General features: G+C 54.7%; 100 protein-coding genes and 2 pseudogenes. 35 read left to right on the top strand and 67 right to left on the bottom strand.

All coding sequences use genetic code 11. The features are described 5' to 3' along the window. Positions 1 to 263 precede the first annotated feature (263 nt). From FE783_RS30465 to FE783_RS30455, 3 genes are all read right to left on the bottom strand, one after another. Positions 264 to 2,060 (bottom strand): ABC transporter ATP-binding protein, encoded by a 1,797-nt coding sequence (locus FE783_RS30465; protein WP_138883165.1) that lies wholly within the window; start codon positions 2,058 to 2,060, stop codon positions 264 to 266. Further along, positions 2,057 to 3,802, bottom strand: coding sequence for an ABC transporter ATP-binding protein (locus tag FE783_RS30460; protein WP_138883164.1), 1,746 nt, complete (start codon positions 3,800 to 3,802; stop codon positions 2,057 to 2,059). Before FE783_RS30460 ends, FE783_RS30465 begins: the two co-directional genes overlap by 4 nt. Positions 3,803 to 3,967: 165 nt before the next feature. Continuing rightward, on the bottom strand, positions 3,968 to 4,528 hold the full coding sequence (locus tag FE783_RS30455; RefSeq protein ID WP_138883163.1) for a beta-class carbonic anhydrase: 561 nt from the start codon (positions 4,526 to 4,528) through the stop codon (positions 3,968 to 3,970). Between the two features lie 409 nt (positions 4,529 to 4,937). Between FE783_RS30455 and FE783_RS30450 the strand changes: the two genes are divergently transcribed. Together FE783_RS30450 and FE783_RS30445 are read left to right on the top strand one after the other, a co-directional pair. Continuing rightward, entirely contained in the window at positions 4,938 to 5,549 is a 612-nt protein-coding gene (locus FE783_RS30450; protein ID WP_138883162.1) for an ABC transporter substrate-binding protein, read from the top strand. A gap of 67 nt (positions 5,550 to 5,616) precedes the next feature. After that, positions 5,617 to 6,105, top strand: coding sequence for a type 2 periplasmic-binding domain-containing protein (locus tag FE783_RS30445; RefSeq protein ID WP_138883161.1), 489 nt, complete (start codon positions 5,617 to 5,619; stop codon positions 6,103 to 6,105). Between the two features lie 82 nt (positions 6,106 to 6,187). Here FE783_RS30445 and FE783_RS30440 read toward each other — a convergent pair whose 3' ends face one another. The 9 genes and pseudogenes from FE783_RS30440 to FE783_RS30400 all read right to left on the bottom strand — a co-directional run bounded on the left by FE783_RS30440 (position 6,188) and on the right by FE783_RS30400 (position 13,124). After that, positions 6,188 to 7,690, bottom strand: a complete 1,503-nt coding sequence (locus tag FE783_RS30440) for an IMP dehydrogenase (RefSeq protein WP_138883160.1) — start codon at positions 7,688 to 7,690, stop codon at positions 6,188 to 6,190. Positions 7,691 to 7,792: 102 nt separating this feature from the next. After that, positions 7,793 to 8,569 (bottom strand): AraC family transcriptional regulator, encoded by a 777-nt coding sequence (locus FE783_RS30435; protein ID WP_138883159.1) that lies wholly within the window; start codon positions 8,567 to 8,569, stop codon positions 7,793 to 7,795. 28 nt (positions 8,570 to 8,597) lie between these two features. Then, entirely contained in the window at positions 8,598 to 9,173 is a 576-nt protein-coding gene (locus FE783_RS30430) for a LysE family translocator (protein WP_138883158.1), read from the bottom strand. A gap of 163 nt (positions 9,174 to 9,336) precedes the next feature. Then, positions 9,337 to 9,780 carry a protein-tyrosine phosphatase family protein gene (locus tag FE783_RS30425; RefSeq protein ID WP_138883157.1) on the bottom strand — a complete coding sequence of 148 codons (444 nt, stop codon included), beginning with the start codon at positions 9,778 to 9,780 and terminating at the stop codon, positions 9,337 to 9,339. 3 nt (positions 9,781 to 9,783) lie between these two features. Further along, positions 9,784 to 10,254, bottom strand: a complete 471-nt coding sequence (locus FE783_RS30420) for an ArsI/CadI family heavy metal resistance metalloenzyme (RefSeq protein WP_138883156.1) — start codon at positions 10,252 to 10,254, stop codon at positions 9,784 to 9,786. A 4-nt stretch (positions 10,255 to 10,258) separates the two neighbouring features. Further along, positions 10,259 to 10,684 (bottom strand): arsenate reductase (thioredoxin), encoded by a 426-nt coding sequence (arsC, locus tag FE783_RS30415; RefSeq protein WP_138883155.1) that lies wholly within the window; start codon positions 10,682 to 10,684, stop codon positions 10,259 to 10,261. 32 nt (positions 10,685 to 10,716) lie between these two features. Next, positions 10,717 to 12,125: pseudogene (locus FE783_RS30410) on the bottom strand (arsenic transporter). Positions 12,126 to 12,140: 15 nt separating this feature from the next. Further along, positions 12,141 to 12,464: an ArsR/SmtB family transcription factor gene (locus tag FE783_RS30405; protein ID WP_138883154.1), complete on the bottom strand. Its 324-nt coding sequence runs from the start codon at positions 12,462 to 12,464 to the stop codon at positions 12,141 to 12,143. 318 nt (positions 12,465 to 12,782) lie between these two features. Next, on the bottom strand, positions 12,783 to 13,124 hold the full coding sequence (locus tag FE783_RS30400) for a hypothetical protein (protein WP_238403313.1): 342 nt from the start codon (positions 13,122 to 13,124) through the stop codon (positions 12,783 to 12,785). Between the two features lie 179 nt (positions 13,125 to 13,303). On the opposite strand from FE783_RS30400, the gene FE783_RS30395 reads away from it, so the two are divergent. Both FE783_RS30395 and FE783_RS30390 read left to right on the top strand, forming a co-directional pair. Beyond that, the gene (locus FE783_RS30395) at positions 13,304 to 13,699 is read left to right on the top strand and encodes a MerR family transcriptional regulator (RefSeq protein WP_138883153.1); all 396 of its coding nucleotides are present in this window, start codon (positions 13,304 to 13,306) and stop codon (positions 13,697 to 13,699) included. Further along, on the top strand, positions 13,663 to 14,037 hold the full coding sequence (locus tag FE783_RS30390; RefSeq protein ID WP_420799781.1) for a YnfA family protein: 375 nt from the start codon (positions 13,663 to 13,665) through the stop codon (positions 14,035 to 14,037). Before FE783_RS30395 ends, FE783_RS30390 begins: the two co-directional genes overlap by 37 nt. 87 nt (positions 14,038 to 14,124) lie before the next feature. Here FE783_RS30390 and FE783_RS30385 read toward each other — a convergent pair whose 3' ends face one another. Together FE783_RS30385 and FE783_RS30380 are read right to left on the bottom strand one after the other, a co-directional pair. Beyond that, positions 14,125 to 14,577 (bottom strand): VOC family protein, encoded by a 453-nt coding sequence (locus FE783_RS30385; RefSeq protein ID WP_138883152.1) that lies wholly within the window; start codon positions 14,575 to 14,577, stop codon positions 14,125 to 14,127. Positions 14,578 to 15,004: 427 nt separating this feature from the next. Next, complete coding sequence (locus FE783_RS30380; protein WP_138883151.1) at positions 15,005 to 15,169, bottom strand: DUF1328 domain-containing protein; 165 nt, start codon at positions 15,167 to 15,169, stop codon at positions 15,005 to 15,007. A 283-nt stretch (positions 15,170 to 15,452) separates the two neighbouring features. Between FE783_RS30380 and FE783_RS30375 the strand changes: the two genes are divergently transcribed. The 4 genes from FE783_RS30375 (at position 15,453) to FE783_RS30360 (ending at position 20,343) form a co-directional block, all read left to right on the top strand. Then, complete coding sequence (locus FE783_RS30375; RefSeq protein WP_138883150.1) at positions 15,453 to 15,803, top strand: YflT domain-containing protein; 351 nt, start codon at positions 15,453 to 15,455, stop codon at positions 15,801 to 15,803. A 163-nt stretch (positions 15,804 to 15,966) separates the two neighbouring features. Next, a complete protein-coding gene (locus FE783_RS30370) occupies positions 15,967 to 17,127 on the top strand; it encodes a PP2C family protein-serine/threonine phosphatase (protein ID WP_138883149.1) in 1,161 nt (386 codons plus the stop codon). Continuing rightward, on the top strand, positions 17,124 to 19,772 hold the full coding sequence (locus FE783_RS30365) for an ATP-binding protein (RefSeq protein ID WP_138883148.1): 2,649 nt from the start codon (positions 17,124 to 17,126) through the stop codon (positions 19,770 to 19,772). The genes FE783_RS30370 and FE783_RS30365 overlap by 4 nt, the downstream gene beginning before the upstream one ends. Positions 19,773 to 19,821: 49 nt before the next feature. Further along, on the top strand, positions 19,822 to 20,343 hold the full coding sequence (locus FE783_RS30360; RefSeq protein ID WP_138883147.1) for a hypothetical protein: 522 nt from the start codon (positions 19,822 to 19,824) through the stop codon (positions 20,341 to 20,343). Between the two features lie 355 nt (positions 20,344 to 20,698). On the opposite strand, the gene FE783_RS37750 is transcribed toward FE783_RS30360, so the two are convergent. Further along, a complete protein-coding gene (locus FE783_RS37750) occupies positions 20,699 to 20,866 on the bottom strand; it encodes a hypothetical protein (protein ID WP_158302126.1) in 168 nt (55 codons plus the stop codon). Between the two features lie 289 nt (positions 20,867 to 21,155). Between FE783_RS37750 and FE783_RS30355 the strand changes: the two genes are divergently transcribed. The 5 genes from FE783_RS30355 (at position 21,156) to FE783_RS30335 (ending at position 24,196) form a co-directional block, all read left to right on the top strand. Next, positions 21,156 to 21,500: an STAS domain-containing protein gene (locus FE783_RS30355; RefSeq protein WP_138883146.1), complete on the top strand. Its 345-nt coding sequence runs from the start codon at positions 21,156 to 21,158 to the stop codon at positions 21,498 to 21,500. 21 nt (positions 21,501 to 21,521) lie between these two features. Beyond that, the gene (gene rsbW, locus FE783_RS30350) at positions 21,522 to 21,965 is read left to right on the top strand and encodes an anti-sigma B factor RsbW (protein WP_138883145.1); all 444 of its coding nucleotides are present in this window, start codon (positions 21,522 to 21,524) and stop codon (positions 21,963 to 21,965) included. Next, a complete protein-coding gene (locus FE783_RS30345; RefSeq protein ID WP_138883144.1) occupies positions 21,962 to 22,729 on the top strand; it encodes a sigma-70 family RNA polymerase sigma factor in 768 nt (255 codons plus the stop codon). Before rsbW ends, FE783_RS30345 begins: the two co-directional genes overlap by 4 nt. Before the next feature lie 86 nt (positions 22,730 to 22,815). Next, complete coding sequence (locus FE783_RS30340) at positions 22,816 to 23,757, top strand: magnesium transporter CorA family protein (protein WP_138883143.1); 942 nt, start codon at positions 22,816 to 22,818, stop codon at positions 23,755 to 23,757. Positions 23,758 to 23,866: 109 nt separating this feature from the next. Further along, the gene (locus tag FE783_RS30335; RefSeq protein ID WP_138883142.1) at positions 23,867 to 24,196 is read left to right on the top strand and encodes a hypothetical protein; all 330 of its coding nucleotides are present in this window, start codon (positions 23,867 to 23,869) and stop codon (positions 24,194 to 24,196) included. A gap of 411 nt (positions 24,197 to 24,607) precedes the next feature. Here the strand turns inward: FE783_RS30335 and FE783_RS30330 are convergent, their stop codons facing one another. The 4 genes from FE783_RS30330 to FE783_RS30315 form a co-directional block, all read right to left on the bottom strand. Then, entirely contained in the window at positions 24,608 to 25,102 is a 495-nt protein-coding gene (locus tag FE783_RS30330) for a hypothetical protein (protein WP_138883141.1), read from the bottom strand. A gap of 51 nt (positions 25,103 to 25,153) precedes the next feature. Beyond that, positions 25,154 to 25,561: a YtxH domain-containing protein gene (locus FE783_RS30325; RefSeq protein WP_138883140.1), complete on the bottom strand. Its 408-nt coding sequence runs from the start codon at positions 25,559 to 25,561 to the stop codon at positions 25,154 to 25,156. Between the two features lie 68 nt (positions 25,562 to 25,629). Then, entirely contained in the window at positions 25,630 to 25,887 is a 258-nt protein-coding gene (locus FE783_RS30320; RefSeq protein WP_138883139.1) for a GlsB/YeaQ/YmgE family stress response membrane protein, read from the bottom strand. A 256-nt stretch (positions 25,888 to 26,143) separates the two neighbouring features. Next, on the bottom strand, positions 26,144 to 26,887 hold the full coding sequence (locus FE783_RS30315; protein ID WP_138883138.1) for an IclR family transcriptional regulator: 744 nt from the start codon (positions 26,885 to 26,887) through the stop codon (positions 26,144 to 26,146). A gap of 317 nt (positions 26,888 to 27,204) precedes the next feature. Here FE783_RS30315 and FE783_RS30310 point away from each other — a divergent pair, with 317 nt between their 5' ends. After that, positions 27,205 to 28,194: an alpha/beta hydrolase gene (locus tag FE783_RS30310; protein WP_138883137.1), complete on the top strand. Its 990-nt coding sequence runs from the start codon at positions 27,205 to 27,207 to the stop codon at positions 28,192 to 28,194. 101 nt (positions 28,195 to 28,295) lie between these two features. Further along, complete coding sequence (locus FE783_RS30305; protein ID WP_138883136.1) at positions 28,296 to 28,904, top strand: GNAT family N-acetyltransferase; 609 nt, start codon at positions 28,296 to 28,298, stop codon at positions 28,902 to 28,904. On the opposite strand, the gene FE783_RS30300 is transcribed toward FE783_RS30305, so the two are convergent. From FE783_RS30300 to FE783_RS30245, 12 genes are all read right to left on the bottom strand, one after another. Further along, positions 28,901 to 29,731, bottom strand: a complete 831-nt coding sequence (locus FE783_RS30300) for a hypothetical protein (RefSeq protein WP_138883135.1) — start codon at positions 29,729 to 29,731, stop codon at positions 28,901 to 28,903. The genes FE783_RS30305 and FE783_RS30300 overlap by 4 nt on opposite strands. After that, positions 29,728 to 30,177 carry a flavodoxin gene (locus FE783_RS30295; RefSeq protein WP_138883134.1) on the bottom strand — a complete coding sequence of 150 codons (450 nt, stop codon included), beginning with the start codon at positions 30,175 to 30,177 and terminating at the stop codon, positions 29,728 to 29,730. The genes FE783_RS30300 and FE783_RS30295 overlap by 4 nt, the downstream gene beginning before the upstream one ends. A gap of 194 nt (positions 30,178 to 30,371) precedes the next feature. Beyond that, positions 30,372 to 30,731, bottom strand: coding sequence for a hypothetical protein (locus tag FE783_RS30290; RefSeq protein WP_138883133.1), 360 nt, complete (start codon positions 30,729 to 30,731; stop codon positions 30,372 to 30,374). Continuing rightward, positions 30,728 to 31,531, bottom strand: coding sequence for a hypothetical protein (locus tag FE783_RS30285; protein WP_138883132.1), 804 nt, complete (start codon positions 31,529 to 31,531; stop codon positions 30,728 to 30,730). The genes FE783_RS30290 and FE783_RS30285 overlap by 4 nt, the downstream gene beginning before the upstream one ends. Positions 31,532 to 31,813: 282 nt before the next feature. Continuing rightward, complete coding sequence (gene folE, locus FE783_RS30280) at positions 31,814 to 32,407, bottom strand: GTP cyclohydrolase I FolE (protein ID WP_138883131.1); 594 nt, start codon at positions 32,405 to 32,407, stop codon at positions 31,814 to 31,816. 39 nt (positions 32,408 to 32,446) lie between these two features. After that, positions 32,447 to 32,656 carry a YneF family protein gene (locus FE783_RS30275; RefSeq protein WP_138883130.1) on the bottom strand — a complete coding sequence of 70 codons (210 nt, stop codon included), beginning with the start codon at positions 32,654 to 32,656 and terminating at the stop codon, positions 32,447 to 32,449. 92 nt (positions 32,657 to 32,748) lie between these two features. Then, the gene (locus FE783_RS30270) at positions 32,749 to 33,780 is read right to left on the bottom strand and encodes an HD-GYP domain-containing protein (protein ID WP_138883129.1); all 1,032 of its coding nucleotides are present in this window, start codon (positions 33,778 to 33,780) and stop codon (positions 32,749 to 32,751) included. Between the two features lie 57 nt (positions 33,781 to 33,837). Then, entirely contained in the window at positions 33,838 to 35,019 is a 1,182-nt protein-coding gene (gene queG / locus FE783_RS30265; protein ID WP_138883128.1) for a tRNA epoxyqueuosine(34) reductase QueG, read from the bottom strand. 12 nt (positions 35,020 to 35,031) lie between these two features. Then, on the bottom strand, positions 35,032 to 35,469 hold the full coding sequence (rnhA, locus tag FE783_RS30260; protein WP_138883127.1) for a ribonuclease HI: 438 nt from the start codon (positions 35,467 to 35,469) through the stop codon (positions 35,032 to 35,034). Further along, the gene (gene lepB, locus FE783_RS30255) at positions 35,470 to 36,066 is read right to left on the bottom strand and encodes a signal peptidase I (protein ID WP_138883126.1); all 597 of its coding nucleotides are present in this window, start codon (positions 36,064 to 36,066) and stop codon (positions 35,470 to 35,472) included. It abuts the gene before it with no gap. Between the two features lies 1 nt (position 36,067). Further along, positions 36,068 to 36,619 carry a DUF402 domain-containing protein gene (locus tag FE783_RS30250; protein WP_138883125.1) on the bottom strand — a complete coding sequence of 184 codons (552 nt, stop codon included), beginning with the start codon at positions 36,617 to 36,619 and terminating at the stop codon, positions 36,068 to 36,070. Between the two features lie 227 nt (positions 36,620 to 36,846). Continuing rightward, positions 36,847 to 37,275 carry a GNAT family N-acetyltransferase gene (locus FE783_RS30245; RefSeq protein WP_138883124.1) on the bottom strand — a complete coding sequence of 143 codons (429 nt, stop codon included), beginning with the start codon at positions 37,273 to 37,275 and terminating at the stop codon, positions 36,847 to 36,849. Between the two features lie 647 nt (positions 37,276 to 37,922). Here FE783_RS30245 and FE783_RS30240 point away from each other — a divergent pair. Together FE783_RS30240 and FE783_RS38075 are read left to right on the top strand one after the other, a co-directional pair. Then, entirely contained in the window at positions 37,923 to 38,531 is a 609-nt protein-coding gene (locus FE783_RS30240) for a superoxide dismutase (RefSeq protein ID WP_138883123.1), read from the top strand. A 184-nt stretch (positions 38,532 to 38,715) separates the two neighbouring features. After that, complete coding sequence (locus tag FE783_RS38075) at positions 38,716 to 38,877, top strand: hypothetical protein (protein ID WP_202916292.1); 162 nt, start codon at positions 38,716 to 38,718, stop codon at positions 38,875 to 38,877. 110 nt (positions 38,878 to 38,987) lie between these two features. Here the strand turns inward: FE783_RS38075 and mutY are convergent, their stop codons facing one another. After that, positions 38,988 to 40,148: an A/G-specific adenine glycosylase gene (gene mutY, locus FE783_RS30235; protein WP_138883122.1), complete on the bottom strand. Its 1,161-nt coding sequence runs from the start codon at positions 40,146 to 40,148 to the stop codon at positions 38,988 to 38,990. Between the two features lie 101 nt (positions 40,149 to 40,249). Between mutY and FE783_RS30230 the strand changes: the two genes are divergently transcribed. Next, positions 40,250 to 41,104: an AraC family transcriptional regulator gene (locus FE783_RS30230; RefSeq protein WP_138883121.1), complete on the top strand. Its 855-nt coding sequence runs from the start codon at positions 40,250 to 40,252 to the stop codon at positions 41,102 to 41,104. 127 nt (positions 41,105 to 41,231) lie between these two features. Continuing rightward, positions 41,232 to 41,846: a hypothetical protein gene (locus FE783_RS30225; RefSeq protein ID WP_138883120.1), complete on the top strand. Its 615-nt coding sequence runs from the start codon at positions 41,232 to 41,234 to the stop codon at positions 41,844 to 41,846. 96 nt (positions 41,847 to 41,942) lie between these two features. On the opposite strand, the gene glpK is transcribed toward FE783_RS30225, so the two are convergent. Further along, entirely contained in the window at positions 41,943 to 43,415 is a 1,473-nt protein-coding gene (gene glpK / locus FE783_RS30220; RefSeq protein ID WP_138883171.1) for a glycerol kinase GlpK, read from the bottom strand. A gap of 182 nt (positions 43,416 to 43,597) precedes the next feature. Here glpK and FE783_RS30215 point away from each other — a divergent pair, with 182 nt between their 5' ends. Then, a complete protein-coding gene (locus FE783_RS30215) occupies positions 43,598 to 43,804 on the top strand; it encodes a DUF6199 family natural product biosynthesis protein (protein WP_238403312.1) in 207 nt (68 codons plus the stop codon). 8 nt (positions 43,805 to 43,812) lie between these two features. Here FE783_RS30215 and FE783_RS30210 read toward each other — a convergent pair whose 3' ends face one another. Both FE783_RS30210 and FE783_RS30205 read right to left on the bottom strand, forming a co-directional pair. Further along, positions 43,813 to 45,528 carry a glycerol-3-phosphate dehydrogenase/oxidase gene (locus FE783_RS30210; RefSeq protein ID WP_138883119.1) on the bottom strand — a complete coding sequence of 572 codons (1,716 nt, stop codon included), beginning with the start codon at positions 45,526 to 45,528 and terminating at the stop codon, positions 43,813 to 43,815. Between the two features lie 240 nt (positions 45,529 to 45,768). Then, the gene (locus FE783_RS30205) at positions 45,769 to 47,082 is read right to left on the bottom strand and encodes an ABC transporter substrate-binding protein (RefSeq protein ID WP_158302125.1); all 1,314 of its coding nucleotides are present in this window, start codon (positions 47,080 to 47,082) and stop codon (positions 45,769 to 45,771) included. Between the two features lie 297 nt (positions 47,083 to 47,379). On the opposite strand from FE783_RS30205, the gene FE783_RS30200 reads away from it, so the two are divergent. Continuing rightward, the gene (locus FE783_RS30200; RefSeq protein WP_138883117.1) at positions 47,380 to 48,189 is read left to right on the top strand and encodes a helix-turn-helix domain-containing protein; all 810 of its coding nucleotides are present in this window, start codon (positions 47,380 to 47,382) and stop codon (positions 48,187 to 48,189) included. Between the two features lie 111 nt (positions 48,190 to 48,300). Here FE783_RS30200 and FE783_RS30195 read toward each other — a convergent pair whose 3' ends face one another. The 3 genes from FE783_RS30195 to FE783_RS30185 all read right to left on the bottom strand — a co-directional run bounded on the left by FE783_RS30195 (position 48,301) and on the right by FE783_RS30185 (position 53,143). After that, positions 48,301 to 49,056, bottom strand: coding sequence for a (S)-benzoin forming benzil reductase (locus tag FE783_RS30195; RefSeq protein WP_158302124.1), 756 nt, complete (start codon positions 49,054 to 49,056; stop codon positions 48,301 to 48,303). Positions 49,057 to 49,507: 451 nt separating this feature from the next. Beyond that, positions 49,508 to 51,733, bottom strand: coding sequence for a right-handed parallel beta-helix repeat-containing protein (locus FE783_RS30190; RefSeq protein ID WP_158302123.1), 2,226 nt, complete (start codon positions 51,731 to 51,733; stop codon positions 49,508 to 49,510). Positions 51,734 to 51,796: 63 nt separating this feature from the next. Further along, positions 51,797 to 53,143, bottom strand: coding sequence for an ABC transporter substrate-binding protein (locus FE783_RS30185; protein WP_138883114.1), 1,347 nt, complete (start codon positions 53,141 to 53,143; stop codon positions 51,797 to 51,799). 255 nt (positions 53,144 to 53,398) lie between these two features. Between FE783_RS30185 and FE783_RS30180 the strand changes: the two genes are divergently transcribed. Continuing rightward, complete coding sequence (locus tag FE783_RS30180) at positions 53,399 to 54,313, top strand: AraC family transcriptional regulator (RefSeq protein WP_138883113.1); 915 nt, start codon at positions 53,399 to 53,401, stop codon at positions 54,311 to 54,313. A gap of 242 nt (positions 54,314 to 54,555) precedes the next feature. Continuing rightward, entirely contained in the window at positions 54,556 to 55,056 is a 501-nt protein-coding gene (locus tag FE783_RS30175; RefSeq protein ID WP_138883112.1) for a metal-dependent hydrolase, read from the top strand. An 85-nt stretch (positions 55,057 to 55,141) separates the two neighbouring features. On the opposite strand, the gene FE783_RS30170 is transcribed toward FE783_RS30175, so the two are convergent. Continuing rightward, a complete protein-coding gene (locus tag FE783_RS30170) occupies positions 55,142 to 55,423 on the bottom strand; it encodes a hypothetical protein (protein WP_238403311.1) in 282 nt (93 codons plus the stop codon). Positions 55,424 to 55,643: 220 nt separating this feature from the next. On the opposite strand from FE783_RS30170, the gene FE783_RS30165 reads away from it, so the two are divergent. Continuing rightward, positions 55,644 to 56,012, top strand: a complete 369-nt coding sequence (locus tag FE783_RS30165) for a c-type cytochrome (protein WP_138883111.1) — start codon at positions 55,644 to 55,646, stop codon at positions 56,010 to 56,012. Between the two features lie 289 nt (positions 56,013 to 56,301). Here FE783_RS30165 and acpS read toward each other — a convergent pair whose 3' ends face one another. Further along, a complete protein-coding gene (gene acpS, locus FE783_RS30160) occupies positions 56,302 to 56,688 on the bottom strand; it encodes a holo-ACP synthase (RefSeq protein ID WP_138883110.1) in 387 nt (128 codons plus the stop codon). Between the two features lie 141 nt (positions 56,689 to 56,829). Between acpS and bioA the strand changes: the two genes are divergently transcribed. Beyond that, positions 56,830 to 58,200 carry an adenosylmethionine--8-amino-7-oxononanoate transaminase gene (bioA, locus tag FE783_RS30155; protein WP_138883109.1) on the top strand — a complete coding sequence of 457 codons (1,371 nt, stop codon included), beginning with the start codon at positions 56,830 to 56,832 and terminating at the stop codon, positions 58,198 to 58,200. Positions 58,201 to 58,413: 213 nt separating this feature from the next. On the opposite strand, the gene FE783_RS30150 is transcribed toward bioA, so the two are convergent. The 3 genes from FE783_RS30150 to pyrH form a co-directional block, all read right to left on the bottom strand. Continuing rightward, on the bottom strand, positions 58,414 to 60,888 hold the full coding sequence (locus tag FE783_RS30150; protein ID WP_138883108.1) for an O-antigen ligase family protein: 2,475 nt from the start codon (positions 60,886 to 60,888) through the stop codon (positions 58,414 to 58,416). A gap of 172 nt (positions 60,889 to 61,060) precedes the next feature. Beyond that, positions 61,061 to 61,870, bottom strand: a complete 810-nt coding sequence (gene nadE / locus FE783_RS30145) for an ammonia-dependent NAD(+) synthetase (protein WP_138883107.1) — start codon at positions 61,868 to 61,870, stop codon at positions 61,061 to 61,063. Between the two features lie 142 nt (positions 61,871 to 62,012). Further along, a complete protein-coding gene (pyrH, locus tag FE783_RS30140; RefSeq protein WP_138883106.1) occupies positions 62,013 to 62,750 on the bottom strand; it encodes a UMP kinase in 738 nt (245 codons plus the stop codon). A gap of 382 nt (positions 62,751 to 63,132) precedes the next feature. Between pyrH and FE783_RS30135 the strand changes: the two genes are divergently transcribed. Further along, positions 63,133 to 64,470, top strand: coding sequence for a beta/alpha barrel domain-containing protein (locus FE783_RS30135; protein WP_138883105.1), 1,338 nt, complete (start codon positions 63,133 to 63,135; stop codon positions 64,468 to 64,470). Positions 64,471 to 64,521: 51 nt separating this feature from the next. Here FE783_RS30135 and FE783_RS30130 read toward each other — a convergent pair whose 3' ends face one another. Next, complete coding sequence (locus FE783_RS30130) at positions 64,522 to 64,836, bottom strand: hypothetical protein (RefSeq protein WP_338015922.1); 315 nt, start codon at positions 64,834 to 64,836, stop codon at positions 64,522 to 64,524. Between the two features lie 271 nt (positions 64,837 to 65,107). Beyond that, positions 65,108 to 66,199, bottom strand: a complete 1,092-nt coding sequence (tnpB, locus tag FE783_RS30125; RefSeq protein ID WP_138883103.1) for an IS200/IS605 family element RNA-guided endonuclease TnpB — start codon at positions 66,197 to 66,199, stop codon at positions 65,108 to 65,110. A 318-nt stretch (positions 66,200 to 66,517) separates the two neighbouring features. Between tnpB and FE783_RS30120 the strand changes: the two genes are divergently transcribed. The 3 genes from FE783_RS30120 to FE783_RS30110 are packed head-to-tail and all read left to right on the top strand — an operon-like array spanning position 66,518 to position 70,983. After that, positions 66,518 to 67,132: a hypothetical protein gene (locus FE783_RS30120; protein WP_138883102.1), complete on the top strand. Its 615-nt coding sequence runs from the start codon at positions 66,518 to 66,520 to the stop codon at positions 67,130 to 67,132. 19 nt (positions 67,133 to 67,151) lie between these two features. After that, positions 67,152 to 70,301 carry an ATP-binding protein gene (locus FE783_RS30115; RefSeq protein WP_238403310.1) on the top strand — a complete coding sequence of 1,050 codons (3,150 nt, stop codon included), beginning with the start codon at positions 67,152 to 67,154 and terminating at the stop codon, positions 70,299 to 70,301. Positions 70,302 to 70,305: 4 nt separating this feature from the next. Next, positions 70,306 to 70,983, top strand: a complete 678-nt coding sequence (locus FE783_RS30110) for a response regulator transcription factor (protein WP_138883101.1) — start codon at positions 70,306 to 70,308, stop codon at positions 70,981 to 70,983. On the opposite strand, the gene FE783_RS30105 is transcribed toward FE783_RS30110, so the two are convergent. From FE783_RS30105 to FE783_RS30075, 6 genes are all read right to left on the bottom strand, one after another. Further along, positions 70,955 to 71,260: a hypothetical protein gene (locus FE783_RS30105; RefSeq protein WP_138883100.1), complete on the bottom strand. Its 306-nt coding sequence runs from the start codon at positions 71,258 to 71,260 to the stop codon at positions 70,955 to 70,957. The genes FE783_RS30110 and FE783_RS30105 overlap by 29 nt on opposite strands. Before the next feature lie 58 nt (positions 71,261 to 71,318). After that, positions 71,319 to 72,113, bottom strand: coding sequence for a hypothetical protein (locus FE783_RS30100; protein WP_138883099.1), 795 nt, complete (start codon positions 72,111 to 72,113; stop codon positions 71,319 to 71,321). Between the two features lie 27 nt (positions 72,114 to 72,140). After that, positions 72,141 to 72,911 (bottom strand): hypothetical protein, encoded by a 771-nt coding sequence (locus FE783_RS30095; protein ID WP_138883098.1) that lies wholly within the window; start codon positions 72,909 to 72,911, stop codon positions 72,141 to 72,143. A gap of 183 nt (positions 72,912 to 73,094) precedes the next feature. Beyond that, positions 73,095 to 73,529 carry a BrxA/BrxB family bacilliredoxin gene (locus FE783_RS30090; RefSeq protein ID WP_138883097.1) on the bottom strand — a complete coding sequence of 145 codons (435 nt, stop codon included), beginning with the start codon at positions 73,527 to 73,529 and terminating at the stop codon, positions 73,095 to 73,097. A gap of 195 nt (positions 73,530 to 73,724) precedes the next feature. Continuing rightward, a complete protein-coding gene (locus FE783_RS30085) occupies positions 73,725 to 74,126 on the bottom strand; it encodes a DUF3905 domain-containing protein (protein WP_138883096.1) in 402 nt (133 codons plus the stop codon). Between the two features lie 158 nt (positions 74,127 to 74,284). Further along, positions 74,285 to 75,007 carry a prolipoprotein diacylglyceryl transferase family protein gene (locus FE783_RS30075; RefSeq protein ID WP_138883095.1) on the bottom strand — a complete coding sequence of 241 codons (723 nt, stop codon included), beginning with the start codon at positions 75,005 to 75,007 and terminating at the stop codon, positions 74,285 to 74,287. Positions 75,008 to 75,106: 99 nt separating this feature from the next. Between FE783_RS30075 and FE783_RS30070 the strand changes: the two genes are divergently transcribed. Beyond that, a complete protein-coding gene (locus FE783_RS30070) occupies positions 75,107 to 76,183 on the top strand; it encodes a metallophosphoesterase family protein (protein WP_138883094.1) in 1,077 nt (358 codons plus the stop codon). Positions 76,184 to 76,309: 126 nt separating this feature from the next. Then, the gene (locus FE783_RS30065) at positions 76,310 to 77,587 is read left to right on the top strand and encodes a BaiN/RdsA family NAD(P)/FAD-dependent oxidoreductase (RefSeq protein WP_138883093.1); all 1,278 of its coding nucleotides are present in this window, start codon (positions 76,310 to 76,312) and stop codon (positions 77,585 to 77,587) included. A gap of 336 nt (positions 77,588 to 77,923) precedes the next feature. On the opposite strand, the gene FE783_RS30060 is transcribed toward FE783_RS30065, so the two are convergent. The 3 genes from FE783_RS30060 to FE783_RS30050 form a co-directional block, all read right to left on the bottom strand. Continuing rightward, a complete protein-coding gene (locus FE783_RS30060) occupies positions 77,924 to 79,591 on the bottom strand; it encodes a right-handed parallel beta-helix repeat-containing protein (protein ID WP_138883092.1) in 1,668 nt (555 codons plus the stop codon). Between the two features lie 25 nt (positions 79,592 to 79,616). After that, the gene (locus tag FE783_RS30055) at positions 79,617 to 80,957 is read right to left on the bottom strand and encodes an ABC transporter substrate-binding protein (protein ID WP_158302122.1); all 1,341 of its coding nucleotides are present in this window, start codon (positions 80,955 to 80,957) and stop codon (positions 79,617 to 79,619) included. Positions 80,958 to 81,020: 63 nt separating this feature from the next. Beyond that, entirely contained in the window at positions 81,021 to 82,349 is a 1,329-nt protein-coding gene (locus tag FE783_RS30050; protein ID WP_138883090.1) for an ABC transporter substrate-binding protein, read from the bottom strand. Between the two features lie 238 nt (positions 82,350 to 82,587). Here FE783_RS30050 and FE783_RS30045 point away from each other — a divergent pair, with 238 nt between their 5' ends. Then, complete coding sequence (locus FE783_RS30045; RefSeq protein ID WP_138883089.1) at positions 82,588 to 83,394, top strand: helix-turn-helix domain-containing protein; 807 nt, start codon at positions 82,588 to 82,590, stop codon at positions 83,392 to 83,394. Positions 83,395 to 83,487: 93 nt separating this feature from the next. Here FE783_RS30045 and FE783_RS30040 read toward each other — a convergent pair whose 3' ends face one another. The 7 genes from FE783_RS30040 to FE783_RS30010 form a co-directional block, all read right to left on the bottom strand. Next, on the bottom strand, positions 83,488 to 83,838 hold the full coding sequence (locus FE783_RS30040; protein ID WP_138883088.1) for a Rieske (2Fe-2S) protein: 351 nt from the start codon (positions 83,836 to 83,838) through the stop codon (positions 83,488 to 83,490). A 16-nt stretch (positions 83,839 to 83,854) separates the two neighbouring features. After that, complete coding sequence (locus FE783_RS30035; RefSeq protein ID WP_202916290.1) at positions 83,855 to 84,913, bottom strand: amidohydrolase family protein; 1,059 nt, start codon at positions 84,911 to 84,913, stop codon at positions 83,855 to 83,857. A 463-nt stretch (positions 84,914 to 85,376) separates the two neighbouring features. Then, a complete protein-coding gene (locus FE783_RS30030) occupies positions 85,377 to 85,796 on the bottom strand; it encodes a hypothetical protein (RefSeq protein ID WP_138883086.1) in 420 nt (139 codons plus the stop codon). Between the two features lie 89 nt (positions 85,797 to 85,885). Beyond that, the gene (locus FE783_RS30025) at positions 85,886 to 87,103 is read right to left on the bottom strand and encodes an ABC transporter permease (RefSeq protein WP_138883085.1); all 1,218 of its coding nucleotides are present in this window, start codon (positions 87,101 to 87,103) and stop codon (positions 85,886 to 85,888) included. A gap of 13 nt (positions 87,104 to 87,116) precedes the next feature. Then, a complete protein-coding gene (locus FE783_RS30020; protein WP_138883084.1) occupies positions 87,117 to 87,815 on the bottom strand; it encodes an ABC transporter ATP-binding protein in 699 nt (232 codons plus the stop codon). A 294-nt stretch (positions 87,816 to 88,109) separates the two neighbouring features. Next, entirely contained in the window at positions 88,110 to 88,286 is a 177-nt protein-coding gene (locus tag FE783_RS30015; RefSeq protein WP_138883083.1) for an aspartyl-phosphate phosphatase Spo0E family protein, read from the bottom strand. Beyond that, on the bottom strand, positions 88,252 to 88,914 hold the full coding sequence (locus tag FE783_RS30010; RefSeq protein WP_158302121.1) for an HD-GYP domain-containing protein: 663 nt from the start codon (positions 88,912 to 88,914) through the stop codon (positions 88,252 to 88,254). The genes FE783_RS30015 and FE783_RS30010 overlap by 35 nt, the downstream gene beginning before the upstream one ends. A 418-nt stretch (positions 88,915 to 89,332) precedes the next feature. On the opposite strand from FE783_RS30010, the gene FE783_RS30005 reads away from it, so the two are divergent. After that, positions 89,333 to 89,674, top strand: a complete 342-nt coding sequence (locus tag FE783_RS30005) for a helix-turn-helix domain-containing protein (protein ID WP_138883081.1) — start codon at positions 89,333 to 89,335, stop codon at positions 89,672 to 89,674. A 130-nt stretch (positions 89,675 to 89,804) separates the two neighbouring features. On the opposite strand, the gene FE783_RS30000 is transcribed toward FE783_RS30005, so the two are convergent. Further along, positions 89,805 to 90,206: a type II toxin-antitoxin system death-on-curing family toxin gene (locus tag FE783_RS30000; RefSeq protein WP_138883080.1), complete on the bottom strand. Its 402-nt coding sequence runs from the start codon at positions 90,204 to 90,206 to the stop codon at positions 89,805 to 89,807. Then, complete coding sequence (locus tag FE783_RS29995; protein WP_138883079.1) at positions 90,206 to 90,469, bottom strand: AbrB/MazE/SpoVT family DNA-binding domain-containing protein; 264 nt, start codon at positions 90,467 to 90,469, stop codon at positions 90,206 to 90,208. The genes FE783_RS30000 and FE783_RS29995 overlap by 1 nt, the downstream gene beginning before the upstream one ends. Positions 90,470 to 90,831: 362 nt before the next feature. Between FE783_RS29995 and FE783_RS29990 the strand changes: the two genes are divergently transcribed. Continuing rightward, entirely contained in the window at positions 90,832 to 91,659 is an 828-nt protein-coding gene (locus tag FE783_RS29990; protein WP_138883078.1) for an ion transporter, read from the top strand. Positions 91,660 to 91,729: 70 nt separating this feature from the next. Here the strand turns inward: FE783_RS29990 and FE783_RS38755 are convergent, their stop codons facing one another. Genes FE783_RS38755 through FE783_RS29975 form a run of 3 tightly spaced genes read right to left on the bottom strand, consistent with a single transcriptional unit; the run spans position 91,730 to position 95,565 of the window. After that, entirely contained in the window at positions 91,730 to 93,868 is a 2,139-nt protein-coding gene (locus FE783_RS38755) for a LuxR C-terminal-related transcriptional regulator (RefSeq protein WP_138883077.1), read from the bottom strand. Beyond that, complete coding sequence (locus FE783_RS29980) at positions 93,853 to 94,104, bottom strand: hypothetical protein (protein ID WP_138883076.1); 252 nt, start codon at positions 94,102 to 94,104, stop codon at positions 93,853 to 93,855. The genes FE783_RS38755 and FE783_RS29980 overlap by 16 nt, the downstream gene beginning before the upstream one ends. A gap of 36 nt (positions 94,105 to 94,140) precedes the next feature. Beyond that, on the bottom strand, positions 94,141 to 95,565 hold the full coding sequence (locus tag FE783_RS29975) for an ATPase domain-containing protein (RefSeq protein ID WP_238403309.1): 1,425 nt from the start codon (positions 95,563 to 95,565) through the stop codon (positions 94,141 to 94,143). Positions 95,566 to 95,743: 178 nt separating this feature from the next. Between FE783_RS29975 and FE783_RS29970 the strand changes: the two genes are divergently transcribed. Further along, positions 95,744 to 97,360, top strand: a complete 1,617-nt coding sequence (locus tag FE783_RS29970) for an S-layer homology domain-containing protein (RefSeq protein ID WP_138883075.1) — start codon at positions 95,744 to 95,746, stop codon at positions 97,358 to 97,360. A 112-nt stretch (positions 97,361 to 97,472) separates the two neighbouring features. Here FE783_RS29970 and FE783_RS29965 read toward each other — a convergent pair. Beyond that, positions 97,473 to 97,666: pseudogene (locus tag FE783_RS29965) on the bottom strand (transposase); the annotation flags it as partial.

The raw sequence follows: 97,666 nt of genomic DNA, 5'->3' as shown, positions 1-97,666 counted from the left end.
CGGGGACGGCACACGCCGAGTGACGGGGTGCAGGGGGCGTGGCTCCCTGCAAAAAGCAAGAAACTATGAAAAACCGAGTAATTCACAGTAAGACTCCAGAATTAAGGGGCCGAACCGAAGAGTGAACTTATGTTTTGTATTAGAAAAATTACGTTCAGTAATCGCGAAATCCTACCTGGAATCAGCAAAATAGCGCATTGAAGTTCATAGTTAATGAAGTTAGGTTCATAGCAAAAACGGGGCCACATCCGTGACCCCGTTCATCATGCACGCTTACTGTCCACGAGACAAGCGGCCGACTCATCCACCGACTCTTCCCCCTGCCATAGCAGCTGCATCTCTTTACTTGTCGCCAGCAGCTCGGCGAGCGTCCCTTCCGCCTCGATGCGGCCGTCCTTCATCACGATAATATGATCCGCCCGCGCCAGAGCAGCCCTGCGGTGGGATACGGCGATACAGGTGGCGTCCTGCTCCGAGAACAGCCGCTCCCACAGCTGCTTCTCGGTCTGGACGTCGAGCGCGCTCGATAGGTCGTCGAAGAGGAGCAGGTCCGCTCGGGTCATCATCATCCGCGCCGTAGCGGCGCGTTGAATTTGACCGCCGGACAGCATGACGCCTCTCGGCCCGACGAACGTTTCGAGCCCGTGCTCCAGTTCCTCGATGTCCTTCTCCATTACGGCGAGCCGCACCGAGCGCTGAAGCGTCTCCGGCGACTCCCGGCTTCCCTGGACAATGTTCTCCCGGAGCGGGTCGCTGAACAGGCGCGGCACTTGCGGCGTATAAGCCGCTCTCGGCGGAATCAGGAACGTTGCCGGATCGGCGACCTCGCGACCGTTCCAGCTTACGTCCCCGCCGCTCTTCGGCAGAAGCCCCAGAAGGGCGCGTACCAGCGTCGATTTGCCGGAACCGATTCTCCCGGTGACGACGAGAAATTTGCCGCGCTCCAGTCGGAAGCTGACGTCCGCGATGCCGTTCACCGAGTTCGGGTACGTATACGAGAGCCCTCTCACTTCGAGACATTGCAGAGCGTCCGCCTTATTGTCGACGGCTGCCGCAGCCTCCGGAGGAGACCTATACAAGTAAGGCTCGCTGTGCTCGGCCAGACGATCCTCTTCGCCCGGACGGAACAGCACCCGCATCCGCTCAAGCGCCACTTTCAACCGCTTGTGCTGGAACACCATATACCCGAACAGCGAGATGCTGTTCGCAAACATCCCCAAGTACGACGTCAAGAGTGCAAAGTCCCCTACTGTGAAACGGCCGGCCCTCATCTCGGAAGCGCACATCAGCAAAATTATGCCCGTGCAAATATTCAAAACGTGCTGGTTCAACGACTGCATCCACTTTTTGAACAGATTATCCTTAAGCGCCGCCTGTCTGCGGGCTTCGTTCAGCCGCACGAAGCGGTTCAGCACATGCTTCTCGGCTTGGCCGAGCTTCACCGCCTGCACGGCACCGAACGTCTCGGCAATAAATCCGGTAATTTGCCCGGTGGCCTCGCGATTAAGCCGGCTGTACCGTCTCGCTCGGTCGCCCGACAAGTTGTTCAGAAGCGTAACGACGAGCAGCGGCAATAACGCCACCACCGTTATTTTCCAATTGACAGCCACCATGATCGCCACGGCAATACCCGCAAAGGCCAACCTTCCCCAGAAGTCCACCCACGATTCCACATATTCGACAACCTCGTCCACGTCCTCGCGGAAGCGCGTCATCGCTTCTCCCGGCGAAGCGGGAAGGTTGCGTCCGGGCCAACGCATCAAGCCGGACAGCATATTCGTCCGCAATACCGCCTGAATGTGGTAAAAGTACGTCACCCATTCGTAAAACGCGACGAAAAAAACGCCTACCCTCGTAAATCTTATCAAGGCTACGGCCAGGAGCGGGATCGTCAGCCACACTATATCGTCGGAACGGCTCGTCGCCCGGTCGAAAAACCACTGCATCCCGACACCGAGCAGCAGCGGTATGGAGTGGAATACGCCCCATAGCAGGCCGTTGACTACAAACAGCGTCAACCGGAAGCGGAGGAGTCGTTCCATAAATCGGGTTACCGTCATGCCAGCTCCTCCTGTCTGTCGGCCGTAAGCAGCGCCGCGTAATGGGAAGACGGATCTCTCGCCAAATTCTCTCTCGAACCGAACTCCAACACGCGTCCGTCACCGAGAACCATAATTTTGTTCACCTTCTCCAAAGTGGACAGCCGGTGGGCGATCACGATGCCGGTGCATCGCTCGAGCAATTGATTCACGGCCTCCTGCAGCGCCGCTTCGGTAGCCGCGTCCAGCCGGGAGGAAGGCTCATCCAGAATGACCAGGCTCGGCCGTGTCAAGAAAACCCGGGTCAGCGCGAACAGCTGCGCCTCGCCTGCGGATAGCGACGTTCCACCGGCCTGCAGATGGGTGTCCAGCCCGTTCGGCAGCCCTTCGATCCATTTCCGCAGCCCCAGCTTCCCGGTCGTCTCCATAATAGCTTCATCCGTTACACCGTCGTCGAACAGCGTCAAATTATCCCTCAGCGTCCCGTCGAACAGCTGCACCTCCTGCGTAACCATCCCGACGCGGCGGTAAAGCGCCTCTAGACGCAGCGTGCGAATATCGACTCCACCTACGCGGATAACGCCGCTATCGATGTTGTACAGCCGCAGCAGCAAGCGGCTGAGGCTCGATTTGCCGCTGCCGGTACGGCCCACGATGCCAAGACGCTCTCCGGGACTTAAGCGGAAGCTGACGTCGTGAAGCACGGGCGTCCCTTGGTTGTAGCTGAAATTCACATGCTCGAACTGGATGCCGAGTGCCCCGTCGGGAAGTGCAAGCCCGGTTCCGTCGACAATCTCGCTCTCCGTGGAGAGCAGCTCCCGGGAACGCCGCAAGCCGGACTTCGCTTTCTGAAACTCCTGCATCTGGTTGCCGAGCTGTTCGATCGGATCATTCAACATCTGTGTATACTGAAAGATCAAGTACAGCGTACCGAGCGACAGCTCGCCCGCCGCATAGAACCGGACGCCCATCCACAGTACGATCGTGACGGCCGCGGCAAACAATACGACGGTCGCATTCCACGGGACTACCCGCAGCATCCACGCTCTACGCCCTTTCAGGAATACGGCGCGCATCGCCCGATGAAACCGGTTCATCACATACGGTACGCTTCCGCCCGCCTGCACGTCCTCGATGCCGGCGAGGCGTTCCTCGATCAGGCCGAACAACGATGCGCTCGCTTCCCGTTCCACTTGCGAGCTGGCCACACCCAGATTTCGGATCACGACCATGACGCCGACGGACAATAGGGTGAACACCGTCATGACGACGGCTATCTGCCAATGATAGACGTACATAAAGCCGAGAATACCGGTAAGCAGAACGAAGCTGCCTACGATCTGCACGACGAACATCGCGAAAAAGTTGGACATGCCGGTAACGTCCCCGTCAATACGCTCGATCATGACGCCTGGCGTTTTCAGATTATGAAAGCGCATATCCAATCGAAGACAATGGCGGAGCAGATCGGCCCGCAGCCGATTCGTCGCCCTCCAGGCCACGTCGTTGCCGAGATAGCTCAGCAGGACCGTAAACAGCTGGTTGAACGCCGCTATGACCAGAAACAACCCGGCAAGACCGAGCAAGCTTGCGACTTCCCCCTGTGCGGCGGCCGTATCGATAAAACGCTGGATAATTTGCGGATTCACGAGCTGGCATGCGGTCGACGTCAGCAAAATGAGCAGCAGGATGGCGATCCGGCCTTTGACGGGAACCAAGTACCGCAGCAGCCACAGCATCGATACTTGCTTATTAGGCGGCATAACGCTCGCCCCCCTTTGCAATGATGATAACTACCATCATACACGAATCGGCGGCCGGGCAGCGGTAGAGATTTCATAAAATGCAATTATCGGAGCATGCGAAAAAGCCGAAGCCCGGGGACTATCCCCCGCTACTCCGGCTCTCTTCGAATCTAGCGCTCATGATTACCTATAATCCTCGACAATGACCTCCACCGCTCCCGTCTCCGGGTCCATCACAAATCCGTGAACGGGCACGGCCTGCGGGAAAAGTGGATGCCTACGGATCATTTTGACGCTGTGCATCACGCCATCCTCCGGACGGTCGAAGCCGCGCAAAAACTTTTCCATCCGAATGCCGGAGTTTTCCAGCGTCTCTATGACCATAGGATCGATTCCATTCTCGGCGAACTTGCGTACCATTCCCGTCGCATCGATCTCGGTCATACCGCAGCTGTGATGGCCGATCACGATCACTTCCCGCGCGCCCAGCTCGTACACGGCCACCAGTATGCTGCGCATCGCGCTGCCGAAAGGCTGCGTTAAGATGGCCCCCGCATTTTTAATGAACTTCGCATCCCCATTCTTCAAGCCTAGCGCCTTCGGAAGCAGCTCGCTGAGCCGCGTATCCATGCACGTTAAGATGGCCACCTTTTTATCCGGGTATTTGTCCGTTAAGTAGTCTTCATACCGCCTCTCTTCAACAAACTTCTTGTTAACCTCCAGTAAGCTCGAAACAATGGACATGCGCTGGCCTCCTCGCCGCATACGGCCCCATGAGTAGTTAGGTTGGTTGAATGTTTACCTATTTAAAAGTTTAACATCCGTGCTATGAATATAGCAAAAACCGGCATAACTTTGATCTTATGACTGAATAGACGCCTGAAATGACCGAATCGCCAATAGTTCGAAACATTCCTCAACTATAAACTGAGTACAGGAACAAGGTTCCATTATACAACCCGCATAGGTCGGGTAAGGGGGAATCTTTGCCGATGGCTAGAAAAGGTTTTGCCGCATCGCTTGCTTGGGGAATGTTCCTATTCGTGTTGGCGGCATGCGGGAACGGCGCCAAAGGATCTGAAACGGGCGCGCCCAACAACAATCGAACACCGAGACGAAGCCGAAAGAACCCGTAGAGCTTGTTTTCTTTTCGCTGAGCGGTGGTTCGGAAGAAGCATTTAACCAAAAATACGGAGATGCCATCAAAGCCAAATTCCCGGACTACGCCATCAAGTTCATCCGTTCGGAGCCGGGCGAAACGCTGCCGGATCTGCTCGCCGCCAAACAGCGCATCGATTTTGTGTTCAATGTGTTCGACTATGCTTTGGACCCGCTCTTTAGCTACAATCTGCAGTACGATATGACCGAATTAGTCAAGAAGCATCAAGTCGATCTGACCCAAATCGAGCCTACGCTCATGGACGCGGTCAAGAATGCGGGCAACGGCAAACTGTACTTGCTGCCGACCGACCAACAAATCCAAGTGATGTATTACAACAAAGGGATATTCGATAAATTCGGCGTCCCGTATCCGAGAAACGGCATGACATGGGACGAGACGCTGGAGCTGTCCAAGAAGCTGACCCGGAAAGACGGAGAGAAGCAATATTTGGGCTTCGCCGCTTCACCCGCCTTCATCTTCAAGACAAACCCGTACTCCGAGCCTTATCTCGATCCGAAGACGGAAAAATCGACCTTCGAGCGCGATACGTGGAAAAAATTGATTCAGACCGTATTCGTTTCGCCGTCGCAGGATCAAGGCTAAAGACCGGGTCGGCACGCTGAAAGCGATTCCGTACCGTCTGGAATTTACGAATACGCAGGAGCTTGCGATGTTTGCCTTCCATTCGGAGTTCCCGGTTTCCGTACCGAAAGATCTGGAGAAAATCGATTGGGATATGGTCGCATTGCCGACGTTCAAAGAATTGTCGGGAGTAGGTGCGCAAGCTTCCCCGGTCGGCCTCGCCATCACCTCGATGGCGCAAAATAAAGATGCCGCGATGGAAGTGCTGAAATACATCCTCTCCAAGGAGAACCAGACGGCGATTTCGAAGAAAGGGATGATCCCTGTCCTGACGGACGAATCGGTCAAAAAAGTATTTTCGCAGGACAGTCCGTTCAAAGGGAAAACCTGGGGTGCCGTTTTCTACAACAAATTGGCCCCGATTCCTTACAAATCCGTATACGAGCTGAAGATCGAGAATATATATGCCGCCGCAGCCAACATTGTCAAAGGTACGACCGATCTGAACACCGCGCTCCGCGAAGCGGCCGAGAAGGCGAATCAAGCGGTAGCCGATGAGAAAGCGTCGAAAAAATAGGTTCCAGCTTTAGCTGCGGAAAAAACAGCAACAGGCAGCCTCCGTCAAGGGGCTGCCTGTTGCAATGTTAACGTATTGGTCGTTATTCCGCCGACATGCTGTTTTCCTTCAATATAACGTCGTGCGCTCCGCCCTCGACGATACTTGTAGCCGATACGAGCGTAATTCTAGCTTTTTGCTGCAGCTCTTCAATCGACAGCGAGCCGCAGTTGCACATCGTCGACTTGATTTTGTGGATCGTCTTGTCGAGATTCTCCTGCAAGCTGCCCGCGTACGGCACGTACGAGTCTACGCCTTCCTCGAACACGAGCGTTTGTTTGCCTCCCGTGTCATAACGCTGCCAGTTGCGCGCCCGGTTCGAGCCTTCGCCCCAGAACTCCTTCACGAAGTTGTTGCCGACCTTCAGCTTGCGCGTAGGGCTTTCGTCGAAGCGGGCAAAGTACCGGCCCATCATGACGAAGTCGGCTCCCATGGCCAAAGCGAGCGTAATATGGTAGTCGTGCACGATGCCGCCGTCCGAACAGATCGGGACGTAAATGCCCGTTTTGCGGAAATATTCGTCCCGCGCTTCCGCCACTTCGATGACCGCCGACGCTTGGCCGCGGCCGATCCCTTTCTGCTCGCGGGTAATACAAATCGAGCCTCCGCCGATCCCGACCTTGACGAAATCCGCACCCGCCTCTACCAAGTACAAGAAGCCTTCGCGGTCGACAACGTTGCCCGCGCCGATTTTCACATTATCGAAATTGGATTTGACGTATTCGACCGTTTCCTTCTGCCATTCGGTATAACCGTCCGACGAATCGATGACGAGCACATCCACGCCCGCCGCCACAAGAGCAGGCACCCGCTCGGCATAATCTTTTGTATTGATGCCGGCTCCGACGATATAGCTTTTGTTCTCGTCGAGCAGCTCGTACGGATTTTCTTTGTGAGCGTCGTAGTCTTTGCGGAATACGAGGTATTCGAGGTTTTGCTGCTCGCCCACGATCGGCAAACAGTTCAGCTTATGCTCCCAGATCAGATCGTTGGCCTCGGATAGCGTACAGCCGGATTTTCCGTAAATTAGCGAGGAGAAGGGGGTCATGAACTGGCCTACCTGCTTATCCAGCGAATCTCGGCTAAGCCTGTAATCCCGGCTCGTCACGATGCCGAGCAGCTTCCCAGTAGGAGTGCCGTCGTCGGTTACGGCCACCGTGGAGTGACCGGTTTTCTCTTTCAGCTCGAGCACATCCTTCAAGGTGTGGCCCGGTGTCAAATTCGAGCGGCTTATGACGAAGCCGGCCTTATGCCCCTTCACCTTCCGCACCATATCCGCCTGATCCTCGACCGATTGGGAGCCGAAAATGAACGAAATTCCGCCGCATCGCGCCAAAGCGACCGCCATATTATGGTCGGACACCGCCTGCATGACCGCGGATGAGAACGGAATGTTCAGGGACACTTCGGGCTTCTCGCCTTTCTTGAACTTGACGATCGGCGTCTTCAGGCTGACACTTGTTGGATTGCAGTCTTTCGCCGTCAAATTGGGCAACAATAAATACTCGCTAAACGTCCGGGATGGTTCCGTATAATAGTACGCCACTTTCCTCTGCCCTCCACATTTTCAATAAATTTTTGCAATCATACCACACGGCCGGGAAAGAAGCAACTGAGATTTTGTGCCTATTGGCGGCTTTTTTCCTCTTCAATTTATATGCGACAAATATTCAAACGCTGTAGTTCCATATACGCTCTTAAAGTGTTTATTTAAATGGGTTAAATCAACAAAACCGCAAGCAGCTACTGCTGAATAAATATCTTTATTTTTTTCGATTAACTGCTTTGCACGTTCGATTTTGCAGTTAAGAAAGTATTGGTACGGTGAAATTCCAGTATGAGCCTTGAATAATCGGATAAACTGAAATTTCGATAAATGAAGCTCATAGCAAATCTCATCAAGCTTCAGTACATGTTCTAAGTTGGTATGAAGCATATCCTTTGCTTTTCTAATTAGTGCGTTATCTTTTTTGTCATCTGCAGAAAGATTAGTTTGAATAAGGCTATCCGCGAGGGATAAGAACATTTCCCAGCACATCGCCTCATCTTTTTCGCTTAATATGGCATGAGAAAGATTTAATATTCGTTGTTCAAGTTTACGATCATACACAATTGGAGTTGAAAAACGTACGATATCCTTTTTCTCTACAGCCTCTAAAAGCAATTGTGGCTCGATATATAGCATGACATAATCAAGCCCTGCCTTATCATGCGCCATTCCGTCGTGAGCCTGTTCTGGATTAAAAAGCATAATTCCATTTTGATACGATAATTGTAGACTGCCATCCAAGTTATAATGTTGAATACCTCGCAATGTTACGCCTATCGCATACTCCTGGTGAGCATGCTTTTTATACTTAAATTCAGTCATACTTGCTGACAACGCAGTAATACCTGCCGACTTTTTATAGACAAACTTGTCCATTTCAATCACCTCTACATAAGCTGAACACCTATATCCAGATCATGATCGCTGCATAAGCTAAAAATATGGTCATCACTACATGAACAGTCTTATTATGCTTCTGTAAAAACTCCTTGAAGATTGTACCGAAGAGAACCCACGTAGTAAAAGCTGAAAATCCAATCAGAGTTATAGCTATAATACTTGTCGCCACCGCAGGGATCGCGTTATAGTAGGGCAAAATAAAACTTGGAATTACAGTCATTGAAAAGAGTATTACCTTTGGATTTAAAAACTGCATAAGGAAGCCTGACATTAAGGTAGCCGGTTGGTTTACAGTTGGATTTGACGTGTCGGTTTTATAAATTTGATAAGCGAGATAGAACATATAAATGCTCCCGATTATCTGAATCACAATTAATACTTTCGGTATGATCGTTACAAGCATCGTATTTAACGAAGCAGAAATAACAAGTAATAAACCAAAACCAATCGTTGCTCCATACGAATAGTTCATTGCTTTTTTTGCTCCAAAATTATGCACGGTGGACAATATGACGATATTAGTAGGTCCAGGAGTAAAAGTAGCAATCATACAGTAAATCAAAAAAGATGTAATATCCATGAGAATGCTCCTTTCAAGCTCTTCTCATATCCTACATCTTAAAAGAAATGCCATATAGTATATTATTGCAGATATAAAGCTTCATCCGCTATGGATCTGAATGGCAAAAGATTATTCCCATAAAAGAAAAACCACTCGCTCGAACAAGTGGTTTCAAACACGCTTATCGATTAGGATATAATTTCAACAATGACTCTCTTTGTCCAGGTTTCATATCGATGACGTTACGAATCCCTTTTGCCATAGCCTCAGCTTCATCAACCGTCCGACATAACCCTAGAGCGAGCAAAGTCCCGGCAGCGACTGTCCCCGTTCTTCCTTTTCCCCCGCCGCAATGAAAAGCTACCTTTTTGTTCTGCTGGTACGCGTCCGTGACGGCCTGAATAGCTGTTCGAAACGCTTCCTCTTGGGGGATGCTGGATTGATCAGTCAACGGGATTTGAATCCATTTTACCTCAGGGCTAGGATAGGCACTTTCCGTTGCTTCTCCGCGGAGGTCCACGACGATCTCGATGCCTTCGTTTTTCACCATCGCTTCCAGGTCGGCGGCGGCACCCATAAATATTTGATCCGGAACTAATGCTTGGTAGTTTTTTTCAACTGTCATGGATTATCTCCCTTTCTTAAACGATCCGAACTCCACCGTAACCGGTGCCGATGGCGGTGCGCAGCAGAGCGATAAGTCCCGGGCTTCTCCGGCCGACTCGAATTCCGAATCCTCTTTCGTGTAGAAAATTTCCCAAGCGTTTCCGTCGGGATCATACACCCATACTTTATCTTGTACCGCATAACAGCAAGTCGTATTCATCTCGTCAATAAGCAACAGCCCGCATTGGCGGAGCCGCTCACCCATGGCAAGCACTTCTTCGGTGTTATTGACTTGGAATCCTAAATGGTTGAGTACACCCTTTTGTTCGAAGGGGCGAACGTTCAGCGAAAAATGAAGGGCCGGTTCATCAAGCTCGAATTTGGCATAATTCTCTTTGATTTTACTCGGTTCCGACCCAAAGAAAGCACGGTAAAATTCAAGGGACTTGTGCAGATCGGTACAGTTTAATGCGACATGCATTCTTTTGATCATACGATCATTTCCCTTCTTTTACGAATTGTTCAATTCGGCTCTTAATCGAATCCCGTACGGTGCGGAACTGCTTCATGATTTCTTCTTCCGTCCCGGTTGCTTTGGCCGGGTCGTCGAAGCCCCAATGCCATTTGATCACGTTTTTGTTCATGATCACAGGGCAATGCTCGTCTGCATGGCCGCACAGGGTAATCACGTAATCAGCGCGATTCAACACATCAGGATCGATTACATCAGACGTATGCCGGCTTATATCTACACCGGCTTCTTGCATCACCTGAACCGCACGCGGATTTAATCCATGTGCCTGGAGCCCTGCGCTTTTGACTTCGTACTTTTCGCTGCCCAATGCTTTTAAAAATCCGTCCGCGATTTGGCTTCTGCACGAATTGCCGGTGCACAAAAAGTAAACTAAAGGTTTTTTCTCCATGGTAAACGTCTCCTTTGAATATCTATTTTTGGTTAAACACTTTGGCTTCCTTTACGCTTGCTTCCTAATGCACTCTTAAAGACGAGCATGGCGATAACGGCAAGAACTACAACGATTGCCACAATAACGAGCCATATATTGACGTTGGTAGATGTAAGAAAGGAAAGCCAAATATAAAGACCGGCAAGCGTAATGAATAATGTAGGGATGGTAAGAATAATGCCGATCTTAAAATACGTCCCCCAGCTGATCTTCACGTTTTTCGTCGATAAGACATGCAGCCAAAGCAAAGTGGCCAAGGATCCGATCGGGGTGATTTTCGGCCCCAAATCCGAACCGATCACATTCGCATAGATCAGCCCCTCGCGAATGAAGCCTTCGGTTTGCGTGCCTTGTATCGCCAAAGCGTCAATCATGACGGTTGGCATGTTGTTCATAATCGAGGATAGGATCGCCGCTATGAAACCCATGCCAACGGTAGCAGCGAACAATCCTTTGTCCGCGACCGTTTGAATAACGCTTCCCAATGCATCGGTAAGACCTGCATTTCGTAGTCCATACACGACGACATACATGCCGATGGAGAAGATAACGACAGCCCAAGGAGCCCTTTGACGAGCTTCCAAGCATGAATGACAGGGCTTCTTCTCGCGGCCATCAGAAACACAATTGCGGCCACTCCGGCAATGATGGACACGGGAATGGATAAAAATTCACTGCCGAAATAAGCAGCAAGGAGAGCCGCTAAAATGACCCAGGATAATTGGAACAATCTCTTGTCCTTAATAGCTTCTTCCGGTTTTTTTAGCTCGGAGAGATTGTAGCTTTTCGCGATACTTTTACGAAAATACAGGTAAAGCACGAGGAGACTTGCCAAGATCGAGAAGAAATTCGGAACGATCATACGGCTCGCGTATTCCACAAAACCAATGCTGAAATAATCGGCCGAAACAATATTCACCAAGTTACTTACGACAAGCGGCAAAGAAGCCGTATCCGCTATGAAACCACTTGCCATAATAAACGGAAGAATCATCTTTTCCTCAAATTTCAGCGCACGCACCATGGCAAGCACGATCGGTGTAATAATCAAAGCCGCACCGTCGTTGGCGAACAAAGCAGCGACCGCCGATCCCAGCAGGACAATAAAGACGAACATGAGCAGGCCGTTTCCTCGTGCAAGCCGTGCCATGTGCAGCGCCGCCCATTCGAAAAACCCGATTTCATCAAGCACCAGCGAGATTAAAATAATGGCCACAAATGACAAGGTAGCATTCCAAACAATGCCGGTAACGGTACCGACGTCCGCGAAGCTGATCACGCCGCAAAGCAAAGCAAGGATGGCTCCCGCACTGGCCGACCAACCGATATTCAGCCCCTTCGGCTGCCAAATGACGAACGTTAACGTGATTAAATAAATTAGGAAAGCGATAAAACCCATAGTGACCCTCCTGAATTAATTGCAACAATCATTCTCTTCGCAGACGGTCGATTTAAGCTTGTCCTTTTGCGAAGGAATCTGGTTTAAAATTTCTGCGATATAGGGTTTGTCCTGAACGTTTAAAGAATAGTAGACCCACTGCCCTTTTTTGGCTTCTTTAACCAGCCCGCCATCTTTTAACTTGCGCATATGCTGGCTGATGTTCGGCTGACTCGTTTGCAATAAGTCGACAATTTCGCACACACACAATTCTTTCTCATTCAGCAGAGCAACGATCGTAAGTCTGTTCTTATCTCCCAGCAGCTTCAACGCATCGGCCATCTCTTCGATTGAAATCATGCTTGCACTCCTTTCTAGGCGACAGGGATATTCATCCCTTTCGATAAAGCCATCTGGCTGCGACAACGGTTCTGACCGCAAAGAATAAATATGAGTCGCTTTGTTCTTCATTTTCTCACGCTATTAATCATTTGTAAATGATTATATAATTATTTGATTATTTAATAAAGTTAAGAAATTGTAAAGACAAACACTGATCTCGTGAGGCCTAGTTGTTAACCACCAACAAAAAACACTTTACAGAAAGGACATTACTCTAAGTACTTTGGCTACACAGCGAGGCTGCCGATTCATCATACCGACAGCCCCGAATTACTCCTATGATTGTCCGGTTATGATGCTTTTATTGGATTGTATGTCCGTTCGCAAGAATGCTTTTGCTTCCTCGTTTCCTGTCAGCTGCAGCAAAACAGGCTCGTCTATATGGCTTGCAATGACCGAAAACGTTAGGAACGGACAGCATTTCCGTTCCATGCTTACCCATTCATTGATGAGCCGTAGCGTTACCGTATCTCCTGGAAACTGATATTGGTACCCATTTTCAAGCTCCGTAAAACCGAGCCTTCGTGTTTCGAGCTCTCCCCAAATGTTTTTGTACTCCATCCGCTGTTCTTTTGTAAAAACCGTATGGCAACAAGCAACCGGTATATCTTTGTTCATATTCTCCATCCCCCTTCACTTTGCGCAGGAATTGCAATCGCATCCAGCCGGTTTCATCATGCCCCTACTAGTCCAATACCCGCGAGCCAATCCCCTTTTTTCATTTCCATCACCTTCCGATTCAAGTTATAATCGCAGTATAAAACTTAAAGCAAACTTTAAGTCAAGAGGTGTATTCCATGAGTAGTCTTAGCATTGGTCAACTTGCAGTAAGGGCAGAAGTGAACGCATCGACGCTACGTTACTATGAATCCATTGGCTTGCTTCCTACTCCGGAGCGAAAAAACGGTCAGCGCAGATATGACGAAAGACTACTTGACCGTATCTATTTTATAAAAGTTGCTCAGCAAACCGGTTTTAGCATTCAAGAAATAGCCGTTTTGCTAGAAGGCTTTGAAACCGGTGATACTCTTTCCGAGCGCTGGGAGCAGATGGCGAAACAAAAACGCTCCGAACTTGAAGAGCGAAAGAAACAAATCAGTTCCATGATAAAGATTCTAGACAACGGATTAAGCTGCAAATGCCTTACCTGGTCGGAATGCTTGGAAAAGATAGAAAATACGGGTTCGTGTTAGGGGATGGCTTTGTGTTGTTCGCTATATTTATTTTTGTGCTCGCCGGTCTGGCTGAAATAGGTGGGGGGTATATGGTTTGGCTTTGGCTACGAGAATCTAAACCGTTTTGGTATGGGATTGTTGGCAGTATCATCCTCATTGTATATGGCATTATCCCAACGCTGCAAAGTTTCCCATCGTTTGGGCGAGTCTACGCTGCTTATGGTGGGGTGTTTGTTATTCTCGCTGTTTTATGGGGGTGGTTCGTCGATAAGAAAGCACCTGATCTGTACGATTGGATAGGGGCCGCCATCTGCATTATAGGCGTATCTGTCATGCTATGGGCCCCGAGAAGTTAGGCTATTATTTATTGCGTTAAACTGCCATTAGCTTATTGGAGTAAAAAAGAGGAGCTTGCTGCACAAAGCAACTCCTCCCCCTATCGTTCATTTTGGTTGATAATTGAGTTTAAGAATATTGCCGTCAGGGTCCCATACTGTTAATACTGTTCCGCATCCTCCACGGTCGAAAATTTCTCCAACTCTCACTCCATTAGCATAAAGTCTGTTTCGAACGACCTCCGCAGGTTCTTCGATTTCCATGATCAGAAAAGGCTTCGGCTCTCCCTGAAGCGTGAAACCGAGCCGCTCGCTTCCGTCGGTTTTCTGCAACATGATTTTTATGCCATTCGCGGGAGAAATGAAAAATTCCGTTTCGGTATCCCAAACAGACGGAGGATTTTTCTTCAAATCGATATAGAACCCCAGCAGTCCCACATAAAACTCGATTGCCCGTCGCGTGTCAGCCACAGGGACCTCAATCACCATCATGCTTTTAATCCTTGCATCCTCACGTGTAGCAGGAAATCCCGCCAATGGTCTAACTGCTTGATCCGACAAACATGATCCCTCCAGTCCATTAATTTCCAATCGTTTGACTTATTTTGATGCCACAGAATGTCGCAAACCTGACTAATTAAAGAAATAAATTTACCATAGTGCCATGGCGCGGTGTTCAAATGGAAAACATGTAGTTAAAAGCGGCGTTAAAGGTCGATTTTCACTATCTAACTGGAAAATATGAAGCTATTTCCTCGCTTTAAAGGCATACGATGCCGATTCGGGAAAAATAGCTCGACTTTTTCCAGTTACAGAACCATATATACGTCGTTTTCCCGAAAATAACTGCATCTTTTCCATTTTCGAGCAACAATCCAGCTCGTCTCCCGCCAATAGGAACAACAAAGCCCCATCCCTTGCAATTCGCGTAAGGGTGGGGCTTCTTCCGGTCCGGGTTCATACGGATATTATCGCTATACCGTTTCACTTAAGCCGAACCTCTGCGACCGGTGAAGAGGGAGATGAGAAACAGGATCAAGAAGACGAAGAACAATACTTTCGCGATCGAAGCGGCTGCCGCTACGATGCCGCCGAATCCGAATATGGCGGCCACGATGGCAATGACGAGAAAGAGAGCTGCCCAGCTTAACATATGCATCACCTGTCCTTACTTGTTATTGGTTACCGACATGTGCCGGTATCCTCTATTACCCCGGACCATCCGCATGAAACAGTTCCGACGTCTCCGCTCCCGCTGTCCGGGTGGCGATAGTCCGCATGTACCAAAGGCTGGCTTGGAATGGCATCGATGGATACTGCGGTTTAACTTGCCCGATTTTGACGCTCCGCCTGTTTCACCTCTCCCCCGTTTGGTTAAGTTACGAATAGATCGGCATTCGCCCCGGACGGGGCAACGAAAAAAGGAGGCGTTCGATATGAACGAGAAAGTTTTCGTAAGAGTGGTCGATAGCGGTGCAAGAGCGATGGAGGAAATTCATGCGCTGCACCGGCAGGGATATTTGCCCGAGGACATCTTCGTGCTGGCACACGACAAGAACCATACCGAATATTTGGCCGGAGCGGCGGACGTCAACACGGTCAGCGTCGAAGAAGAAGGGCTGATCCAGAGCATCGCGAATTGGTTCCGTTCCCGGGGGGACGAGCTTCGCGCCAAGCTGGAATCGATGGGCTGCACGCCGCGCGAGGCGGAAGCCTACGAAGCCGAGATGGACCGCGGCAAAGTGATCGTCATGGCGCGGGTCCGGACGGCGAACCGGATTTTCTAGAAACCGAAGCGGTCCGAACATAGCGGCATACCGTCAACCGGTTCAGGAATGAGAGCTCCCCGCTCCCATTCCTTATTGTCGTTCGGCGGGAGTGGACAGCCTTCGTACGTTTCGTCTAGTATGGTAACAACGGCAATGAAGCCAAGTAAGGAGAAGTTGGCCCATGCGGATTTTGATTGTGGACGACAATCCGATGAACGTGATGGTCGTCAGGGAAATGCTGAAAAAAGCGGGATATGCGCAAATCGAAACCGCGAGCTCCGCGGACGAAATGTTCAGCCTGCTCGGTATGCTCGAACCGGCGAAGCACTCGCCGGCGGCATACGATCTGATTCTGCTCGATATGATGATGCCGGGCATAGACGGCATCGAAGCGTGCCGAAGAGTGCAGCAATCCGAACGGCTTCGCGACATTCCGGTCATTATGGTGACGGCCGTCGGCGATTCGCTGAAGCTGGCCGAAGCGTTGGATGCGGGAGCGAGCGATTTCGTCACCAAGCCGATCAACCGGATCGAGCTGATGGCGCGAATTCGTGCCGCTTTGCGCCTGAAGGCGGAGAAAGACTGGCATAAGGAGCGTGACCGGAGACTGCGCGAAGAATTGGAGCTGGCGCGGCAGGTACAGACGGCTGCACTCCCCGCGCCCGTGGACGAGCCCCATGTGTCGATACAAGGCTTGTATCGCCCCGCTGACGATTTGGCGGGCGATCTGTACGCCTGGTACAAAATCGACCAAAACCGTTACGGCGTCGCCGTTATCGACGCGATGGGACACGGTATCTCCTCCTCGCTCGTATGCATGTTCGTCGCTTCGGCTTTGCGGGACGCCATCCTGACGCGAATGGACCCGGAGTACGTTGTCCGGGAGCTGAACCGGAAAATGATGCAGCTGCAGTTTTCCAATCCGTTAATCCAATATTATTTCACATGCCTCTACGCGGTCGTAGATTCGGTGCAGGGTACGGTCGAGTACGTCAACGCCGGACATCCTCCGGGCTTGCTGACTCGCGGGGACGGTACGGCTCCCGAACGGCTGGAACGCAGCTGCGTGGCGCTCGGACTGTTCGAATCCATCCGGGTGGAGAAGCGGATCTTGAGCATTCGCGCCGGTGACCGGCTGTTTTTATATACGGACGGCGTATTGGAGTCGATCCATTCGGCGGACGAGGAGCAGGTCGACCGGCTGCTCGAGCTGCTGCTCCATGTAAAGACAAGCCCGCGCGAGCTGGAGGAGCGGCTCTTTTCGGACAACCGCCCGGATACTCGTCAAGATGACAAGTGTCTCGTTATGGTCGAGGCCAGAAAAGGAGCGGGACCCGGGTGAAAATCAAAACGAAGCTCGTGATGGGGTACGGTCTGCTCGTAGCTTTATTGATCGTCATTACGACCATCGGCTATGAGCGGATGGCCAATATGAACGACGCTTTGGAGAAGTTTTATCAGGTGCGCTACGCCAAGGTGAAGCTGACTTCCACAATTCATGGGGACGTCAATACGGTAGCGAGGGAGATCGATAACGTTCTGCTGGACAACAACGACCCTGCGAACCGAGTCAAGACGATCCACCAGTCGGTCGATACGGTCATCCTCCGGCTGACGGAGCTTCAGAACCGCGTGCAGGAACCCGCCGAGCAGCAAATCGTCGACACCGCCGTCCGGGAAGCCGAACGTTTCCGGGTGTATAAGGACAACGTGCTGTCGATGCTGCTGGCGGGCAAAACGGCCGAAGCGCTCGAATACCGCAAGACGGTCGGCAACGACACGCAGAAGCAATTTCTCGGCAGCCTGGAAAGCTTGTCCCATTACCATCAACGCGCTTTGGACGCCGAAATAGCCGATTCCCAGTCGATGTACCGGCAATCGGTAAGCGCTACGGCCGCTTTGTCCGTAGTAGGCATCGTGCTCGGCCTCTGTATCATGCTCTGGGCTATCCCGACCATCACGAAGGGACTCAATCTGCTGACCGGCATGGCCAAGAAATTCGGACAAAACCGACTGCGCTCCCTCATGCGCATCGAGGTGCAGTCGAAGGACGAGCTAGGACAGCTTGCCCGCGTCTTCCAGCGAATCGCCAAAGACCTTCATGCCAAGAACGAGCTGGAAGCGAAGTACAACATGGCCAAGGAGGAACAGGCGTGGGTCAATACCTATATGGCTCGCATTACCGAGCTGCTGGAGGACGTAACGGCGGTTAAGCAGGTGGCGCAGACATTCATCAGCGAGTTTGCGCCCGTGCTCGGCGCCCAGTACGGAGCGATTTACTTGTACGAGGGGCTCAGGCGCTCGGATACCGTCCGCCTGCACGGCGTCTATGCGGCTGACGGCCATGAAGTGGAGGCGGCCCGATCGTTCGGAGTCGGACAAGGGCTCGTCGGACAGTGCGCCAAGGACGGTAAAACGTTGACGGTCGACAGCATTCCGGCAAGCTACGTCCGGATCCGCTCCGGCATCGGCGAAGCTTCGCCGTCCCAGCTTCTCGTATACCCTATCCGGTCGCGCGACGAAGTGATCGGGGTAATCGAGCTGGCGGCGATCAAGCCGTTTACGTTTATCCAGCGAGAGCTGCTTAAGCATTTGGCCGAGAAGCTCGGCACGATTCTGAACACGATCTATGACCGTCTGCGCGTAGAGGAGCTGCTCCGCGAATCGCAGGCTCTCGCCATCGAGATGCAGGAACAGTCCCGGAAGCGGCTGCTTGCCAACGAGCTGCTCGAGGAGCAGACGCGGCAGCTGAAGCGCTCGGAGGAGCTGCTCCAAAACCAAAGCCTGCAGCTGCTGGAAGCAAAGGAAGCGGCCGAGCTCGCTTCGCGGGCGAAGAGCGAATTCCTCGCCGTCATGAGCCATGAAATCCGCACGCCGATGAACGGCGTCACCGGCATGGCCGATCTGCTGCTGGAATCGGAATTGACGCCAGAGCAGAAGGAATATGCGCTGATTATCCGGAAAAGCATGGACACGCTCTTATTCGTCATGAATGACATCCTCGATTTTACGAAGATGGAGTCTGGGAGGATGGAGCTGGAGGAGCACCCGTTTCTGCTCGAAGCCTGCATCGCCGACGCCGTCGACCTGTTCCGTGGCGAAGCGGCGAAGCGCGGCTTGGAGCTGGTCGTCGACATCGATCCGGAGGTTCCCCCGTTCATCGTCGGCGATCCGTCGAGACTGCGGCAAGTCATAGCGAACATGATCGGCAATGCGGTCAAGTTCACGGAAACGGGCGGCGTCTACTTATTGGTCCGGCTGGCTCATCATGAAGACGATGCTCAACCGAATTCGCTTTTTCTTGAATTTGCCGTCAAAGATACCGGCAGCGGCATACCCGAGGGAAAAGAAGACAAGCTGTTCCAGCCGTTCTCGCAAGTAGACGCCACCATGTCGCGCCGTTACGGAGGCACCGGACTCGGACTGGCCATCTGCAAATCGCTCGTTCAGCTGATGGGCGGCACAATCCGATTCGTGCCCGGAGAGCGCAACGGCGCCCTGTTCGTGTTCACGATACGGACGAGCAAAGTCGATCCGGACGTTTTCGATTCGGACATAGCGCATCTGGAATCCGCCGTCTCTTCGGAAACGGTTCGGCATATCGCCGCGGATTCGGCGGGAGCGGCTCTTATTGCGGACAACCGGCCCTACGGCTCCTGGATTGCCACGGCGCAGCTCCGGCGGCTCGGTTTTGCCCCCTCTACTGCGGACACTGACGATCCCGAAGCGGTACGGCGGTCTATGGCAGACAGCGCCTCTTCCGTTCTGCTTGTCATCGGGGAAGGCATCGCGAATGCCGCGGACATCGCACGGCAAGCTATAGACCGTGGAAACCGGGTAGTAATCGTCACCAACGGTAAAGAAAAGATCGATCGTACCGCCTATGCCGGGTCCGGGCGCATCGTCCTGCTGCATCCCCCGCTCACTTTGGCTTTGTGGAAAAAGGCTCTCGCCGGCTTCACGTTTCATCCTCCCCGCGACGGGTAATAAAGAGCGTGAACGTATTCTCTTATCAGAAGACAGGAGGATGATTGCGATGGTAAGAACAATCGGCTTTTTCGATAGCGACGCCCAGGTCGTTCGGGCGGTGGAAGCTCTGGAAGCGCATGGCTTCGGCCCGGAGGCGGTCCGGGTCATCGCCGGGACAAGCGATCAGGCTCAAAGGGTGGATGCCGGGACTTCCATGCCGGTCGACCGGATCCGGGAGAACGGCACCGGTGCATGGGTTGGAGATCAAGTCGGTGCGGCGGACGGCATCCCGATGATTCCGTTCGGCGTTGTCGGTGCCGCCTATCTCGTCCACCCTCCCGGCTATGCTGCGCCGGGAAGCGCCGACGGCTACGCCGATCCGATTGTGGGAGCCGCGATATACGACGAAACGGTCGAGGCGAAAAGGCAGTTGAACGAGCTTGGCTTGGACGACCGGGATTCGGAAGCGTGCCTGGAGAGGATCGAGCGGGGCGACCTGCTGCTTGTAGTCGATTCCGACCGGACCGGACAGCCTTACGTCGAATCTGCGCTTAGAGAAGGCGGAGCCTCCACGATTTTGTGGCACTGACCGCAATCGCACCCGAATTAGCCGAAGAAGGTCTCCTAGTATCCGGATCTAGGGGACCTTCTTCTTGCGTTCGGACAACACGAAAAGACCGTTCCCTGAGGAACGGCCAGGTTGTTGAAAAAGTCTAGAAAAGAGGATTGGAATACAAAAAGAGGTGGGGGAGATGTGCGTAAAGCGAAGCGGCTGACTTTAAAATCGAGTTGTAACCTCTTAAGTTCAAAAAAACAACTCGATTTTAACGGAAGTGGAGTGCATTCCCCCACCTCTTGCCTTCACCGCTTCTTCTCTTTGTAGACTTTTCAACAGCCTCACCGTTCCCTGAGGAACGGCCTGTCCTGCAAGTTATATCGCGGCGTCAGCCGAACATCGGCAGCACGTATTTGACGAGAAACCATATTGCTCCGAAGAAGATTACGATGTAAGCCGCATATTTTATAAATGTCGACGCCACCATACTCGTATCCACTTTTTTCTCGACGTTCCTTTTCTCGATCTCGACGTTGCGATTTTGTTGGATGTCCATTCGAATCGCTCCCTCCGTCCACGTCCGTGGACATTGTTATCGAAAGTTTAGCTTCGCCCCTTCCAAAGCGAAAGCTTCCTGCATCGAGAGCAGCAGCCTCAAGACCTTCGGCATGCGAGCCGGCCATAGAGAGGTGTCCGGTCTTGCCGCTTGCGCCTCTTACTTTGACGTTACCCTCTCCGCTTACGGCTCAAACGATATACGCCAAATTTTCGCCGGAATGTTTCAAACGAGCCGAATGTGGTTAAATAGGATTAGACCTTTTTGCCAAAGGAGTTGAATCGTTTCCATGAATCCGATCGATAAATTTCGGATGCGCACCGAAACTCAGGAAGGCCGCTGCACCGTATATATCAGCGGCGAGCTGGATTTGGAGGCGGCATCGCAGATGCGCGCCGTAATGGAACCGCTCGTGGAATTGTGCGACCGGACATTGACCTTGAATTTGCATGAGTTGCGATATATCGACAGCACGGGAATCGGCATCCTGATCTCGGTGCTGAAAGCGCGGCACGCCCGCAACGGAGCTTTTGCGGTTGAAGCGATTCCGACGCATATCAAGAAATTGTTCGACATGACGGGCATCACTCCTTTTCTGAACCAAGCCGGCCCGTCGACAGCTCAAGCTTACTGAGAAAGGATCGAGAGCATAACGATGAAACCCGTTGAACCGACTGTTACTCTTCGCGTCCCGGCCTTGGCCGAATATGTGGACCTGGTCCGGTTGACCTTATACGGCATCGCCTCGAAGCTCGGATTTCTGTATGAAGAAATCGAGGATATGAAGGTGGCTGTTTCCGAAGCATGCAATAATGCGGTGCTACACGCATACGATCAGCCCGGCATGATGGAGATCCGTTTTCTAATCATGGATGGCGCGCTGTCCATTATCGTCAAGGACGAAGGCAAGAGCTTCGTTCCGGCTCCGGATGCCGGCTCGACGCCTTCGCTGCACGGCAAGACGCTGGGCGAGATCGAGGCCGGCGGACTCGGCTTATACTTGATGCAGGCGCTGATGGACGAGGTGGAGGTGCTGAGCGGGGCCGGCACCGAAGTCGTCTTGACGAAACGTCTGGCTAGGAGTGAGGAGATGGCATGAGTGTAAATCCGGCATGGCCTTCCCCGAATGAGTCCGTTGCGAACATTCTCGAATATCAACGCAACCCGACGGACGATTTGGCGACAGCGCTCATCCGGCAGTACGAACCTATGGTCAAGATGGCGGCCGGCAAAATGTCCCGCAACCGTCCCGACTTGTATGAGGACTTGCTACAGGTCGGCCAAATGGCGCTTCTCCGTTTATTCGGCCAGTTCGACGCCGGTAAAGGCAGCCCGTTCGAACCGTACGCCATGAAAAGCATCATCGGGCACATGAAAAACTTTTTGCGGGACAAGTCCTGGTATATTCAGGTTCCCCGCCGGATCAAAGAAAAGGGCGCTCTTCTGCAGCAGGCGGTGGACGAGCTGACCATGCGCATGGAGCGTTCACCCAACGTCGAAGAAATCGCGAGCCACCTCGGCCTCACATACGAGGAAACGATGGAGGTATTCGCCGGGCGCGAGCTGTACCATTACGTATCGCTCGATACTCCCGTTTCGGAAGACGACTCTACTTCTACGCTCGGCGATTTGATCGGCGCTTCCGCCGACGAGTACGACACGATCGAGAACCGGATGGATTTGGAAGCCGCTCTTGTCCGCTTGAAACCCGAGGAGCGGAAAGTATTGGCTCTAGTGTTCGAAGCCGGCTTATCCCAGCGGGCGATCGCGGAAGAGCTGCACGTCTCGCAGATGAGCGTATCCCGCATATTGAGACGGGCAACCGAGAAATTGAAAGCGCTGCTTGAGGGTGACGACCCCTGAGCGGCCGTAAAGAAAGGCGCGTGCCGCATTCGGGTATTCCGGCGGAATCGCGCCTTTTCGACGTAACTGCGAAAGGAGCGGCACATATGAACGATTATACTCATGATGAGGCTTCCGCACCGAAATGGAGGTGGATCCGGATCCGCTCGGGCCAAGCTGCGACGGAGATGGCGGATTATGACTCCGAAACAGCCGACTGGTTGAGGAGCGTTTCGGAACGCACCGCCAACCTGATCGTCGTCTCGGAGAAGGCCAACGGCGAAGCGGTGTTGTACGGGACGTTGGCGCACAGCGGCGGCGAAGAGCCCGACGGCGCCGCCGCGATCCATTTTCACGCAACGGCGGCACGCCTAGTAACGCTTATGCCGGCGTCTTTCGCTTATGGCCGTCTGGACGAATCGCCCTGGCGGGAACGTCTCGCCCGCTGCACGGGCGGACATGAAGCGTTCGCCGTGCTGCTCGGCTTCCTCGCGCAACGGTTCCACGCCGGACTGGACGGCTACGAGGCCCGTCTCGGCTCCCTGGAGGCCGCAATGAGAAGCCGCAACCGCAAGGTGCTCATGGACCGGATTCTCGAACGGCGGCATGAGCTGATCGAATGGAGCTTGCGGCTTGCCCCCTTCCGCGAGCTCGGAGACGCTTTGAACGAAGCGTTTATGGACGATATCGCCGACCGCCCGGAATACCGCAGACTTATACTCCAGCTCGAAAGGATCGAAAGGCTGCTCGGCACGTACGAGGACGGCATAGACACCCTTCTGTCGATGGATGACGCCGTCTCCTCGTTCCGCGGCAACGAGATCATGAAGACGCTGACGATCTTTACGGCGCTGTTCACGCCGGCCACCGTTATCGGGGCGCTTTGGGGCATGAACTTCGAGAAGCTGCCGCTAGCCGGATGGCCGTCCGGTTTCGCCGCATGCTGTGCCGCCATTTTGCTCATTACCGCGCTTATCTACGTATGGCTCTGGCGCAAAGGCTGGACGGGAGATTTGCTGCGCGGCCGCAGTCGCGACTCCCGCCTGTAACGTCCAACCGCCTGCAAATCGGCCGCAAACGGTTTCAAAACCGCCCTTTGCGTGTAATGATAAGTAACCACATATTACGCAACCAAAATGGAGACAGGCGGTGAACGTCATGGAAGTAAAACACCGGATTCGTTGTTTTGAAAGTGACGTATTGGTTTGCGAGGATGGAGCGATTTACAATATCAATATTCAAGCCAGAACAAATCCGCTCGGCTTCGGCCGTACGCTGGGCGCTTTCGGGGAGCTTGCGCGGGCTGTCGAAGCGGCGGAGCATTTCTGTCTCGCTTACCGCGTCGCGAGGGAGCACGGGTATTACTTGAAGGAAGACGAGCTGGTCCGGCACGAAAGAGAGCCGATCGCCGTTCGGTGGGTGCTGCAGCAGTGCTTAACCGAGCAGGAGTGGTGCGATTTGCTGACCCGCGAAGCCGATGCCAGTTAACCTGCAGCGGCAGCCATTTTCCGCGGGATGTAAAAGCCTCGCAAGCAAACAAGCTGGAACAGGCCGAAAGGCCTGTTTCGGCTTGCTTGGATAAAGCTGCGGCCCCGCGGCCAAATAACCGGCAAGCGAGGCTCATAAGCGAAAATAAGGTACATATGAACACTATATCCGCCAGCATGCCGGGTATCCGGGCATATAACGTTCAAATGCACGCTATTCCGTTCGCGAGCGGACCGATCGCCTTCAAAATAGGACCAATTAGCGAAAATAAGGCACATATGAACACTATATCCGCCAGCATGCCGGGTATCCGGACAAATAACGTACAAATGCACGCTACTTCATGTGCTGCAGACGGGACGGATAAGTTATCCGTCATCGGGCACAAATAAAGACGCCGTCCGCGCGGCGTCAGTTCTGAATCGGATCGGGGATCATCCCTTCCTGCTCCAGCTCCGTATTCGTCTTCATCGCTTTCATCTCTTTGCCGAGCCGGACCAAGTCCTGCTCGTCCTGGACCATGATGCCGTTAACCGTGTCGGACTGCGAATCGTTATCCTTGTCCGCGGGCGGCTCCCGGTCCGCTCCCCTCGGTTCGTACGGAACGCCGACAAGCTCGCACAGCTTGCGGTGCGCTTCCTCCCGGATCTGCTCCGGAATACCGTCGCACCCGGCCCACTCGCCCGAGAATCCCGCCTGATGGACGAGCAGCGTAATGCGCTCCGAGCCGTCGGAAACGAACGGAATGCGGTACATGATCTTATCGTTCCTCGCGGTAGAAGAGAAAGTAAGCTGCACGACTTTGTACCCTTCCGACTCGGAAGGCATGAAGCCTAACCGTATGACCGCTTGATTGAATTCCTCGTACGGCTTGGTCACGTTTAAATGCGGATTCGGGTTCGTCATCTGCTTGCACCTCCGTATCATCGCCAATCGGCGGGCGATGGCGCCTTCGCCTCAATGGGTCGTTTTCGCTTTATCCGGGGAATCTTCCTCGCCGTCCCCCGACTTGTTCATAGCGGACGCGGCCATATCCCGGGTTTTCTCCGAAATCGACTCGACTTTGCCGCCGATGGCTTTCACGGCCTCGGTCGTTTTGTCGGCCGCCTCGTGGGCCATCTCCGCCGTCTTATCGTGCACGCTTTTCTTAAGCTCTGCCGTCTTGTCGCGAATGTCCTTCGCCAGCTCCGCCGTTTTCTCGCGGACGCTTTGCGTCACATCCGCCGTCTTGTCGAACATGTCATGGGCGCTGCGTCTCATGCTTTCGCGCAGCTTGCGGCCCGATTGGGGCGCGAGCAGCAGGGCGCAGGCCGCGCCGACCGCTCCACCAACCAGTACGCCTTTCCAAGTTCCCGTCATCTTCATATCGCTTCCTCCTTCTGAAATGGAAATGTATGATTATTATGCCGCTATCGCGCCGAGGCGTCATCCGGCTAAGCCGATTTGCGCAGCGCCTGGGAAAGCATTCCTAGCAAAAACACGAACAGCGCCGTACCGATGATGGCCGGAATAACGGCGAAACCGCCGATGATCGGGCCCCAGCTTCCGAATAGGATCGATCCCAGCCAGCCGCCGGCAAAGCCCGCGATCATGGAGCCGAGCAGTCCGCCGGGCATGCTGCTCTTCACAAGGGCGTCCCCGATGGTTCCGATTAATACAGCCATCAGAATGCTGATCAAGAGTCCCCACATGCGATCACCCTCCTTCCGTGTGTTAACGGCCGCCCTACGGACTATTACCCTGACGGCCGCTTTGCGAAACAACCAATATTTTCAGCACCGTAAATATGCTGACGGCAAAATAACCCCACAAAGTGGAGCCTTGCTTCGAAGCTTATTCCAAGTACTTTGCGGGGACCCCGAAATTATAAACTCTATATAGGCAAAAAAAGCCGCCCCTCGATCAAAAGGGACGGCCCAAGCTGCGCGCTGCAGTCGAATGGAGCCGCTATTTCAGCATTTTCCCCATCCGGTTCGCAGATTCGATGATTTGCGATGCGTGCTCTTTCATTTTCTCCAAAGTAAACCGATTGGACGGACCGGATACGGCCAATGCCGCCACCAGCTTATGCCCCCGGTTGAAAATCGGCGCCGATACGGCGGCCGCCCCAGGCTCGCGTTCCTCCACGCTCGTGGCGTAGCCGACACGGCGAATCTCGGCCATCTGCCGCACGAATGTTTGTTTCTCCGCAGCGCCGGACCATTCCAGCTCCGCCAGAACCTGTTCTTGGATATCGCTTTCGGCAAAGGCGATCAGCACCTTGCTGGACGCGCCTACATTCAGCGGCAGTCTGGCTCCGATCGGAGCGACGCGGCGGATCGCCTGATTGCTCTGCACCGCCTGAATCCGGATACGCTCTCCGCCATCCCGCACATAGAGACTGATCGTCTCTCCGAGCGAATCGCGCAGCCGCTCCATCTCGGGCTGCAGCAATAGGGCCGGGTCGTCGCTTTGCGACAAATTGGCCGCGAGCTCCCAAATACGGAAGCCGAGCCGGTACTTCTCCGTCTCCGCGTTGCGCGTAATGAAATCTTTACCCTCGAGCGAAGCCAGCAGCCGGTGAACCGTGCTCTTGTGGAGCTGCGTCTTGGCGGCGATCTCCGTCAGGCTGAGCTCGATCTCATCGGTAAATACGGATAATATATCAAGCGCCCTCTCGACGGCGCGTACAGTCAGCTTTGTATCGTCCATCTTCGATCCGCTCCATGCGTTTCATCATATGAAACCCGGTTTTACTTCAGTATACCTTATCTGCCTTCGAATCGTAAAGAGAATTGACTCTGCCTTTTTCTACACTTTTCCTTCTTTGTTTCTATTGACCGGAGCGCGCTTCAAGGAATAATATTAAGATAACGGCAAACCCGGGCCGCCAAGGGCTCGTCGCCATTCTAACTGTTCACCGAGCGTATACAGAATAGGTGCCGTCCTCTGCTTCCGCGCATCTTTTTCTAATAGAAATCTCCTTACAACGAAACGATTTCTTGCAGCTTGAACAAGGAGGGATCCCCATGGAATCTACACCCGTTCCATCCGTCACTTACAGTCCACCGGCATTTGAAAACGCTACCATTCGATCCTCCCGCAAAAAAATGTGGATTTTGATTCCAATTGCGGTGCTCCTCGTCTTGTCGGCCAGCGCCGTCTTGGCGTTCCATGGCTATGTCGCCTGGATGCTGGCGCGCCCGGCGATCGCTCCGCTCAGCTCCAACCCGCTTCTGGCGGCAGGCCTTCCGTACACGGACGTCAACTTCACCAGCAGCGACGGCGGCAGCGCTTTGGACGGCTGGTTCATTCCGGCCGAAGGCTCGGACAAGGTCGTCATCTTCTCTCACGGCTATGGCGGCAACCGCGAAGAACTGTGGGTCCCCTTCTACAGTTTAGCCAAGGAACTGAACAAGCAGCACTACAATGTGCTTCTATTCGACTACGGGTACGTGCAGCCCGACCTGTCCGTAACCGGAGGCGTCCGAGAGTCGCTTGAGCTTCAGGGCGCCATCGACTTTGTCAAACGGCAAGGGATGAAGCACACGTATGTGTGGGGATTTTCGATGGGAGCCGGAACCGCCTTGCAGACCGCTTTGCACAGCAAAGATATCGAGGCCATGATTCTCGACAGCACGTTTCTGCTCGAGCCCGATACGATGTTCCACAACATCAAGCAGCAGGTCGATTTGCCCCGCTTTCCATCGCTTTCGCTCATCCGTTTTTTCTTCCCGATATTGAACGGCACGAGCATGGATCAAATTCCTTACCGGACGGTTAAAGAAACGACGTATCCGATCCCGATTTTCTTCATCCACGGCATGAAGGACGCGAAGGCCCCCCACGAGGTGGCGGAATTGATCTACAACAATCAATCCTCGCGGAAATCCAGTTTGTGGCTGCTGCCCGAAGGCCGGCACGAGCTGTTGTATAAAGCGAACAAAAAGGAATATTTGAAACGGACGATGGCGTTTCTGAACGATGCGTCGTCTCCGCTGAAATGGGCGTCCTTTTAAGGAAATGGCACAACAAAAAGCGGCAAAATCGGCTCTGTTCGCCCGTCTCCCGATCAGGTACCATCGGTTCATACCGAGATACGGTCAGGAGGATAAGCCAAATGCTGAATAAGCGCTTTGAATTATTGCACGGATCCGCGGTGCGGCTCGTTCCGTTGAAGCAGGAGCATGCGGAAGCCTTGTACGAAACGGCCCGGGGCCAATCCGTCTGGAGCTACATACCCGTTCGCTTGGAATCGCCAGAACACATGCAATCGATTGTTTCCGACGCCGTCGCGGCCGCCGAACTGGGCGCGGAAATGCCGTATACGATTATGGACAACCGTGACAACCGGGTGTTGGGAAGCACGCGGCTGTTCGACCTCTCCGACGACCACCGCAGCGTTGAGATCGGCTGGACGTGGCTGACCCCTTCGGTATGGCGAACCCGGGTAAACACGGAATGCAAGCTGCTGCTGCTGACACACGCGTTCGAGTCGATGGGCGCGATCCGCGTTCAACTGAAGACGGACTCCCGCAACGTCCGCTCCCGTGAAGCCATCGAGCGGATCGGCGGCGTATTCGAAGGCGTACTGCGCAGTCATCGCATCATGCCGGACGGCTACTTGCGCGACTCCGTCTATTACAGCATTCTGGAGAAAGAATGGCCGGATGTGAAGCGCCGGCTGGAAACGATGCTCGCCGCCCGGACCGAAGATTCCATGCCTTAGTGCACAACACGCCGCAGGGGCGCCGGACCCGCATGCTCCGGGGAACGGACGCCTTTGTTCCGCAAGGCGCACTTGCCGCATATCGACGTATGACTCCGCCCAGCCCGCGCCCCTGTCTCCGCTCGAGGCATATAGTCGCGAAGCAGCCTGATGTAATCGGCCGCCTTGGCAATCTCTTCAGGTTGAGGCCGGAATACGTAACGATTGCCGCTCAATACGCCGAACACTTCGATTCGCCCCGGGAGAGATCCGAAAGCTTCGCTGCCGAACAAAACGGCAATATGCCGGAATCCTGCGATAACGCCGGGATCGTCATCGACCAAATATTTTTGGATGACATAGGGGGACTCTTTCCCGCTCCCGGTTCGGTACAGCACCTGCGTAATGAATGAAATGTCGGAATTCACCGAAGGGATATGTCTGCGGAACGATTCGAACAGAACGAGCGGCACAATGTCCCGATCCTCGGAAAGAAACCGGGTCACGTTGGATACCGTCACATTGCGGATATAGTGATAGTGGTCGGCGGATTCGAATTTGTAGGCCCGGTTGCTCCAGCGACGATGCGCCGACTTGTCGATCGCTTCCGCAGACCGCTGCTCCGGCGTGAGGCTGAAGTAGTCGTTCACGATATGGCTGGCCGAATATTGTACGATTTGCCGCCACGTAATATCCGTACAAAGCCCCGGATAGTCCGCTCCAGGCTCATTATTGCGAAACGGGCGGCGCAGCAGCTCCTCCAGCTTGTAGTCCTCGATCACGACCGCTGCCGCCTTGGCCGCCACCGACGCCGCTCCGCCCTTCATCGTCATCCTACGCCCGGTCATTTCACGCCTGCGGCAGCCAGCACGACCTGTTTGCCCAACTCCCGGCAAGCGGCCTTCTCCCGCTCGGAAGGATTCAGCTCCACCTTCAACCCTTTGGCCGCCAGTATCGCTCCGAGCTCTTCCAGCTTCTCTTCCAGCAGGTCGACCGCTTTGCCGAATTCCGGATAGGAAGAATCCGCAGAGCCGAATACGGCAGCTTGCTTGCCGGATAAGTCGAGATCGTCCAGTTCTTCGTAGAAGTCCAGAAATTCATCCGGCAGCTCGCCGTCCCCCCACGTATACGCTCCGAGCACGAAAGCGTCATAACCCGCAAGCTCGGATGCATTCGCATCGAGCACATTTTTCAACACGACCTCCGCGCCTTCTGCACGAATCCCTTCCGCGACGGCATCCGCCATCTCTTCCGTATTTCCCGTCATGCTTGCAAATACGACAATAACCTTCATCGTCTCGACTCCTCGTATGTTCAAGTCAGATCGGACTATCCTTTTTCTTTTTTTGCTCCGCGTATATACAGAACGATCAGGGCGATATTGACCAGCAGCAAAATAAGCGCCGTTATGAGCAGAAAGCGCACGTCATACCCTCCTTTTCCCGACGTCTACATCCCCCACCGCAGAAATGGGCCTCGCCTCATTTCCTAATTCCTAAACATGCACAAATCGAGCAGCGAAATGTCTTGCTCCCGCTTCAGCACCGTATCGTAGCAGGAGCATTCGTAACGGACGATGCCGGAAGCCGGAAGCTCCGCGATGATCGCGCTGTACCAATCGATATGTACCCGTTCAAACTGCTCGCCCGTAGGCTCCCACCTCGTAGTAACGATGTACTCCTCATATTGCTCCGGACTGCGGGCGGACAGCACTTCTATCGATGTCCATCCGCCGCTCCCGGAACGGGGCTTGAATTTCTCGATACCGCTCAGCATGCTTTTGCCGCAGCCGTGCGCAAGACACAGCCGCTGGACGACGACTACCACGCTCATCCCCTCTTCCGTCATAACCATTGAATCCCACGGAATAACGTGGCCATCACGATCGTGTCGCCGATCCAATCGGCGTCGGCCACCGGAAAGCCGAGTCTGATCGGGAGCAGTGCAACGTTGTCCCGGACCGGGCCGAGCCGGAAAAGCCCTCTGTCGGTGCACACGTACACTTCGCGTCCTTTCGGAATGAGACTCATTATGAACATACCGCCGAACCGGTACATATCGAAACCTCCGCGCTTGTTGCCGACGATCAATTGTCCGCGCTCGCCTACCCCGATCACATGTCCCCGGTAAACCGCGACACTCGTCACCGCTGTCCGCAGAGCATAATCGACCCACCCGCCGGTCAAACGGTCGTACAAGGCTATCCCTCGTTCGCAGCCCGCTATAAGAAACTGGGGCAAATACAGCAGATCGTACACGGCGGAGTCGGCATACGCCCAGCTTAGCCAGCCGGCCTCGGTCCTGCACCAGATGCCGTACTGGGTGGCGGCTAGCATGGTACCTCCCTCTCCTTCGCGGAACCGGTATGCCGGGATGGCAACTTCGGTCGGCTCCCAGCAGCCGCCGCGATACAGGTACAGCCCTTTGCTCGTACAAGCCGTCAATACATCCCGGCTCACCAGCAGGCGATTGACCGTGGCACCCTCGGGCCAATTTTCGTCAAGCGTGCTCCATTCTCCCGAACCGATAATTCGATAGACGCCTTGACCTAGCGACGACGCATACACGGTCGAATCGGGGCCTGTTGCAACAGAGGATACATGCGGAAACATGCGGTTCCAGGTGCGGGGTACAGCGTTGCGCGGCATCGGACAGCGCTCCTTCCAATGTAGTGATAACCATTTTCATTATATTGATAATGATTATCAATGTCAATGTCGAGGCAGTCCTGAACCTAGACTGCGATAACTCGATACAGCCCGTTCGATGGAAGTTTCACGCCTTTCCATGAGGACAATAACAAGGCGGCCAAGTCGTTGGAGTTTTCATTCACCGAGCCGTTCAAGAAAGGCCAGCTTATCTGGAAGCTGAAATAATTCGATTCCTCGCACACGAAAAAGCCGGCCTCCGCAGAGACCGGCTTCTTCTTTCTAATCCTTTATGAGCGACAAAAATTCCGACCTCAGCGCCGGATCGGAGGCGAACTGTCCCCGTACGGCGGAAGTCACCGTCTTGCTGCCCGGCTTCTTGATGCCGCGCGAGCACATGCACATATGCTCGCCGTCCACGACGACCATAACCCCTTGCGGCTTCAACACCTCAACGAGAATGTCGGCGATTTCCGACGTGATGCGCTCCTGCACCTGCAGCCGGCGCGTAACCGCTTCGACCAGACGAGCGAATTTGCTTAAGCCGGCGATTTTGCCGCTCGGCAAGTAGCCGACGTGGATTTTGCCGAAGAAAGGCGCCATATGGTGCTCGCACTGGCTGTAGTAGACGATGTCCTTGATGATAACCAGCTCTTGGTGATTCTCGTCGAACGTAACTCCCATCACTTCACGGGGGTCGACCGAATAGCCGGCGAAAATTTCCTCATACATCCGGGTTACCCGGGCCGGCGTCTCCAGCAGTCCTTCGCGCTCCACGTCCTCGCCGATCAGACGCAAAATTTCCCGGACATGTTCTTCAATCCGTTCTCGGTTGCGATCTACGTTGTCGTTACGGTAATCTTTCACCCCAGCCATCCGTATCCCTCCTCCTCGCTTACGCGGGAGATGCAGCCTTTATTTCCACTTGTGGTTTTTCATCATTCCCTGAACCTGCTGCATCTGTTTCTTGTTCAAGTTATACCCCATCTTTTTCGCCATCTGCTGCAGCATCTCGGGATTTGCCTGCATCGCTTCCATTTGCTTGCGCAAGTAGAATACCCCAATGAAGAAGCCGCCGACGAGACCGACGATCAGAGTCACAATAGGTATAATCCAACTCCACATTCAACTTCACCCCAACATCGATTTCTTATGCTGTCGAATACATTTCATCATAGCATTTCGGGGAGTTTACTTCAAATGGAAAAAAGCAAGCGCTAAGCAAGTACGCCTTCGACGAAAACGGTAGTATACTTGGCCAGATCGACTTCCTTGACCTGAATTTGATCCTCGATTTGACGGACGACGCGGACGACGGGTCGTCCCGGCAAGCCGCGATGCTGCCCCACGACGACACCCGTCTCCTTCGTAGACAAACGGACGGACGAGCCGGTCGGATAGACGGAGACCGTGCGCAGGAAATGGATGAGCACGTCCCGGTCCAGCTTCGTCCCCGCCAGTGCCATCATATGCTCGCAAGCCTCGTGGGGAAGCATGCGTTTGCCCCCTGCGGACACGTCGTACAGCAAATTGTCGAACATATTCGCGACTGTCACGATTTTCGCGTACAAATGGATTTGGTCGCCTACCAGCTTCCGGGGAAAACCTCCCCCGTCCGGCGCTTCGTGATGCTGCAGCGCCACGTGCGCGATCAGCAGATTCAGCTCCTGCTTCTGCTTCAGCAGCTCGAAGCCTCTCCAAGTATGGTGGCGCTTCGGATCGGACGACTCGTCGTCTACGAGCTTCTCGACTTTGCCGACATCGTGCAGCAGGGCGCCAATGGCCAGCTCCTTCAGCTGCGTCTGATTCAAATTCATATTAATGCCGATCAGCGTCGACATCATGCATACGTTCAAAGCATGCACGTACGCTTCGTTATCCTTCGTCCGGATGTCCGAGAGCTGGATCAGCACTTCTTTGTTGCGCGTCACGTCATCCAGCAGCTGGTCGACGCTCATGCTCACCGAGCGGGTATCGAACTGCTTGCCGGACTTGATCGTTTCCAACGTTTCCGTCATTTTCTTCATGACGGACCGCTTCGTTTCGTCGGACAGCACTTCGGGAATTTCCACGTCTTCGAAATGAGCGTCCTTAATATATAGCATCGTGGCGCCGATCCGGTTCAGCGTGTTGATCATGTATACGGTCAATTGCACGCCTTCGGAGAGCAGAACCGTCCCGTTGCTGGCAAAAATCGTTTTGCCCAAAAATTGTCCCGGCTCCACCTGCTCGATGCCAACGTACCTCATGCGACTTTCCCTCCAGCCTTGAGTCATTCCCGGTTGATTACGCTCTATTATTGCCCGTCACGCTTGTCCATTCTCCTGTGCAGAGAGCTCCTCTTCGACGATTGCTATCCGCTCGATAACTTCGGGATGAGCTTCTTTCCGCTTCGCTTCGCCGAGTGCGGCGATAGCTTCCGGCCCGCCGATGCGGCCGAGCGCCCAGGCGGCCGTGCCGCGAATTTCCGGCCTCTCGTCCTCGAGCAGCATCTCCGCGAGCAGCGGGACGGCCGACTTGTCCCGGAAATTGCCGAGCGCAATAATCGCGTTGCGCTGAATCGGCTTCTTGCCGCGCCAGGAGGCGGCCATCTCCCCGTACTGCTCGCGGAACTGCTTGTTCGTCATCGACAGCAGCGGCTTCAAGAGCGGCTTCACTTTGTCCGGATCGGGCTGCAGGTCGGGCTGGTGAGTCCAGTTTTTCCCTTTATTCACCGGACAAACGACTTGACACGTATCGCATCCGTACAGCCGGTTGCCGATTTTGCGCATCATTTCGTCCGAAACGAAACCTTTCGTCTGCGTGACGAACGATACGCAGCGGCTCGAATTCAACTGTCCCGGGCCGACCAGCGCACCGGTCGGACATGCGTCGATGCATATCGTACAATCCCCGCATTGATCGGTTATCGGCTTATCGGGCGGGAAAGGAATGTTCGTCACAAGCTCGCCCAGATAAACCCAGGACCCCCATTCCGGGGTAATGATGGCACAGTTTTTGCCGCTCCAGCCGATGCCCGCCCGTTCGGCCACCGCTCTATCGACGAGCGCGCCCGTGTCGACCATGCTCTCCATCCGGGCGTCCGGCACACGCTCCGCGATGAACGCTTCCAGCATAGCCATTCTTCTGCGCAGCACCCGGTGATAGTCCTCCCCCCAGGAGGAACGCGATATAATCCCCCGGTAAGCGCCCGGCTCCGACTTCGGAGGATCGGACAGCTTGGAAGGATAGGCGATCGCAATGGAAATAAGCGACTGCGGACGCTCCAGGCTTAGCGCGGGATCCGTCCGCTTGTCAAGATCCGGCTCTTCGAAGCCGGATTCGTGCCCTTTCTCCCGGTGCCGCGCCAGTATATGCTTCAGCTCCGTGAACGGCTCGGCCGACGCGAAGCCGATTTTGTCGATGCCGAGCTCGGGCAGCGCCCCGCGGATTTCCTCTTTCAGTTTCGCCCAGTCTTCACGGGTCCCCGACCCCGTCGTGAACCTCATGGCATGCTCACCTCACGTTAGGCGCTTGATCGCCTCGCGAGCCAATAAGTCGCAATGGTTATTGAACTCGTTATCGCTATGTCCTTTTACTTTAATATACTCCACGTTATGCGTTTCCATTAAATGCAGCAGTTGCTTCCACAAATCCTGATTTTCGACGGGCTGTCCTTTGCTTGTTGTCCATCCGTTCCGCAGCCACCCGCGAAACCATCCCTGCCGGAAGCAGTTGACCAAATACGCGGAATCGCTGTACAGCTTCACCCTGCAGCGCTCCTTGAGCACGCCGAGCGATTCGATAGCGGCCGCAAGCTCCATCCGGTTGTTAGTCGTATGCTTCTCGCCGCCGGACATTTCTTTGCGGTTCGCACCGTAAAACAGAATAGCCCCCCAGCCGCCGGGGCCCGGATTGCCGGAGCACGCCCCGTCCGTATAGATCGTTACGTCCTTCAACTACAGTCCTCCCATTTGACGAAGCGGCCAAAGGATGAACTCCGCCCTGCCTTGAATCGCCTTCTCGGGCACGGTACCGAACGTCCGGCTATCCTTGCTCGCGAGCTGATGCCGGTTGTCCCCCATAACGAAGTAGCGCCCTTCCTCCACGACGATCGGTCCGCGGTCGCCGTCCTCGATTTTGATATCCGTATATGGCTCCGAGACGGCTTCCCCGTTCACGTATAGTTTGCCTCCGCGAATCTCCACTTTGTCCCCGGGAGTAGCCACTACGCGTTTAACCAAATATTGCCGATCGACCGACTGCATGTCGGGGTCTTTCAAAATGACGACGTCCCCCCGGTCCGGATGGCCGATCAGAAACGTCAACTTGTTGACGAACAGCCACTCCTTCTCCCGGAGCGTAGGTTCCATGGAATGCCCTTTGACCGTGGATAAATTGAATACGAACATGTTCAGCAAAATCACGATGACAAGAGCAACCGCTATCGATTTCGTCCAATCCCACAGCTCTTCGGCCACGCTGCGCGTTGGAATTTGTTCCGTCGCGGCGGCCGTAACCGCCTCGCGGCCGTCCTGGCTTTCGTAAATGCCCATGTCATCCCTCCGGCGCTTCGTTTTTCCACCTCTCGTAGTAGGCGAGCACCTGCTCATCGCGAAACGGCGACTCTTCCCGCTTCAGCCTGCCGAGCACCGACTCCAGTCCCCGCTTCACTTTACGCTCCACCACGTCCGAGTAATGGTAATTTTGTTTGTGCAGTTCGTATTCTTCCTGATCTACAATTTGAGTATAGCCGTCCGGTGTGCGGATCACGTCCAGATCGTAATCGATATAAGTAATGACTCCGCCGTTCACGTAAGGAGGCGAGGCGATGTTGCAGTAATAACGGACCCCTTGGTCCTCAAGCAGCGATACGACATTAAACCATTGGCCGGGTATGAAAAACGTGACGGACGGGATTTTGCTCGTCCATTCCTTTCCGTCGCGTTCGCGAATCGGCGTCTGGCTGTTGATCAGGACGATCATCGATTCGGCCTGATGCTCCGGAGCGAGCATCGGATCCGGGATGCGCCAGTTTTTCAGCCACATCCGGTGCAGATGCCCGTCATGCTTGAAGCTTTTGATCTGATATGGAGAAAATGGATTCATAGTAAGCCCTTTCTGAACAACTACCCCTATTATATATCAAAAACGAATTTCGTAGTAAGAAAAGCCCCCGGTCGAAGCTATTTCGACAAAGGTTATGAACGTTAAAGGAAACGGCACATCCGCCGGCCTTGTTTTGCAGTCCCTACGAATACAAAAGCATATCTCGACGCCGATTGCAATGGCTTCAAGATATGCCCTTCGAAGGATCGATGCGGTTGCCTGTCCCGTCAGCGGCCGCTCACGATTCTCAGGTGACGGAACGAACGGGAGAAATTGTTGTCGGTATAGCCTACCGCTTCATATACGGGAAGAATCGGCTCGTTATGCACATCCACCGTTACGAGAATTTTGCTGACCTTGCGCTGGATGAACTTCTGCTTCAGAGCGTTGATAAGCGCTTTGCCTATACCCCTCCGCTGGTAGGAGGTCGCAACGGCTATCCGGTAATAATAGCCCTGGTTGCGTTGGTCGATCGTGCCGATGATGATGCCTGCGATCTCATCGTTCACGATGGAAACAAGAACCAGATCCGGGTCCAAGGAAAGCTGCTTGGCGAAAGCGTCCATCGTCTCCTCGTAACAGGATTCGGACAAAACTTCGCTGAAAAGACTCGTTATCGACGCATAATCGGACAAATAAAAGGGCCGAACGATCATCCTGGTCTCTCCCCGTTTGTTTTTTTGTAACGCAAAATAATTCATTTTCGCGTATCACGTAAATGATATAAGAAAAACGTCTATCGACGTACTTCAAGGATGAGCGACCGCGATTTAGAGGAAGTTTTTCTTGGTTCAGAAACTCTCACTTCGCTTTAACGCTTTAGCGAAGTTAAACTTTCTGAATCGATAAAGTTACAAATACGACAAAAATCGAGGAAATCCTGCTTAAACGTTAATAAATCCTTAAAAACTTTATTTTTTTTCGCGATTTCGTTTGAAAACGCTTAAAAGAAATCGTTTTCAGCACCAAAATAGGATACGATAGGACTTTTAACATATATTTACTTTTGTTCAATTTTTCCCTTATTGTCATTTTTCGACAAAGTTCGCTTCTTATTCGATTCAATTCGAGCGTCCCGCCTTTGCCGTTTCTTCTTCAATACGGTAAAAGGACTCCCCTATACTCTATGAGAATTTGAAGTATAAGATGATTAAAATCATGCATACTGAAATAGGGCTGAACGAAACTTAGGAAAAGACATTCGAGGAACTTTTCAAACATAAGTATTGCACATGTTGATTTATATCCGGAAATAGGGGATAATAGGCATGTACAAATCCATTATTTAGGGAGGTATTTTCTCATGGCACATCAACTGCCGGCACTGCCTTACGCCAACAACGCTCTCGAACCGCATATCGACGCACAAACGATGGAAATCCATCACGACCGTCACCACAACGCATACGTAACGAACTTGAACGCAGCGCTCGATAAGCACCCTGAGCTGCACGACAAATCGCTCGAAGCCCTTATCTCGGACTTGAATGCCGTTCCTGAAGATATCCGTACCGCCGTTCGCAACAACGGTGGCGGTCATGCGAACCACTCCCTGTTCTGGACGACGATCGGCCCGAACGCAGGCGGCCAGCCGACCGGCGCGCTTGCTGCGGCAATCGATAGCGAGCTGGGCGGATTCGATGCATTCAAGCAAGCTTTCGCGCAAGCCGCAACGACCCGTTTCGGCAGCGGCTGGGCTTGGCTTGCCCTTTCGAACGGCAAACTAAAAGTATACAGCCTGCCTAACCAAGACAGCCCGATCATGGAAGGCGACACGCCGCTCCTCGGTCTGGACGTATGGGAGCATGCTTACTATTTGAAATATCAAAACAAACGTCCTGACTACATCGCCGCTTTCTGGAACGTAGTCAACTGGAACGAAGTCGGCAAGCTGTACGACGCCGCGAAATAATTCGGTTTCAGCGAACCGCAATCCCCATCCGTACCGTCACTGTCGTGGCGGCGGGATGGGGATTGTTTGCATGTACGGACAGTACGTTTGAGCTTCCGGGCAGCAGGGGTCGTTCGCGCATGTTTCGCCGGTCACGCGAATACAATGTAGCGACAACAGACCCCTGCGAAAGGAACGAGCCCGTATGTCCAAATCGAACCGCGGAAAAGCGCTGTGGAAGCTGCCCTCCAGAGGAAGAGGAACTTGTCCGGTTTGCCGGGCGACCCGCATCAAGCTGCTCTACACCCGTACGCTGCAGGACGGCGTAAAGGCGAAAGTATGCAAACGATGCCGTGTCAGCGCATAATCGGCGGCCGCGGCCGCATTCAGGCGGCAAACGAACGGAAGCTTCCGGCCCTCGGGATCGTGCTCGAGGGGGCGGAAGCTTCTTTGCGGATCGCCCGGATCGATGGCGGCTTACCTTCTTCCGGATTGCTTTACTATTTTCACAAAAACGTTCGGAAGCGCGTACTGTCCGAATTCCTTGTCGCCGAACCATAGAAACACATTGCCATCACGCGCTTCCTCCTCGGCGGACGCAGTGTCCGCCGTTCCGGCAGCCCCCTCGTCCCGCAGCCGGACGAAGCGGCAGCGGTACACGCGAAGCATCCAATGGATGTGGCTGAACATATGCTCCGCATCCATCATCGGCTCTACCGGCTCGACCTCGAGCCCGTACTCGGCCAGCAGCTTCTCGCGAAGAAAGCGCATGGCGGCGGCGTCCGAGCCGTCCCCATCCAGATCCGGCACCGTTTCCGGCAATAGCACGTGCGGCAGCTCCCACATACTGGCGAGCAATCCTTCGCCCGGGCGCCTGCGGGCCAGTAATTTGCCGGCCTCGGCTCCGGTTCCTTCGATGAAGGCGGCCGCCCGCCGCTCCGGCCGCGGCGGCTTCGCCTTCGTCTTGACCGGCAGTTCGTCCTGAGCCCCTTCCAGCCTTCCCGCGCACGGCTCCATGACCGGGCAGGTGAGGCAGTGAGGGGATTTCGGCGTACAGACGGTCGCTCCGAGCTCCATCAACGCCTGATTGAAATCGCCCGCCGCCCCTTCCGGGATCAGCTCCCGGGCAAGCTTCTCCATGCCGATGCGGGTCGAAGGCTTGGCGATGTCGTCGCGGAGCAGAAAATAGCGGGAAAGCACCCTCATGACGTTGCCGTCCACGGCAGGCTCCGGCTTGTTGTAGGCGATGCTAAGGACGGCTCCGGCCGTATACGGACCGACGCCCTTCAGCGACGAAATGTGCTCCTTCGAATCGGGCACGATGCCACCATAGCTCTCCTTCACTTCCCGGACCGCCGCCTGCAGATTGCGTGCCCGCGAATAATAGCCGAGTCCCTCCCACGCCTTCAGCACCTGCTCCTCCGGCGCATCCGCCAGCGCTTCGACCGTCGGAAACCGCTCGATGAACCGGTGGTAATACGGGATGACCGTCTCCACCCGGGTTTGCTGCAGCATCACTTCGGATATCCAAATATAATAAGGGTTGCGGCTCCGCCTCCAGGGCAGGTCCCGTTTGTGTACGTTGTACCATTCGAGCAGCCGGGCGGAAAAGTATGCTTTTGCGTCGGTTGTTTCCACAATAATCTCCTCTTTCGTGCTGTCCATATCCGTTTCTGGTATGATAAATTTGTTTGGAATCCCGTCTGTACGTTAGCGGGCGAAAGGAGCGTCTCTTCAACATGCTGACTCCGGGGGAAATAGCCGCCCGATTGAACAGGCTCGTCTTCTCGATCGTGCTGACCGGCCACCGCAAAGCCGAGCCGACATGGTTTCAGCCGATGCGGACGATCAGGCACCACTCCTTCTGGCTCATCGTCAAAGGAAAAGGGACGTTCACGATAGGCGGCACCCACTATCCGGCCGAGCCGGGAAAGCTGTTTTTCTTCGCTCCGGGGATGACCGTCGAGCGCCGAACCGATGCGGAACAGCCGATCGAATATTACTTTTTACGTTTTCATTATACGGAAACGTACGAGGAGAAGGAACAGTGGATTTGCCGGAGCTCGGCGGATAGCCCGTTTCCGCTCCAAGGGATGTATTCGCTGCAGAACACTCCACAGTTCATTTATTGGATGGAGCAGCTGTTCGTCCTGTGGCAGCGGCGGGGACACATGACGGCGATGCGGCGCAAAATATTGCTGCAGGAGTTCTGGCTCGCGCTGCTGCAAGATTTCCGCGCGCAAAAAATAGCGGGGGATACGACGGCGGCGATCGAGCTGACGCAGGACTACATGGTTCAGCACTATCAGGAGCCGCTGACGCTCGAATCGCTTGCGCAGTTGGCGGGCCTCAGCGTCAGCCATTATTCGCGGCTGTTCAAAAAGGTGATCGGCTACAGCCCGATCGATTATTTGACCCATCTGCGCATGGACCGCGCCAAGGAGCTGCTCGTCCTGTCCGACTACAGGCTGAAATCGATCGCCCAAAGCGTCGGGTACGGGGACGAATTTTACTTCAGCCGAATGTTCAAGAAGGTCGTCGGCCTCTCCCCGCGCGAATATGCCAAACGGTACCGGGTCGATCCGGTGCCATAAGACCGGCACCCGATGCCGACCCACCGCGCCGGAAACGGCAGCGCTGCTCCAACGACGGCAGACCGTCCGCTCAGGTTGACTTCCGTCCCCGGGAATAGTAAGCTAACGTTGATTTGGGGTGACTGACGTGAAACGGCTTGCTGCCGATGCTTATTCGACTATTCCTTACTTGTACATATGGGGCTTTCAATGGATCGCGGACTCGCTGCTGCAATACGGGTGGATGCTGGATCCTAACGGTACGATCCGCTCACTGCTGCTATGGGCGGCAGTCGGGCTAAGCGTCGCGTATTGGATTCGCGGCCGGAGCGGGATCAAGGAAGCGGCGCAAGCAAGCTCACGGGCGAATGCTGCATCCGGCAACGGCGGCACCCGTTCCGACCCTGGCTCAGCCTCCGGCACTGGCCGGTGGATTCCCGCGATTGCGGCAGCCGGGCTGCTGCTTGTCGTGGTGCTGCTAGCTCGCCTTGAACTCGTTCCGCTGTTTACAGCCGAGTTATTCCGGTCTATCGTGCTATCCTGCGTATACGTCATCGCCGGTATGAAGCTCGGGCGCGAGATCGTCTATTTGGGATTGTGGCTCTTGGCGCTTACCGTCATTATAGCGGTTTGGTATTTGGGCTACGCCCCGATCATACTCGGATTTTCGGGAGGCGCGAGCCTGCTCGCCTGCGCGGTCATGTTCCGGATATGGGCGAAGGCGGGCGTAAGCGGCCGGGTTGCCGTCAATCGGGCGAAATAGCGGGCGTTAGCAGTTCTTATTTTCTTCAAATAAGTGGCACAAAAAAAGGCTGTTCCCCGTCGAACGACGAAAGGAGCAGCCTTTTTCCTTCACCCACTATAACTGATAGCCGACGGCTCGTAGCCAGCCCGCGTATTTACGGTTCCGCTCTTCCTCCGCCATCGCCGGCTCGAACTGCCGGTCTTTCTCCCACAGCGATGCAAGCTCCGCGGTTCCGCTCCAGAAGCCGACGGCCAAGCCGGCCAAATAGGCCGCGCCCTGTGCTGTCGTCTCCTGCACCTTGGGCCGGGTGACGCGGACGCCCAGCATGTCGGACTGGAACTGCATGAGGAACCCGTTCCGCGTCGCGCCGCCGTCCACACGCAGCTCGTGCAGGCGAATGCCGGATTCCTTCTCCATAATGCGCAGCACGTCCATCGTCTGGTAGGCGATCGATTCCAGAGCAGCCCGCACGATATGCGCCTTGCCGCTCCCCCGCGTCAGTCCCGTGATCATGCCGCGCGCTTCAGCGGTCCAGTAAGGCGTGCCGAGACCGGTGAACGCCGGCACGACGTATACGCCCTCCGTATCGCCGACCGATGAGGCCAGTGCTTCCGTCTCGCCCGCATCCGATATAAGCTGCAAGCCGTCGCGCAGCCATTGGACGACCGCCCCCGCCGTGAACACGCTTCCTTCCAGCGCGTAGCTCGTTTTGCCGTTGATCTGCCAAGCAATCGTTGTCAGCAGGCCGTTGTTCGATTGGATCGGCTTGCCGCCCGTATGCTTCAACAGAAAGCAGCCCGTTCCGTATGTGTTCTTCGCCATGCCGGGCTCGTGGCAGCCTTGGCCGAACAAGGCTGCCTGCTGATCGCCCGCCGCTCCGGCGACCGGAATCGCGGCGGCTCCGCCGAGCAGCCCCGTCTCCCCGTATACGTGGCTCGAAGGCTTCACTGCCGGCAGCATCGCTTCCGGTATGCCGAGCTTATCCAATATTTCGCGATCCCATTCGAGCGTGTGGATATTGAACAGCATCGTGCGGGAAGCGTTGGATACGTCCGTCACATGCGCGCGCCCTTCGGTCAAATTCCAGATGAGCCACGTATCGATCGTCCCGAACAAAGCTTCTCCCGCTTCCGCTTTCTCGCGGACGCCAGGGACATGATCGAGAATCCACTTCAGCTTCGTCCCGGAGAAATACGGGTCGGTCACAAGCCCCGTCTTCATCCGGATCGTATGGTCCCAGCCGTCCCGCTTCAGCTGCTCGCACGTCTCGCTCGTCCGCCTGCACTGCCAGACGATAGCCCGGTGAAGCGGCCTTCCGGTAGCGCGGTCCCATACGACCGTCGTCTCCCGCTGGTTCGTAATCCCGATCGCGGCGATTTCCGAAGCGTCTATGCCTTCCGCCGCTTCCCGCATGACCTGCTGCTGGACGGCCCATATTTCCCCGGCATCGTGCTCCACCCAGCCGGCATGCGGGAAATATTGCTTGAATTCTTTCTGGGCTGTCCGCATCATTTGCCCGCCGCGGTTGAACAAAATGGCCCGGCAGCTTGTCGTGCCTTGATCGAGAGCCAATACGTACCGTTTCATCATGATCCCTCCAACGGTTGTTTATGTTATCACCATACCACCCCGGGAAGCGGATGAAAATACCGGGGAAGAAAAACGCCTTCCCTTCCGAAACTTTCCAACCCTATCCCGCGTAATGATGAAGTAAGCGCGTACACGGTGCAACGCACAAGTATAACCGCTTAGCGAGCGAGGTGCATCCCATGGCTTTGATTAAAATCGTACCGTACCTATTTATCGGAATCGGGCTGTTGAATGTTCTGTTCCCCAGAACGGCCTGGTTTTGGAATATCGGCTGGCAATTCAAAAACGCCGAACCGAGCGAAGCCGCCATCCTGATGGGCCGGATCGGCGGCATACTGGCAATCGGTATCGGGCTGTTCCTGCTCCTGTCCGGACTTGGATCGTAACCCCCGCCTCAGACGGCGGAAGCGTCTCCCTCGGGGAAGCTCGTGACGAGCTCGATATAGGCTTGCGCATCTTGCTGTTGTCGGGCCGCCTCTTCCGCGCTCCACCCGAGCAGTCTTCCCATAGCCTGCACGACAGGGCGCACCAGCGCTTCGGCGCGCTTGCGGTCGAACGTGACGAGCCCGGTTCGGCGAACGAGGAAATCGGTCGCGCTGACCGTCATTTCATGATCGATCGCATAGCAAAGCTCCGCTTCGAGCAGACGCAAATCGATTCGATGTCCGCCCGTATCCGCACCGCGCCGGACGTCTGCGGCAGCCGCCTCTTGCGCCAGCACGGAATACATGTCGAATATAGTCCGGATGTTCGATCCGTATCGGCCCAGCAAATATTCGGCGTCCTTCGGATTTACCCCCATCCGCTCGCCGCGCGCGATCCACTGCTGCCGGTACTCCTCGTAGGAAGCCATACCGCCGCGGTCGCCACCGCTGATATCGTCTTGGTCGGTTCCGCACCCTGCGGCAGCTCTTCCTTCTTCCGCCGCCAGCTCCCGCTCCACCAGGTCGACGACCTTCTCGGCCATCTTTCGGAATCCGGTCAGCTTGCCGCCGGCGATCGTAATGAGTCCCGATTCCGAGCGGAATATTTCATCCTTTCGGGAAATTTCGGAGGGGCCTTTGCCTTCCTCGCGAATGAGCGGGCGCAGCCCGGACCAGGACGATTCCACGTCGGCCGCCGTCAGGCGCGCCCCGGGAAACGCATGGTTGACCGCTTGGAGCAAATAGTCCCGGTCTTTGCTCGTCGTCCGCGGCTCCTCGATCTTGCCTTCGTAGAACGTATCGGTCGTGCCGATATACGTTTTGCCTTCGCGCGGAATGACGAAAATCATCCGCCCGTCCGGAACGTCGATGTAGGCGGATTGCCGGACCGGCAGCTTGGCGTGATCGACTACGAGATGGACCCCTTTCGTCAACAGCAGCCGCTTGCCCTTGACCTCATGATCCTGGGAACGGACGCGGTCCACCCACGGCCCGGCGGCGTTGACGATTTTTTTGGCATAGATCGAATATACCCGGCCGCTCAGAACGTCCTCCACCTTCACTCCGATCGCTTTGCCCTTCTCGTACAAGAAGCCGACCGCCTTCGCGTAGTTCACCAGCTTCGCGCCGTGACCGTGAGCGGTCTTGGCGATTTCGAGCGTCAGCCTTGAATCGTCGGTGCGGTATTCGTAATAGTAACCCGAGCCCTTCAACCCTTCCCGCTTGAACATCGGCTCAAGCTCCATCGTCTTGGAGCGGCTATACATGATTCTCCGCTCCCCGCGCTTTACGCCCGCCAGGAGGTCGTATACGTACAAGCCGATCGCGGACATCCAGTAGCCGTACGTGCCGCCCTTGTAGATCGGCAGCATCATCGGCGCCGGAATGACGATGTGCGGCGCTTTCCGGTGCAGCAGCGCCCGCTCGCGGCCGACCTCCATGACGAGCTTCACCTCGCCCTGCTTCAAATAACGGAGTCCGCCGTGTACAAGCTTGGTCGAACGGCTGCTCGTGCCCCAGGAAAAATCGCGCATCTCCACCAAGCCCGTACTCAGCCCCCGCAAGCTGGCGTCCCAGGCAATCCCCGCTCCGGTAATGCCTCCTCCAATAACTAGCACGTCGAGCCGTTGTTTGGACATGCTCTGCAGCATCTCAACCCTTCGACCCGCGGAAAAAGTCGCGTTCATCGTTATGTCGCCTCCCATGACGGCAGCTTCGTGTTCTTGGCCGGATTATTTGCGAACGCAAAAAACCCCTCCGCATGATGAAGCGTCCCGTTACGTCAAGTAACAGGGCGCCCATCAGCAAAAGGGGTCTCTTCGTCTCCGCCCGATTGATGATGCCGTCCATTCGATTGTTCTTCTTGTCAACAATCGTACCACAACAGACTTGCTGTTGTAAAGGTACGGCTGCGGTACTTGGCGAAGTTACTTGTCCAAGTCCTGAACGATCTTGACCGCTTGCTCCTGCGCCTGCTGAAGCGCCGTGTTCGGGTCCTTCGTTCCTTTCAGCACGTCTCCGAACGCCTGATTGAACGGGGGCTGTACCCGGATCGACTTTTTGTCCCACGAAATCGGGTCCGCCCACTTTTTCGGCAGCAGCGCCCCGATTTGCTTTCCTTTCAATTGCGGGACGTCGGCACCGAAGCTGTCGGCGGCCGTCTGGTTTTTGAGCGTCGATACGCGGCCCATTCTCGCGAATTTCGTCTGCACTTCGTCCGACAATACGTGGGCGATCGCTTGGAAAGCCGCGTCTCTATGCTTGCTTGTCCCCGCCACGACAAGGTGCGTAGGCGCAGGAGGCGGGCCGACCTCCGGGCGGTCCGGGAACGTCGGATACGAGGCGATATCCCAATCGAAGCCCCACTGTACGTCTCCCCGCGGGAAATTACTGATCGTCGGGATCACCATCGCCACCGTTTGTTCTTTAACGAAAGTATCCAGATTCAGCTTCAACGGGTCCGGAATGACGCCTTCGTAAAGCTTATAGAACCGGGTAAAATTGTCGAAATACTTTTTCCAGAAGTCGTCCTTGAAGGTCGGCAGCTTCGTTTTCGGATCGACCAATTCATACGAGTATTGATTCAAGGACAGCAGATTTTGGTACGATCCGAATACGACGCCGTAATAATTCACGCCACCGTCCGCCCGGGTCAACAGCTTCGATGCGTTGTACAGATCATCCCAGGTCATTTGGGACTTCGGGAACGGAACGCCGAATTTGTTGAACAGATCCTTGTTATAGAACAAAGCGAGCGTGTTGATCTGGAAAGGAAGTCCGACAATATCCCCGGTCGTCTTCTTCATCGGCTCGAGCGTGGAAGGAATAAGCCGGTTCATATCGAAATTGTGCTTCTTGATCAGGTCGGAAATCGGAGACAGCAGTCCCGCTTCGGCCAACTCGTCGATTTTGCCCTGGGTCGATATAATGATGTCTACGGTGGCTTTCTGGGTGACGATGTCCTGAATCGTCGTGCCTTTCCCGTGTTCCATATACTTGAAGGTGATGTTCGGATATTTCTTCTGGATATCCGCCCCGAAATCGTTCATCATGTTGTCATAGCTGCTGCCCGCAAGGGTGTTGTATACCGTAAGCTCGACAGGCTCGATCACATCGGCCTTCTTTGTCTTATCGTCTTGCTCGGGTTTGTTCGATGCGGTCTTGACGCCTCCGCCGCATGCGGACAAGACGGTCATAGCGGCCGTCGCGACGAGAATCCCCTTCCAGCTTTTGTTTAGCATGAAGTTGCCTCCTTTGGTTATCGTTTCCGAGTTCATTCGATGAATCAGGTTAAACGCTTTCTTCGGCGCAGACGACGTTCCGCCGATCCACCCCACCCTGATCCTAATTGCGTTCGCAGCTCCGGCATTGTGCTGCTCTCTCTGTGGACGATCGTCCTGACCTCCATTTTATTTCTCTAGCTAACGCAAGGCGTTACATAACGTAAGTTCATTATAGTTAGCGGGTTTTACTTTGAACATTCAATATATTACTATCAAATATAGACAAAATTTCCGCAGGAAACGGAGGTCCGATCGATGAGTTCCATTCCTCCAAACGGCTTCTACCCCCGGTTCAACCACTCCATGTACTGGGAACGTAAAGAGAAGTTTGACCTGTACGAGGACACGAACGAAAACTGGTTCGTCTTCGCCATCGAGTCCGGGTCTTGTTATTATGAGATTAAAGACCACAAAGGAAATGCAACATTCGGGGACGTCATCATCTGCCCGCCGCATACCGTTTTTCGCCGAGTGGTCGTGACACCGCTTACGTTCCATGCGTTTATTATGCGCTGGGAGCATATGTCGGGGAGTGAGATGGACCCGCTGGAGACGGTGCCCACAGGGAAAATCAGCATCCGCGACACCGGCCGTCTCGCGGCCAATTATGCGGCATTAAAGAAAGCCGATCTGCTGCACAATCCGTGGAGAATGGTGTGCAAAAACCATTATTTGCAAGACATCTGGCTGACGTACTGCGAAGAGCTGGCCGTAGAGCTGCCGGCAGCCCATTCGGAGGTCAAAGATCCTCTGATGGCCCAAGCTTCCTATCTGATTCGGCAAAACGCTTTTCAGCTGTTCAATCTGAAAGCGCTTGCCTCGACACTCGGCGTGAGTCCGGTTCAGCTAAGCAAAAAATTCAAATCGGCATACGGCATTACGCCGATACAATACTTGACCTCGATCCGGCTGGATAAAGCGAAGACGCTCCTGATGGAGACGAAGCTGACGCTCGAGCAAATATCCGAATGCTGCGGCTACCAGAGCGGTCTTTATTTAAACCGCGTGTTTCTGAAGCATGAGCGCATGACCCCGTCGCAGTTCCGTAAAACGTTTCGCATGTAGGAATGCCAAAAAGCAGGCACGACAAAAAACCGCTCTTGTTCGGTGGCCGGAACGAGGCGGTCTATTACACGCACACGCCGACATGAACAGAGCGGTTTTATGGGGTATCGGTCAAAATAGGTCGCGAATATCCAGCACACTGCCGGACGGATGCCGATCGTCGAACAGGACTTGCAGCAGCTTTGCCGCCGCTTCATCCGCGCCGGACAGGGAGCCGGACTCTTTCAACTGGACGAATCGGCTGTGATCGCGGAACAGCTCGGGGCTCGTGCCGCGGATTTCCCGCTGCATATCCGTATCGACAACGCCGGGGGCGACGGACATAATGCGCACGCCGTCCGTATCGTCCCGCTGCTCCTCACCGACGCACCGGGTGAACATATCGAGCCCCGCCTTGGAGGCGCAGTACGCGCTCCAGCCGGAATAAGGCTTCTTCCCCGCGCCCGAGGAGACGTTCAGGATGCGCCGATCGGCCTTCCAGCCCGCGGTCAGCCGCAGAAAGGAGGCCGTCAGCACGATCGGAGCGATCAGATTAACGCTCACGTTGCGGGCCAGATCCGAGCCGGCGGCGAGGGCGGCCGGCGCGATCGGCTCCACCATCCCCGCATTGTTGATCAAGCAGACCGTGTCCGCTTCGTCTGCGGCTATGACAGCGAACGCCTCTTCCATGACGGCTTCCAGACGGGCGGCGTCGCTCAGATCGCAGCGGAACCATTCGAGCCGCGCTCCGCCTCGGACCGCTTCCTCCGCCAGCTCCCCCGCTTCGCTCCGCGCTATCCCGATCAGCCGGTGCCCGGACTGCATCAGTCGGCGCAGCAGCGCTTGTCCGAGTCCTTTCGACGCGCCGGTTACGATAAACAGCTTCACTATTCGTTCCTCCTGGTCGCATACAGTCGTAGTCTTTATTATAACAAACCGACCGTATATCTGAACGAGCTGATCTAACCGTCCCGTACGCAATTGGAAAGCTTAGGCTGTTGAAAAGTCTGCGAGAGGAAGCGGTGAAGGCAAGAGGTGGGGGAATGCGCTCCACTTCCGTTAAAATCGTGTTGTTTTTTGAATTTTCAGCGGTTACAACTCGATTTTAAAGTCAGCCGCTTCGCTTTACGCACATCTCCCCCACCTCTTTTGGTTTTCCAACTCTCGCTTAGACTTTTTCAACAACCTGATACGTAACCACGGTTCATAAAAAATGTAATACAATTGAAATACAACTTTCATCTTCCTTTAATGATACGGGCCTATAATAAACCTCGACCCCCTTTTTTCATATATACTTAAAGACCCGCACAGCCCGTTGCCGTGTGGGTCTCTTTTTTTACACTCCGATATGGCCAAATTCCTCGAACACGGCAACCGTATCGATAAAGCTCCAGACGACAGCTCCGTCCGACACGTTCCCGGCCGTATGGGTCGGGGCGGTAATGCCGGTCGTTCCGGCTTGGACCGCTTCGTACAATTTGCCGGCGTTGGTCCGACGTTCCCCAGCCACGACGGCTTGCCCGCCGCTCCATGCCGCCGCCGGCGTATCTACGCCTTTTACAAGACTGATACGCCCCTCTCTGCCGCCGGATACGGGAGTGTCATAATAAATTTTGTCCCCGGCTCTGACAGGCAATCCCGTCGGCGTCGTTCCTCCCACGAGCTTCCGTACCAGATTGACGTTGGACAGGCGGTTCGAATTGTCCACTCCTTCCAAATGATTGAGATCGAGCAGCAGGTCGTTCCTTTTCCCGCTCACCGCGGTTCCGCTCGGGCGATATACGGAATAGATCCCGTAGGTGGAAGGAGCGAGCACCGGAGCGTATACTTCGTCTTCGTGCCACTCGGGCAACGTTTCGCTCGTCTGAATGACCGTCCAACAATCCGCGCTCACGCCCGGCTTCGTGTTGCCGGAGGACAGATGGCGCTTCTTCGCCTCGTACTTGATGCCGCCCAGGATCACCCGGTCGGCGACGGGGTATTTGCAGACGACCGTATTGCTTGCAATCGACCCCGATACCTCATCGATATAAATATCCGCAAATCCGTTTGCCGTAACCATGTTCCCCGTGCAAACGACACCCCGCACATAGCGGACATTCAAGCCCGCCCCGCCGCACAGCATGACCGAATTCGCGGAAATTACGATGCCATAGGGCAAGAAACTCGCGTTATAGGCCGCTCCCAAGCAGGCGATGCCGCTTCCCTCCGCACCCTGTATACTGTTGCCGGTAATCGCAACGTTAAGCCGGGTGCTCGCACGGGTAACGAAAACCTGCGTATATCCGATCCCGACTCCAAGCGAGCTTGTCTTGAAAGACTCCGGATTCCCGCTGTTATCCAGAAGCAGCCTTTTGACCCCTCTAATATTGTTGGACGATATGGCGATGTCCGTATTCCATCTCGCGCCGACTCCCGTGGAGCTGATCAGGATTCCGTATTCGTAACAGCTGACGATTACATTGCCGGAAGCGTTCACATGAGCGTGCGCGATGCCGATTCCTCCGCCGTACACGAACCCGCATTCCCGGATGTAGTTGCCGGTTACAATCGTATTGAAGCCGTGCGTCTGCGCCAAATAAATGCCGTTTTTGCCGCATCTCTCGATATGGTTGCCGGTTAACGACGCTTGACTGTGGTTGTTCACGACAATGCCGTTGCCGGGCGAATTCACGAGCCGGCAGTTTTGAATGCGGATCGTTCCCATGTCACGGTCGGCATTCGCGAATTTGCCGATGATATAAATGTTCTGGTAGCCAAGCGCCCCGGCGTTGTTCCCTTGCCGATAGGCGGGATCGCTCATCACTCCTTGCATGCGGTCGTTTCCGTCCACATACAGATCGAATATGTCGATATCCTTGATGCCATTCCCGAATACGACGCTGCTGGAAGTGACCGAGGAGCTCGGAATCGTGCCGTCGTCGCGCTTCAATCCGCCCGGACCGAGCAGCACGAAGCCGTCGTATACTTGAACGCCGTTTACCGTGTACACTTTGTCGAAGCCGATAATCGGACGTCTCCCCGCATGCTGGACGGACCAGGCTTTGGCCGCGTCGAGAACGGCTTGGACGATGCTCTGCTCGTTGCCCGCCCCTATGGCGCCGAAGCTTTCAGGGTAAAACTCGTTCTCGCGGTCCTTCAACCGGACCCAGCACCCGCTGCCGGTCGGATTCGTCTCGCCGCCCCCGTTCAAGAACGAAGGCAAGCCCGCAGCCGTCCCGTCCCACGTTGCAGTCGGGCTGATGACCGTTCCGCCATTATGGGCCGCCTTCGGCATGGCCGGGTCCCAGTACAGCAGTCCTCCGCCGCAATCGGTGCCGGGACGGTATCCCCTTAAGGATACTTGCTGCCCCGCGTATTTCCCCTCGAAGCCGATTAGGCCGGACACGTCATCGATGCGCAAAACCGCCTTGGGCAAATTCGTTTGCGAACCGGAGTAAACGCTTTCAATGACGGAAGCATGGGATTCCGCCTCCCTCCCGTACACCAATCCGACCGAAGCGACACCCGCAGCCCCCAGTGATGCGAGCATTTGTCTGCGGCTCATTCGATTGCCTGCCATCCTCATTCCTCCTTATCGTTGCAATGATCGTGTCTGCGGGCATTGTCAACGAGTATCGATGCTTCACTTCATCTTGGCGTCGATCGCTTTGTTCGCCTTCTCTTCGGCGTTGCGGAGCGCCGTATTCGCGTCCTGGGTGCCGTTCAGCGCTTCGTTGCCGGCCGTTATCAAGTCCACGAGCGCCAGTCTGTTGAACCGGTTCGAGAAAGGCAGGGCGCTCATTTGATGCTTATAGACCGCCGCGACATTTTTACCTTTCAGGATGTCCAGCTTCGTACCGAATTGCTTGCTGATTCCGTCGCCGAGCAGAACCGGCATTTTGCCGTTCTGGGACAGCGCCGTCTGGGCCTCCTCCGAGGACATCAAGTACGAAATGGCGGCGAACGCCTGATCTTTATGCTTGCTCGATTTGGATACCATGAAGTAAAGAGGCTTATTCGCCCCGGCAATGCCCGGCTTCTCCTTGGACTGGGGCAGCGATGCGACGTCCCAGTTGATTTTGTACCCTTTCTGCTCCACGCCTTCCAGCAAATTGACCATAATGTTGAAGCTTTGCATGAGAGACGCCAGCGTCTCCTTCTGATAGAAGTCTTCGTTCGTCAGCTTCGTATTGCCCGGAATCGCGGCGATTTGCTGCATCAAGTCGAGCGACTTTTTCCAACCGTCCGTCTGGAACGAAGCTTTGCCCGTCTTCGGATCGACCAGAGGAACGCCCCACTGGCTGCCCGTCATCGGCAAATTGATCATGCGGAATGAGGCGTACTGTACCCCGTTCTCCATCCGCGACAAACGCTTGAACGCGGCGATCGCATCGTCCCAGGTCATATCGTCCGTCGGGTAGGGGACCCCGAACTTGTTGAACAAGTCTTTGTTGTAAAACCACATCATCCGGTCCGAATATACCGGGAGAGCGAACAGTTCCCCTTTGGAGCCGATCATTTTGGCACCTTCGACGACGATGGGGTCAATCTTTTTCAAATCTACGGCGAAATCCGTGACGTAACGGTTCAGATCTTCCGGAAAATCGTAATCCAGCAGGCCCGCCAAGTTCGGGTAATCCGTAAACACGATATCGGGAGTGCTGCCGGCGGTTATCAAGTTATCGAGCGTGTTGCTTGTCGCTTTCTGCTGGTCCAAATATTCCAATGTGATAAACGGATACTTTTTACGGAGCGGCTCGGCGAAATATTTATCGAATTCCGCTTGCTGAAACGCCGTGTTCCAGTTGTTCACCCGAATCGTTACCGGTTCGGTGCTCAGTTGTTTGCCGCTCTGCGCTGCTCCCGCCTTCGCAGACTCGGCCGGTTTATCCGCCTTACCGGAAGGTTCTGCGGATTTTCCCGAACAGCCGATTGCGGATATGCCAAGCAGAACCAGCGCCATGCTGGATGCGATCATGTTTGTTTTCATAGGAGCCCCTTCTCTCTGATGGTTTGTGATTTATTTCACATGAAAATGTAGCGGCAATACCGCTTGCAAGGGATCGCCTTTATTCCTCCACTGCCCTTGAATGCCTTGCACATACCCCTTCCTGCAAACGCTTCCTCCTTCCGCTTACTATTTCCAATCCCCGGGTTCTTCCCTATAATAAACTTAACTTCACCTTATTTCTTTACCAATGAAGACGATTATTTTGCGAAATCGTACAGGGAGAGGCGGACCGGGATGAATTTTCCGAGATATGATTTGCGCATCGAGCTATCCATTCGCCAAATTATTACGTTCTTCTATATGGAGCTTCCGAAACGTTTCTGGACACCCGGGGAAAGCCACGATTTCTGGGAATTGTGTTATGTCGATAAAGGGCATTACGAAATCGTTCGGGGCGCCGATCGAATCGTTCTGGAGCAAGGCGAGCTGCTGCTATACGCGCCTGACGAATTCCATGCCGGACGGGCTGTGAACGATACGGCGCCTACCTTAATTATTATCTCCTTCGTATGCGACTCGGCCGCCATGCGTTATTTCGAAGGGAAGACGTTCCGCCTGGACGAAAACGAGAAGCTGCTGCTGTCCCGGCTTGTGGACGAAGGGCGCGAAGCATTCGATCCTCCAGTCGATTCCCCCCGCATGCACAGACCTTCGCGAAGTGCCGCGGCATCATTCGGAAGCGAGCAAATGATCAAAAATCATTTGGAAATATTGCTCCTTCAATTGATCCGCAAAGGAGAACTCCGGAAAGCGCAGGCCAAGCCGGAAACGACCGCCGCAGCCAATTACAACCATGCGCTCGTCGAGCAAATTATCGGCTATATGGAGGAGCATATCGGCGAAAGCTTGACTATCGAACAAATATGCGGGACATTCGGCACGGGCAGAACCCGGTTGATGACACTTTTTAGAACCGTTACAGGCCTCGGAACGATCGCTTATTTCAACAAACTGAAAATCGAGCATTCGAAATCGCTGATCCGGCAGCATGCGTACAATATGACGGAATTGTCGGAGCGGCTCGGCTTCACGAGCGTGCATCACTTCTCCAGATCGTTCAAGAAAGAAACCCGCATGACACCGACCGAATACGCCCGCAGCGTAAAAGCGAGAGCTTTGCGCAGAGCTACCGACGTGTACCCGGAATAGCCGTATGCCGAAAAAAATGTAATACAATTGAAATACAACCTTCATCTCCGTTTAATGATACGGGCCTATAATAAATCTCGACCCCCTTTTTTCATATATATTTTGAAAGACCCGCACAGCCCGTTGCTATGTGGGTCTCTTTTTTTGTCGAAAAAGGAACAAATGTTCCCGATATGTGGTAGAATAGAGGAATTGGAAGAGACAACCGATCTCGAACTTTATTTGGCAAGGGGCACACATTCATGCTGCAAAAAACGCACAGCGCGGCCGGGCTCGTCGCCGCCGAAATCGTACTCGTCAATCTGCAGGTTCCGTTTCTGTCCTGGGACGCCGCGGGAGCGATCCTGCTCGGCTGTCTGGCCGGAACGTTGGCCGATGTGGACAAGCCCGGCTCTACGATGGCCAAGGTGCTGTTTCCGTTATCCGCTCTGCTCAAGCTCATTCACATCCGCCATCGTACGCTGACCCATTCCCTTTTGTTTGTCGCGGCTTTGGCTTTGGCCGCCTCTCCGCTGCCGCTGTTGTACTTCTGGGTATTGGTCGCCGCCTACGCCTCGCATCCGCTCATCGATTTGCTTAACGAGAACGGGGTGCAGCTGTTTTGGCCGTTGAAAGGAAAGGTGCGTCTGCTGCCGAAAGCTCTCGCCGTCGATACCGGCTCGCCGCTCGAAACGGCAATCCGGTGGCTGCTGTTGATCGTAAGCTTGTGGATTCCTTTTTCGACGATCGACTTCGGCTGGTAATATCCGTTAACAAAACGAATGGCAGCCCCCTTCGCGGGAGACTGCCTATTTGTGACGGGCCGGCGCCTCGGGCCAAAACGTGCGTTTACAGAAGCAGCAGCGTAATCGCCAGCAGATCGAACAACGCGAGTGTCGTAATCTGATTTTGCGCGCCGAAATAGCCTCCCGGCGGATACGGATAATACCCTCTCGTCTGGATCGAAGGACCGTCGGACGGTTGCAAATATACGTAGTCCGCGTCAACGTGGACGATTTTCCCGTCGTGCGTATGGCCGCTCTTCGTCTGCAAGCGGACCGGCCGGTTCGTGTACAGCTTGCATATGCAGTACGCGTCTTCCTTCAGCATAGTCGTAACCTCCTCGTTCATTCCGCCTCCCGCGAACGATGCGGGCGGATGCGGATCCACGATAGTATACGGGGCGAATGTCCGTATCGCGTGGGCGTATGACGAGGGGCTTCCGCCCAAATTCGGGTTGTCACAAATTGTTTGCACATTGGACACGAGGGCGCCTTGGCCGAGCCATTTGACGACGGCCGGCCTATGGTAAGATGGGCTTAATGATGCGAAAGAGGCGAGGTGGCTTCGGATGAAGGCGCAAACGATGAAGATTACGGCGGTGGCGGCCGCGCTGCTGATGGCGGCGATTCTGACCGGCTGCGGGGCGAAGAACGGCAGCTCCGGCAGTCAGGACGCGGCGGGTGCGGGTAAGGCGGCTTCCGCGCCCGGTGGCAGCGCGGAGGCGCTGTACAAGAAACAATGCTTATCGTGTCACGGCGACCAGCTGCAAGGCCGGATCGGTCCGAGCACGAACTTGACCAAGGTAGGCGGCAAGCTGAGCCGGGATCAGCTCGTCACGCAAATCGCCAAGGGCGGCAACGGCATGCCCGGCTTCAAGGGCACGCTGAACGACACCGAGATCGGGACGTTGGCCGACTGGCTGGCGGAGAAGAAGTGAAGCGGAATTAAGCCGGCGGTGGCTGCAAATACAGCCTCGGGGCGCTTTTGACACAAAATAACGCTCATATGTACTTTATCCGCCGCCTCACCCGTCTTTTTGCCGCGGATAGTGTTCATTTGAGCGTTATTTGTTTGGCGGCGGTGGCGTATGCAGTCCTCAGGGCGGGTTTGTCGCAAAATAACGCTCATATGTACCTTATCCGCCGCTTCACCCGTCTTTTTGTCGCGGATAGTGTTCATTTGAGCGTTATTTGTTTGGCGGCTGCACCACACTCTGCTGCTTCCCTTCACTCCGCCTCCGCGATCGCATACGCCCCCGCCGTCGTGGCCGAGTGGGTAATGCTGAGGTGGATTTTCAGAGGCTGCGGCTTCCGCAGTCTCTCCCATGCGGCGTCGGAGAGCCGGCATTCCGGCTTGCCGCAGTCGTCCGGGACGATGCTTATATCTTGAAAGCCGACTTCGCGGCCGATCCCGCAGCCGAGCGCCTTCACGACCGCTTCTTTCGCGGCGAACCGTCCGGCGACGAACTCCGCGAGCCGGCCGCCGCGCCGTGCGGCGAGCTCCCGCTCCGCAGGCGTCAGCACCCTCTCCACGAACCGTTCCCCATGCGGCTGCCCGAGCAGCTTCTTCACCCGTTCGATATCCAGCAAATCGATGCCTACCCCTGCAATCATGCCGTTCAACCAATCCTTTCGTACCGCCCGTATCGCGCGGTCGCTTACGTTTTCCGTCCCGATCCGCTATAGTCTATATTATAGGGTATGACGAGGCTATGCGCCAATTCCGGCTCCCTATACTCGCAAAGGAGGATCGCCATGGATCAAGCAGCCAAACGCGCGCTTCTGCACAAAGACCGTCAGCGGGTATGGCACCCGTTTACCCAAATGAAAGATTACGCCCGGCAGGACCATCTGCTCATCGAGAAGGCCGAGGGCATCTACTTGTACGACGCCGACGGCAACCGGTATTACGATACCGTCTCCTCCTGGTGGGTAAACGTGCATGGTCACGGCCATCCGCGAATCAAGGAAGCGATCGCCCGCCAGCTGGACGAGACCGACCATATTATGTTCAGCGGGTTTACGCACCGTCCGGCGATCGAGCTGGCGGACAAGCTGATCGAGATCGCGCCGCCCGGGCTCGGCAAAGTCTTTTATTCCGACAACGGCTCCACGGCCGTTGAAGTCGCTCTGAAAATGTCGTTCCAATATTGGCGCCATGTCGGCCAACCCGCGAAAACGAAATTCGCTTTCCTCGAAAACAGCTACCACGGCGATACGCTCGGTGCGGTAAGCGTGGGCGGAGTCGATCTGTTCCATTCCACGTTCAGGCCGCTGTTGTTCGACGGATACCGGCTGCCTTCACCGCACGTGCGCGAATGGTCCGACGGGCGGCCGACGCCGGAAGCGGCCGAATCGTGCACAGCGGAAGCGCTCGAAGCGGCGCGCCGGCTGTTCGAATCGTCCGCCGGCGAGATCGCCGGGCTGATCGTCGAGCCGATGATTCAAGCCGCCGGCGGCATGCTCATGCACCCCGCGGCCTATATCGCGGGGCTGCGCGAATTGTGTACACGCTACGGCGTGCACCTGATTGCCGACGAAGTCGCGGTCGGCTTCGGGCGAACCGGCACAATGTTCGCCTGCGAGCATGCGGGCGTGACGCCCGACCTGCTCTGCCTCTCGAAAGGGCTGACCGCCGGCATGATGCCGCTTGCCGTTACGCTATGCACCGATACGATTTATGAAGCGTTCTACGACGACTACGAGACGCTGAAAACATTTTTCCACGGCCACAGCTTTACCGGCAATCCGCTGGCCTGCGCCGTTGCGCTGGAAAGTCTACGTCTTTTTGAGGAGGAGCGCGTTCTGGAGCGGGTTAGCGTGACGTCCGGAGCGCTTCGCTCCCACATGCGCCGGTTTGAAAGCTTCGGGCACATCGCGAACATTCGTCAGCTGGGCATGGTGGCCGCTTTCGAGCTCTACGAAGACGCCGGGGCCAAGCGGAGCTACCCTTTTACCGAACGGCGAGGGTATGGCGTTTACTTGGAGGCGCTGAAGGAAGGGCTGATCCTGCGACCGCTCGGCGACACGATCTACTACTGGCTGCCCCACTGTACGACCGTCGAACAGCTCGATGACATCGTCGACCGGACTTGTTCCGTGCTGGAACGGCTGGGGTACCGGTAAGCATGTTGCCGATGGCTGCCTCCCCAAAATAACGGGCTTTTGCAGTTCTTATTCGTATGTGAAAACCTAGGCTTTTCGCAAAAATAAGAGGCACAAACAGCTTATTCGACTCAGATGAGGTCCGCCCATACTAATACGGCCCGTCATAGCCGACACACAACGAAGAAGCCTCCGAACCCGCTCGCGACAGCGGAATCGGAGGCTTCTATTCTTCTATAGCGTTATCGAAACAATAGCCTCGATCTCCTGCTTTTCTTCCGGATATTTCGCGACAAACCGGTCATAGAGCGCCTGGTCGAGCCTGCCCGCTTTCTTTAATGCCGCCAAATACCACCGCGTGCCGGGCCTGCTGACCTCAGAGGCCAATTGATCGCCTGTCGTCGTCGCCAGAAGCTCGGCCGATTTCGCGGTGTCTCCCCGTAAGTAGTGGACTTGTCCGAGCGTCAACGCGAGGTTCGGCGTGACATAGAACGGACTGCCCGCATTTTGTTCCTTCGGAAGCGATTCCAGCTTCTTCATCCGCGCCAATACTTGCTCGTGCAGCTCTATCGCGGCCGACCAGTGACTATTCATCGCTTCCTTCTTGCCTTCCCGCCTCGATTGATCTCCCAGCTGCAAATGCAGCGACGCCGCTCTCTCGTACATTTCAATGACCCAAGGGTAATGTTGCAGCCCTTCCTGCATGAGCGCCAGAGCGTCCGCCCACCGATTTTTCTCGATGTAGTGTTTGTACTGGGCTTCGAACACTCTGCGATCGTAAGGCTCGTACTTCTTGATCGATGCCAGCAAGCGCGAGCTCTCTTCATAGTAGGCTTCATTTTGCGATTTCGCGTATACTTGCCCCAGGAAATCCACTTTCGTCAACACGTAGTAAGGGTTGTCCGGCTGACTTTCGATCGCTTTGTCCAATGGAACGAGCACTTCCTCCAAAGACTTCCCTTGTTGGGCAAGCTGCATCGCACCGGTAAAGTTTCTGGAGGCTTTCCATTGGATAGCCGACACGATCAGCAGCATGACCGAGATCAGCCCAAGCACGACCGGCAGTCCGTATTTGCTCTTTTCCTCCTTGCCGTGCAGCCAGCGTACCCGGATCGGGTTCGATACGCCCGACACCATCCCCCCGAGACTTAAAAAGACTAGAGCGGAAATGTATACATAGCTCATCTCGAAATCCATCATGCTGTGGAACAACAAAGCCACTACTACAGCATAAAAGATCAGATTGCGTTCCCGGTCCGCCGGCCTGTCGACGAAATACGTCCTGGCGAACGAGTAAAAGATCGAGCCTACAAACGCCAGCAAAATCAATATACCGACAATCCCCGTCTCCACCATATATTGAAGGGGATAACTATGTACCTGATTGACCGTATACGGATTGTTCGCGTATTGCGGGTACAAGACGCTCCAAGCGTTGCCGCCGGCGCCGAACAAAGGATAGTCCTTCAGCGCCTTGAACGTATCCCTGTACATCGTAAAACGCTCGAGCACGCTGTGCTGCTGGAGGTTGATGCTCTGCACCCTTTGGGCCAACGCTTCCGGCAGCAGGTTCACGATAGCGGCGTTGCCCGCGATGACCACAGCCCCGCATATAACGCCTACGACGATCAGCGCGGGAACATACAGATTGGCGAACCTTGCTCCGGAAATGCGGCCTAATCCTTTCTCCAGCAAAGGCGCCAGCAGCTTATGCACGAGCACAATGACTGCGCATGTGGCAGCGGAGGTCAAGAGAAGCAGGCTCCAGCCGCCGAAAGACAGCGGATCAAAGAAAGACAGCGTGTCCTCCACTTTGAAATCCGGCCCGCGCCGTTCCACCATGACAGTCAATACTTCCGAAGCTATATTCTTGATCTTGTCGGTAATGAGAAAAGAAGCGGCGCTTCCTACAATCAAGTAGACGAAAAACAAAATTTGTCTCGCAAACGACAAAAAAGGCAAAAAGGCAAGCAGGATGAACGGGAGCATCACGAGTCCCCCGCGGGACAATGTCAGGAAAAATGACAGCAGCACGGGAACGAGCATCAGTGCATGAACAGCCGTCGCGTACCATTTCCGGGATACCACGATCAAATACAAGCAGCATAGCAATGGAATGATCAAAAATCCGGCATAAGCATTCGCATACTGGAATACCGACGTCAGTCGCAGCTCTTCCCCGGACCGCATAACCGCATCGAAGAAATAGACGTTCCCGAACACGTTCAACAAACAGTACACGACTATTAGATAGGCGGATCCTACGATCCCGTAGCGGATGATAGAATTGCCTACGCGGTTGCGCGAGAAATAAAGGCCGATCACGAAGAAGATCGCGTACATGAGGTGAAACAGCAGCAAGTTTTCGGCATGATGCCAGGTTGCGGCAAATAGCAGCGACACGCAATAGCTGAGAGGAATGCCCCATACCGCTAACGCATACAAGTCGCGAATTTCGCGCAGGCGCCAGCTTTTGAACAAATATACGGTTACCAGCAGCGCGGCAAGCGAAGTCCATACGATCGCCGAATAGATGGGACTTTCGTACTGCACCTTGGCTCCATAAAATAGAGCCGTTTGAAACGGGGCTATGAACAGAAACGCCACAATGAAAACGACGACGCTTCCAAAGAGGATCGAATGATGCTCTTGCAGTCCCGTACCCTCCCGTGCCAAACGATACTGACTTTTCTTTTGTACTACAGCCATAATGGTCTCCGTCTCCGTGTCTACCCATATTTTGGTAGTTTTAGTTTTATCATAGCATGGGCCGCATAAAACGTCTAGCTTAAGCGAATGGTGTCGAACAATTGCCCTTACAGAAAAAAACGCGGAAGCCGTAGGCGGCTTCCGCGCTTCCGCTCCTCGCTACATCCCGCCGTTAGATGCCGGGAATCGGCGAACGCTTATGCTCGGTTTTCAAATATTGCTTCTCCAGCTTCTCTTTGGCGGCCGGATCGATTTCTTTGCCCTCCAAATAGTCGCTGTTATCGTCATACGTAATGCCCAGCTCCGACTCGTCCGTCTGGCCTTCCCATAGTCCGGCCGTCGGCGCCTTGTCGAGTATCGGCTGCGGGACGCCGAGCCGTGCGGCAAGCTGGCGCACCTGACGTTTATTCAGCGAGCTGAGCGGCGTAATATCGACCGCACCGTCGCCGTATTTGGTGAAAAATCCGGTGATCGCCTCGGAAGCATGATCCGTCCCGACGACGAGCAAATTCATGTCGAAGGCGAGGGCGTACTGCATAACCATGCGCGTGCGGGCTTTGACGTTCCCTTTGCCGGAACGGCTGATATGGCGCGGGGTGCCGAGCGCTTTGAAGCCGTACTCGACCTCGAGGGCGATTTCGTCCACCGCCTGCTCGATGTTCGTCTCCACCTTATGCGTCAAGTTGAACGCTTCCGCTACCGAGTAGCTGTCCGAGATGTCGGACTGCTCGCCATAAGGCTGGAATACGCCAAGCGTAATGTAGTCGCGTCCGGTTTCCTTCGCCAGCTCGTCGGTCGCCATTTTGCACAGGCCCGTCGCCACGGCGCTGTCCACGCCCCCGCTGATGGCGATTAGCAGGCCGGTCACTTTGCTGTCCAGCACGTACTGCTTCAAAAAGTCGACCCGTCGGCGTATTTCCGCGTCAACGTCGATTTCCGGCTTGACGCCGAGTCGAGCGATAATGTCCTGCTGCAAGCTCATTGTTCTCCACACCCTTCTATACGGACCCTTTGAATTGCTGCGTCAGACTTCCTAACATCAGTATAATTCACTGTCGTCAAATTTCAAGCGACTGGGCCAAAAATGGAGAAATTCGCTCCACCGCACCTATCTGACACACCGATCAAGTCACAAATTGTGCCGAGACTCCCGCCTGAACGAGCGTACCCTCGTCGGAGCCTTCGCATATCCGCCTCATAGCCCCTACCCGGTCGAAGTTGAATACATGAAGCGGCAAGCCGTAATCGCGCGCCAGCAAGAAGGCCGAAGAGTCCATCACCTTCAGATCGGACCGGATCACTTCCTCGTACGGGAGCTTCGCATACAGTCTGGCGTCCGGATTACGCTTCGGATCGCTGTCGTACACTCCGTCCACTCCCTGCTTGGCGACGAGTATCGCCTGCGCGTTAACTTCCAGCGCCCGCTGCACGGAAGGATAATCGGTAGTGACGTACGGCTGCCCGTTGCCCCCTGCGAAAATGACGATATACCCTTTCTCCAGATGGTGGATCGCCCGCAGTCGGATGTACGGCTCGGCAACCGCGTTGACCGCAAGCGCGGACATAACCCGGATTTCCTTATCCGTCTTCGCCTTCAGTACGCCCCGGAGCATCAAGCTGTTGATGACCGTCGCCATCGTCCCGATGTTGTCCGCTTCCGCCCGGTCGATGCCCCAAGCCTCCGCCATATTGCCGCGAAAAATATTGCCTCCGCCGATGACGACGCATACCTCGATGCCGAGCCGCGTTACCGCGATCACTTCGTCCGCGATATGCTCGAGCCTCCCGGGATCGAACCCTACCGATTCCCCGCCCGCCATCGCGCCTCCGCTCAGCTTAACCAACACGCGCTTATACCTCACTTGACAGCACCTCCGTGAATGGGCAAAAAAATAACGCCGAGCCCGAAGGCCCGACGCAGGTTCATGCAGCAATAGGAACGAAAACGAATTCCGATACCGGAACGAAAAAGAAAAGCGACATGCAGCGGGCTTCGTCTGTCCCCCGCTTCATCCGACGGCTAGGCCATTGACCGATGCCACTCGAACAAACCATGTCCCCGCCTCCTCTTTTGTTCTTCCTAGGATCATACCGGAACTTGAAGCTACTTGCAACCGTCTATTCACCACTTCAATTAATTAATGTAATTTATCGCCTATATAAAATAGTTAAAGTTTCGTTTATCGAAATTCCAAAATACAATAATGACAACAACTTAATCCAATATAGAACGGGTGACCGAACATGAACAACAACCGTCCTGCCCACTTAGCCGGAGCAGAGCCGAATTTATTGCGGGAGCAATTTCCTTACGACGCTCCGCCCCTCGTCGTCTTCGACGGCGTCCACGTTCCGATGGACCGTCCGCAAGACATCTTCATAACCGATACGACGTTCCGCGACGGGCAGCAGGCGCGCACTCCGTACACCGTAGAACAAATAACCGCCTTATTTGATTTGCTGCACCGGTTGTCGGGGCCAAAAGGAGTCATCCGCCAAACCGAGTTTTTCCTGTACAGCGAGAAGGATCGGCAAGCCGTGCGCGCCTGTCAGGAGAAAGGCTACGCATTCCCGGAAATTACGGCGTGGATCCGGGCGGTCGCGAAAGATTTCCAGCTGGTCAAGGAGATGGGCATCCGCGAGACGGGCATTTTGACCTCCTGTTCCGACTATCACATTCATCTGAAGCTCGGGATGAACCGCGAGCAGGCGATGGATCAATATTTGTCGGTAGTGAAATCGGCGCTCGCCGAGGGGATCCGGCCTAGGTGTCATCTCGAGGACGTGACCCGAGCCGACGTATACGACTTCGTCGTCCCCTTCGTTCAGCAGCTTGTCAGCCTATCCGAGGAAAGCGGCATTCCGGTCAAGGTCAGACTGTGCGATACGATGGGCTACGGCGTCAGCTACCCGGGAGCGGTGCTCCCCCGCAGCGTGCCTCGGCTGCTGCACGCTTTGCGGACGGAGACGGGCATCGCTTCCGCCCAACTCGAATGGCACGGGCACAACGACTTCTACAAGGTGCTTACGAACGCGGCGACCGCATGGCTGTACGGTTGCTCAGGGGTAAACGGGACGCTGCTCGGGTTCGGGGAGCGGACGGGAAATACGCCTGTCGAGGGGCTGCTGTTCGAATATATGGGGTTGACGGGCGATACGTCGGTGAATACGCGAATCGTCACGGAAATCGCCGAATATTTCGAGCGCGAGCTCGGGTATGCGGTTCCGCCGATGACGCCGTTCGTCGGCAAATCGTTCAATGTGACCGCGGCGGGCATTCATGCCGACGGCGTCATCAAGAACGAGGAGATTTACAATATTTTCGATACGGACAAATTGCTCAACCGGCCGCTCGGCGTGCTTGTAACGGATAAAGCCGGTACGGCGGGCGTCGCGCATTGGGTCAATCGCCAGCTCGGGCTGCAGGGCGAGCAGCGCGTAGACAAACGATCGCCCGGCGTCCACGCGATGTACACCTGGGTAGTCGGTCAATACGAAGGCGGGCGGACAACGAGCTTGTCCGACGAAGAGCTGACTGCTGCGGCACGGCAGTATTTGCCGGATTTGTTCCCATCCGTCTGAAAAGCGAATAAAGCGGGCTGCCGTACGTACCGGCCACCCGCTTTATTTCACTTACTTGATAATCTGGATGTGGCCGATGAACGGCAGCGGTGCTTGTTTGCCGTTAGCCGCATTGATAATGCCCAGAATCATCAGCACGAGCACGCATAAATTGCCGATCGGAACAATAATGAGCGGTCCCAGAAACGGAATGATTCCCCCGACGATATTGACGGCGAGCGCGCCCAAGAACACAAGAAGTCCCTGATTGGTGTGGTACATGGCGAATCTCGACTCCCTCGCAGCAAGAAGCGGTACGAAGAATAAAATATAAGCCACAATCGCCATCGCCTTGTTTTTCTCGATATCCGAAGTTTCGAAGCTCAATATAACCCCCTCCTTTCCTTTCATAATTGCTTTTCCCGGCGTTCTATCCGCATAAGTCCAACCTTTCGAACCGGTCACGCATCCATTTCTATGTACAAAAAAACGACACCCTCCTCCATAATTCTTCATCTTCAGTCATTTTCCTGCCATTATTTCCTTTTAATTCTTCGTTTGACAACTCCCACGGCTAAAGCCATGGGATTCTTGGGAGCAGCCAGCTAACGCCAGCTTCGTATCCAAGCTATCCCTGTGTGTCCCACAGTTCGCCCGCCTACGCGAGCAAGCGAAGTCCTTCTTCCAAAATGTTTTGCGCCGCATTCACGTCACGATCATGGTGTATCGCGCATTCCGGACATGTCCACTCCCGCACATTCAAGCGTTTGACATCCGGGTTTCGGTGTCCGCAGCACGAACAGAGCTGACTGGACGGGAAGCTCTTCCCGATGATGCTTACTGTGCGTCCATACCACTTGGCTTTGTACGTCAGCATGGCGCGGAATGTCGCCCAACTGGCGTCGGCTATGCTTCGGGCGAGCTTATGGTTCTTGATCAGATTCTCCACTTGCAAGTCCTCCAGACAGATCACTTGGTTTTCGCGAATGAGTCTGGTGGACAGCTTGTGCAGAAAATCATTTCGCGCGTTCGCCACCCTCTCGTGCAAGCGTGCGACTTGAATACGAGCCTTCTCTCGATTGCTGCCGCCTGTCTTGCGTCTGGACAGCGTCCGTTGCGCCTTGCCTAGCCGTTTCTCCAGTTTGGTCAACGGCTTTGGATTGGCTACCGTCTCGCCATCCGACAGCACCGCAAACGCTTTAACGCCGAGATCCACGCCCACTGCGCGTTCAGATTCAGGCAGCGGTTGGCTTTCCGTTTCACATAGCACCGACACAAAGGTTTTTCCGCTCGGATTTCGCCGAATCGTAGCGGAGAGAATCCGTCCCTCGATGTCGCGAGACTTGGCATAGCGAATCCAGCCTAGCTTAGGCAGTTGGATCCGATTGCCTTCTATGCGAATCGCGCCATTGTTCACGCTGGTGTAGCATTGGTTTGGATTCCGCCTGTTCTTAAACTTCGGATAGCCATTCTGCTCGCGGAAGAACGCCCGATACGCTTCATCCAGCGCTCGCAGTCCTCTCTGCAAAGCGGTGCTGTCTGCTTCTTTCAGCCATTCTTTCTCGCATTTGAGGAGGGTCAATTCGGCGGAACAAGCGGTATACCCGAGCGTCTTCCGCTCTTGCTCGTAGACATCCTTGCGGCGTGCCAAAAAGTGATTGAACACGAACCGTACACAACCGATTGTCTTGTTGATGATGGCGGCTTGCTCCGGTGTAGGATACAATCTGAACTTGAATGCTTTGTGCATCTGCGTTCGCCTCCTACCCCCAGTATATCACAAGAATAGGAACGTATGTTCTCTTTTTTTTGTGTCGGATGCTTGAGACGGCTAATGCCGTCCCGCATCCGAAGGCCTTATATCCCAACGCCTAAAGACGTGGGTTTACGGCCTGTTCTATAAGCTTATGCAAGAAATCGATCGATATGCTGCGGGGAGCAAACAGGGCTCGATAGTCCATACGGCTGTGATATAATGGAAAAAGCAGACGGAAAGGCGGGAGATGTCGCATCATCCACTCGAGAGGCGAGTGGCCGAATCATAATCATTTTATGAAGGGGGAACGTAATGGAGCTCAATAAGGTTGCATACAGTCAAATTGCGGATCAGCTGGAAACGGGCGATCTTTTATTTTGCCATGGGATCGTGGCGGGAAGCTTGCTTGTCGAGAAACTGGAACATTGCCAATGGTCGCATGTGGGGATGGTCGTACGTACGGCCGACGGGCAAAATTTGCTCTGGGAATCGACAACGGCCGATCAATTGCAGGATGTCCGATTCCACGTGAAGAAGACCGGTCCGCAGCTTGTCCGATTGATCGACAGGATGACGACTGATGTAAGCAACAATACGGATACGCTGTTCGCCATCCGCAAGCTGAACGCTGCTCGCTCCCCGGGGATGATCGACGCCATGAACGCGTTTATCGGCGAAGTTCATGATGCCGTGTTTCCAAGCGAGGCCAAAATGTACTTCGAGGTGCTGGAGGGGAAGGTCGGCATCAAAACGTCTTATGCGGATTTTTTCTGCAGCAAGCTGGTCGCGGCCACCTACATCCGAATGGGACTTCTGTCCGCAGAACGGGTTCCGAATGACTATGAACCGAAAGATTTCGCTTCGACGGGCCACGTCCGACTGCAAAACGGCGCCAGCTGGGGCGAGGAGATGCTGATAACGCCATGAGGCTCGGCCGGCAGCGGATATGAAACATTTCTGGATGTCCGGTCTGATCGTCTTAATCGTCTTGCTCACGGCGGCGCCGGAGGCACGGGCAGCGAACGCGGGCTTCGCTCCCCCATCCGTACGCGAAGGGGTATTGAATTTGTCCGGTTGGGATTTGGCTTCGGACGGTCCGGTTCCCCTTGATGGGGAGTGGGAATTGTACTGGGACAGGCTACTCGCGCCAAACGATTTTCTGGCCGCTCCACGACCGCCCGTAACCGGTTTCATCGACGTGCCTTCGTTTTGGAGCGAATACGCGGTAGAGGGCGGCCATTTGCCACGCTACGGTTATGCCACCTACCGGCTCGTTATTACCGGCAATCGCAGCGAGGCGCCGATGGGCATCAAGCTGATCTATGCGTATTCCGCCGCCAACATCTGGGTGAACGGCAAGCCGGTGCGGTCGTTCGGCCAGCCCGGCTACACCCGGCAAGAGGAAGTGCCGCGGTTCGCTTCCTCTTCGGTCGTCGACATTGGTCCGGTCGGCGACCGAATCGAGCTGGTGATCCAGCTGTCCAATTTCAACAATCCCCAAGGCGGGCTCATCAGCGATTTTGTTATCGGCACTTCGGAGCGTCTTCATGCGATGAAGCAGCGGGAAGTGATGGAGGACTGTCTCGTTTTCGGCGCGCTGCTCATGATGTCGGGCTATCATATGATTTTGTACGCGCTGCGGCGAAAGGACAAGTCTCCGCTTTATTTCTCCCTGTTTTGTCTGTGCATCGCCGTCCGTACCCTACTCTCGAATTCCAGGTTCGTGATCGACCTTTATCCGGACATGTCCTGGGCGTGGTGGGCCAAGCTGTCTTACTTGACCGTGTATGTCGGGCTGTTCGCCCTCGCGTCGTTTATTTATCATTTGTTTCCATCCCATATAGCCAAGCCGATATTGCGGTTTATGCAATGGTTTTGTGCCGCATTGACATTGCTCTTAGCGCTGACCGACATTCGCGTGTACGACAAAACGCTGCTGCCGTTCGAAATCGCGGCGCTGCTCTTCATGCTCTACTCGATCTATGCGGTCATCCGGGCGGCGCGGGCCCGTCAGGATGGGGCCTATTTGTTTCTTGCCGGTTTTATCGTCATTTTGCTGGCTGCGCTGAACGATATGTTATCGCGCCTGACCGTAATCACGACTCCGGCATTGCTGCAATACGGGGTGCTCTTCGTCCTCTTTTTACAATCGGTCATTTTGTCGATCCGCTTCTCCAGATCGTTTGCGCAAGTCGAGCGGCTGTCCGAACGATTGCTGTCGCTGGACAAGCTGAAGGACGAGTTTCTGGCCAAAACGTCGCATGAGCTGCGGACTCCGCTCGTCGGCATTATCGGCATAACCGAATCTTTGCTGGACGGCACGCTGGGGGAACCGTCCCCTCAGGCCAGGCTGATGCTGCAATTGATCCGGACGAGCGGCAAAAGGCTGTCGCATCTGATCAACGACATCCTCGATTTCGCCAAGCTCAAAAACAAGGATCTCCATATCAAGCCAGTCGCGGTGGACGTCGCCGGAATGACGGAGCTCGTATTGGCGCTGCTGCAGCCGATCGCTTCCAAAAAGGGGCTCGCCCTGGAAAACCATGTCACGGCCGGCTTGTTCGTCCATGCGGACGAGAACAGGCTTCAGCAAATTTTACATAATTTGATCGGCAATGCGATCAAGTTCACGGACGAAGGCTTCATAAGCGTATCTGCGCAACCCGTGGATACTTATGTTGCCATACGCATCGCGGATACGGGCATAGGCATTCCGGAAAGCGGACTGAACCGGATTTTCGAGTCGTTCGAACAATTGGATTCGGTGATGGAACGTCATGGCGGGACCGGCATCGGACTTGCCATTACGAAGCAACTGGTCGAATTGCAGCAAGGCAGTATTACCGTTTCTTCCACCGTAGGCGAAGGCTCGGTCTTCACCTTTACATTGCCGGCGGTCGTTTCGGCGAGAGAGCTTCTCCCGGAGCTTGACGGAGTCCCTGCAGCAGCGGAGGTTGCGGCGGAAAAAATAGAAGTGGCAGCGGCGGCGGTTCCCGTGCCGGTAGCGAAACCCGTGCGGGACGGGCAGGCGGAAGCGCCTATCGTCATGATCGTCGATGACGATCCGATCAATATCCAGGTGCTCGTAAGCTTTGTCGGCGGAACATACAGGGTCCTGGAAACATGCAACGGTCTCGAGGCTGTCCGCTGGATTCGCGAAGGGGTTAAGCCGGATATCGTTTTGCTCGATATTATGATGCCTCACATTTCCGGCTTTGAAATTTGCCGGCGGATCCGAACCGAATACAATTCGGGGGAGATGCCCGTCTTGTTCCTGTCGGCCAACAATCAGATTGCCGATTTGACCGCGGCTTTCGAGCTGGGGGCCAACGACTATATCCCGAAGCCGGCCGATAAGCAGGAGCTTCTGGCCCGAATCGGCATGCATTTGCGGCTGGCCCAGTGGAATCGTTCCTTGGAGAAGGAATTGACGATAAGGACGGACAAATTGGAAGCCGTCATGCGGGAAACGGCTCGCGCCTTGTCGGAAATTTCCATATTGGAGGAACGAAGCCGCATTGCGCGGGACATTCACGATAAAGTGGGACATACGCTTACCGCTTCGATCGTACAGATGGAGGTCGCGATGATGATGACGGATAAGGATGCTCGAGCGGCGGCGGAGAAGCTGCAATCGGCTTGCGAATTGACTCGCCAAGGGCTGCGGGAAATGCGCCAGTCCGTCCATATGCTGTACGAGCAATCCGCCGATTTGGATTTGTTCTCCTCGCTGCTCAAGCTCGTTCAGGATACGGAGAAATACGCGGAAGTCGTCATCGAGCGGCAAATCGAACCGATCTCGCACGCTCTGCCGCCCGAGCAGGAAAAGTGGATATATCGCGCTCTTCAGGAAGGGATAACGAACGGCATCCGCCACGGCCGGTGCAATTGGTTCAAGTTTGCGTTGAAGCGGACGGGCCATCACATCGAATTCATTCTGGAGAACGACGGGCTTCCCTTCAAGCCCGGCAAATTCGGACTCGGACTGACCGCGATGAAGCAGCAAGCGGAGCGTTGGCAGGGCACCTTCCAAATCGGCTCCGACGGGGCGGCGGGCTGCCGTCTCGAAATCACCCTTCCGATTCAAAGGAGGTAAGACCATGCGAAAAATTCCGATAGTCATTGCCGAAGATCAAGCGATCGTCCGTGACGGGTTAACCGCCATTATCGGGATGCAAGCGGATATGGAGGTGATCGCCTCCTGCTCGGACGGCCTGGAAGCGTACGAGTCCGTTCGGCGATGGCGCCCGCGCATCGTGCTTATGGACATTAAAATGCCCGTGATGGACGGCATTGCCAGTACCAAAAAAATCAAGGAAGATTTCCCGGACACGATCGTTCTCATCTTGACCACCTTCTCCGAAGATCAATACATCGTAGACGGACTGGTGAACGGCGCGAGCGGCTTTCTGCTGAAAGATCTCCATGCAGCTAAGCTGGTATCGATTATCCGGGAAGCGGACAACGGGGAGTTTTTCGTCCCTTCGGCGATTGCCGCCAAGCTGGCCGGGCGGCTGAGAGAGATGTCGGCCGGTCCCGTCACGCCGCTGGCGGAGGAATTTACTCCCCGGGAAATCGAAGTGATCGAGCGGCTCATTGAGCGCAAGAGCAACCGGGAAATCGCCGGGGAGCTTTACCTGACCGAAGGAACGGTGAAAAATTATATAAGCGTCATTTACGAGAAGCTGGGAACGAACGATCGCGTTAAGGCGATTTCGATGTTAAAAAGCTTTCGGCTTCCTCAACCTTCTAATGATTATACACCCGATCGAACGTAAGCCCTTGGAGAGGCAGCGAGTCCCAGTCTACGTTTTCCGTCGTGGCAAGCCGCTGTTTCGTTTGGGTATGGAATACCCAGAAGGATCCCTCATATTTGATGCCGTTGCCTTTGCCGCCTTGCGCCAGCAGTTGAATCGGTTCATTGTCCAGAATGTGCTGCACGCCCTTCTGCGTATCGTCGTTGCATTTGCCCCAGATGCTGTCCGTGATGCAAATGTTGACGGCTATTTTCGCGCCGCTCGGAGTCTGGCATTGAAACATTTTGGCGATATGCATGTGTTTCATCTCCCTAATGATTAAGTATGGTAACGGATCCCGCCGTCCGGAATCTCCCTCAGTTGCCGGACAACGGAACGTTCGCTATAAAATCTTCAATGTTTTTGCCGAGCCTTTTCTGTACGGCGTCTCTGACGTTGGCATACAGGCTTTCGTTCAGAGTCATCGACTGGACTCCCTTATAAATCGTAGTGCTGGAGCTTTTGTAGTGGGCGAACAGGAAGTCGGTCTGCGTATCGGATGAGCTGAAGTAAGCGCCAAGCGTATGCATCGCCAGCGCTCCGTTCGTTTCCGTAACCGCGCCGATCTGGAAATTGCCGGCATTGCTGCCGACCGCATTATGACCGAACAGCTTGATCCGGCCGTCATCGTCCTTCAGCTTCTTCAGCGCATCGATGCTTGATCTGACAACGGCGTATTCGTCGGCGGTAAAGGCCGCCTTTACAATATCCAGCACGACATCATCCAACTGGAACGAGCTGCTGGATACGCCGTATAGCTGGAAGTCGAAGCCTTGGGAAGTCCAGGCCAAAGCCCCGAGCGTGTTCAAGTAAGTGCTGTACCAGGTTTGCGCGTCCGTTTCGCGATTCGCGCTGGCATTGGCCGCAAACTGGGCGAACAGGGTGGAATCGAGCACATCCTGACGGTTTTGACCGGATACGCCGCTTACGAAAGAGATCACGCTCCCGGCAGTGATATTGGCTGAAGAATCGTTTTTGCCGTGGTTATCTTGAGCGATGGGCGGCTTGCCGCCAGCGTTTAGGCCTTGCAGGGCAAGCGGGGCAAGGTCGGGCATCGACAGCTTGACGGATTGAATGAAATCGATCGATTGTTGCACGTCGGCAATATTCATAATGAAACCTCCTATTTTTTCGCTGGTTCAGCTTAATGGAATCGAAACGATGAATTGTTGAATTTGGGTGTTCAATCTGCTCCTCACGGTGCTCCTCATGCGGCTGTATACATTGTCGTTCAACACCATCATTTGTGACGATGCGAACAAATTCACGGAAGCGGCTGCGTATTGATCGAATAAAAAATCGGCGGGAATTCCTTGACTATTGAACAGCACGGCCATCGTCTGCATTTGGACTTGATCGCCCTTGGCATTCTCCGCGACTCCCAGCTGAAAATTGCCCGCGCTTGCGGTGACCGAGTTTACGCCCAGCAGTTGGATGCGACGATCCGTGCTTTTGAAGCTGCCGAGCGCCCGAAGCATCACGGTCAGACTATCCTGCGCGCTTTTGGTCCATGTGCCGGAGGTCAGCTCGAGAATCGCATCGAACAATTGAAATTGTTCCGGCAATTGCGCGTACTTTTGAAAACGGAATCCGACCGTATTCCAGCCGAGCAAAATTAAAGTTTGGACGTAGACCGAGTACCACTGATCGGTTTCGGTATCCCTCTGATAACGGCCGTTGGCCGCGAATTGGGCAAACAGCGTGGATTCGAGAACGTCATCCCGGTGCTCGTCGCAAATACCGGCGGCGATAGACACCAGACTCCCCGCGCAAACATGGGAAGAGCCGCACGATTTGTCGGTCCGGGTCGCAGCTGGTACCGTTTCCCCCGAGAGAACGCTTTCCGTCAGTTCGGGATAACGTAGACTTATGCTGCCGATCAAGCCGAGCCTCTCCGTCAGATCGATCATGTTCGATTCACCTCCTTCTGTTCAAATCATAAGCGGAGCCTGCTGAAAGGAGTAGTGACCGGCGGTCATGCTTCGGTCATGGAAAAGTCAGGGGAGGTCATGAAGCGCGCGAAGGACAAACCGCCGAGAGCAGCAAAAAACCGCCGGGGCTTCCCCCGACGGCACGGCTTGCATCCTATTCAATTAGCGGCAAAACCGTTCGAACGCTTGAGTCAGATCGGCGGCGATCTGCTCGGCCGACCGGTTCTCGATTTGATGGCGCTCGATCATGTGCACGAGCTCTCCGTCCTTCATCAGCGCGATGGACGGGGACGACGGCGGATACGGCGCGAAAAATTCGCGTGCTTTGGCAGTCGCTTCTTTGTCTTGTCCCGCGAACACCGTGAACAGGTGATCGGGCGTAATATCGTGCTCCAGCGCTTTGGCTACGCCGGGACGGCATTGGCCTGCGGCACAGCCGCATACCGAGTTGACGACTACGAGAGAAGTCCCTTTAGCCGCATCGAACTGCTCCACCACTTCCTCAGGCGTCCGCAGCTCCTGAATGCCGAGTCGGGTCAAGTCGTCCCGCATCGGTTGAATCATATCGCGCATATAGGATTCGAATGACATCGCCATTATCGCTTCACTCCTCCATGATTCGCAAGTTTCGAATCGAAAATGTTTACTTTCTCCCATTATACATCTCCGACTTGCGGAAGCAAAGCCCCTAAGAAAGCAAGAGGGTTTCCAGGCGGACTATTCGCTGCAGCGGCGGCTGTGGCTTGCGATGTTGCGCTGCGCTCGGTCAGTGGGGCTATAACGGCTTGTCCCTTACTGCTCCCGATCCCCTTCATCGTCTTCCAAATTATATGCGGAATTTTTGTCGCGATGCATAAATCGTTCGCCCTGATCCGACGGAGCGATCCCTTTCTCGAAAAGGTCGCGGTTCTCCGCCGTTCGAAAACCTATATCCTTGAACGGATGCACCCACTGGTCTCCCGCCATGATGAACGGGTCGGTCTCCTCCGTCCACTGGCTGAGCGGAGATTCCGGCGATTCGTAAATATGGTCCCCGATCGTCACGCCGAATTCGTTAACGAAAGGCTCTCGCGGGCCTCTCCCTTCCGTAAATTGCGGCAAAAAGTTGATTTCGAACGGATCCAGCGTCGCGTCCTCGCCGCCCGTCTCCCGGGTGCCGGAATCGGAATGCAATTCGTCTCGATTATTGTCCATGGCTGCTCCGCGCTTCAAACGGAGGGCCGGTTGGGCCCGTTTAGCTTTTTATCGGCGGAGAGACCGGCGTCCCCGCGATTTTTCCCGTTCTGCCCGGCTTGTCGGCGCTGCGCCATAGAATCTTGATTGTTCGTCTGCTTGATTGACATAAGTTTACGTCATCTCCCTTCGGCTTTATTATGCATCGAATAAGAGAAAATGATGCCAGCCCCCGCCAAAACAAGCGTCTGCCATTGAAACGCCGACAACAACATAACGGACCGCTGCGGCACATCGGCGAACGAGACGGCAAGCATGCCCAACCCCATATACATGGCCGCTACGCGGAACAACTCTCCCGTGCCTAGCGATTTACGGCGAATCCACATAAACAACGCCACGATGGCGGCAACCATGACGGTATAAGCGGAAACCGGATGATAACGGTATTCGGGGTCGTTCAGCACAAGCCCCCAAGGCAGCGTTGTCGCTCTTCCGTACTTCCAGTCGATGGCGGCATACACGATGACGGCCGCGACGGCGCCGAACGACATCAGGTCCAGAAATAGCCGTGCCGGGACGCTGCTGCGCCTCAGCTTCAGGATCAAGTATAGGACAGCGGCCGTTATCGCCAACCCGGCCTCCCGCGTCCCTCCGTTCATCATCATCAAAGCGAGCGGACGGTTCCAGACTACCGAAGGGGCAAATAAAACGTGTCCGAACTTCCAAATGACGAACGCGATAAAAGCGGCGTTCTGCAGCAATTCCGCCGCCTCCTTGGCGGGAGCTCCATGTGTTCGGGACAGCCAGCGCACGGCAAAAATCGCGGTCATCACGGCTGCAATAACAGCCAATAAGCCGATTTGGATCGCGAAAGGTCCCCACGAAATTAACTCGGGCAAACAAATCCACTCCGTTTCAAGATGAATAAGCAGGACCCGTCCATAACAACCTAATAGACGGCTTACAGCGAGCCAAGATGCACGAATGGAGTGAGCGCCTTGACCGTTTTTCACACTTTATTTCGAATAGCCGCCGTTGCGGCAGCCGTTTCTTGGATCATTATCCCGACGGACGGTTCCGCTTCGATCCGAAGCGCTGCAGCCGCACCATTCCCGGCTTCGACCGAACGCGACAAACCTCTCGTCACCTTTTCGCTATTAAGCGACATTCATGTGCAGGAAAACGACGAAATGTCGCAACAATTATTCGTGAAAGCGCTTAAAGATCATTATAGCATAAAGTCGGACAACCATATGCTCTTAATAAACGGAGATTTGACGAATGGCGCGGGTGAAGATTTCGACATGCTTCGCCAACTGTTGAACAGTACTCCGCATGCTCCGGTGCATGCTACTATGGGCAATCATGAGTATTACGGCATGTGGCGGCACGGCAGCCATTACAATTACGCCAAGCTGAGCAAGCAGTGGAGCTCGGTCAAAGCGACGGCCCAATTCATGGACTTCTTCGGTTACTCCAAAGCGTATCACGAAACGACCCTGCAAGGGGTGCCGTTTCTGTTTATGAGCGGCGAAGCATATCGGGACGTCGATGCATCCTTTGCCGAGGACGCTTACTTATCGGAGGAGCAGTTGGTCTGGCTTGATACGAGACTTGCCGAACATCAAGCACGACGAAATGCGAAGCCCGGCGGAGGAACAGCTGCTCGGGGAACGGATCTGCCCGCACTCGTGTTTCTCCATCAGCCGCTGCCGGGTACGCTTGACGGCAGCTCCCTCGAACGGGGAGTCGTGCAGCACGAACGTCTGCGCGCCATCCTGGAGAAGTATCCGTTCGTCGTGTTGTTCTCGGGGCATACCCACTGGGATTGGGAAACGACAAACCAGCTGTGGCGCGGTCCGTTCGTTGCTGTCGGAAGCGCTTCGGTACGCATCGTGTATGGTCCCGACAACAAGCCTCTCCATCCGGCCAAAAGTGAAAGCTTGTTCGTCGAAGTATACGACGGGCGCATCGTCGTACGGGCGATCGACCACGAGGACGGCCGTTGGATCGGAGACCCTGCCGTTATTCATTGGGGCGGCGGCGGTGCTGGATCGAGGATGCCGAGCCAATGAGCAGTCGGTCGGGACTGCCGCATGTGAGACGGGCTGTACCCGGCAAAGGGCGTTTTTCTTTTATCCGCAAACACGTTACAATGATTTGTAATGACCCCGTCGACATGCGGGAAAAGGAGATTTGTTGTGAGTTATGACGTTATCGTAATCGGCGGCGGCCCGTCCGGCCTGATGGCATGTATCGCTGCCGCAGCTGCGGGAGCGAAAGTGATGCTCGTGGACAAAGGGGACAAGCTCGGACGCAAGCTGGGCATCTCCGGCGGGGGCAGGTGCAACGTGACCAATGCCAAGGAGCTGGACGAGCTCATCAAATTTATCCCCGGCAACGGCCGGTTTCTGTACAGTGCGTTGAATACGTTCGGCAATCGGGACATCATCACCTTCTTCGAAGGTATGGGTATTCAGCTGAAGGAAGAAGACCGGGGCCGGATGTTTCCGGTAAGCGACAAGGCGAAGACGGTCGTTGACGCACTCGTAAACCGGGTACGCGAGTATGGCGTGGCGGTTCGCATCAACAGCCCGGTCGATCGGGTCGTGTACGAGGACGGGCATGCGGCAGGAGTACGGCTGCGCTCGGGCGAACGGCTCAAGAGCGGCTGTGTCATTATCGCCACCGGCGGGAAATCGGTACCGCATACGGGTTCGACCGGCGACGGTTACGCCTGGGCGGAGGAAGCCGGGCATACGATTACCGAGCTGTATCCGACCGAAGTGCCGATCACGTCCTCCGATGCTTATATCCAAACCCGCGAGCTGCAGGGCTTGAGCTTGCGCGGCATTCATTTGGCCGTATGGAACGAGAAAGGAAAGCTGCTGGTCGAGCACGAGGGCGACATGATTTTCACCCACTTCGGCATATCCGGCCCCGCCGCTTTGCGGTGCAGCCAGTTCGTCGTGAAGCAGTTGAAGAAGACCGGGGGACGCACCGTCCCGATGACGATCGATCTGTTCCCGGACCGTTCGTCTGACGAAATCTATGCCGAGACGATGCGGCTTGCCCGGGAGGAATCCAAAAAAGCGGTCAAAAACGTGCTGAAAGGCTTTTTTCCCGAGAAGCTGATCCCGATTCTTCTGAAAAAGGCCGGTATCCCGGACGACCTCACGTATGACAATATTCCGAAGCAGCCTTGGACGGAGCTGGCCAGAATCGCTAAAGCGTTCCCGCTTCGCGCGAACGGCACGCTGTCCATCGAGGAAGCGTTCGTGACAGGGGGCGGCGTTCATCTGAAGGAGATCGATCCGAAGACGATGCAGTCTAAGCTTATGCCGGGCTTGTTTTTTTGCGGGGAAGTGCTGGACGTGCACGGTTACACGGGGGGCTACAATATTACCGCCGCCTTCTCGACCGGGTATACGGCGGGCAAGAACGCGGCTTTGACGAGCGGCACAGCAGGCAGCAGCTAGCAGCGGATTGCCCCTAGCAATGGAACCGCACGATGCTGGGCTGTACTAACTGCAATCGAAAATAACAGTATTCTGGGGCTCTTATTGGTGGACAATGGAAGCGGGGTGCGATATAAGAGCTGCTGGAGACTCTTATCCACAATCAAATCACCCGATTCCAGCACATTACCACCAAAAAGGAGCCCCAAACGCCTCTTATTTATTCAAAAGTCCCGATTTTCTCCAAAATAAGGCGTGCAAAAGACTGCTATCGCCGACAATCGGCCACGCCGCCCCTCATTCAACGGCATGCCGCTGCCCGCCGACATCAACCCCTGGCCAAGTCGAAGTGAAGAACTAAGCTTGCGCGCCGACCACAACCCCGTCCGTATCGGATACGGGATCACCTTTCTTAATCCGCAGCCGTCCGGCCGCGTCCACCCACAAGCAATACGCGCCGAGGCGTAGCGGCTTGCCCGTAAAGTCGCTTCCCGCGGTCGCAAACCCCTGGTCCGAGCTCAGACGGACCGACGACTTGAGCCCGCCCGTCGCGGGGTCCGGCCCGAACGCCGCCGTCATCGCGCTGCCGTTACCGAACTCCATCGCACCGCTCGCCTTGATCCGGAAGCGCGGAAGCGGCTCGTTCGCGCCGACCGTCGCCTGCAGCAGCGTATCCGCGGCGTCGCCGAGGGCGTACTGCAGCGTTCGTCCGACGAGCACTTGATTCAGCAGCGGCCCCGTATCTCCGGTATCGTCGATATAGTAAGCGATATTCGCCGCCCCGTTCGTCGTCACCTTGGCCGGGTTGCCTTTCGTCGTGAACCAGTAGTTGCCCCGGATGCTTACCCCTTTGACCCAAGTCGCCAGCCGAATGTAAGACGGTTTGCCGCTGTTTACGCCGTAGAAGTAATTGTTGTAAATATTGGCGCCCTCTACATAGCTGCAAGAAACGTCGTAGCCGGTCGGCGCATTGTCACCGAACAGGCACCCCATGACGGTGGCAGCCACTACCTTCTTCTGATCGAACCCGGTCAGCTGCACGCCCGGCAAATTCGTCGTTTTGCCGTTGCGGTTGAAGGCGCAGTACAGAATCGACGGCTGCTCGGCATTTTGCGCCAGCACGCCGGCTTTGGCGTTGTCGTGGACGGAGCAGCCGAATATGGTGCAATTGGAGGCTACGTGATTCCAGTAAACGCCGTTGCCGCCGTTCTCGTGGATAACGCCGCCGACAATCGTCATCACATTGCTGAACTGGAAGCAATATACGCCGTGGGAGCCGTTCTTGCCGATATCGCAGTCGTTCAAGGACAACGAGTCGCCGTACCGCCAATGAACGCCTACGCCTCCATGGCTCTGAATGACGCAGCGGTTCAAGCCGCACTTACCGCGCCCCCGCTTCATTGTGTACAGCAGATACACTCCCGCCCCTGACTGAGCGTTGCCGATAATGCCCAAATCTTCGATCCAGAAATTGACGAGCATCTGAACGTTATCCGGCTCGTAAGGAGTTTCCGGTCCCGGCTTATATTCCACCGCGTTCGCCCCGTTCGCGTCGATGTTGAGCAGAATCGAAGCGCCGGCATTTTCCCCTTTCAGCGTGACGTTGGACTTGGCCTTAATGCCCGTAATCTTGTATTGGCCCTTGGGGAAGAAGACAATCCCGCCGCCCGAGGCGCTGACGAAATCGATCGCCGCCTGAATTTGCGCCGTATTGTCCGCATTCGACGGATTCGCCCCGAACTGTGGGTCCGTTACGGACGAGTACGTTCCTCGGCTCCAAGCCGGTCCGCCCCCGTTTCCGCCGCCGTTGCCCCCGCCGAGTTTATTGCCTTCGGACTCCTTCAGCAGATCGAGCGCGTGGACCGTCCCGCTCCCTACTAATGCAGCCCCCGCCACTCCTATGGCGGACAACACCGCTCTTCTGCTCAGCTTTCCTCTGCGGGCTCCTTCAAACACCGCGCCCTCCGCCTGCTGCTTCACTTCCGGCTCTCCATTCTGCATCCGGTTCAAGTCCTTGTCTGTCATGGATCATTCACCTCTCCCGTTTCGGTTATTTCTTCGCCTTGCCCTTCTCCGTCTCGATCACCTTATCCGTTGCCTCCGCCGCCTGTCCGAGCCCGGTGTTGATATCCTTCTTCCCTTGAACCATTTCGTACCAGCTCGCGAGCAGCTTGGCATCGGCGATGCTTTGGTATTTCGTCTTCGGCGCCGGCTTCGCCAGCTTCTCGGGGACGAGCGCCTTCAGATTCAGTTTCTTGCCTTGGAAATACGGCGACTCCGTGCCGAACGCTTTATGAACATCCGGGTTGTCGAGCGAACTGATAAATCCTTTCTTCGAACGTTCCATCTGAAATTCGTCCGAGCCGAGATAAGCGATCACTTCGAACGACTGCTCCTTATGCTTGCTCATCGACGTGACGTAGAAATAGTAAGGGTAACCTTGCGGCCCTACGCCAGGCAGTTCCTTGAAAGTCGGCAGCGTCACCACGTCGATCATATCCATGTTGGGAGCGGCCCATGGGTTCCCGCCGCTTAGCGTCGCATGCATAGCCGATATTTTCTCGTCGAAAAACACGGCGCTCTGATACGCGAGCAGCATTTGCTTCGCATCGACCTCGTTGCCGGGAATCCGGTTGAAGCGCAAATAATTTTCCGTAAACCGGGCCCATTTCGCATCCGATGAGAATGTTGCCTTATCGGTCGTCGGATCGACATGAGGCAGTGAGAACGGGTTCAAGAGCGCCATATGCTGGAACGAGAACGTCATTCCGCGGTACTGCTTCCCCCCTTCCGTGCGGGTCATCCGTTTGGCCAGCTCATACGTTTCATCCCACGTCATGCCGTCTTTCGGGTACGCAACACCGAATTTATCGAAAAGATCCTTGTTGTAGAACATGGCGGCTGAGGAATTGCCGATCGGCAAACCATAGATGCCTCCGTTCGCCGCCTGCCGCATCATCTCGATGCTTGTCGGCTCGAACCGGTTCAGATCGTACTTGTACTTCTTCACCAGCTCCGAAATGTCGTACTGCAAGCCGTACTCCAGCAAATTCCCGTGCAAATGCCCGATCGAGCTCCATAAAATATCGATCGTTTTGCCGGCGGCGATCATGTCCGGCAGCGTATTCCCTTTCTCCAGCGGCGTGAAGACGGGCGTAACATGCGGGAACTTTTTCTTGATCGCATTCCCGTAGTCCTCCATAAACTTGTCTACCGTCACCCCGGTCGAGGTGTGGTAAAACTGGAGCGTAACCGGCTCCGCCTGGGCCTTCGGGGGCTGCGAGCCACCCCTCGGTTCCGTATCGGCACCCTTGGTCCCGCCAGTAGAACATGCAGCCATCAAGGTTGCGATTACCAAGCTTGGCAAAACGGCCAAACTCCGTTTGAACATTCCCATCTCCCTTTCGCTCTCATCCTCGGACCGTTCGGCCCACATCCGGCCATATACCGCCAGTCACTTCCCTTTCTCCGTCTCGATCTTCTTATTCGCGTCCTCCGCTGCGTCGCGCAATGCCGTATTGATGTCCTTCGGACCGATGATGACTTGGTCGAATTGCGTGCCAAGGCTCGCCAGCGCCACACTATCGTACTTCGTCAAAGGTGTCGGAGCCGCGTTTTTGACCGGGAACATCGCTTTGACGTTTTTCCCTTTGAAAAACGGAATATCGTCGCCGAACGTGCTCCGGATCGTCTTGTCGGTGAGCGAAGTGAACTTGCCCTGCTTGGTGGAAAATTGCTGAAACTCGTCGGAGGTGAGGTACGAGATCACCTCGAACGCCTTGTCCTTCTTCTTGCTCTGGTTCGTAATGTAGAAATAGGTCGGGATCGGCTGCGAGCCTACACCCGGCGTCTCGGTGAACGACGGCAGCGATACGACGTCCCAATTCATCGTGTCCTTGTAAGTCGAGGAAGCGAACGCCCCCGTGTTGACGAACATCGCCGTCACTTTTTCTTTGTCGAACAGCTCCCGCTGCTTGGCCAAAGTAACGTTTTGCGCGTTCACTTCGTTGCCGGGTGTTTTGTAGAACCTCGAGAAATTGTCGAGCAGCTTCTTGAACCCTTCGTCGGTCGCGAACCTCGCCTTATCCCCAGCCGGATCGACGGACTGGAGCGAGAGCGGATTGACGGTAAACATCGCGCCGGTCGCCATCCCGAATCCGCGGTAAGACACTCCCGCTTCGTTGCGGTTCAGCTTCTTCGCGAGCTCATACGTTTCGTCCCAAGTCATGCCGTTCTTCGGGTAAGCCAAGCCGAATTTATCGAAAATATCTTTGTTGTAATACAGCACCAGCGTGTCCATCGACGTCGGAAGCCCGTAAATCCCGCCCTTCGCCATCTGCTTTTGCCGTTCGATCAGCGCCGGATCGAAGCGGGCCAGATCGAATTGGTTTTTCTTGATCAGCTCCGTCATATCGTACTGCAGCTGCGGGTCGAGCACGCCGAAGAACACATGGCCCACCGAAGCGTAAACGATGTCCGGCATTTGGCCGGCCGCGATCAAATCCTGGATCGCCGATCCTTTCCCCGTATAAGGGATGAAGCGCAGCGTCACCTCGGGGAACTTCTCCTTGATTTTGTTGCCGTACTCCTGCTTGAACTGCTCTTCGCTTACGTTCAGTACCGTTTGCCAGATCGAGAGCTCTACGGGATCCTTGGGCTTGGCCGCTTCCGTTTCTTTCTTGCCCAACTCGTCCTTGCCCGTACAAGCCGTAAGCAGCAGCGCTGTCACGACGAGAAGCGCGAGCGAACCTTTTACCCTCCAATACCCCTCTTTTGCCGCCATTCGGAAATCACTCCCAGCCTATTTTTGTAAACGCATTCATTTTACTTGTAATTGGCTCCTTAGAAGGCCGCTTCACCTCCCAATCAATTAACATTTCACTCCTCTTCGATCTCCATAATTATTCGAAATCTTGCTATAATCTTAATATACACCTGATTGTACGATCAATGAACGATAGCTGTACTTTGTGGATGAATCAATCGTTTTATGACCGCTGAAGGAACAGGGGGACCCGTATATGCTGTCGATCAAGTCCGTTCTTTATGACGATCGAATCGAGAAGTGGAAAATCGAACCGAAGAAGGTGCACCACCATATTCTGATTTACGTGACGAGCGGTACGGTCATTTACGAGCTGCTCGACCAAGTCGTCGAGCTGCGGCAAGGAGAAGCTTTGTTCATCCCGTCTGGTACGAGCCGCTCCTGCCATAACGACAAAGACCCGCACCAGAAATATTCGGCCCACTTCACATCGTCCGGGCATGCGGATACACTCTTGGATCCGTTGCGGGAAAACGGCTGCTTCACTTGCAAAATCCATAACGGAAATTATTTCAAGCAAAGGTTCTCCACCCTGCTGCTGCAGTGGTTCAACCGGACTCCCGGCTTCGAGCTAATATGCGAAGGCATTCTCTCGGAGATGCTCGGCTGGATGATCCAGGATTCGCACAAGCAGCGCAGCTCCGCGATCAAGCTCGATTTGATGACCCGGCTGCAAAATTATATCGTCCATAACCATTGCAAAGCGATCCGTTTGTCCGATCTCGCCGACTATATCGAGCGCTCGCCCAATCACGTGACCAAGCTGTTCAAGGAAACGCTCGGCCAGACCCCGATCGATTACATCCACCAGGTGAAAATTTCCGTAGCATGCGAGCTGTTGAAAAACAGCAAGATGACGATAGCGGAAATATCCGATCATCTCGGATACTGCGAGCAATCTCACTTCCACCGCGTGTTCAAAAAAGTGACCGGACTCGTCCCCCTGGCCGTCCAGAAAGGCCAGCCGATCACGCTCCTGCCGCTGCCGAAGATAGGCCGCTAGCCGGAAGCGTATACGGATCGCAGAGTAGTTTGCACGTCCGTTCGAGAAGCTGAAGCCTGAAGCTCCATGCCGGCGCCTCAGGCTTCCCGATGCTCACACCTCGATGCCGATCTTGCCGTTCTCATGGATTACAGCGTATCGCCGCAGCCTCGACTTGCCCTCCACGAGCGATTTTCCCGTCCGGATATCGAACTCCCATCCGTGCCACGGACAGCGGACGATCTCCCCTTGTTTCCCGTATTCGTATTCGTATACCGGGGAGAGCAGCGTGGTGCCGCATACCGGCCCTTTGCACAGCTGCGCCCCTTGGTGAGGGCAATAGTTAAGGATGGCGTAATATTCACCCTTGACGTTATAGACCCCGATCGACTTGCCGTCGATTTCATACATGCGGTGCTGGCCTTCCGGAATTTGCCCGGCTTCGTCTACATAATGTACGGTCATTTCCCCGCTCCCTCTCTTACAGGTTGTACAGCCGCTTCGCGTTGGAGTAGAAAATGCGCTCTCTCGCCTCGGGCGTCAGCCATCTCAATATTTGGTCCGGGGCGTCGAAGTCCCAGTGCGGATAGTCGCTCGAATACATCAAGACGTGTTCGGCGTCCATCATTTCGAAGATCGCCTTCAGATGGTTCTGGTTTTTCGGCTCCTCGATCGGCTGCGTCGTAAACAGGCAATGCTCGCGGATGTAGGCGCTGGGCATTTTTTTCAGCCAAGGCACTTGGGCGCGCAGAGCCGTATAATTTTTGTCCAGACGCCACATCAAATGCGGCAGCCAGGCGACACCCCCTTCGATAAATACGAATTCGAGCGACGGAAACTTCTCGAATACCCCTTCGCAGACGATGCTCGTCAGCTGAGCCATAAAGTTTTGCGACAAATTCGTATGCCATTCGAGATACCACGTCGGATATCCGGCCGCCGACGGCGGATTCGATTGCCCCGCGCCCTCCGCTCCGGGATGAATCGCTACAGGCAAACCGTTGCGCGCCGCCGCCTCATAAATCGGATGGTAGTATCTCTGCCCCAGCGGCATGCGCGTAGCGCTGCTCATGACGACTTGGACGATGCCGGGATGCTGGCCGAGCCGGTCGATTTCCTTCGCCGCGAGAAGCGGATCGAGGAAGGAGACGAGCAGCGATCCTCTAAAGCGGCTGTCCGCACTTAACCAATGCTCGATCATGAAATCGTTGTAGGCGCTCGCAAGCGCCGCCGCGTAATCCGGATCGTGTCCGACGGATATGCTGAACAAATTGCTGGTCAAGATGCCGTACTCCACGTTGTACGGGTCCATCAGCTGCTTCGCCGCGAAGGCGGGGTCCGAGCCTTCCATCCCTCCACCCGGAGGGACGGCATCTTTCCGGCCGACGCCGACCGGGCTGTAGTACCCGGAGTACATCAAGCCGAGACCCGAGCGGGCGACCCGGCTTTTCCACGGCTCCTCCAAATACGGGAGCAAGTCGCGGGGGCTCCTCAACGCATTATGAATATCACAATCGATCACTTTTAATTTTTCAATCATAGAAATTCCCCTTTGCTGTAGTGAATAACATCCGGTTTCAATTGTTATTTTAATAAATTAAAGGGATTAGGACCATGAACATATGAAACCAATAGTGAACGATTCAATCATTTTTCTATTTTTCACATCACAAAACAATCCCCTTTCAGGAAAGGGGACGGCTCCCGAATATCGACTTCCGAATAGCGGAAAAAAACGACGCTATGGACGCCGTTTACCTCTACCTTCCGAGAATAGCGGAAATTTTTGCATCTATTTCAGTCGTTTTGGGCTTCAAATCACTCCATTAATAGGGATTCGACCGAAATAAGGTCGGTTTTTTCCTCTATTTCCCTGGTCATCACTCTTTACCAAAAATAAGCGCAATAATTGCCGCTATTTACGTAAATAGAATCGCTGCCCGGCGCCCGAGCTGCACAAAAAAAAGAGCACCCTTAAGGTGCCCTCGTTCAACGCCGGCCACTTACAGCCGAACACCGGCCGAGAAGTGGTCGTAATCGTCTCCCGACGGATCAAACATACCGGGATCGGCCCCGGATTCGTCCGCCGAACCGATTGTGCCGCCTTCTGCCGACGTATAATACGACTCCGGCCAATCCTCGTTGACGACATGCGCCGGAATCGGAACGGAGTCCAGCCCGTACGCCAAGCTGTACGATTCGGATTCCGCCGACGTCGTCTCGGTGTTCATCAATACGCCTCCGTTAGCCTGAGCGATCTCCAGCGCGGAGGTAAGATCGTTATGGTCGATATACAGCTGGACGCCCGGTTTGTCCCCCCGCCCTGTCGCATGGGCATGGTAGCCGAGCTCGGACAGCGTATCGAACGCGATCGCGGCGGAGGCCGAATCCGGGAACTCGAAAAAGATCGGTGCCTGACTCATGAAAGCCCCTCTTTCATCAAGATGGAATAGGTATCAGCCTATAGGATATTCCTCCTATTGCTTCCTTATTCGCATTGCCGCCGATTCGCCTACCATGCGTTGAACAATTCCCCCATTACATACCCGATAACCCAGCCGGCCGGAATGAGCGCAATCCCCGCCAATAGTCCATAGGCTGACCAACCGAGCGCCAAACCTGCCAGCGCATAGGCCGGAACGAACAGCAGCGGCGTCGCTTTGCGAATCGCCTTCGCACGGTCTTCATCCCGCCACGGGAACAGCTTCACGAACGCGGCCCCCTGCACTTCCTTGCCATACATTTTGACCCAATAAGCGAGCGGAAGCGATACGCCGAGCCAGAACAACCACTTAACCGCAACCGGCATCAGCATCAGCCCGAAACTGCATGCAAGCGTAAATTGCACATACAGCCTCACTTGAGTGCCGCTCCGGAAAAAAGATTTGAAGATTGTCTCCGCCAGCACGCGATCGGGGGTACGCTTGCGGAATAAAGTACGCGAATTGCTAAGCACAAGCGGCTTGGTCCGTTTCAAAATTTTCGATGGCTTCGGAACGACCTGGCCCATCAGCAGTGCGGCGAACTTCATCCGCTGATCGGACTCGTAGGCCACATCCTGATAAAACGTATGCGACATCGTCAACCTCATCTTGGCGAGAAACCAAGTGGAAACCGCCAGCAGCGCCGTCCATGCAGCCGCCCATAGCCAGGCCGCCTCCGCTCTGCCTGCGATCACGAACATAATGCCAAGGACGATGAAAGCCCCCGCACTGGCGAACCAGCCGAGGAAGCGGGACAGCCTTAGCGCAATAATCCGATTCGCAAGCAGCATATGCGCCCCGGCTGCTACCGTCAACGCTGCCAACAGCACCAGCCTGAACGTGCCGTACCCGTGTACCTGGACAAGAAAAGGCGAAAGGAATCCAACCGCAATCAGCGACAGGAATACCCGGACCGAAAGCGAATAACCGAGCCCGCTGCCCTTCAACCGCCTCATCCACTCCGCGTTGCGAAGCAGAAACAATTGATCCGCTTCCTCCAAAAATAATCGCAGCGAACCGAGTCCGCACGAAATGTACAGAACGATAAGCCAAGCCGTTTCCGGTACGGCTCGCCCCCATCCCGGCATATCCCCCCACCACGAAACATACTGATACCCGGCGACCAATAAAGCGGGAATGACGATATACAGCGCTACCGTCCAGTCGACGGCCATTTTCCATACCCGATACTGAAACCGCCACTCCGAGATCAGCCTTCGCCTGAATAATTTCCTCGCATCGATCATGCCGCCCCTCCGCTCAAGTCAACGTATGAAAGCATTCGAACAGCGTAGCCCCGGGCATCCCGCACTCCTGCCGGATCTGCTCCAGATCCCCCTGCGCGACCGCTTCCCCGCCGTTCAGCAGCACGAAGGAATCGCAAATCCGCTCCGCCGTATCGAGTACGTGCGTGGACATTAAAATTGCCGCCCCGCGCCGTCTTTCCTCGTTCAACGTTTCAAGCAGCTCCTTCGTCGCCTTCGGATCAAGTCCGATAAACGGCTCGTCCACGATATAGACGTCCGGCTTGGTCAGAAAGCCGATAATGAGCATCACCTTCTGCTGCATCCCTTTGGAGAAGGAAGTGGTCAGATGATGCCGAACATCGCCGAGCTTGAATTGGGCGAGCAGCTCTTCGGCCCGTTCCCGGAACTCGCCTTCCGCCAAACCGTATGCGGCCGCGGCCAGCTCCAGATGCTCCCACAGTGTAAGCTCCTCGTATAAGATCGGATGCTCGGGAATGTAAGCGTACGTCCCGAGCGGCCCGGAGAAGCTGACCTCTCCCTTCGTCCGCTTGATCAAGCCCAATATCGCTTTGATCGTCGTGCTTTTCCCGGCGCCGTTCGGCCCAATCAGTCCGACCAGTTGACCGGCTTCAAGCGTAAACGCCACGTTCCGGATGACGTTGTCGCGCTCTTCATAGCCGGCTTGCTCAATATTCACCTTCAGCAGTTCCATAATTGAGTAGCTCCTTTGCCTAGAAGGCCGGCGATAACTCCGCTACGGGTCTGAAATATGCTTCCGATCGCCGTTGTTTCCAGATTTTTTGATTCAATACGCCCATATTCGGTGAAAATCCGGAAACAAATGCGACCGCTCACACTTCTACAGCATCATTTCAGACCCTCCGCTCACTAAGTCACCGGACTTCATATAGAACGAAACATAAAAACCGTCTTGACTGCGCATCGTTACTTCTAACGATAACACAATCAGGACGGTTTAGAAAAAAAGTTCCCGCTCATAGTCCTCCTACCGGCTCCCGGCCGCCCGGCCCCAATCGCGCCGCGTCCGCTCGTATTCGTTCAGTTTCTTGTCCAGTTGCTGGCTGATCCGTACAACGCAGAAATGAGTCAAATCACCATGTCGATCAGCCTCCCGGTGCAGCTTCCGTCTAAGAATTTCGATTTCGTTTAACAGAGACATCATAGCCTGCATCCTCCTTCTCCCGCTTTGATTGGACATGCTCACGGTAAAGATGGTTCATCAGCTCGACCAGCTCGGCATCGAACAGCACATCGCTCCAGCAGTACAGCTCCTCGAGCGCTTCTTGGTGACTTAGCCCGATCGAGGTCCGTTCATCCGTCAATGTCGTATAGTTGCTCGCGATTCTCAGAATGCGGGCATTCAGCGAAATCGACTTCCAGGTGAGACCGAACGGATATCCGGTTCCGTCCAAATTCTCGTGATGATGCAGCACCGCTTCCCCATCGACCTCGCCGCTTGCGATAAACGACTCCAAAATGCCCGCCCCAAGCTTCGGGTGCTCTTGCAGCTGCAGCAAAGCTCCATCATACAGCCGGTGCCGATTGTCGAGAATGTCGCGCGATATATGCAGCTTGCCGATATCATGCAGCAGTGCGGTCCGATAAAGCACCTGCTGTTCCTTGTCGGTATAACCTAGTGCCTTCGCCAATTGCAGCGTGTGGTGGGCCGTAAGCAAGCTTTGCCGATAGGTGGGGGCATGGTGTCGTTTCAATCGTTTGAGCAAAAAATCCGCCTGCGGCTCCAGCTTCGCCATCGCTGCAGCTTGTTGTTCGATAAGTTCCAGCTTCATTTCCATCCACTCCTTCGATCCGTCCGTCATCCGCTGTCCGCGCCTTGTTGTTAGTTCCATTTTCCGTTTTTTTCAACGAAAAAGGTATCCCCGGCTATTCTTATCTTTTCCTTCGGACGGGTTGACGGTCAGTCCCACTCCTTTCCTATTCGCGACCTCATGCAAGCGGATCGGTTCCTACCTTAGCATTGTCTAATCATTTAGAGGCCTAAATAATGTTATCCTTACAGTAAACTTAACCTTACAGGCGTTGGCGAAACATTGCTTGCTGCTCTAACAAGTTGTAAGGGCATTCAGTAATATATTGTTAAGTCTATTATATAATAATTGTTCGTATAAGTACAATTATTATGTTTGATTTTCATAATACTGTTAATTACTTTTCAATATTTGTCTACACTTCTATTGAGGTGTAAAAATGATGGCAAACGAAGCCCTTCGTTTTATAGGAGCGAAAGTCAGAGATATTCGAAAAGCAAAAAAACTGACTCAGGAGCAGTTGGCCGATCTGGCCGAAACGCATCACTCTTACATAGGCGCTGTAGAACGCGGGGAACGCAATGTGACGATCCAGAGCTTGGAGAAGATAGCCGTTGCACTCGACGTGGATTTATATGAGTTTTTTGAGTACGGGAAGCAGTTTTCGGCTCCGGGGTCCAAGAACGAGACATTGCGGGAGATTATAGTGTTGCTTCTTGATCTTACTGATCAAGATTTGAAGAAAACTTACAATATTCTCGTTGAAATCAATAAGAAATGATCACGTTCTATAGGAGGCTTGATGGAGGTAAGCTTCTGAATGACGGGGCAATACAGACAGAGGTTCCTTACGATTCGCCTCCATAAAGCAAACAAGAGACCATCGACCTTGCATGGCGATGTCTCTTGTTCTATTCAAGGGCAATGCAATGTTTCTTGATTATGTCTGCAATTCCCGAAAAGGAATACTTATGATTAACCATATCGACCGTAAAATCTTCAGCGGCTTTTTTCTCCATCATAAAGTGATAACCATTATAACGCAGGAAAATAATGAGGGCCGTGAAAGCCGTCCGTTTGTTTGCATTTTGGAAAGGATGGTTTTGTCCGAGCGATTCAAATAGTGCCGCAGCCTTATTGTAGATTGATTTGCAAGCATCATCACCAAATGCGGATGACTGCGGACGCAGCACGGCCGATTCCAACAAATTGCCGTCTTTTACGCCAATGTGCTCCCCGGGACTGTATTTTTGTACTACAGCAACATTAATCGCTATAACTTCTTGTATAGTGATATAACGAATCCCGTCCATTATCTGTCTTTCAGTCCCTTTAACGTTTCGTCATACTCCTCCATGACCTGGGAGAGCGTTTCAAGGAAATCGGGGCTGATCCCAGTCGGAAGAGTGACTTTATTCATTTTCTTGATAACAATTTCTCCATTACTTTCGTTAACGTCAATTCGTACGGTATCCCCCGCCTCAAGTCCGATTTGTCTAAGGGCATCTGTCATTGTAATGCCGAGACTGTTTCCGAACTTCGAAACTTTGCGCTCCATATCCATCACCTTGCTCATTATCATTCATCTCCTTATTAATAGTATTCAATTGTTATAACAATTATACAATTAAACGGTATATTGCGGAATAGGATTTTAGCTAAATTAACGATCGATCTAGTAGTTTTTACCTATCCTTTTTATCCCAAAACGGAGACATTTGTCGAATGGAATGGTACAATATGGAACGTGAACGGAATCATGAATCCCCTTACAAACCGGAAAGGATTCGGCGGTTGCCGGACGCTTTTCCACTCGGAGGTGCAGCTCCAATACGAGGATCGTAGACGTTTGATAAGTTGTAAGCGATGTATGTTTTGCGGAAGGAGGATTCGGTGTGTAGCAAGTACATACTCTATGGAAAGAGGTTTTTCCACCGTATGAGCACAAATCAACCAAATCAATTCGAGGCGTTTGTTCGCGGCAATGGATTCTCCAGCTTCATACTGGCGGTCGTTTTCCTAAACGCCATCATTATCGGATTGCAATGCTATCCGGAAATCGAGGCAGCCTATGGACCTGTATTAAGCAGCCTTGACATGGTATGTTTAATTATTTTTACCGTAGAAGTCATCTTGAAATTAATCGTTAACCGGATGAAGTATTTCAAGGACGGCTGGAACGTATTCGATTTTGTTGTCGTCGCCGCCAGTCTTCTGTTCATGAGCTCTCAATTTGTCAGCGTGCTGCGGATATTGCGGGTATTGCGGGTGCTCAAGACGGTTTCCTCGATCCGCTCGCTGCGCAGAATCATCACTTCGCTCTTTATGGCTATTCCGACAATCGGAAGCATCGCTTTGCTGATGGTCATCGTCTTCTTCGTTTATGGAGTTATCGGCGCTACGTTCTTCGCGGAACTTTCACCCGTCTACTTCGGAGATTTAAGCAAATCGCTCGTCACGTTATTTCAAATCGCGACGTTCGACGACTGGGCCAACATTTATCGTCCAATCGCCGAAAGCTCTCCATTATCCTTGATTTATTTCGTGACGTTTATCTTCATCGCCGTATTCGTCATGCTGAATCTGGTAGTCGGGGAGATTGTCAACAACGCGGCGAATATCCAAACCGAAGTGGCCGAGATCGAAAAGGAAGTCCACGAAATTAAAGCGGACTCCTCCGAAATCGCGCTGCTCCGGAATGAAGTGATGGAATTGAAGCTGCTGCTGCTGGAAGAAAGAAGACACCGACACGACCAAGCCGGTTAATATCGGCGGATGTGCGGATTGCAAAACACCGCCCCGGACTTCTAGCAAGCCCGGAAGGCGGTGTTCGCTTTTACCGGTTCCACCCGGCCTTGTACACTAATGCAATCGCCTGCGCCCGGTCGCCCACGCCAAGCTTTTGGAAAATATTCGTCATATGGTTTTTGACGGTATGCTCGCTAATAATGAGCTGCTCGGCGATTTCGCGGTTGCTCTTGCCCTGCAGCACATGACCGAGCACTTCCCGTTCCCGTGTGGAGAGCGGCGGCAAATCTTTCAGATTGCGTATATCGGGAACTTCCGCAGCAGACGGCTCGCGCGATGCCGCCGCCTCCTCGCCCAGCATAATCTCGCTCTCGACGACCTCTCTGGAATCGCAAAACGAACGAAACGCCGTGCGGAGCTCGGGAGCAACCGGCCACAGCTGATCGAGCGCCTGCAGGTCCCGGCTGAACTGCAAATAGAAATAGACCAAAGCGATCAATTGGCCGCCCGCGCTGAACGCCGGAACGGTGCTCCGGGGCTTGCCTTCCTCCAGCAGACGGGTAATGGCGTGAAAATCCCCGATGAGCTCCATCTGTTCCGCACTCGGGAGTATGCCGCTCAAAAAAGCAGGCGAGTACGGGTAAATGAGGCAAGCTTCGCCGATATGCTTGACCTCGCTGTCGGCAAGCTTCAGCGAGCGGGCGAACGGCAAGGCAAGCTCCTGCGCCTCTTGCGTCATCTCGTGCGCGTACGAATCCCAGTAACCGAGCGCCCGGTTCAACAGCTGCACGGCATCGCCCCGATCGACCTTGCCTTTCTCCCACAGCCTGTAGATGACCGAAGCGCCCGCTTGCGCAACGATGGTCATATAGTCGCGGTACAGGCCGAATTGGCCGGCATCCTTGAGCGCGATGCACCATACGCCGAGCAGTTCGTTCTGATAATACAACGGGCATTCCAATATGGGAGGCATGCCCGAATGCTCGCAAAGCTCCGCTTCGGGAGCCGTACCGCCTCCCGGCTTCGACCATCTTGCCGCCACCTGCTTCACGTAACGCTCGGCCTGCTGCTGTCCGAGTCCTCTCGATACAAGCTGCACCTTCGTGTCGGACTGCTTCAGCACGACGCAGGAGAACGGCCCTTCCACCAAATTCAGGCTCATATCCACTAAAATATACGACAGCCGCTTCGCATCCTGAGCGTGGTTGATCGAACCGCACGTCTCCACGAACGTGGACAGCCGGGTAAAATTCGTATCGCGATCCGCACGCACGGCCTCAAGCGTTATGCTCATCGCCCAGCTCGAGGCGAACGCCTGCACGAACGTTTGCATGTCCCGGCTTATCGCCGCATCCGTCACGCTCCCGCCGAACAACACGCCGGCAAGCTCCCTCTCCCGCATTACAGGCACGCAAAAAAGCGCCGTCGGGTAAAGCCCCCGTCCGGTAAACACAAACGTCCGCGGGTCTTGGGCGACGTGATCCCAGAATGCCGCTTTGCGCGCGGTGGCCACTTGGCCGATGAAGCCCTCCCCCAGCGAAAACGATAACCCTTGCACCGATGCGGCCGCCGGCCCGGCATAATCGCGAATGGTGAACCGCTGTCCTTCCGTCTTTGCGGCGAAACCGACGAAATCCGCCTCATCCGAAGCCTCGGCCATAGCGCTAATCCATTCCTCGAACGTTCCGCCGCCCGCGGACATACGGCGAAGCAGCTCGGTACGCCGGTAATACGTCTCCTCCGCATGCTCCTGCTCGAGCAGCCCTTCCGCGATTGCAGCCAGCTTGCCGATCTGCGCGACCGCCTTCTCGGTATCGGCGGAAGATTCCAGCCTGACAGCCCGACAGGCCTCCGTCCACGGAAACGCAGCCTCCCCCGACAAATTCGGCCACTGTCTTCGCGTAGACGCCTGCTCGTCCACAAGACACCCGGACCACATGTAATACGTAAGCCGCTTGTTCGGACGCACCGGAGCCATTAGAAGCCGGACGCCCGGCGAAACCTCGCATACGATGCCGTTTCGTATGGCTGAATTGCCCCCGATGATTTCGCGGAGATACGATTCCAGTCTCGTTCGCCATTCCCCGGACTCTCGATTCGGCGGCACGATCGCACCGGACGGTCGCGTTAACCATTCCCCACGATCGTTCGTCAGCAGGACGGACAAGCCGCTTTCATCCGCATACAAGTCCTGGAGGTGCTGCACGAGGCTCAGTTGACGTTCCATTGCACGTCCATATCGCCGGAAAAGCTCGGCTCGATATACCGGTAAATGGAACGCGATCCATTACCCGTCTTCTCCAATATAGACAGCGAAACGAGTCTGCCGAGCACCGGATCGAGATGCTCCGTCTTGCGTCCGAGCCTGAGCGAGATCCCTTCCACCGTTTCCATACTGTACGGATTGTTTTGAAAGAAACGGGTGCACTCCATTTGCAGCTGCCATAAATCTTCCTCGTTCATCGTTAGCCCCTCCCGTCTTAGCTCGCTCGCGAATAATCAAATCAACTTCATAAACGGAGCCTGCGTAGTCGTCTCCACGACGTAAGGCTCGGAAATAATGCCGTTCGGCGATTTGGTAACCTGCATATATTGGTAAGCGCCGTCAACCCAAGTCCGGATGACGCCGTTGCATGTTCTCTCCAAAAAAGCGGAAACTTCCGGTCCGATTTCGCTGAAATTGCACAGCACCATCATCGTCATGCAAAGCGCTTTCACGCCCGCGGAATCCTCGGCGAAATGCTTCGTCGCAAAGTCTTTGCCGCGCTCGGCTATGACCGTATTCAAATCGTAGTAAATAAACCAATTGCCGCTGCCCTCGACGAGCGCTCCGATCTTCTCCTGCACGACTTCGCGGTATTTCTCGTTGCTCAACCCGTTCACATTTATGACGCTCGATTCGCAGTCTTTCGGATAAGGCCGCGTATAATGCTCGATAAAGAAGATTCGCTCTTCCTTGGCCAACTCGCCCATCGACAGTCCTTGAAGCGCTAACATTTTGTGCAAATCCTGCGGCGTCAGGAAGCTCGACAGCAGCGCCAGCACCTTGTCGCCCGCACGCAGCCGGTTGGCCAGCACCGAAGCGATCAAATACTTGTAATTGGCCTTGCTGTTCGTATCGAGCAAATAGACGCTGCCTTGGGCAAGGCCGCCCTCCAGAAGCTCGTCCAGCATGGCGACGCCCGTCGGCACTTTCTCCTGGCCGTTCAGTAGAGCCAAATCCTCGACCATCGAGCGGGCCGGAATGAGCCGGATGCCGTTATCCGTCAGCCGGTATACGTGCTCGCCTTCGCGAATTCGCCTTCCGCGCATTTTCAATATTTCGAGCGTACGGACGCGGTATTTCTCCATCTGCTGCTTTAACTGCAATTGAATAAACCCATCCGATATGTACGCCTCGAATCCGGACTCCTCCCGCATCGTCCCCCGCTCCTTGATCAAGATCGAGGTCAAGCCGAGCCTGCGGAGAATGTTCCGGAGCCGGTACAGCATGCGGCGGTGTTCCTCCTCGCCGGCCGCGCCGTAGCGGAACAGGCTGATACTGTCGATGACGATCCGTTTGCAATCGATCTGGCGGATCAGCTTCTCGACAAGCCCTCCCGGTTCGACGATCTGTTCGATAAAGATGTCCGGCGACATGCTGATGACCCGAAGCGCGCCTTCCGCCTCCAGTTTCCGCAAATCCCATCCGAAAGCAAGCATATCGCTGTAAAGCTGATCCGGAAACTCCTCGAAAGTGACGTAAATTCCGGCTTCGCCGTCCTTCATCGCTCCGTGAACAAGAAACTGCATGCCCAAAGTCGTTTTGCCGGTTCCGGGAGCACCCTCAACCATAATGGTCGATCCTTGGGGGAAACCGCCATCCATCAATACGTCCAATCCGCGGACGCCTGTAGGCACTGTGCCCATCTCGATCACCTGCACGTCATATTTATTTGCTCCTATCATTCTACCATACAATCGGCGGCTGCGGCGAGAATGACGGCCGTTTTCAGGAGCGAGGCGGACGAAAGAACCGGTGATTGACAATATTTATGCATTGTCCGTCCTCCCTGCTATTTGGCAAAATGGTACTAACCTCACAGAAAGGAAATTTGCACCTATGGCTGATTTTAAGCGCATACGCGCTTGTGCCGCACTTGCTGCCTTTCTTTTAATTGCAGGTGCGGGAGCGGATGCCGGGGCTGCCCGGTTTCAGATGTCCTACTTGTATACGGGACGTACGGCAAGCTACATCCAAAATGTCGACCGCACGGACGGCGCGCTTCAAGTCGTCTCGCCCAGCTACTTCGATCTGAATGCGGATGGAAGTCTGAAAGTGACGGAGATGCTGGACACCGCATTCATCAAGAACATGCATGATGAAGGCATCAAAGTCGTGCCTTTCCTCAGCAACCATTGGGACCGTACGGTCGGGCTTGAAGCCTTGAAGCAGCGTGACGCGCTAGTCTCGCAAATTGCAGACGCGGTAAAACGGTACGACTTGGATGGCGTTAACGTGGATATCGAGAACGTAACGGAAACGTCGCGCAATGACTATACGGATTTGGTGAAGAAACTGAGAGCCAAGCTGCCTGCCGGCAAGGAAGTGTCCGTCGCGGTCGGCGCCAATCCGACAGGATCGGCGAAAGGCTGGCCGGGCTCCTACGATTACAAGGCTCTGGCGGACAGCAGCGACTATTTGATGATAATGGCTTACGACGAAACGTCTATCGGCGATTCCGCCCCCGGCCCGGTAGCAAGCATTGGTTATGTCGAGCAATCGATCCAATATGCTCTGAAGCATGCGGCTCCGGGTAAGATCGTGCTCGGTCTCCCGTTTTACGGCCGGATCTGGAAGACGGACGGAACCGTGCTGGGGGACGGAATTGCCAACAGCGCCGTCGATGCTCTCGTGTCCCGATATGGCGGCACGACCGCCTATGATACGGTCAGCCAATCGGCCGTCAGCACCTTCACGGTCGGTACCGGCCAGCCGGCTCCCGTCGTCAATTCCAAGACGCTGACCCCCGGGACGTACGTCATCTGGCATGAGAACGAGCAGTCGATGAAGCGCAAGCTGGAATTGGTCGAGAAGTACGGCTTGAAGGGAACGGGGAGCTGGAGTCTCGGACAGGAAAGCGCCGACGTGTGGAATTATATGACGTTATGGGTGAACGGGGCATTTTTCGAAGACGCGAAAGGACATTGGGCGCAGAACGATATCGCCTCCGTATTCTCGAAAGGATGGATGAACGGCACCGCGGCTCGCCTGTTTAGTCCGGACGTTCCGCTGACGAGAGCACAAGCCGCCGCCATCTTGTCCCGAGCGCTGCTGCCCGGGCAAGCGGCCGGAGCGGCAAAGCCCGCCTCGGGCGGCTTCTCCGACGTGCCCGCCGCGCACTGGGCCAGCCGCGAAATCGCGATTGCCGCACAAGCGGGCATTGTGGACGGCGTAAGCCCCGGCAAATTCGAGCCGGACGCCGTCATCACCCGCGCGCAGATGGCGGCGATGCTGGCCAGAGCGCTGAAGCTGAACGCTTCATCGGCGACGAAAGCCACTTTTTCCGACGTCCGCTCGGACTACTGGGCCTATCCTTACATTCAGGCCTTGACCGCCCAGGGCGCCCTTCAAGGGTACGAGCCCGGCATGTTCCGCCCGGAGTACCCGGTTATGCGGGCCGAGACGGCAGCGCTCATGAACCGGCTCGCTTCGCGAATCGGAGAAAATGGACGATAAGAAAAACGTCTATCGACGTACAGGCTGTTTATAAAGCCTAGTTTTTCGAGCTAGTCTGGATCAAGAATGTATAACTCTGAGACGTCTCTAACCAGAAACAGAAAAGATCGCCCTACCTGGCTAGCTTGGCCAGATGGTTGGCGATCTTTTTAATGTTCTGGCAGATGGCGGTCATGAGCGCCATCTGCCAGAACTTTTTTCTTTCCGCGCAACCGGCAATAGCGAAGGCCGTGGAGCTCTTTGGCATCCGCGAAACTTCGCTCAATCGTCTGGTACCGGAGACGGTACAAATATTTGCCCGGACGG

Source organism: Paenibacillus mesophilus, assembly GCF_005938385.1.
Lineage (GTDB): Bacteria > Bacillota > Bacilli > Paenibacillales > NBRC-103111 > Paenibacillus_AB > Paenibacillus_AB mesophilus.
This window is presented reverse-complemented; position numbering and strand designations above follow the sequence as displayed.

Bases quoted from the DNA above. Each gene is read 5' to 3' on its own strand.
- FE783_RS30000 (WP_138883080.1), bottom strand. From the start codon at position 90,206: ATGGACGGGATTCGTTATATCACTATACAAGAAGTTATAGCGATTAAT.
- FE783_RS30330 (WP_138883141.1), bottom strand. From the start codon at position 25,102: ATGACGAACCCGAATCCGCATTTAAACGTGACCAAGCCGTACGAGGAA.
- FE783_RS37750 (WP_158302126.1), bottom strand. From the start codon at position 20,866: ATGGACATCCAACAAAATCGCAACGTCGAGATCGAGAAAAGGAACGTC.
- FE783_RS30015 (WP_138883083.1), bottom strand. From the start codon at position 88,286: ATGATGTCTCTGTTAAACGAAATCGAAATTCTTAGACGGAAGCTGCAC.
- FE783_RS30400 (WP_238403313.1), bottom strand. From the start codon at position 13,124: ATGAACAAAGATATACCGGTTGCTTGTTGCCATACGGTTTTTACAAAA.
- FE783_RS30010 (WP_158302121.1), bottom strand. From the start codon at position 88,914: ATGAAGCTGGAACTTATCGAACAACAAGCTGCAGCGATGGCGAAGCTG.
- queG (WP_138883128.1), bottom strand. From the start codon at position 35,019: ATGAGGTTCACGACGGGGTCGGGGACCCGTGAAGACTGGGCGAAACTG.
- FE783_RS30295 (WP_138883134.1), bottom strand. From the start codon at position 30,177: ATGAAGGTTATTGTCGTATTTGCAAGCATGACGGGAAATACGGAAGAG.
- FE783_RS30340 (WP_138883143.1), top strand. From the start codon at position 22,816: ATGAACGATTATACTCATGATGAGGCTTCCGCACCGAAATGGAGGTGG.
- FE783_RS30320 (WP_138883139.1), bottom strand. From the start codon at position 25,887: ATGTGGGGACTCTTGATCAGCATTCTGATGGCTGTATTAATCGGAACC.
- FE783_RS30325 (WP_138883140.1), bottom strand. From the start codon at position 25,561: ATGAAGATGACGGGAACTTGGAAAGGCGTACTGGTTGGTGGAGCGGTC.
- rsbW (WP_138883145.1), top strand. From the start codon at position 21,522: ATGAAACCCGTTGAACCGACTGTTACTCTTCGCGTCCCGGCCTTGGCC.
- FE783_RS30430 (WP_138883158.1), bottom strand. From the start codon at position 9,173: ATGGATATTACATCTTTTTTGATTTACTGTATGATTGCTACTTTTACT.
- FE783_RS30095 (WP_138883098.1), bottom strand. From the start codon at position 72,911: ATGATCGATCTGACGGAGAGGCTCGGCTTGATCGGCAGCATAAGTCTA.
- FE783_RS30170 (WP_238403311.1), bottom strand. From the start codon at position 55,423: ATGAACGAGGAGGTTACGACTATGCTGAAGGAAGACGCGTACTGCATA.
- FE783_RS29980 (WP_138883076.1), bottom strand. From the start codon at position 94,104: ATGAACGAGGAAGATTTATGGCAGCTGCAAATGGAGTGCACCCGTTTC.
- FE783_RS30200 (WP_138883117.1), top strand. From the start codon at position 47,380: ATGAGTTCCATTCCTCCAAACGGCTTCTACCCCCGGTTCAACCACTCC.
- FE783_RS30085 (WP_138883096.1), bottom strand. From the start codon at position 74,126: ATGGACAATAATCGAGACGAATTGCATTCCGATTCCGGCACCCGGGAG.
- FE783_RS30040 (WP_138883088.1), bottom strand. From the start codon at position 83,838: ATGACCGTACATTATGTAGACGAAGCCGGGCAAATTCCGGAAGGCCAG.
- tnpB (WP_138883103.1), bottom strand. From the start codon at position 66,199: ATGCACAAAGCATTCAAGTTCAGATTGTATCCTACACCGGAGCAAGCC.
- lepB (WP_138883126.1), bottom strand. From the start codon at position 36,066: ATGGGCATTTACGAAAGCCAGGACGGCCGCGAGGCGGTTACGGCCGCC.
- FE783_RS30025 (WP_138883085.1), bottom strand. From the start codon at position 87,103: ATGATCGATGCGAGGAAATTATTCAGGCGAAGGCTGATCTCGGAGTGG.
- FE783_RS30315 (WP_138883138.1), bottom strand. From the start codon at position 26,887: ATGGACGATACAAAGCTGACTGTACGCGCCGTCGAGAGGGCGCTTGAT.
- FE783_RS30290 (WP_138883133.1), bottom strand. From the start codon at position 30,731: ATGACGGAAGAGGGGATGAGCGTGGTAGTCGTCGTCCAGCGGCTGTGT.
- FE783_RS30115 (WP_238403310.1), top strand. From the start codon at position 67,152: ATGAAACATTTCTGGATGTCCGGTCTGATCGTCTTAATCGTCTTGCTC.
- FE783_RS30110 (WP_138883101.1), top strand. From the start codon at position 70,306: ATGCGAAAAATTCCGATAGTCATTGCCGAAGATCAAGCGATCGTCCGT.
- FE783_RS29990 (WP_138883078.1), top strand. From the start codon at position 90,832: ATGAGCACAAATCAACCAAATCAATTCGAGGCGTTTGTTCGCGGCAAT.
- FE783_RS30005 (WP_138883081.1), top strand. From the start codon at position 89,333: ATGATGGCAAACGAAGCCCTTCGTTTTATAGGAGCGAAAGTCAGAGAT.
- FE783_RS30165 (WP_138883111.1), top strand. From the start codon at position 55,644: ATGAAGGCGCAAACGATGAAGATTACGGCGGTGGCGGCCGCGCTGCTG.
- FE783_RS30120 (WP_138883102.1), top strand. From the start codon at position 66,518: ATGGAGCTCAATAAGGTTGCATACAGTCAAATTGCGGATCAGCTGGAA.
- FE783_RS30435 (WP_138883159.1), bottom strand. From the start codon at position 8,569: ATGGACAAGTTTGTCTATAAAAAGTCGGCAGGTATTACTGCGTTGTCA.
- FE783_RS30375 (WP_138883150.1), top strand. From the start codon at position 15,453: ATGAACGAGAAAGTTTTCGTAAGAGTGGTCGATAGCGGTGCAAGAGCG.
- FE783_RS29995 (WP_138883079.1), bottom strand. From the start codon at position 90,469: ATGAGCAAGGTGATGGATATGGAGCGCAAAGTTTCGAAGTTCGGAAAC.
- FE783_RS30045 (WP_138883089.1), top strand. From the start codon at position 82,588: ATGCTGTCGATCAAGTCCGTTCTTTATGACGATCGAATCGAGAAGTGG.
- FE783_RS30275 (WP_138883130.1), bottom strand. From the start codon at position 32,656: ATGTGGAGTTGGATTATACCTATTGTGACTCTGATCGTCGGTCTCGTC.
- FE783_RS30210 (WP_138883119.1), bottom strand. From the start codon at position 45,528: ATGAACGCGACTTTTTCCGCGGGTCGAAGGGTTGAGATGCTGCAGAGC.
- FE783_RS30445 (WP_138883161.1), top strand. From the start codon at position 5,617: ATGTTTGCCTTCCATTCGGAGTTCCCGGTTTCCGTACCGAAAGATCTG.
- FE783_RS30185 (WP_138883114.1), bottom strand. From the start codon at position 53,143: ATGAAAACAAACATGATCGCATCCAGCATGGCGCTGGTTCTGCTTGGC.
- FE783_RS30380 (WP_138883151.1), bottom strand. From the start codon at position 15,169: ATGTTAAGCTGGGCAGCTCTCTTTCTCGTCATTGCCATCGTGGCCGCC.
- FE783_RS30390 (WP_420799781.1), top strand. From the start codon at position 13,663: ATGCTTGGAAAAGATAGAAAATACGGGTTCGTGTTAGGGGATGGCTTT.
- FE783_RS30030 (WP_138883086.1), bottom strand. From the start codon at position 85,796: ATGAGTCAGGCACCGATCTTTTTCGAGTTCCCGGATTCGGCCTCCGCC.
- FE783_RS30310 (WP_138883137.1), top strand. From the start codon at position 27,205: ATGGAATCTACACCCGTTCCATCCGTCACTTACAGTCCACCGGCATTT.
- FE783_RS30105 (WP_138883100.1), bottom strand. From the start codon at position 71,260: ATGCATATCGCCAAAATGTTTCAATGCCAGACTCCGAGCGGCGCGAAA.
- folE (WP_138883131.1), bottom strand. From the start codon at position 32,407: ATGGCTGGGGTGAAAGATTACCGTAACGACAACGTAGATCGCAACCGA.
- FE783_RS30035 (WP_202916290.1), bottom strand. From the start codon at position 84,913: ATGATTGAAAAATTAAAAGTGATCGATTGTGATATTCATAATGCGTTG.
- FE783_RS30270 (WP_138883129.1), bottom strand. From the start codon at position 33,780: ATGAGGTACGTTGGCATCGAGCAGGTGGAGCCGGGACAATTTTTGGGC.
- FE783_RS30335 (WP_138883142.1), top strand. From the start codon at position 23,867: ATGGAAGTAAAACACCGGATTCGTTGTTTTGAAAGTGACGTATTGGTT.
- FE783_RS30205 (WP_158302125.1), bottom strand. From the start codon at position 47,082: ATGCTAAACAAAAGCTGGAAGGGGATTCTCGTCGCGACGGCCGCTATG.
- FE783_RS30455 (WP_138883163.1), bottom strand. From the start codon at position 4,528: ATGTCCATTGTTTCGAGCTTACTGGAGGTTAACAAGAAGTTTGTTGAA.
- FE783_RS30300 (WP_138883135.1), bottom strand. From the start codon at position 29,731: ATGACCGGGCGTAGGATGACGATGAAGGGCGGAGCGGCGTCGGTGGCG.
- FE783_RS30465 (WP_138883165.1), bottom strand. From the start codon at position 2,060: ATGACGGTAACCCGATTTATGGAACGACTCCTCCGCTTCCGGTTGACG.
- FE783_RS30420 (WP_138883156.1), bottom strand. From the start codon at position 10,254: ATGATCAAAAGAATGCATGTCGCATTAAACTGTACCGATCTGCACAAG.
- FE783_RS30060 (WP_138883092.1), bottom strand. From the start codon at position 79,591: ATGACAGACAAGGACTTGAACCGGATGCAGAATGGAGAGCCGGAAGTG.
- FE783_RS30020 (WP_138883084.1), bottom strand. From the start codon at position 87,815: ATGGAACTGCTGAAGGTGAATATTGAGCAAGCCGGCTATGAAGAGCGC.
- FE783_RS30395 (WP_138883153.1), top strand. From the start codon at position 13,304: ATGAGTAGTCTTAGCATTGGTCAACTTGCAGTAAGGGCAGAAGTGAAC.
- FE783_RS30215 (WP_238403312.1), top strand. From the start codon at position 43,598: ATGGCTTTGATTAAAATCGTACCGTACCTATTTATCGGAATCGGGCTG.
- FE783_RS30405 (WP_138883154.1), bottom strand. From the start codon at position 12,464: ATGATTTCAATCGAAGAGATGGCCGATGCGTTGAAGCTGCTGGGAGAT.
- FE783_RS30360 (WP_138883147.1), top strand. From the start codon at position 19,822: ATGGTAAGAACAATCGGCTTTTTCGATAGCGACGCCCAGGTCGTTCGG.
- FE783_RS30305 (WP_138883136.1), top strand. From the start codon at position 28,296: ATGCTGAATAAGCGCTTTGAATTATTGCACGGATCCGCGGTGCGGCTC.
- FE783_RS30285 (WP_138883132.1), bottom strand. From the start codon at position 31,531: ATGCCGCGCAACGCTGTACCCCGCACCTGGAACCGCATGTTTCCGCAT.
- FE783_RS30240 (WP_138883123.1), top strand. From the start codon at position 37,923: ATGGCACATCAACTGCCGGCACTGCCTTACGCCAACAACGCTCTCGAA.
- glpK (WP_138883171.1), bottom strand. From the start codon at position 43,415: ATGAAACGGTACGTATTGGCTCTCGATCAAGGCACGACAAGCTGCCGG.
- FE783_RS30175 (WP_138883112.1), top strand. From the start codon at position 54,556: ATGCTGCAAAAAACGCACAGCGCGGCCGGGCTCGTCGCCGCCGAAATC.
- FE783_RS30050 (WP_138883090.1), bottom strand. From the start codon at position 82,349: ATGGCGGCAAAAGAGGGGTATTGGAGGGTAAAAGGTTCGCTCGCGCTT.
- FE783_RS30250 (WP_138883125.1), bottom strand. From the start codon at position 36,619: ATGAATCCATTTTCTCCATATCAGATCAAAAGCTTCAAGCATGACGGG.
- FE783_RS30370 (WP_138883149.1), top strand. From the start codon at position 15,967: ATGCGGATTTTGATTGTGGACGACAATCCGATGAACGTGATGGTCGTC.
- FE783_RS30100 (WP_138883099.1), bottom strand. From the start codon at position 72,113: ATGAATATTGCCGACGTGCAACAATCGATCGATTTCATTCAATCCGTC.
- FE783_RS30345 (WP_138883144.1), top strand. From the start codon at position 21,962: ATGAGTGTAAATCCGGCATGGCCTTCCCCGAATGAGTCCGTTGCGAAC.
- FE783_RS30355 (WP_138883146.1), top strand. From the start codon at position 21,156: ATGAATCCGATCGATAAATTTCGGATGCGCACCGAAACTCAGGAAGGC.
- FE783_RS30460 (WP_138883164.1), bottom strand. From the start codon at position 3,802: ATGCCGCCTAATAAGCAAGTATCGATGCTGTGGCTGCTGCGGTACTTG.
- FE783_RS30190 (WP_158302123.1), bottom strand. From the start codon at position 51,733: ATGGCAGGCAATCGAATGAGCCGCAGACAAATGCTCGCATCACTGGGG.
- FE783_RS30090 (WP_138883097.1), bottom strand. From the start codon at position 73,529: ATGGCGATGTCATTCGAATCCTATATGCGCGATATGATTCAACCGATG.
- FE783_RS38755 (WP_138883077.1), bottom strand. From the start codon at position 93,868: ATGGAACGTCAACTGAGCCTCGTGCAGCACCTCCAGGACTTGTATGCG.
- FE783_RS30055 (WP_158302122.1), bottom strand. From the start codon at position 80,957: ATGTTCAAACGGAGTTTGGCCGTTTTGCCAAGCTTGGTAATCGCAACC.
- nadE (WP_138883107.1), bottom strand. From the start codon at position 61,870: ATGAGCTTGCAGCAGGACATTATCGCTCGACTCGGCGTCAAGCCGGAA.
- FE783_RS30425 (WP_138883157.1), bottom strand. From the start codon at position 9,780: ATGACAGTTGAAAAAAACTACCAAGCATTAGTTCCGGATCAAATATTT.
- FE783_RS30135 (WP_138883105.1), top strand. From the start codon at position 63,133: ATGAACAACAACCGTCCTGCCCACTTAGCCGGAGCAGAGCCGAATTTA.
- FE783_RS30230 (WP_138883121.1), top strand. From the start codon at position 40,250: ATGCTGACTCCGGGGGAAATAGCCGCCCGATTGAACAGGCTCGTCTTC.
- arsC (WP_138883155.1), bottom strand. From the start codon at position 10,684: ATGGAGAAAAAACCTTTAGTTTACTTTTTGTGCACCGGCAATTCGTGC.
- FE783_RS30180 (WP_138883113.1), top strand. From the start codon at position 53,399: ATGAATTTTCCGAGATATGATTTGCGCATCGAGCTATCCATTCGCCAA.
- acpS (WP_138883110.1), bottom strand. From the start codon at position 56,688: ATGATTGCAGGGGTAGGCATCGATTTGCTGGATATCGAACGGGTGAAG.
- FE783_RS29970 (WP_138883075.1), top strand. From the start codon at position 95,744: ATGGCTGATTTTAAGCGCATACGCGCTTGTGCCGCACTTGCTGCCTTT.
- bioA (WP_138883109.1), top strand. From the start codon at position 56,830: ATGGATCAAGCAGCCAAACGCGCGCTTCTGCACAAAGACCGTCAGCGG.
- FE783_RS38075 (WP_202916292.1), top strand. From the start codon at position 38,716: ATGTCCAAATCGAACCGCGGAAAAGCGCTGTGGAAGCTGCCCTCCAGA.
- FE783_RS30245 (WP_138883124.1), bottom strand. From the start codon at position 37,275: ATGATCGTTCGGCCCTTTTATTTGTCCGATTATGCGTCGATAACGAGT.
- FE783_RS30150 (WP_138883108.1), bottom strand. From the start codon at position 60,888: ATGGCTGTAGTACAAAAGAAAAGTCAGTATCGTTTGGCACGGGAGGGT.